This window comes from Flavobacterium cupreum (assembly GCF_003996965.1).
GTDB classification, from domain to species: domain Bacteria; phylum Bacteroidota; class Bacteroidia; order Flavobacteriales; family Flavobacteriaceae; genus Flavobacterium; species Flavobacterium cupreum.
The window spans coordinates 230685-346027 of record NZ_QWDM01000002.1 but is presented as its reverse complement, the minus strand read 5'-3'; the positions used below and the strand labels follow the sequence as shown (position 1 = coordinate 346027).

General features: G+C 35.8%; 93 protein-coding genes and 2 pseudogenes (2 of these 95 cut by a window edge). 34 read left to right on the top strand and 61 right to left on the bottom strand.

The window, feature by feature from the left end; translation table 11 throughout:
- From D0817_RS04090 to ychF, 11 genes are all read right to left on the bottom strand, one after another.
- Positions 1 to 75: the beginning of a JAB domain-containing protein gene (locus D0817_RS04090; RefSeq protein ID WP_127337130.1), read on the bottom strand. It extends 573 nt beyond the left edge of the window; 75 of the gene's 648 nt are visible here — the first part of the coding sequence; it begins with the start codon at positions 73 to 75; its stop codon lies beyond the left edge, outside the window.
- A 278-nt stretch (positions 76 to 353) separates the two neighbouring features.
- Complete coding sequence (locus D0817_RS04085; RefSeq protein ID WP_127337129.1) at positions 354 to 3071, bottom strand: DNA gyrase/topoisomerase IV subunit A; 2718 nt, start codon at positions 3069 to 3071, stop codon at positions 354 to 356.
- An 18-nt stretch (positions 3072 to 3089) separates the two neighbouring features.
- Positions 3090 to 4739 (bottom strand): DUF262 domain-containing protein, encoded by a 1650-nt coding sequence (locus D0817_RS04080; RefSeq protein ID WP_127337128.1) that lies wholly within the window; start codon positions 4737 to 4739, stop codon positions 3090 to 3092.
- Positions 4736 to 5479, bottom strand: a complete 744-nt coding sequence (locus D0817_RS04075; RefSeq protein WP_127337127.1) for a hypothetical protein — start codon at positions 5477 to 5479, stop codon at positions 4736 to 4738. The genes D0817_RS04080 and D0817_RS04075 overlap by 4 nt, the downstream gene beginning before the upstream one ends.
- Before the next feature lie 239 nt (positions 5480 to 5718).
- The gene (locus D0817_RS04070) at positions 5719 to 6933 is read right to left on the bottom strand and encodes an AAA family ATPase (protein WP_127337126.1); all 1215 of its coding nucleotides are present in this window, start codon (positions 6931 to 6933) and stop codon (positions 5719 to 5721) included.
- A gap of 194 nt (positions 6934 to 7127) precedes the next feature.
- The gene (locus D0817_RS04065) at positions 7128 to 8999 is read right to left on the bottom strand and encodes a DNA topoisomerase IV subunit B (RefSeq protein ID WP_127337125.1); all 1872 of its coding nucleotides are present in this window, start codon (positions 8997 to 8999) and stop codon (positions 7128 to 7130) included.
- A 161-nt stretch (positions 9000 to 9160) separates the two neighbouring features.
- The gene (pncB, locus tag D0817_RS04060) at positions 9161 to 10336 is read right to left on the bottom strand and encodes a nicotinate phosphoribosyltransferase (RefSeq protein ID WP_127337124.1); all 1176 of its coding nucleotides are present in this window, start codon (positions 10334 to 10336) and stop codon (positions 9161 to 9163) included.
- 74 nt (positions 10337 to 10410) lie between these two features.
- On the bottom strand, positions 10411 to 11391 hold the full coding sequence (locus tag D0817_RS04055; RefSeq protein WP_127337123.1) for a transglutaminase domain-containing protein: 981 nt from the start codon (positions 11389 to 11391) through the stop codon (positions 10411 to 10413).
- 3 nt (positions 11392 to 11394) lie between these two features.
- Positions 11395 to 11919, bottom strand: a complete 525-nt coding sequence (locus D0817_RS04050) for an NADPH-dependent FMN reductase (protein WP_127337122.1) — start codon at positions 11917 to 11919, stop codon at positions 11395 to 11397.
- Positions 11916 to 12866, bottom strand: coding sequence for a YihY/virulence factor BrkB family protein (locus D0817_RS04045; protein ID WP_127337121.1), 951 nt, complete (start codon positions 12864 to 12866; stop codon positions 11916 to 11918). Before D0817_RS04045 ends, D0817_RS04050 begins: the two co-directional genes overlap by 4 nt.
- Before the next feature lie 479 nt (positions 12867 to 13345).
- Positions 13346 to 14440 carry a redox-regulated ATPase YchF gene (gene ychF, locus D0817_RS04040; RefSeq protein WP_127337120.1) on the bottom strand — a complete coding sequence of 365 codons (1095 nt, stop codon included), beginning with the start codon at positions 14438 to 14440 and terminating at the stop codon, positions 13346 to 13348.
- 328 nt (positions 14441 to 14768) lie between these two features.
- Here ychF and D0817_RS04035 point away from each other — a divergent pair, with 328 nt between their 5' ends.
- Positions 14769 to 17561 (top strand): TonB-dependent receptor, encoded by a 2793-nt coding sequence (locus tag D0817_RS04035; protein WP_127337119.1) that lies wholly within the window; start codon positions 14769 to 14771, stop codon positions 17559 to 17561.
- Positions 17562 to 17643: 82 nt separating this feature from the next.
- Positions 17644 to 18390: a class I SAM-dependent DNA methyltransferase gene (locus D0817_RS04030; RefSeq protein WP_127337118.1), complete on the top strand. Its 747-nt coding sequence runs from the start codon at positions 17644 to 17646 to the stop codon at positions 18388 to 18390.
- A 29-nt stretch (positions 18391 to 18419) separates the two neighbouring features.
- On the opposite strand, the gene D0817_RS04025 is transcribed toward D0817_RS04030, so the two are convergent.
- Together D0817_RS04025 and D0817_RS04020 are read right to left on the bottom strand one after the other, a co-directional pair.
- Positions 18420 to 19583, bottom strand: a complete 1164-nt coding sequence (locus D0817_RS04025) for a hypothetical protein (RefSeq protein WP_127337117.1) — start codon at positions 19581 to 19583, stop codon at positions 18420 to 18422.
- A gap of 157 nt (positions 19584 to 19740) precedes the next feature.
- The gene (locus D0817_RS04020; RefSeq protein ID WP_127337116.1) at positions 19741 to 20091 is read right to left on the bottom strand and encodes a 4Fe-4S dicluster domain-containing protein; all 351 of its coding nucleotides are present in this window, start codon (positions 20089 to 20091) and stop codon (positions 19741 to 19743) included.
- Positions 20092 to 20249: 158 nt separating this feature from the next.
- Between D0817_RS04020 and D0817_RS04015 the strand changes: the two genes are divergently transcribed.
- From D0817_RS04015 to D0817_RS03990, 6 genes are all read left to right on the top strand, one after another.
- On the top strand, positions 20250 to 21323 hold the full coding sequence (locus D0817_RS04015; RefSeq protein WP_127337115.1) for an acyl-CoA reductase: 1074 nt from the start codon (positions 20250 to 20252) through the stop codon (positions 21321 to 21323).
- A gap of 92 nt (positions 21324 to 21415) precedes the next feature.
- Positions 21416 to 22486 carry a 3-phosphoserine/phosphohydroxythreonine transaminase gene (gene serC / locus D0817_RS04010; protein ID WP_127337114.1) on the top strand — a complete coding sequence of 357 codons (1071 nt, stop codon included), beginning with the start codon at positions 21416 to 21418 and terminating at the stop codon, positions 22484 to 22486.
- A gap of 183 nt (positions 22487 to 22669) precedes the next feature.
- Entirely contained in the window at positions 22670 to 23620 is a 951-nt protein-coding gene (locus tag D0817_RS04005; protein ID WP_127337113.1) for a D-2-hydroxyacid dehydrogenase, read from the top strand.
- Positions 23621 to 23724: 104 nt separating this feature from the next.
- Positions 23725 to 24285, top strand: a complete 561-nt coding sequence (locus tag D0817_RS04000; protein WP_127337112.1) for a DUF937 domain-containing protein — start codon at positions 23725 to 23727, stop codon at positions 24283 to 24285.
- Between the two features lie 244 nt (positions 24286 to 24529).
- Positions 24530 to 24967, top strand: a complete 438-nt coding sequence (locus D0817_RS03995) for a DUF6146 family protein (protein WP_127337111.1) — start codon at positions 24530 to 24532, stop codon at positions 24965 to 24967.
- Between the two features lie 32 nt (positions 24968 to 24999).
- Positions 25000 to 25302 carry a DUF6787 family protein gene (locus D0817_RS03990; RefSeq protein WP_127337110.1) on the top strand — a complete coding sequence of 101 codons (303 nt, stop codon included), beginning with the start codon at positions 25000 to 25002 and terminating at the stop codon, positions 25300 to 25302.
- A gap of 7 nt (positions 25303 to 25309) precedes the next feature.
- Here the strand turns inward: D0817_RS03990 and D0817_RS03985 are convergent, their stop codons facing one another.
- Positions 25310 to 25597: a hypothetical protein gene (locus tag D0817_RS03985; RefSeq protein WP_127337109.1), complete on the bottom strand. Its 288-nt coding sequence runs from the start codon at positions 25595 to 25597 to the stop codon at positions 25310 to 25312.
- 168 nt (positions 25598 to 25765) lie between these two features.
- Between D0817_RS03985 and D0817_RS26475 the strand changes: the two are divergent.
- The 5 genes and pseudogenes from D0817_RS26475 to D0817_RS03965 form a co-directional block, all read left to right on the top strand.
- A pseudogene (locus D0817_RS26475) lies at positions 25766 to 25981 on the top strand (ATP-binding cassette domain-containing protein); the annotation flags it as partial.
- A gap of 213 nt (positions 25982 to 26194) precedes the next feature.
- Positions 26195 to 26644 (top strand): annotated as a pseudogene (locus D0817_RS26470) (ABC transporter ATP-binding protein); the annotation flags it as partial.
- 1 nt (position 26645) lies between these two features.
- Positions 26646 to 28247 (top strand): LIC_10190 family membrane protein, encoded by a 1602-nt coding sequence (locus D0817_RS03975; protein ID WP_127337107.1) that lies wholly within the window; start codon positions 26646 to 26648, stop codon positions 28245 to 28247.
- Positions 28248 to 28331: 84 nt separating this feature from the next.
- Complete coding sequence (locus tag D0817_RS03970) at positions 28332 to 29096, top strand: TIGR02757 family protein (protein ID WP_127337106.1); 765 nt, start codon at positions 28332 to 28334, stop codon at positions 29094 to 29096.
- Positions 29097 to 29273: 177 nt separating this feature from the next.
- Positions 29274 to 30626 carry a DEAD/DEAH box helicase gene (locus D0817_RS03965; RefSeq protein ID WP_127337105.1) on the top strand — a complete coding sequence of 451 codons (1353 nt, stop codon included), beginning with the start codon at positions 29274 to 29276 and terminating at the stop codon, positions 30624 to 30626.
- Between the two features lie 153 nt (positions 30627 to 30779).
- Here D0817_RS03965 and D0817_RS03960 read toward each other — a convergent pair whose 3' ends face one another.
- Complete coding sequence (locus D0817_RS03960; RefSeq protein ID WP_127337104.1) at positions 30780 to 31892, bottom strand: lactonase family protein; 1113 nt, start codon at positions 31890 to 31892, stop codon at positions 30780 to 30782.
- Positions 31893 to 32316: 424 nt separating this feature from the next.
- On the opposite strand from D0817_RS03960, the gene D0817_RS03955 reads away from it, so the two are divergent.
- The 5 genes from D0817_RS03955 (at position 32317) to D0817_RS03935 (ending at position 37475) form a co-directional block, all read left to right on the top strand.
- Positions 32317 to 34245, top strand: a complete 1929-nt coding sequence (locus D0817_RS03955; protein WP_127337103.1) for a vWA domain-containing protein — start codon at positions 32317 to 32319, stop codon at positions 34243 to 34245.
- An 81-nt stretch (positions 34246 to 34326) separates the two neighbouring features.
- The gene (locus D0817_RS03950; RefSeq protein ID WP_127337102.1) at positions 34327 to 35583 is read left to right on the top strand and encodes a dihydroorotase; all 1257 of its coding nucleotides are present in this window, start codon (positions 34327 to 34329) and stop codon (positions 35581 to 35583) included.
- Positions 35584 to 35587: 4 nt separating this feature from the next.
- The gene (locus tag D0817_RS03945) at positions 35588 to 35914 is read left to right on the top strand and encodes a hypothetical protein (protein ID WP_127337101.1); all 327 of its coding nucleotides are present in this window, start codon (positions 35588 to 35590) and stop codon (positions 35912 to 35914) included.
- A 116-nt stretch (positions 35915 to 36030) separates the two neighbouring features.
- Positions 36031 to 36678: an alpha/beta hydrolase gene (locus D0817_RS03940; protein WP_127337100.1), complete on the top strand. Its 648-nt coding sequence runs from the start codon at positions 36031 to 36033 to the stop codon at positions 36676 to 36678.
- 71 nt (positions 36679 to 36749) lie between these two features.
- The gene (locus D0817_RS03935) at positions 36750 to 37475 is read left to right on the top strand and encodes a hypothetical protein (protein ID WP_127337099.1); all 726 of its coding nucleotides are present in this window, start codon (positions 36750 to 36752) and stop codon (positions 37473 to 37475) included.
- 104 nt (positions 37476 to 37579) lie between these two features.
- Here the strand turns inward: D0817_RS03935 and D0817_RS03930 are convergent, their stop codons facing one another.
- Together D0817_RS03930 and D0817_RS03925 are read right to left on the bottom strand one after the other, a co-directional pair.
- Positions 37580 to 38083, bottom strand: coding sequence for a hypothetical protein (locus D0817_RS03930; RefSeq protein ID WP_127337098.1), 504 nt, complete (start codon positions 38081 to 38083; stop codon positions 37580 to 37582).
- Positions 38084 to 38096: 13 nt separating this feature from the next.
- Positions 38097 to 38861: an MBL fold metallo-hydrolase gene (locus D0817_RS03925; protein ID WP_127337097.1), complete on the bottom strand. Its 765-nt coding sequence runs from the start codon at positions 38859 to 38861 to the stop codon at positions 38097 to 38099.
- Positions 38862 to 38951: 90 nt separating this feature from the next.
- On the opposite strand from D0817_RS03925, the gene D0817_RS03920 reads away from it, so the two are divergent.
- Positions 38952 to 40412 carry a TonB-dependent receptor gene (locus D0817_RS03920; RefSeq protein ID WP_127337096.1) on the top strand — a complete coding sequence of 487 codons (1461 nt, stop codon included), beginning with the start codon at positions 38952 to 38954 and terminating at the stop codon, positions 40410 to 40412.
- Positions 40413 to 40669: 257 nt separating this feature from the next.
- On the opposite strand, the gene bcp is transcribed toward D0817_RS03920, so the two are convergent.
- The gene (bcp, locus tag D0817_RS03915) at positions 40670 to 41122 is read right to left on the bottom strand and encodes a thioredoxin-dependent thiol peroxidase (RefSeq protein WP_127337095.1); all 453 of its coding nucleotides are present in this window, start codon (positions 41120 to 41122) and stop codon (positions 40670 to 40672) included.
- 242 nt (positions 41123 to 41364) lie between these two features.
- Between bcp and D0817_RS03910 the strand changes: the two genes are divergently transcribed.
- On the top strand, positions 41365 to 42018 hold the full coding sequence (locus D0817_RS03910) for an endonuclease III domain-containing protein (RefSeq protein WP_127337094.1): 654 nt from the start codon (positions 41365 to 41367) through the stop codon (positions 42016 to 42018).
- Positions 42019 to 42152: 134 nt separating this feature from the next.
- Here D0817_RS03910 and D0817_RS03905 read toward each other — a convergent pair whose 3' ends face one another.
- The 9 genes from D0817_RS03905 to D0817_RS03870 all read right to left on the bottom strand — a co-directional run bounded on the left by D0817_RS03905 (position 42153) and on the right by D0817_RS03870 (position 56767).
- The gene (locus D0817_RS03905; protein WP_127337093.1) at positions 42153 to 43214 is read right to left on the bottom strand and encodes a tetratricopeptide repeat protein; all 1062 of its coding nucleotides are present in this window, start codon (positions 43212 to 43214) and stop codon (positions 42153 to 42155) included.
- A 701-nt stretch (positions 43215 to 43915) separates the two neighbouring features.
- The gene (locus D0817_RS26010) at positions 43916 to 44059 is read right to left on the bottom strand and encodes a hypothetical protein (RefSeq protein ID WP_167470925.1); all 144 of its coding nucleotides are present in this window, start codon (positions 44057 to 44059) and stop codon (positions 43916 to 43918) included.
- A 50-nt stretch (positions 44060 to 44109) separates the two neighbouring features.
- Complete coding sequence (locus D0817_RS03900) at positions 44110 to 44694, bottom strand: RNA polymerase sigma factor (protein ID WP_127337092.1); 585 nt, start codon at positions 44692 to 44694, stop codon at positions 44110 to 44112.
- 332 nt (positions 44695 to 45026) lie between these two features.
- A complete protein-coding gene (locus D0817_RS03895) occupies positions 45027 to 45785 on the bottom strand; it encodes a glycoside hydrolase family 16 protein (protein ID WP_127337091.1) in 759 nt (252 codons plus the stop codon).
- Between the two features lie 82 nt (positions 45786 to 45867).
- A complete protein-coding gene (locus D0817_RS03890; RefSeq protein WP_127337090.1) occupies positions 45868 to 47532 on the bottom strand; it encodes a glycoside hydrolase family 16 protein in 1665 nt (554 codons plus the stop codon).
- An 11-nt stretch (positions 47533 to 47543) separates the two neighbouring features.
- Positions 47544 to 49166, bottom strand: coding sequence for a hypothetical protein (locus tag D0817_RS03885; RefSeq protein WP_127337089.1), 1623 nt, complete (start codon positions 49164 to 49166; stop codon positions 47544 to 47546).
- 12 nt (positions 49167 to 49178) lie between these two features.
- Positions 49179 to 50678, bottom strand: coding sequence for a RagB/SusD family nutrient uptake outer membrane protein (locus D0817_RS03880; RefSeq protein ID WP_127337088.1), 1500 nt, complete (start codon positions 50676 to 50678; stop codon positions 49179 to 49181).
- Between the two features lie 11 nt (positions 50679 to 50689).
- A complete protein-coding gene (locus D0817_RS03875; protein ID WP_127337087.1) occupies positions 50690 to 53725 on the bottom strand; it encodes a SusC/RagA family TonB-linked outer membrane protein in 3036 nt (1011 codons plus the stop codon).
- A gap of 240 nt (positions 53726 to 53965) precedes the next feature.
- Positions 53966 to 56767: a triple tyrosine motif-containing protein gene (locus D0817_RS03870; protein ID WP_306462199.1), complete on the bottom strand. Its 2802-nt coding sequence runs from the start codon at positions 56765 to 56767 to the stop codon at positions 53966 to 53968.
- A gap of 193 nt (positions 56768 to 56960) precedes the next feature.
- On the opposite strand from D0817_RS03870, the gene uvrA reads away from it, so the two are divergent.
- Complete coding sequence (uvrA, locus tag D0817_RS03865; RefSeq protein ID WP_127337086.1) at positions 56961 to 59756, top strand: excinuclease ABC subunit UvrA; 2796 nt, start codon at positions 56961 to 56963, stop codon at positions 59754 to 59756.
- Between the two features lie 78 nt (positions 59757 to 59834).
- Here uvrA and D0817_RS03860 read toward each other — a convergent pair whose 3' ends face one another.
- The 5 genes from D0817_RS03860 to D0817_RS03840 all read right to left on the bottom strand — a co-directional run bounded on the left by D0817_RS03860 (position 59835) and on the right by D0817_RS03840 (position 66381).
- Complete coding sequence (locus tag D0817_RS03860; RefSeq protein ID WP_127337085.1) at positions 59835 to 60134, bottom strand: DUF8108 domain-containing protein; 300 nt, start codon at positions 60132 to 60134, stop codon at positions 59835 to 59837.
- A gap of 542 nt (positions 60135 to 60676) precedes the next feature.
- On the bottom strand, positions 60677 to 62146 hold the full coding sequence (locus tag D0817_RS03855) for a lipopolysaccharide biosynthesis protein (RefSeq protein ID WP_127337084.1): 1470 nt from the start codon (positions 62144 to 62146) through the stop codon (positions 60677 to 60679).
- Between the two features lie 96 nt (positions 62147 to 62242).
- Positions 62243 to 63526, bottom strand: a complete 1284-nt coding sequence (locus tag D0817_RS03850) for a glycosyltransferase family 4 protein (protein WP_127337083.1) — start codon at positions 63524 to 63526, stop codon at positions 62243 to 62245.
- 53 nt (positions 63527 to 63579) lie between these two features.
- A complete protein-coding gene (locus tag D0817_RS03845; RefSeq protein ID WP_127337082.1) occupies positions 63580 to 66045 on the bottom strand; it encodes a YfhO family protein in 2466 nt (821 codons plus the stop codon).
- 51 nt (positions 66046 to 66096) lie between these two features.
- Positions 66097 to 66381 carry a DUF4834 family protein gene (locus tag D0817_RS03840; protein WP_127337081.1) on the bottom strand — a complete coding sequence of 95 codons (285 nt, stop codon included), beginning with the start codon at positions 66379 to 66381 and terminating at the stop codon, positions 66097 to 66099.
- A 125-nt stretch (positions 66382 to 66506) separates the two neighbouring features.
- Here D0817_RS03840 and D0817_RS03835 point away from each other — a divergent pair, with 125 nt between their 5' ends.
- Positions 66507 to 67505: a transporter gene (locus D0817_RS03835; protein ID WP_127337080.1), complete on the top strand. Its 999-nt coding sequence runs from the start codon at positions 66507 to 66509 to the stop codon at positions 67503 to 67505.
- A gap of 45 nt (positions 67506 to 67550) precedes the next feature.
- The gene (locus D0817_RS03830) at positions 67551 to 68669 is read left to right on the top strand and encodes a GNAT family N-acetyltransferase (protein WP_127337079.1); all 1119 of its coding nucleotides are present in this window, start codon (positions 67551 to 67553) and stop codon (positions 68667 to 68669) included.
- Between the two features lie 142 nt (positions 68670 to 68811).
- Here D0817_RS03830 and D0817_RS03825 read toward each other — a convergent pair whose 3' ends face one another.
- Both D0817_RS03825 and capB read right to left on the bottom strand, forming a co-directional pair.
- Positions 68812 to 69288: a hypothetical protein gene (locus tag D0817_RS03825; protein WP_127337078.1), complete on the bottom strand. Its 477-nt coding sequence runs from the start codon at positions 69286 to 69288 to the stop codon at positions 68812 to 68814.
- Between the two features lie 121 nt (positions 69289 to 69409).
- On the bottom strand, positions 69410 to 70672 hold the full coding sequence (gene capB, locus D0817_RS03820) for a cysteate-C-fatty acyltransferase (RefSeq protein ID WP_127337077.1): 1263 nt from the start codon (positions 70670 to 70672) through the stop codon (positions 69410 to 69412).
- 291 nt (positions 70673 to 70963) lie between these two features.
- Between capB and D0817_RS03815 the strand changes: the two genes are divergently transcribed.
- Together D0817_RS03815 and D0817_RS03810 are read left to right on the top strand one after the other, a co-directional pair.
- Complete coding sequence (locus D0817_RS03815) at positions 70964 to 71740, top strand: NYN domain-containing protein (RefSeq protein WP_127337076.1); 777 nt, start codon at positions 70964 to 70966, stop codon at positions 71738 to 71740.
- Between the two features lie 37 nt (positions 71741 to 71777).
- The gene (locus D0817_RS03810; protein ID WP_127337075.1) at positions 71778 to 73286 is read left to right on the top strand and encodes an FMN-binding glutamate synthase family protein; all 1509 of its coding nucleotides are present in this window, start codon (positions 71778 to 71780) and stop codon (positions 73284 to 73286) included.
- Between the two features lie 57 nt (positions 73287 to 73343).
- On the opposite strand, the gene D0817_RS03805 is transcribed toward D0817_RS03810, so the two are convergent.
- The 3 genes from D0817_RS03805 to D0817_RS03795 all read right to left on the bottom strand — a co-directional run bounded on the left by D0817_RS03805 (position 73344) and on the right by D0817_RS03795 (position 75614).
- On the bottom strand, positions 73344 to 73778 hold the full coding sequence (locus D0817_RS03805; protein ID WP_127337074.1) for a hypothetical protein: 435 nt from the start codon (positions 73776 to 73778) through the stop codon (positions 73344 to 73346).
- 225 nt (positions 73779 to 74003) lie between these two features.
- Positions 74004 to 74405, bottom strand: a complete 402-nt coding sequence (locus D0817_RS03800) for a hypothetical protein (protein ID WP_127337073.1) — start codon at positions 74403 to 74405, stop codon at positions 74004 to 74006.
- A gap of 12 nt (positions 74406 to 74417) precedes the next feature.
- Positions 74418 to 75614, bottom strand: coding sequence for a glycoside hydrolase family 88 protein (locus D0817_RS03795; RefSeq protein ID WP_127337072.1), 1197 nt, complete (start codon positions 75612 to 75614; stop codon positions 74418 to 74420).
- A 146-nt stretch (positions 75615 to 75760) separates the two neighbouring features.
- Here D0817_RS03795 and D0817_RS03790 point away from each other — a divergent pair, with 146 nt between their 5' ends.
- From D0817_RS03790 to D0817_RS03770, 5 genes are all read left to right on the top strand, one after another.
- Positions 75761 to 76159, top strand: a complete 399-nt coding sequence (locus tag D0817_RS03790) for a ribosomal maturation YjgA family protein (protein WP_127337071.1) — start codon at positions 75761 to 75763, stop codon at positions 76157 to 76159.
- On the top strand, positions 76131 to 76709 hold the full coding sequence (locus D0817_RS03785; RefSeq protein ID WP_127337070.1) for a non-canonical purine NTP diphosphatase: 579 nt from the start codon (positions 76131 to 76133) through the stop codon (positions 76707 to 76709). Before D0817_RS03790 ends, D0817_RS03785 begins: the two co-directional genes overlap by 29 nt.
- Before the next feature lie 204 nt (positions 76710 to 76913).
- Positions 76914 to 78833, top strand: coding sequence for a DEAD/DEAH box helicase (locus tag D0817_RS03780; RefSeq protein WP_127337069.1), 1920 nt, complete (start codon positions 76914 to 76916; stop codon positions 78831 to 78833).
- 248 nt (positions 78834 to 79081) lie between these two features.
- Positions 79082 to 79855 carry a carboxypeptidase-like regulatory domain-containing protein gene (locus D0817_RS03775; protein WP_127337068.1) on the top strand — a complete coding sequence of 258 codons (774 nt, stop codon included), beginning with the start codon at positions 79082 to 79084 and terminating at the stop codon, positions 79853 to 79855.
- 85 nt (positions 79856 to 79940) lie between these two features.
- Entirely contained in the window at positions 79941 to 80279 is a 339-nt protein-coding gene (locus D0817_RS03770; RefSeq protein WP_127337067.1) for a DHCW motif cupin fold protein, read from the top strand.
- A gap of 253 nt (positions 80280 to 80532) precedes the next feature.
- Here D0817_RS03770 and D0817_RS03760 read toward each other — a convergent pair whose 3' ends face one another.
- Complete coding sequence (locus D0817_RS03760; protein ID WP_127337066.1) at positions 80533 to 81993, bottom strand: aminoacyl-histidine dipeptidase; 1461 nt, start codon at positions 81991 to 81993, stop codon at positions 80533 to 80535.
- A gap of 109 nt (positions 81994 to 82102) precedes the next feature.
- Between D0817_RS03760 and D0817_RS03755 the strand changes: the two genes are divergently transcribed.
- From D0817_RS03755 to D0817_RS03745, 3 genes are all read left to right on the top strand, one after another.
- A complete protein-coding gene (locus D0817_RS03755; RefSeq protein ID WP_127337065.1) occupies positions 82103 to 83164 on the top strand; it encodes a DUF3810 domain-containing protein in 1062 nt (353 codons plus the stop codon).
- A gap of 114 nt (positions 83165 to 83278) precedes the next feature.
- Positions 83279 to 83773, top strand: a complete 495-nt coding sequence (locus tag D0817_RS03750) for an RNA polymerase sigma factor (protein WP_127337064.1) — start codon at positions 83279 to 83281, stop codon at positions 83771 to 83773.
- A gap of 8 nt (positions 83774 to 83781) precedes the next feature.
- The gene (locus D0817_RS03745; protein WP_127337063.1) at positions 83782 to 84414 is read left to right on the top strand and encodes a DUF8845 family protein; all 633 of its coding nucleotides are present in this window, start codon (positions 83782 to 83784) and stop codon (positions 84412 to 84414) included.
- Between the two features lie 113 nt (positions 84415 to 84527).
- Here D0817_RS03745 and D0817_RS03740 read toward each other — a convergent pair whose 3' ends face one another.
- Both D0817_RS03740 and D0817_RS03735 read right to left on the bottom strand, forming a co-directional pair.
- Positions 84528 to 85337, bottom strand: a complete 810-nt coding sequence (locus D0817_RS03740; RefSeq protein ID WP_127337062.1) for a lysophospholipid acyltransferase family protein — start codon at positions 85335 to 85337, stop codon at positions 84528 to 84530.
- Between the two features lie 127 nt (positions 85338 to 85464).
- The gene (locus D0817_RS03735; RefSeq protein ID WP_127337061.1) at positions 85465 to 86112 is read right to left on the bottom strand and encodes an NUDIX hydrolase; all 648 of its coding nucleotides are present in this window, start codon (positions 86110 to 86112) and stop codon (positions 85465 to 85467) included.
- A 91-nt stretch (positions 86113 to 86203) separates the two neighbouring features.
- Here D0817_RS03735 and D0817_RS03730 point away from each other — a divergent pair, with 91 nt between their 5' ends.
- Positions 86204 to 86638, top strand: coding sequence for a DUF4268 domain-containing protein (locus D0817_RS03730; protein WP_127337060.1), 435 nt, complete (start codon positions 86204 to 86206; stop codon positions 86636 to 86638).
- Between the two features lie 107 nt (positions 86639 to 86745).
- Here D0817_RS03730 and D0817_RS03725 read toward each other — a convergent pair whose 3' ends face one another.
- The 21 genes from D0817_RS03725 to guaA all read right to left on the bottom strand — a co-directional run.
- A complete protein-coding gene (locus D0817_RS03725; protein WP_127337059.1) occupies positions 86746 to 89181 on the bottom strand; it encodes a T9SS type A sorting domain-containing protein in 2436 nt (811 codons plus the stop codon).
- Positions 89182 to 89427: 246 nt separating this feature from the next.
- Positions 89428 to 89838, bottom strand: a complete 411-nt coding sequence (locus D0817_RS03720; RefSeq protein WP_127337058.1) for a hypothetical protein — start codon at positions 89836 to 89838, stop codon at positions 89428 to 89430.
- 17 nt (positions 89839 to 89855) lie between these two features.
- Complete coding sequence (locus tag D0817_RS03715) at positions 89856 to 90800, bottom strand: NAD(P)H-dependent flavin oxidoreductase (RefSeq protein WP_127337057.1); 945 nt, start codon at positions 90798 to 90800, stop codon at positions 89856 to 89858.
- A gap of 12 nt (positions 90801 to 90812) precedes the next feature.
- Entirely contained in the window at positions 90813 to 92414 is a 1602-nt protein-coding gene (locus tag D0817_RS03710; protein ID WP_127337056.1) for a S8 family serine peptidase, read from the bottom strand.
- Between the two features lie 43 nt (positions 92415 to 92457).
- On the bottom strand, positions 92458 to 93645 hold the full coding sequence (gene mnmA, locus D0817_RS03705; RefSeq protein WP_127337055.1) for a tRNA 2-thiouridine(34) synthase MnmA: 1188 nt from the start codon (positions 93643 to 93645) through the stop codon (positions 92458 to 92460).
- Positions 93646 to 93886: 241 nt separating this feature from the next.
- The gene (locus D0817_RS03700; RefSeq protein WP_127337276.1) at positions 93887 to 94606 is read right to left on the bottom strand and encodes a toxin-antitoxin system YwqK family antitoxin; all 720 of its coding nucleotides are present in this window, start codon (positions 94604 to 94606) and stop codon (positions 93887 to 93889) included.
- A gap of 94 nt (positions 94607 to 94700) precedes the next feature.
- Complete coding sequence (gene yidC, locus D0817_RS03695) at positions 94701 to 96611, bottom strand: membrane protein insertase YidC (protein WP_127337054.1); 1911 nt, start codon at positions 96609 to 96611, stop codon at positions 94701 to 94703.
- A gap of 75 nt (positions 96612 to 96686) precedes the next feature.
- Complete coding sequence (pyrG, locus tag D0817_RS03690) at positions 96687 to 98303, bottom strand: CTP synthase (protein ID WP_127337053.1); 1617 nt, start codon at positions 98301 to 98303, stop codon at positions 96687 to 96689.
- A gap of 286 nt (positions 98304 to 98589) precedes the next feature.
- Positions 98590 to 99912, bottom strand: coding sequence for a beta-barrel domain-containing protein (locus D0817_RS03685; RefSeq protein WP_127337052.1), 1323 nt, complete (start codon positions 99910 to 99912; stop codon positions 98590 to 98592).
- On the bottom strand, positions 99905 to 102091 hold the full coding sequence (locus tag D0817_RS03680) for a peptidase domain-containing ABC transporter (protein WP_127337051.1): 2187 nt from the start codon (positions 102089 to 102091) through the stop codon (positions 99905 to 99907). The genes D0817_RS03685 and D0817_RS03680 overlap by 8 nt, the downstream gene beginning before the upstream one ends.
- Before the next feature lie 24 nt (positions 102092 to 102115).
- Positions 102116 to 102811 carry a tetratricopeptide repeat protein gene (locus D0817_RS03675; protein WP_127337050.1) on the bottom strand — a complete coding sequence of 232 codons (696 nt, stop codon included), beginning with the start codon at positions 102809 to 102811 and terminating at the stop codon, positions 102116 to 102118.
- Positions 102808 to 103407, bottom strand: coding sequence for a hypothetical protein (locus D0817_RS03670; RefSeq protein ID WP_127337049.1), 600 nt, complete (start codon positions 103405 to 103407; stop codon positions 102808 to 102810). Before D0817_RS03670 ends, D0817_RS03675 begins: the two co-directional genes overlap by 4 nt.
- Positions 103408 to 103415: 8 nt before the next feature.
- Positions 103416 to 104798, bottom strand: coding sequence for a Tle-like phospholipase domain-containing protein (locus D0817_RS03665; protein ID WP_127337048.1), 1383 nt, complete (start codon positions 104796 to 104798; stop codon positions 103416 to 103418).
- Positions 104799 to 104876: 78 nt separating this feature from the next.
- On the bottom strand, positions 104877 to 106457 hold the full coding sequence (locus tag D0817_RS03660; protein WP_127337047.1) for a DUF6734 family protein: 1581 nt from the start codon (positions 106455 to 106457) through the stop codon (positions 104877 to 104879).
- Between the two features lie 7 nt (positions 106458 to 106464).
- The gene (locus tag D0817_RS03655; RefSeq protein WP_238160812.1) at positions 106465 to 107280 is read right to left on the bottom strand and encodes a DUF6625 family protein; all 816 of its coding nucleotides are present in this window, start codon (positions 107278 to 107280) and stop codon (positions 106465 to 106467) included.
- 160 nt (positions 107281 to 107440) lie between these two features.
- Entirely contained in the window at positions 107441 to 107671 is a 231-nt protein-coding gene (locus tag D0817_RS03650; RefSeq protein ID WP_127337046.1) for a DUF3820 family protein, read from the bottom strand.
- Between the two features lie 215 nt (positions 107672 to 107886).
- Complete coding sequence (gene nagB, locus D0817_RS03645) at positions 107887 to 109815, bottom strand: glucosamine-6-phosphate deaminase (RefSeq protein WP_127337045.1); 1929 nt, start codon at positions 109813 to 109815, stop codon at positions 107887 to 107889.
- Between the two features lie 408 nt (positions 109816 to 110223).
- Complete coding sequence (locus tag D0817_RS03640) at positions 110224 to 110625, bottom strand: OsmC family protein (protein ID WP_127337044.1); 402 nt, start codon at positions 110623 to 110625, stop codon at positions 110224 to 110226.
- Positions 110625 to 112730: a LysM peptidoglycan-binding domain-containing protein gene (locus tag D0817_RS03635; protein WP_127337043.1), complete on the bottom strand. Its 2106-nt coding sequence runs from the start codon at positions 112728 to 112730 to the stop codon at positions 110625 to 110627. Before D0817_RS03635 ends, D0817_RS03640 begins: the two co-directional genes overlap by 1 nt.
- Before the next feature lie 91 nt (positions 112731 to 112821).
- A complete protein-coding gene (locus D0817_RS03630) occupies positions 112822 to 114732 on the bottom strand; it encodes a muramidase family protein (protein ID WP_127337042.1) in 1911 nt (636 codons plus the stop codon).
- A gap of 63 nt (positions 114733 to 114795) precedes the next feature.
- Positions 114796 to 115343, bottom strand: the 3' end of a protein-coding gene (gene guaA, locus D0817_RS03625) for a glutamine-hydrolyzing GMP synthase (RefSeq protein WP_127337041.1). The gene runs 982 nt beyond the window's last position; 548 of the gene's 1530 nt are visible here — the last part of the coding sequence; the start codon falls outside the window, past its right edge — the gene reads right to left on this strand; it ends in the stop codon at positions 114796 to 114798.

Genomic DNA, 115343 nt, shown 5'->3' with positions numbered 1-115343 from the left:
GCGTCGCATAATTTCGTATAAATCATCAGGATTGGTTACACTAATTTTATCTTTATCGGTTATCTTGACATTCATTTTTATTCCAATTTTTTAGAGGTAGCAAGATACACAAACCTAATCAATTTATTTAGTCGATTTTCGACTTGCCGGGACAGATTTTATTACAGTTTCACTTCATAACTCATTTTAATAATTGAACGCGGGATGTAATATTTCCCGCAGATTTAGCAGATCGGGCAGATTTTCTCTTAAAATAAATCCGCTTAATCTGCTAAATCTGCAAGGGAATTAAACCTTCAATCAATAATAAAAAAAGCCGACTCTTATAATTGAGACGGCTTACTTTAATTATCTTATTCTAAAACCAGTCCAATCTGGCCGTCGTCGTCTAATTCGGTTTCCACTGAATCATCCTCTTCTAATTCCGGTTTTTCAGGAACTTCTTCAACGGGTTCTTCATACGGCAATGGATCCAGTAAATTGACTTGTTTTAACTTATCGGCTGTCAGTTGATTTCCCAGTGCTTTAAAGCCTTTTACAGCTATAAAGTCTTCCACATCTATATGTAAATCTTCTTTCTGGACTCCTTTTACTTTGGCGAAAATTAATTGTGCCACCGGACGGTAATCTGTCGATACGATTTCTAATTGCGAATTCGGATGTTCTGTAATAAAGCTCTCTTCTTTTTCGGTTTCCACCAGAAAACGTTTCAGGTAATAGCGCTCTTTTTCACCATCAAAATAAATGGCCGAGATTGGTTTCTTCGGATTGAATTTCTCCAGAACAATCATATCTTCATCAAAATGAGTTGATAATTCCGGAATAATAACCTTCAGTTTTCCACTTTGGTTGATAATCAGAATTTTGTCACTTGGCTTAAATTCACCCAGTAATTCCCCTCTTGCATCTACATTTAAACGTTTTACCGTATCATCAAACCAAACTTTTCTTGGCAGCAATGTCGAAATTCCTTTTTCCTTCAGTTCGATTTTCTTGATCGGATATTTAGTCACTAAATTTCCTTTCGAAGCGCGTCCTTTAATTGCTAATTTGGCAAAGTCAATATCGAATTTCAATTTTTTGATCGTTCCTACCTGACGTAATAAAATCGTGATTACTTCTGCTTCCCCATTCGGATTATGCGAAAAATAAACCACTTGCGAGCCTGCCGTTTCATTCGTTAAATCATACGGTTTATCGCGTGTTACACCCGAAACATTGAAACGTTTGATGTAGGAAGGACCGGACTTACCGTCACGGTACATCATGTTGTAAATGGTACGTTTATCGCTTTTGTCAAAAATGGCAACATGTATAATATCTTTTCCTACAAATGTTTTGGCATCGACTTTTGTCACCAGCATTTTTCCGTCACGCAAAAACACAATCACATCATCAATATCAGAACAATCGGTGAGGTATTCGTCTTTTTTCAGGCTGGTTCCAACAAAACCTTCCTCGCGGTTTACGTATAGTTTTGTGTTACGCAGCACTACTTTTGTAGCTTCAACATTATCAAAAACACGAAGCTCGGTCTGGCGTTCGCGGCCTTTTCCGTATTTCTCTTTTAATTTGGTAAAATAAGCAATCGCAAAATCAGTCAAATGCTCTAAGTTATGCTCGACTTCCTTCATTTCGTCTTCTAACTTCGCGATAAAATCATCGGCTTTGTCAGAGTCAAAACGGGTAATACGAATCATCGGAATCTGGGTCAGTCTTTGTAAATCCTCATCTGTAATTTCTCTGACGAATGATTTTTTGAAAGGCTCAAATCGATCATACAAGTATTTGTAAAGCGATTCCCTGTCTGAATACAGTTTGAAATCAATATACATTTCTTCACGAATGAAGATTTTCTCTAAAGTAGAGAAATGCCATTTGTTTTTTAATTCTTCTAACTGGATTTCTAATTCCTGACGAAGCAAATCAACCGTTCTGTGTGTCGAAATTTTCAACATTTCAGAAACTCCGATAAACAAAGGCTTATTGTCTTCAATCACACAGCCTAAAGGCGCAACAGAAGTTTCGCAGGCGGTAAAAGCAAACAAGGCGTCGATTGTTTTGTCCGGAGAAACACCCGGAAAAAGATGGATTAAGATCTCAACATCTGCTGCTGTATTGTCTTCGATTTTCTTGATTTTGATTTTACCTTTATCGTTGGCTTTCAAAATACTGTCAATCAAAGTCGTCGTATTGGTCGAAAACGGAATCTGCGTAATGACCAGTGTATTTTTGTCTAATTGGGCAATTTTAGCACGCACACGCACACGTCCGCCACGAAGTCCATCATTGTAATTGGACACATCGGCAATACCCTGTGTCATGAAATCAGGATATAACGTAAAAGCTTTTCCTTTTAGAATCTTGATCGAAGCATCGATTAACTCATTGAAGTTGTGCGGTAAAACTTTAGTCGAAAGTCCCACTGCAATTCCCTCAGCTCCCTGTGCCAGAAGCAACGGAAACTTAACCGGAAGATTGTTCGGTTCTGCACGACGACCATCGTACGAAACACCCCAATCGGTAATTTTTGGAGAATACAAAACCTCTAGGGCAAATTTAGATAAACGTGCCTCGATGTAACGCGAAGCAGCTGCCCCGTCACCCGTTAAGATATTACCCCAGTTCCCCTGGCAGTCAATCAATAAATCTTTCTGGCCAATCTGCACCATCGCATCCCCAATACTCGCATCTCCGTGTGGGTGATACTGCATGGTATGCCCTACAACGTTGGCCACTTTATTATAACGACCATCGTCTAATTCTTTCAAAGAGTGCATAATACGACGCTGAACGGGTTTAAAACCGTCTTCAATAGCCGGAACTGCACGTTCTAAGATTACATAGGAAGCATAATCCAGAAACCAGTCTTTGTACATGCCCGTTACTTTTGTAATAACGTCTTCTCCTTCTTCTTCCTGGTTCTCATAAAAATGCTGTCCTTCAAAATTTTTAGCATCTACGTTAATAATTTCATCGTCGTCTCCGTCCTGATTTTCATCAAGTTGATTCTCCTCTGAATTATTTTCGTCGTCGTTTGGAATTATGTTATCGTCTTCTTCGTCTTTCATTTATTGTGAAATCACTAATTATTTTATATATTCTATTCCTAATGTTTTAACAAATTTTTCCTCTTCTTCAATAATTTTTTCCAGTCTTAATTGCAAAACTTTTTCATCATCCAAATCATCGTATGCATCTCGCATTTCATCTGTAATAAATAATTCTTCATACTTTCCTCTATATTCACTTTTCAATAGAAAGGACAAATCTTTATTTTTATTAATTAAAGAATTCAATTCATTATCTATTTCACCAATAAAAACTACATTTTCGGTTACTTTTTGACTTTTAAACAGTTTATATTCTGCTACTCGCTTAACATTATTAAAACTTATTGAGATTCCATCTAAAATCTTATTCTTATTAACTGAATAATTTACCATAAACAAAGCTAGAGATATTTTCCTAACACCTCCAAAGTCAATGATTCGTGGAAATTTTTCAGTTTTTAAAGCACTCAACTCTTTATCAATATACAATGGATTATTATCATTATTAAGTGCAAATTGTCTAAATTTTTCAAAAGTGGTCTTCCTCTTAGCAGGATTATAAATAGTAAAATAATTTGAATATGCTGTTTTCCAAAACCATCTTTTTAATTCAATTAAATCTTTTTGTTGTGGATAACCATTTATATTAAAAAACTCAACTAAAAAAATATAATGAAGGTTAGCTGGCAAATACTTTAAATCTATAACATAGAAATGTTCTTTCAAAAATTGAACAACCCTTTCTGTGTTTGCAAGAGTTTTACTTACTATTTCTTCAAAATTATTTTTTTCACTTAATGTAATTACATTAGTCTTGGCATTATCTAAATATAACACACCAAATGAACTTTGAACACATCTATATATTAATTCTCTAAAAGCTTCTCGTTTTTTCTTTTTGTCATAAAAATTAAAAAATTCAATCTTGTCTAATGCATCATTAATCAATATCCCTAGACGAAAATCATTTGTTGCAGTCTGAGCAGAGAGCTTTTCAACTTCACTCATTTTTGCTCCTTGAGAATTAACCCTATCAAATATCTCAATAGCACCTGATATATCTCCTCCTATTAAATCAATAGAAGGTATCAAATAGTCACTAATTTTCCTTGCTGTTAGCTCATAATTTTTTAAATATCTTTCTATTGTCAAATTATCTAAATTTTGCTCGAACAACTTTCTTTGAAAGTTGAAAAATTCTTTACTATCTGCTAGCTTATAAACTGGAATTTTATTTATATCAATAGTTTCTAAATTTCTTTTTGTGTTTGACTCAAATTGATTGTTTTCTAAGTTATAAACAATATTAAAATTTCTATACCATTCTTCATCATCTCTTTCTAAATTCGTTTTTTCAGGATTCATTAAACATCCTATTATAGTCGAAAGTCTTTGAAAACCATCTAAAATGTAAAAAAAACTTTGATCTTTTTCATTCATCAAATACGAGCCTATAATCTTATCCTCAAGAACTGATTCTTCTATATCATTAATGTTATATGGTCTCCAAAACAAAATCGACCCAATAGGGTATCCATTTTTTATACTATCAAAAAGTTTAATTCTTTGATCTATTCTCCATTTGTAGCTTCTTTGAAAAATTGGCACTCTAATTAAACCATGTTCAAAATCTTCTAAATAATGAAAAAGTCTTCGAACACGTGTATTTATCTGTAAATCATTCATAACAAATATTTTATTTCATTAACAATGTGTTCAAATTCATTTCTTTCAATACCATCATTTTTGGATTTTACAAATGGCTGATATTTTATTACTTGTTCAAAATCATCTTTTGTAACGAGATTAAATTCTGTTGAGAAAGTAGATTTAAATGTTTGCTGATCATTAGCTCCTTTTCTTAATATTTTCCAATCTTCATCTTTAATATTATTAATTTCAAAAAAATCAGCTTCTTCTTTTCTTTTATCTTTCCAAACTTTGTCTGATTTATTTTTATTATTAAATCCCTTCTCTATATCAAAAAAATCTCTCTGTCTATCAGCCGTATCTTTAATTTTTTTTAAATAACAATTAAAGTAACTGTCATTTTTATTTCTTAGGTTTTTCTCAGGCATATAATTCTCCTTTTCTCTCTTTAAAAGAACATGATAATTTACTCCATTACGTTCAAGAAATTCTATTTTTTTTAATACCGTATTGTTAATCATATTTAAATGTGTCTTATCGCTATCCAATATGACGAAATATCTAAGATATTTATATTTTTCTTTAATAAAAACTTCATTTTCAAACTCATCTTTTATTTCTCCTTCTATTACTTGCTCGACAGAAGACCCAGCAAACATTTCATATTTCCATCTTTTATTTTTATGAGCGTTTTCAATTTCACCGTTGTCAAAATTCTTTATTATTGCATTTATAAATGGTGGTTCATATTGTTTATTCTCTACTAATATAACCAAGGATTGATTTAAAAATAAAAATGCCTCTTGTAATGAAAAGTTTTCATCTGGATTATTATTAGAAATTACTATACTCTTTTTTTTATTAGAAGAATTTATTCCTTTTTGTATTAATTTTAAATTAGCCCCCTTTAGTTGCTTTTTCCAAGTTGATTCATTAAAAGCTAAAAAATCATTTGCATCATTTAAAACTAACTGATGTTTTCCTAAAGTAAAAAAAGGTAAAAAATTATCTAATTCTAAATCATTATTTGAATTAGAAAAAATATCATGACAGATTTTAAACTAACATTTTCTATTCTCTTTTTTTGAGCTTGTTTTAACTTTACTAACTCATCATAACTTTCATTAAAAATATTGTCAGGCCAATCATCAATTTCACCATCTTCATTAATTACAATTTCTTTTACTGAACTGCAAAAATTATCTTCTTCATAATTAACATAATAAATTCTAACATCTTCTCTAGTTAAATTTACTTCAGGGTCAGCAATCATTCTTTGAATTCTTAAAATAAAATTTTCAGAATGAGTTTCAATAAAATAATTTTTATTATTGTTATATATATATGATTCAACAAATCTTTGTGCTAGACTCCCATGTGCTGCTGGATGCAAATGAGTTTCTGGTTCCTCAATCGTAATTAATACTGGTTCATCATCTTGCATGTATGAGCGAACAATAAGAGGTAAAACCTGATTTATTCCTTGACCTGTATATACTATATTAATATCTTTTAATTTTTCATTTGAAAGTACTACTTGATATTGTGTACCAGATGGTGTAGCAAAATCTTTTACATCTAGCATCCAATTTTCAAAATTTTCTTTATACCATTCACTAATATTGTTCAACAATTCTCTTTTATCTTCCTTATCCTGGATTAATATTGAATAAGCATTTTCCCCTTTTAATCCAATGTTTTCAAAATCCTTTGAATCATATGAATAATTAACTTTTGGAACCTCTCTGAAAGCACCTATATAATCAATATTTAAATTTAGATTTTTCATAGGAAAACCTATCTTTGTTATTCCCTTAAAAAGATCTGTTTCTTCTTTTTTTTGTATTAATTTGTCATTTTCAAAATATTCCCAATCATATATTTCAGGCTTCTCTTTTGGTTTATCAGATAATTTAATCTTAATTTTTATCTCTTTTGAAGAATTTTCATCAATTTTAGTAGATAAATCCAATTCTAAAAAATCTGTAAACTTTATTTCTCGATTATAAACCAAATCTCTATATTCTGTACCCAAACTAACTCCTAAATAATCAAGTTGTAATGCTTCATCAAATTCTGCGCTCAAACTTCCCGCAATTAATGTAGGTAACTTCAAGACAGCACTTTTTCCGCTATTATTTTTTCCAATTAAAATTGTAATTGGTCTTAATTCTAATGTTTGCTCTTCTTTAAAAAGCTTATAATTCTTAAACGATATTTTATTTATCATTTTGATTGTTTTTATGATTATAAATTTAAATAGATTACACTTGTTGTTCTTAAAGTAATCTAAATAAATTAAAATTTGAATTACGAAATCAGTGATTACGAAATCAAAATTTCAATAACCGAGTCACTGACTCTGATTTTTATATTTCAAAAACCCCAGTCAGTGACTGCGGTTTTCATATTTTCATTTTCTTTCTAAACTTCCGCTTCAACCGCATCCAGTTCCACTTTCAGATTCTTAATAATAAAATCCTGCCTGTCCGGCGTATTTTTCCCCATATAAAAGGATAGTAATTGCTCGATAGAAGTATTTTTATCCATCATAATCGGGTCAAGGCGAATCGTTTCTCCAATGAAGTTCTTGAACTCATCCGGTGAGATCTCTCCCAAACCTTTAAATCGGGTGATTTCCGGTTTTGGTTTTAGTTTTTCGATTGCGTCTCTTCGTTCTTCATCGGAATAACAATAGATCGTTTCTTTTTTATTACGAACCCTGAAAAGCGGTGTCTGTAAAATATACAGATGTCCTTCTTTGATTAATTCCGGGAAAAACTGCAGGAAAAATGTAATCAGGAGCAAACGAATGTGCATACCATCGACATCGGCATCGGTGGCGATTACGATATTGTTGTAGCGTAATTTTTCCAGTCCGTCTTCGATGTCCAAGGCGGCTTGCAGTAGATTGAATTCTTCATTTTCGTACACAATTTTTTTGGTCATTCCGTACGAGTTCAAAGGCTTACCACGTAAACTGAAAACGGCTTGAGTATTCACATCACGCGATTTGGTAATCGATCCGGAAGCCGAATCTCCCTCGGTGATAAAAAGCGTGCTTTCTAAATTTCTCGGATTTTTGGTATCCGGAAGATGCGCGCGGCAATCTCTTAATTTTTTATTGTGAAGATTGGCTTTCTTGGCACGATCTGTCGCCAGTTTTCTAATTCCTGATAATTCTTTACGTTCTCTTTCAGCCTGCAAAATTTTGCGCAATAAAGCTTCTGCTGTCGGAGGGTTTTTGTGTAAATAATTATCTAATTTATTCTTCACGAAATCATTTACAAAAGTACGAACGGACACTGCCGGTGTTCCGTCATCGGATCCCATATCGGTTGAACCCAATTTGGTTTTGGTCTGTGATTCAAAAACCGGTTCCATCACCTTAATACTGATTGCACTCACAATCGATTTTCGAACATCAGAGGCTTCGAAATTCTTATTGTAAAACTCCCGAATGGTTTTTACGATGGCTTCCCTGTAAGCCGCTAAGTGCGTTCCTCCCTGCGTGGTGTTCTGACCGTTGACAAAAGAGTGGTATTCCTCACTGTACTGTGTTTTACTGTGTGTTAAAGCGATTTCGATATCATGATCTTTCAGGTGAATGATCGGGTATTCAAGATCTTCTGCGCTGATGGTTTCTTCCAATAAGTCTCTAAGACCGTTTTCGGAAATGTATTTTTCGCCATTGAATATAATGGTCAGACCATTATTCAGGTAACAATAGTTCTTCACCATCTTAATCACATATTCCATACGGAATTTGTAATTTTTAAAGATTGTTTCATCCGGCGTAAAAGTCACTTTTGTCCCTTTTCGCTTCGTAGTATCAATTATATCCTCTTCTAAAACTAAATTTCCCGCAGAAAATTCGGCTCCTTTTTGTTTATCATCACGAACTGATTCTACCCGAAAATAATTCGATAAGGCATTCACCGCTTTTGTTCCGACACCATTTAAACCTACCGATTTCTGGAAAGCTTTGGAATCGTACTTTCCTCCTGTATTCATTTTCGAAACTACATCGACTACTTTCCCCAACGGGATTCCACGTCCGTAATCGCGAACCGAAACCGTTTTATCCTTGATAGTCACCTCAATAGTTTTTCCGGAGCCCATAACGAACTCATCGATACAGTTGTCTAAAACCTCTTTTAAAAGAATATAAATACCATCATCCGGCGAAGATCCATCTCCCAATTTCCCGATATACATTCCGGGACGCATACGGATATGTTCTTTCCAATCGAGTGATCGAATATTATCTTCGGTATATTGATTTTGCTCTAGCATAAATGAATTGGATTTTTGGCTAATGTACCATTTCTGCGTAAAAAATAAAAGCGTATTTTCTTTTTGTTATAAATAATAACAGCTTTGAATTCTATTTAAATTGATTTTAAAAAAATAGAAGCTTTAAAAGCATAAGAAATCAATTTTAAAACAAAAAAACACTACCTGATTCCGAGAACTTGTTTTGCCAAATCAATCATTTCGGGCGTTCCCGTATTTTTATTTTTTTCGTCTGAAAGTTTCACGACTCCCTGCCAGTGCACATTGTCAGGTTTGGTTTCGGTTAATTTGATGACCATATTCATTGGCGGCAGGCCCACATCATTGGTAAAATTGGTACCGATTCCAAAAGACATCCTGATTTTATCTTTACAAAAATCGGATATGATTTTTACTTTATCGAAATTGAGTGAATCCGAAAAAACGATGCTTTTTGATTTGGGATCGATTCCCATTTTGTTGTAATGTGCAATCACTTTTTTAGCAAATTCTACCGGATCACCGCTGTCGTGCCGAACGCCATCAAAAAGTTTGGAGTATTTTTTATCAAATTGGTTGAAAAATATATCAGTGGTATAAGTATCTGTCAGTGCAATTCCGAGATCTCCACCGTAGACTTGCGTCCAGTGTTCCAGACTCATAAAATTGGCCATTTTGAAACCGTATTGCGCGGCATGAAACATAAACCATTCGTGCGCATGGTTGCCCAGCGGACGTTTATTGTTGACCATGGCAAAATGTACATTACTGGTTCCGATGAAACTTTGGTTACCGAAAGCATTTAAAGTTTCATTGATTAAAACATGTACATTATAAGAATGGCGGCGCCTGGTGCCAAATTCCAAAACAGGGACACCGAGTTTATTGTAGTTGTCGATTTTGTCTTTTGTATGACTTTTAATGGCTTCATCATTTAAACGAATCAAATGATTTGCTTTGTAAAAAAGTTCCGAAATTAAGGCCATCAAAGGCACTTCCCATAAAATGGTGCGGTACCAGAAACCTTCAATAGTCACTTTTATTTCTGATCCTTCCTGTGTTATTTCAACTTCGGACGGATCATAAGCGTAACCTTGCAGAAAATCCAGATAAGTAGGATCAAGATAAGGGCAATGATGTGAGAGGTAACGTTTTTCTTCTTTTGTCAATCGCAAATCTGCCATGGCATCAACTGATTTTCGAAGTAATTCAGCAAAGCCCGGCGGAAAAACATGTTTTCCGCGATTGATAAAACCATAACGTACTTTTGCTTTTGGGAAAAGCCGGATCACGGCATGCTGCATCGTAAATTTATAGAAATCATTATCTAAAATTGATTTCAGAAATGTCGTTTCCATACTATTCATTTTTCAAATCGCTCCCCGCTAAGGTACGCCAATTCAGTAAAAGAAGAAAATTGAGACTCTGTTAATTACTTCATGATCACTTTAAAAGAAACAATACTGCTTTCACCAAGGTAAAAAGTAATAAACTGTCCTATATTTTTATCAAACGTGACCTGAAATTCCAGGCTGCCCTTTCTTTCTTTTGCATTATCAATTCTGACAGGCTGGTTCTTTTTGTTCAGATAAAAAAACTGGTCTGTTTTCGAAATGTTTTTTATCCTGAAAGTAACATTTTCGCCATTTTTGACTTCAATAAGACCGGAATTCGGTTCCATGATTTTATGATCTCCTTCGATTGTAATGTTATAAATCAGCGGACCGTTCAGAAAATCATCCTTACTTAATTTTTGTCCCAGATAAGTTCCGGAATCGGGAAAATGTTTCTGAAAAAAGTAATCAGGATCAGTGTCGAAATAAATGGGTGCAAAGTCATTTACCATTCTTCTTTTACTGCTGTCATAATATCCCTGTCCCCAGGTGACATCTACGAGTATCCATTTTTTGCCAATCAGAACGATATTCCAGGCATGATTGGAAGAGGTATCTTTTCGGCCAATATCATCTAATCTGGTTTTCGAATCTCCCTTTATTATTTCACATTTTAATCCGGTTAATCCGGCCAAATGCTGATACAAAGCTGTAAATCCTTCACAAACTGCTTTTTGGGCAGTAAATGCCTTCTGAACCAGTTTATCGTTCAGCTGCTGTATCTTTCTTTGTTTTTCGGCCTCTGTGGAATAACTGAATCCCTGCGTTCGCGGAGGATTTAAAAACGATGCATAATCGTATTTTACATTAAAAGCAATCCAGCTGTAAATAGCACGTGCTTTATCCTCTTCCGAAGTAAAATCCTTCTGAATCCTTTTTGCTAAATCTTCCGTAGAGTTGAAACGTTTTGGGTATTTTAAAACTATTTTATCAACGTCATTATACTTTTGCGGGTAAGCGGAATGCAGAAAAATAAAACTCAGGAAAAGAAACAGGAAAGTAATCTTTTTTATCGTCATCGGTTAAAAACTAGACTTAATAATATCTTTTAATTCTTTATCTAACTCGGTATTTGAGATTTTATTCTCCTCTAAATCAAAATTAGCATTAAATGCCGGCAGCGAAAAAGTTCCCTTTATTTGCGCACCATATCTTGGCAAGGCATTATTGGCGGTTTCTAAAACTGATGCACCGCCTCTTGCTCCGGGCGAAGTAGCCAGTAATAACATTGGTTTTTGCTGAAAAACGTCTTTTATAATTCTGGAACTCCAGTCAAAAATATTTTTGAAAGCAGTTGAATAGCTGGCATTATTTTCGGCTAATGAAATTACCAGAATATCAGCTCCTTCAATTTTTTTCAGAAATGCTTTTGCGATTTCGTGCTGACCGATTTCTTTTTCCAGATCAACACTGAATAAAGGCATTGCGTAATCGTTTAAATCCAAAACTTCAACTTCTGCATTTTCAAATAAACCAGCAGCATAAGTCGCTAATTTTTTGTTGATAGAATGTCTGCTGTTACTTCCTCCAAAGGCTATAATTTTCATATTTTTTCTTTTTTTACCGGTTCTTTTTTGCCCGATTCGTCAAGCTCAAAAATTTCTTTTTTGATTTCTACAGAGTATTCATTCGGATAAATTTTACCTCCGTATGATTTTGCATATACCTTTGTAAATTCTGCTCCAAAATACAGAATAATTGCCGAATAATACACCCAAACCAGAATAATTATTACAGAGCCTGCAGCACCATACACAGAGGCAACTGTCGAGCTTCCCAAATAAAAGCCTATTGCAAATTTACCAATCATAAAAAGAACTGCCGTAACGGTTGAACCTATAAAGGCGTCTTTCCATCGTATTTTTCCATCGGGTAATGTTCTGAAAATAATGGTAAAGAGAAGTGTGATACTTCCCAGTACAATAAAAATATTGACTACATAAAATAAATAAACCGTGCTTTCGGGAAAGTACATTTTTAGTCGTGTGCTTACCAAATCGAGCGTTGTATTTACAAAAAGACTCACCAGCATTAAAAAACCAACTGATGCAATCATCGAAAAAGACATCAGACGATTCTGAATGAATTTTTTAACACCTTTATCCGGTTTTGCGCGAAGTCCCCAAATAAAATTGATGGAACTCTGTATTTCCGCAAAAACCCCGGAGGCACCGATTAACAGCATCACAATTCCAAATGTGGTGGCGAAGACGTTGTTTCCTGATAACTGTACATTTTTTATCGCTTCCTGAATCTGAATTGCGGCACCGTTCCCTACCATGCCGTTAATTTGTCCGTACAATTGTCCCGTTACGGCATCTTCACCAAAGAAAAAACCGCAGATAGTGATAATGATAATCAATAAGGGCGGCAAGGCAAATATGGTGTAATAGGACAACGCAGCACTAAGTTTAATCGCATTATCATCATTAAATTCTAAGAAGGCGTTCTTGATAAGAAACCAGGATTTGGACAATAAATTTTTAACTTTCACGATAGTTCTTATTTTTAGATAGTGTCTCAAATTTAAGCAATAATTAAAAAATCTGAATTCTTGCTTTTTTTGGAAATTTTACATTTTTACCATGTTATGTCCTTAAGAAAAGACTGTCACCTGAGCGTAGTCGAAGGCTTGCCAACCTTTGAAGGGCTTCGACTACGCTCACCCGGACAATCGGACACTTATAGTTCTTGATAAAAAGCTGTCACCCTGAGCTGACTCGAAGGCTCGAAAAACTAAAAAGGGCTTCGACTCCGCTCAGCCGGACAATGGGACACTTATAGTTCTTTATAAAAAGTTGTCACCCTGAGCGTAGTCGAAGGCTTGCCAACCTTTGAATGGCTTCGACTCCGCTCAGCCGGACAATCGGAACTCTCGGCCTGACAGTTGTGCATAAAAAAACTGCTGAATCTCTCCAGCAGCCCTATCTATTCTCTTTACTCTATATTCTATATTCTATATTCTAAAAAAAACTAAACGTTAAAACGGAAATGCATTACATCACCATCTTTTACAACATATTCTTTTCCTTCTACTTTGAATTTTCCTGCTTCTTTTGCTTTTGCTTCTGAACCGTATTGAACGTAATCTTCGTATGAAATTACCTCCGCACGGATAAAACCTTTCTCGAAATCAGTATGGATCACTCCGGCAGCCTGTGGTGCTGTAGCTCCAATATTGATGGTCCAGGCACGAACTTCTTTTACACCAGCGGTAAAGTACGTTTGTTGTTTTAATAATTTATAAGCGGCACGAATTAAAACGGATGCTCCCGGCTCTGTTAATCCCATGTCTTCAAGAAAAACCTGACGCTCTTCGTAGCTTTCTAATTCGGTAATATCAGCCTCTGCTCCTACTGAAAGGATGATTACTTCAGCATCTTCATCTTTTACCAGTTCACGAACCTGATCTACATATTTGTTTCCGTTTACGGCTGAATTTTCATCCACATTACAAACATATAATACCGGTTTTGCAGTAATCAGCTGAAAAGATTCCATTAAAACTTCCTCATCATTCCCCTGAGGCACAACAGTACGAGCCGATTTAGCCTGTAATAAAGACTCTCTGATCCTGTCTAAAAGTCCTTTTTCAGTTTGTGCTTCTTTATTTCCGGTTTTGGCGGCACGGTTTACTTTCTCCAAACGTTTTTCAACAGTTTCCAGATCTTTCAACTGAAGTTCAATATCAATTGTTTCCTTGTCACGAATCGGATTTACATTTCCGTCAACGTGAACGATATTATCATTATCAAAACAACGCAACACGTGAATAATAGCATTACACTCTCTAATGTTTCCTAAAAATTGGTTTCCAAGACCTTCGCCTTTACTGGCACCTTTTACCAAACCTGCGATATCTACAATATCAACAGTTGCCATTTGTACACGCTCTGGTTTTACCAATTCTTCTAATTTGTTGATTCGCGGATCCGGAACGTTTACCACACCAATATTAGGTTCGATAGTACAAAACGGAAAGTTTGCACTTTGCGCTTTTGCATTAGACAAACAATTAAATAATGTTGATTTTCCAACATTTGGCAATCCTACAATTCCTGCTTTCATCTGTAGATAAATTTGTTTTTTTAGTTGACTTTGACCGCCTCAGCTACCAATTTTATTGAGCTATAGCACAATTGCTTAGTGCTGATTTAATCGTATTATCCTTATTTTTTGTTATCCTTTAAATTTTGTCAAAATGCTACATTTTAACGCTAAAATTTTGCAAATATAAGATTTAATAGCTCGTAACTGTACAAAAAATGACGATATATGTTTTTTTACGATAATTCTTAAAAAAAATTAAACTTTTTATTAATCTTTTGTTAAATAAACCTACTTTTATCTCAATATTTAACAAACCAATAATAAGATTAACCAAAAAAGATTAACTATGAAAAAAATTGCATTACTATTATTTCTCTTTAACACCGTCATCATTTTTGCACAACAGCAAGTATCAGGTGTAGTAAAAGACAATACAGGTACCCCTCTGCCTGGAGTGAACATTGTCGAAAAAGGAACTACCAACGGTGTATCCACCGATATTGACGGATCATATAAAATAACAGTAAAAGAAGGCGCATCCCTAATTTTCACTTATGTAGGCTACAACAGCGTTACCAGGCTGGCTAACGCCTCTCAAATTGATGTTGCTTTATCTGAAGAAGGCGGACAAAATCTTGACGAAGTCGTTGTGACAGGGTCCAGAACAGCCGCAAGAAGTAATACGACAACCGCATTGCCAATTGACGTTTTATCCTCCAAGGATTTAACTTCCACCGGGCAAGCCACATTTGACAAGGCGCTGCAATACAAAATCCCCTCTTTTAATACAGTACAAACTCCTGTAAATGATGCTACCTCATTACTGGATCCGTATGAAATCAGAAACATGGGACCAAGCAGAACTTTAATCCTTATTAATGGTAAGCGTAAAAACTTAAGTTCTTTGCTTTATGTGCAGACTTCTCCGGGACGTGGTGAAACCGGTGCAGATATTTCTGCCATCCCGACAGACGCGATCGAAAGAGTAGAGATTCTTCGTGACGGAGCTTCTGCCCAATACGGTTCTGATGCGATTGCCGGGGTAATGAATATTATTTTGAAAAAAAATGCAACTGACGGATCAGTAACCGTAAGAAGTGGGATTACTTCTGAAGGAGACGGAGAAATGCTGGGGGTAAGTTTAAACCAGGGAACAACAGTTGGTGAAAAAGGCTTTCTGAATTATACAATAGATTTTTCTAAAGTAAATTTAGCCAACAGACCCGGAAATGTTGATGCAGCCGGTGAAGCCGCAGATTTTGGTGCTACACTTGCAAATGTTCAGTCATTTCTTGCCAGACATCCTGATGCCAAAAACATTAATGGTTCCCCGGAAACAGCTGCTGCAAAATTCTTAATTAATGGAGGAAACGACATCAGTGATAATACAAAATTGTATTATAATGCTGCTTACGTTTACAAAAAAGTAAAATCATTTGCCAATTTCAGAACTCCGTATTGGAGACCACTATCCGATGATCCTTATCTTAATGATTTCTTCGGAAACGGTGATGATGCCAATCCTTCCTACGATGGATACGGGCCTACTTTTGAAGGAGATTTAACGGATTATAACGGAACACTTGGTTTCAAAAACGTGAAAAACGGATGGAATACAGACGCAAGTGTAACTGTTGGAGGTAACAAACAAGTTTATTCCGTAAATAATTCAGTAAACAGATCTACTGATATTACTACTACCAGCATCGATCCCGTTACCGGACTTCCTGTAGAAACACCTGTATACAGAGAAAACAGCCCTATTTCGTTTAAACCAGGCGGAACATCATTTAATCATGTGGTTGGAAACATCGATGTTTCTAAGATTGTATCAGATCAGATCAGTATTGGTTTTGGAACTGAATTCAGATCTGAATATTTTACTGTTATGGAAGGAGATAAAGCTTCATGGGAAGGAACCGGCGCTGACTCTTTTGCAGGAAACAGACCTGAAAATTCCGGAAAATGGAACAGATATAATGTAGGTGTTTATTTAGACGTTGCTTTTGATATCACAAAAGACTTTTTAATAAACGGAACGGTTCGTCACGAAGAATATAGCGATTTTGGTGGAGCAACGGTTTGGAAAGCAAGTACAAGATATAAATTTCTTGATGACAAAATTACTTTAAGAGGATCTGTATCAACTGGTTTCCGAGCTCCGACTTTACACCAGATTTATACTCAAAAATCACAATATTCATTTGTAGCCGGACAAGGGATACAAATTAGCGGAATTATAAATAACGTTTCTCCTCAGGCACGTCAATTGGGAATTCCTTCTTTAGATCCTGAAAAATCAACTAACGTTACTGTTGGTATTGGTGCCAAACCTTTTAGAAACTTTAATATAACTGTTGATTATTACAACATTAAAGTAGAAGACAGAATCGTTTTGGGAGACAGACAAGATACAGATTTCGGAAATGTAGCCTGGTTCTCTAACTCATTTGATTCCAGAACTTCTGGTTTAGATATTGTAGCAGGTTATAATAATATCGGAATTGGTGAGGGTAAATTAGGATTCAATGTGTCCGGAAATATTACTTTGGAAAATGAAAGAATTTCTCCTGTAACTAACAATAGTTTTGGAGACATATTAGAGGCTTTGACTTTCACTTCAAGACCTGACACAAAATGGATTTTAGGAATAAATTACGAAATTGGTAAATTTGGTTTTTCTCTTAATAACACTTATTTTGGAAAAACACAATTTGCTCAGGACGGACTTCAGAATTTGGAGAAAACTTATCTTGACTATAATCCCGCAAATTATGATGCAAATGGAGCACCAATTACCGGTTCTATAGCAGAAGGAAGAGGTAATATTGACGGTCATCCTGATTTAAGAACTGAATTTATCCCAAAAATTGTTACAGACTTAGGTATTAATTTTAGTGCTACCGAAAGATTAACGATTGCAGCAAACATAAATAATTTATTTAACGTTATGCCGGAATGGAAGTTTGTAAAAGGTTCTGAAACAGGTAATAATATTTTGAATGGCAGCGAAGCCGTAACAAATTCACCTTCAAACTTAATTACTTTTAACCAACGTTATTCAAGAATGACGTATGATGGATTCCATTTCAGCCAGTTAGGAACTATGTTTAACTTATCATTAAACTATAAATTCTAAGCTCAGCTTGGTTCAAATAATTGGAAAGGGTTGTCTTAGGACAGCCCTTTTTTTATAATTTTATACTTAAAAATTAATTGTTATGGCAAATTTATACGACGGCAAAATGGCCGCGATTTACGATGCGATGTACCAGACTTTTGTCAATTATGACGAAGAGTATGCTTTTTATAATAACCTCCTTCAGGAAAATAACTGTTCGTCTATTTTAGAAATAGGCAGCGGTACCGGAAACCTGGCCAAACGATTCGACGAAAACAAACAAAATTATCAGGGTCTTGATTACAGCGAAAGTATGATCGAAATCGCTAAGGAACGAAACAAAAATTGTTCTTTTATACAAGGTGATATGCGCGATTTCAAACTTGAAAATCCGGTGGATGCTATTTTAATTACAGGAAGATCTACCAGCTATCTCATCACCAACAGCGATATCAACAGAACTTTTGATGCACTTTACAAAAATACCCGGGATAATGGTATTATAATTTTTGATTTTATCGACGCGAATCGCTTTATTCCTTTCATCACGGAAAACGTACTGATCACACACGAGGCAGTGTACGAAAATGTGAATTACAAGAGAGATAGCCATTGGGACGTAAATAATTCCCTGGAAAATTTTATGTTGGACTGGAGTGCCGAATATTACACTGTTGTCAATGGCAAAAAAGAAATTATTGAAAATGATTTTTCAACCGTGCGCGTTTTCACTCTTAATGAAATAGAACTTTTCCTGTACCTCAATAATTTTGAAATACTAAAAACGATCGACAGAAAAACCTATGCCTACGATACCTATGTTATTGTAGCAAAGAAAAAACCATAAAAAAAACCTGACTTGCAAGTCAGGTTTTTTTACATCTTAAATTCTAAGGAATCTATTAATATCTTTTCTTCATCAGTAGGCGTAAATCCCGAAATATTCCAGTAATTGGTCAGGACTTTATTCTTTTTATTAAAAAGTGTCTTGTCTTTAAAAACATCACTTTGACTGTATGTAAATTTCTGTTTATTGAAATTGGTCGTGATAAAATTATTGCGAACCTGAATATTTTTGACCTGATCTTTCAAAACGAGATCATACGCGATTTCTTCATTCGAACTCAGGACGTAATAATCGGGACCATCGAGCCTGTAATTTACTTTTACTGTTGACCGGGTCACATTCTTGGAGCCAACAGCAGCTTTATCTACTGTTGCGGCTAAGGTTCCCGGAGTGACGATAATGGAATACTCCAATATTATCTTTTTTAAAGGATCATAAATAATTTCAAAATTATCAACCGCAATTTTAGATTTATCCAAAGGTGTAATATTCATCACATAATAATCTTTATTTGTCGGATGCCCTTTGGTTATAAAATCGTATTCTTTTTTAGCTTTGGAATTTAAAATCGGATCAAAATAGCTCAGATTAGAATAATTTTCCATGATATCATTCAGGTTATATCCTTTTAAATCAGCGCTGATATCGGTTTCGAGCAAACCATAAGAACGGTTTTGTTCTACCAATAAAGTGGTGGAAACTTTTTTCTGGCTCACGCCAAACTGAAAATTCACAAGTCCGTCGTTGTAGTAAGAATATTTATTGTTCAGCATAAAAAATTCCCTTACATACACTTTTAAACGATGTGGCATCGCTAGTTTTGTGCGTGAATTCAGGACAATTTTCCGGAGGATTTTCTGGGGAGATTCCTTAGACAGCACAATTTCATCGAGCTTATTGTCTTTACTTTTTAAATAAACCGTAAATTCATTTTCTTTTAAACTTGCCCAGCGAATGGTTAAATTCTCATAATTGGTTTCAGAAACCTGAACATTCGAGCCTCCGGTTAAGATAAAGGTCACTTTACCATCTTCATTGCTTAATAAAATTTGTTTGGTTTTCATAATTACAATAGTTGCATTCTCAATAGGAAGCTGTGTTTCTATATCCTTTACAACAATAGAATATTCTGTACTCTGAGCAAAGATACCTTCACTGAGAAATACAACAAACAAAATTATTAGTCCCTTCATAGGCTGGTTATATTATCAAACAATTGTTAAAAAATCAATCAAATTAACAAAAATAAAACATTAAATCCCAATTTAATAAGAAATACTTACAGATTGAGGCATAAAAAAACCTGAGTTAAACTACTCAGGTTCTTTTATTTATCGATTATATCAGCTATTATTCGTTATGCAGAAACGCCTGACGCTCCAGCAACGTTTCTTCATCTTCCACGTGATTATCATCCGGCACACAACAATCTACAGGACATACGGCAGCACATTGAGGCTCATCATGGAAACCTTTACATTCCGTACATTTTCCCGGAACGATATAATATACTTCATCAGAAATTGGAGTTTGCGCATCATCTGCATCCACTTCAGTTCCGTCCGGTAAGATTATTTTTCCTGAAAGGGCTGTTCCATCTTTATATCTCCAGTCATCAGCTCCTTCATAAATTGCTGTATTTGGGCATTCCGGTTCACAAGCTCCGCAGTTAATACATTCGTCGGTTATAATTATTGCCATCTTTTATATTATTTTATGCTTTAAGTTTTAGGCTTTAAGCTATTTCTAAAATATTATTTTTCAAAAATTAAAGCTTATTGCATAAAGCTTACCGCTTAACGCTAAAAAAACTTATTTTTGTGCAAAATTACAATCAAAACTATTCATAAACAAACATTATGACATTAGAAACAAAAAAAAGTGTTTTTGTTGAATTAGGGAAATTCTTAAACCAATTTTCTGAAAACAATACAACTAAAAAATCGGATGTTTTACACAACGATTTATTTTTTGATGATTTCGAAAAGCTGATTCATTTATCGCAATCTCATAATGGATGGTATACTCCTGAACAGGTATATTTTGCACTTCAGTCCTGGGCAGACGCTTTAACCGAAGAAAACATCACGAAATGGCTCTCCGGCTACTCCCTTGAGCCGGATCAGAATAAAGAACACACGAAAAATGTGGCGCTGATTCTGGCCGGAAATATTCCTTTGGTTGGTTTTCATGATTTTTTATCCGTATTAATAACCGGAAATAACGCAATCGTAAAAACATCGTCAAATGATCAGCATTTGCTGCCTTTTTTAGCCAGATACATCATTGCCGTTAATCCTGAATTTTCGAATAAAATCACTTTTGCAGAAGGAAAATTAGAAAATTTCGATACCGTAATCGCTACCGGAAGTAATAATACAGCACGTTATTTTGAATATTATTTCAAAGACAAGCCTTCGATTATCCGTAAAAACAGAAATTCGGTTGCCGTTTTAGACGGAAATGAAACCAAAGAACAACTGGAAAATTTAGGAGAAGATATTTTCAGGTATTTCGGATTGGGCTGTCGCAATGTCTCGAAACTTTTTGTTCCTAAAGGTTATAAATTTGATGCTTTTTTTGAAGCTATTTTCAAATATCAGGACGTTATTCACTACGAAAAATACGCTAACAATTACGACTATAATAAAGCGGTATTTCTAATGAGCAATTTCAAATTACTCGACAATGGCTTTCTGACTCTTAAAGAGGACTCCAGTTACGCCTCTCCTATTTCGAGTGTTTTCTATGAATTTTACGAAAATCGCGAAGAGCTCGAAAAACGCCTTGCAGCTGATGCTGAACAAATTCAGTGTATGGTCAGCAGCGATTCCGGCAAAAACATTATTCCCTTCGGACAGACCCAAAATCCGCAATTGTGGGATTATGCAGATAACGTAGATACTATAACGTTTTTGTTAACAACAAAGTAAAAAATTGTTTAATTATTTCGAATAATTTATCGCTTTTTCAGCTCCTATTGCCGAAATTTGCGTTTCTAAAATTTTCGTCTATTAACTATATCATGAAAAAACACAACTACAGCGCAGGACCAAGTATTTTACCACAGGAAGTTTTTGAGAAAGCATCAAAAGCCATTTTAAATTTCAATGATTCAGGACTTTCTATCCTTGAAATTTCGCACAGAAGCAAAGATTTTGTTGCTGTAATGGATGAAGCCCGATCGCTTGCTTTAGAATTATTAGGACTTGAAGGGAAAGGATACCAGGCTTTATTTTTACAAGGTGGTGCCAGTACTGCATTCTTAATGGCTCCATACAACCTGATGAAAGAAAACGGAAAAGCCGCTTACTTAGATTCAGGAACCTGGGCAACAGCTGCCATCAAAGAAGCTAAAAACTTTGGAGAAACTGTTGTCGTAGCTACTTCAAAAGAAGAAAATTACAATCATATTCCAAAAGGATACGAAATACCGGCTGATGCAGATTATTTTCACTGTACCAGTAACAATACTATTTTCGGAACTCAGATGAAAGAATTCCCAACAACTACTATTCCCGTTGTTTGCGATATGAGTTCTGATATTTTTTCACGTAATTTAGATTTCTCCCAATTCGATTTAATCTATGCCGGAGCCCAAAAAAATATGGGACCTGCAGGAACGACTTTAGTTGTTGTAAAAGAAGAAATCCTGGAGAAAAGCGGAAGAACTATTCCAAGCATGTTGGACTATGCCAAACACATCAAAGCAGAAAGTATGTACAATACGCCTCCTGTTTTTGCAGTTTACGTTTCTTTATTAACCATGCAATGGATTAAAAGTAATGGTGGTGTTGCAGCAATCGAAAAATTAAATGATGCGAAGGCGGATTTAATTTACGCTGAAATCGACAGAAACCCATTATTCAAAGGCGCTGCTGCAGTAGAAGACCGTTCTAAAATGAACGTTACTTTCTTACTGAACAATCCGGATCACGCTGCAACTTTTGATGCACTCTGGAAAGAAGCCAATATCTCAGGATTGCCGGGACACCGTTCTGTTGGCGGTTACAGAGCTTCTATCTACAATGCCATGCCGATCGAAAGTGTTCAGGTATTAGTGGATGTGATGAAAGCTTTGGAGTCTAAAGTTTAGTTTGCAGTTTTCAGTCTCAGTTTTCAGTTCTAAACTAACCGAAAACCGAGACTGAGACCGGGACTGAAAACTGAGACTGAGACCGAAACTAACCTCCTCATCAAAAAGAAAAAATTATAACACAAGTTAATTCCCTAAATCGTAACGATTAACCAATTAACCAAATAAACAAATAAATACATAATGAAAGTATTAGCCAATGACGGAATTTCAAAAAGTGGAATTCTAGCTTTAGAAAAAGGTGGGTTTGAAGTTATAACAACAAAAGTGGCACAGGAACAAGTGGCTAATTTTGTAAACGAAAACAATGTAAGCGTAGTTTTAGTGCGTAGTGCGACTAAAGTTCGTAAAGATATTATTGATGCCTGCCCGGGGCTTAAAATCATTGGCCGTGGTGGTGTTGGTATGGATAATATCGATGTTGATTATGCAAAAAGCAAAGGAATTCACGTAATTAATACACCGGCTTCCTCATCAGAATCTGTTGCTGAGCTGGTATTTGGACACTTATTTTCAGGTGTTCGATTTTTACATGATTCGAACAGAAATATGCCTCTTGAAGGAGATTCAAACTTTGACGGTTTGAAAAAAGCCTATGCAAACGGTATTGAATTAAGAGGAAAAACGCTTGGAATTGTGGGTATCGGACGTATTGGTCAGGCTACGGCAAAAATGGCACTTGGTTTAGGTATGAAGGTAATCGCTGCGGATAGTTACATTCCTACAGTCGATATAAAAGTGGAGTTTTTTGACGGTCAGTCTATTACAACAACAATCGTTTCGCAATCATTAGAATCTTTATTTAAGGAAGCTGATTTCATTACATTACACGTTCCTGCTCAGAATGGTTATATCATTGGAGAGAAGGAATTTGAAATCATGAAAGACGGTGTCGGAATCGTAAATTGTGCCCGTGGCGGCGTAATTGACGAAGTGGCACTGGTAAAAGCGTTAGATTCAGGAAAGGTGGCATTTGCAGGACTGGATGTTTTTGAAAGTGAACCAAAACCGGAAATGACAATCTTAATGCACCCTAAAATTTCATTGACACCACATATCGGAGCTGCAACAGGTGAAGCACAAGACAGAATTGGTACTGAGTTAGCTTCACAAATCATTACTTTGCTGAGCTAATTAACTGTAATCAAATATCTTAAGAGGGATTTATTAACATTGTTTAATAAATCCCTTTTCTTTTTTTATTAAATTTGAAGTTACCAATTTAAAAAATCCAAATCATGTTTGAACAATTAACACAATTAGTGCAACAATACGGAGGCGATGCTGTGGTCAATAACAGCGCGGTTCCAAACGAACATAATGAAGCTGTAGTTGCCGAAGCCGGTAACTCCATTTTTACAGGACTAAAGAAAATTGCTTCAGAAGGCGGTGCAGAACAGTTGGCCGGCTTATTTAACGGAAGTACTCCAATAGACAACTCTAATCCGGTTGTGCAGCAAATAACGCAGCAACTGACAGGTAGTCTTGGTGAAAAATTCGGATTAAGCACTGCTGATTCTTCAGGTGTTGCCTCCAGTATCATTCCACAGGTATTGAATTCACTGGTCAATAAAGCAAAAGATCCAAACGACAGCAGTTTTCAGATTTCAGATATCATTTCAGCCATTGCCGGAAACAGCGGCCAGGCAGCCGGGATTATGGACACGATTTCTAAATACGCAATGCAATTTGGCCTGGACCAAAACGCAGACGGAAAAGTGGACGTAGCCGATGTCATCGTAATCACTAAAACCAAAGGAGGCATCGCCGGCTTTATTGGGAAGTTGCTTGGAAGATAGGTTTTTTTTAGGGTTCAGAGGTACAAAGGGACAAAGGTTCAAAGGTTTTCTCTGCGATTTTCAAAACATATAAAGCTGTCTGTCTAAGACAAACAGCTTTATTATTTTTAACACTCAGTCTTTGTACCTCTTAACTTTTGTACCTCTGAACCTCTGAACCTTTGTCCCTTTGCACCTTTGCAACTCAAAAACTTAGTACCTCAGTACCTTTTTTTTCCGTAACTTTAGATTCAAATTAAAAGTCATGAAAAACTTCGTTTACATCCTTGTCATTTTAGGTACCATTATAGCCTGCTCCACGGCCAAAACCAATGTAAGCGAGCCGGTAAAAGTAAATAATGGGGTAGCATTAAACGATACGGTACGCATTGCCAATGACTCTCTGGAATACGAAGTGATTATTATTGACAACGGTTTTAGCACCTGGCTGGCTTCAAGGGCTTATCCGCGAAATTATCACTCGCAAAGCTTTCTGGAGTCGAAAAATATTTTATACATAAACGAATGGAACAACCGTGTTTTGCAGCCACAACGTTACAATCCTGGTTTATATGAAATGAATATTAATTATAACCCTGCAATCAATTACGGGTACGAGGTAAATTACCTCATTTACAATTATATGATTTATTTTCAAAATACTTACAAACAAAAACTTTGGGGTTATGTTCCTTCCAGATAATGTTATTATATTTGTAATCATTACAAATAAAAATGAATAAATTAAAGCAACGCTGGGGAATCACCTCAAACTTCCAACTCATTATTATATTTATTGTTTTTGCCATCACCGGATCGGCATCAGCCTATTTATCCAAGCCTTTTTGTGTCTGGCTGGGAATCACCAAAGAAGATTTTGGCGGATGGTTTACCCTAATCAGACTGATTATTATTTTCCCTATCTATCAGGTTTTACTGGTAGCAATAGGAACTATTTTCGGCCAGTTCCGTTTCTTTTGGAACTTTGAAAAGAAAATGCTCAAAAGTATGGGTCTGGGATTTTTATTTAAAGAGTAAATAATTTTTATCTCTTTCTCTGGATGTAATACGTATAAAGCCACGTCAGTGTAAATGACGGAATTACATCGGTAAAGGGCAGAATTTCTTCTACAAAAGTCAAAATACCTGCTACTCTCCCCACGCGTCCCTTGTACATATACGACATTAAAAAACCGGCAAGCGGTGCCCAGACCACATCGGCAAATTCCCCGACCAGAGGAATTGTAAAAGTTAACATTCCCATTGCATCAAAAAGCAAACCCAACAGCAGCTTTTTCGTTCTTTCGTCTTTTACCATTATTTCTTCTTTCATATTTCTAAATTTAGTGCTATTTTATTTAATAATCAACTTGTTAAAGATCAGATATTTTTCATTTACAAATTGTCCGTAACCTACAATCAAATATTGTTCCCAAAATTCTGTTAGAACAGCTTACGATTTCAGCAGAATCTTTGTTTCTTTGTAAAAACAGTTTCATAAATGATACACGCAAAAAATATACATAAATTCTACGATCAGCTTGAAGTTTTAAAAGGAGTCAATTTGCATATTAAAAAAGGAGAAATTGTTTCGATCGTTGGCGCATCGGGAGCCGGAAAAACAACGTTACTGCAAATTTTAGGAACACTTGACAAACCGGAGGTAAATACAGCCTCATCCTTATCCATAAATGGCCAGAACATTTTGGAACTGCAGGGTGTAGAAACCGACAATGCCAAAGCGGAAAAAACTTTTAAGATTATCACCTGGATCACAAGTATTTACACTTTCTTATTAATAATCTTTTTATTGTTTTTCAGAAATAAAATAGAAAATGATCTTTTCGGACAAGTTACAATTGCCGTTTTATTTTTGCCTTTGCTTTTAGCAGCTGTTTTTTATAGAAATTACTTTAAGAAAAAAAGCAAACAAGACAAAATATTATCCGGTTTCAGAAACTTGAATTTGGGATTTATTTTTCAGTTTCACCAATTATTGCCTGAATTCACAGCGTTGGAAAATGTTTGTATCCCTGCTTTCATGGCGAATAAACCAAAAGCAGAAACCGAAAAAGAGGCCAAAAGGATTTTAGAATATTTAGGATTATCGCATCGTATCCATCACAAGCCCAACGAACTTTCAGGTGGGGAACAGCAGCGTGTTGCTGTTGCAAGAGCCCTCATCAATAAACCTGACGTTATCTTTGCGGATGAACCTTCCGGAAACCTGGATACCCTTTCTGCCGAAAACCTGCACCAGTTGTTTTTTCAGCTTCGCGACGAATTCGGTCAGACTTTCGTGATCGTTACACACAACGAAGAATTAGCCAATATGGCCGACCGAAAACTTATCATGTCAGACGGACAAATATTATCTTAAAATGATTTTAATTCTTTTAAGCTGGATTTATATGGTTTTCACCACCATAAATATTGGTTTTTATACCGGTAAAATAGCCGAAATAAAGAATTCAAATTTTGTTATTTACTCCATTCTTGGCCTTTTTACCACTACGCTCCTTGCCGGTTTCTGGGCAATTTTCGGGAGAATTAATATCGAATTTCATCTTTTTTATTTAGTTCTCAATATTGGAATTTATGTTAGGTTTAAAAGTGAAATTCACCTCATTTACAAATTGCTTTTTCAGGAATTACAGGCTCTGACACTTTCCTTAAAAGCAATATTATTTAGTACCACACTTTTAATTTTGTCCCAATGTGCCTCAATTCCCTATATAATCGATAATGAATCCTATTACATCCAAACCATAAAATGGATAAACGAATATGGTTTTGTAAAAGGACTTGCCAATCTGCATATTTTCTTAGCACAAACCAGCGGCTGGCATATTGCTCAAAGTGCATTCAGCTTTTCTTTCTTGTATCCCAATTTTAATGACCTAAGCGGATTTTTTCTTTTATTGGGCAATATCTTTGCTTTTCCTCATCTTAATACATATTTCAAAAACAAAGAAAGCAATCATCTCATTATTGGGCTGTTGCCTTTGGCGAATATCTTTTTCTTTTCTTTTATCAGCACACCGTCTCCTGATTTACCCATTTATATTTTATCGCTGATTCTCTTTTTTAAGTTCATTGAAAGCTATGAAAATCCGGATACTGAGACATTTAATCTCATTACCATACTCGTTTTCTTTGCTGTATTTATAAAGACAACTTCTATTGTTCTTGTCTTAATTCCGTTGGTTTTATTCGTCAAAGGTTATAAAGTTCTACTTCCCAAATTTGCAAAACCAGCGTTCATCGGCCTTGTGGTTTTAGTTCTTTTTCTCATAAAAAATACTATCATTAGTGGTTATCCTTTATTTCCTGCGCTAGCCAGTCCATTTTCTTTTGATTTTCAGATTCCGTCTGCCATGGCTCATTTTTATTATGATGAAACCAAGACAGCGGCTTTTTCACTAACGGAAACTCAATTTGACAGTTTGGGAATCTTTGAAATTTTTAAAATATGGATTTTCAGACCGGGATTACATGGCTTGTTCAATACATTAGTTTTAGTCCTTCTTATCATTACTCCGGTTTTTATCTTTAAGTTTTTCAATAAAAAACCTTTTTGGATCCTTTACACAATATTGTTTTTTCAAATGATCGTATTGTTTCTATCGTCTCCACAGTATCGCTTTTTTATGAATGCTATATTATTATTTACTTTTCTAATTGCAGCCACACTACTCCATTCACAACAAAAAATTGTTATTTCTCTCTACTTCGCTACCGGTATTTTAATAACAATCCTGATGATACCTTTTAATTTGAGTGTGCTTACCACCAATGTTCATTTAAAAAACAACAGTACCTTTTCTGTAAACGAAATAATTTTTCCGCATCAAAACAGCAAATTCGACCTCGATTATCAAAGTATGAAAAATGGTAACCTGCAATACCAATCCCTATACACAATACTTTTTTCTGGGGAACGGGAGACGGAAAATTACCTTGTGTCAACAAAGACCAGCTAAAGTATTTTGAGGTTTACTATAAAATAATACCTCAAATGCGGACCACTAATTTAAAAGACGGCTTTTACGCCAAAAACATATCAAATGAATCAAACTGAGCTTAAGGATTTTTTAGACGAAAAAGTCATTCAATACAACAATCAGGATTTTATTGAAAGCGATCCCGTACAGATTCCGCATTTGTTTACTCAAAAAGAAGACATCGAAATTGCCGGTTTTCTGAGCGCGACTATTGCCTGGGGAAATCGTAAAATGATTATTAAAAACTCGCATAGCATGATGGAATTAATGGGCAATGCGCCATACGATTTTATCATGTCGCATTCTGATGAAGATTTGGCACGACTCGAAAATTTTGTTCACAGGACCTTCAACGGAAATGATTTCGCAGGTTTTGTAAAAGGATTGCAGCACATTTATAAAAATCACGATGGCCTTGAAGCTGTTTTTGCCAAAAACCAGGAAAATGACAGCCTGCAGAAAAGCATTCATGAATTTAAAAAGATCTTTTTTGAAACAGATCACCTTCCGAGAACTCAAAAACACATTTCGGATCCCCTAAACAATTCAGCTGCCAAAAGAATCAACATGTACCTGCGCTGGATGGTACGTCAGGACACAAAAGGAGTTGACCTGGGAATCTGGAAAACTATTTCATCAGCAGCCCTATCCTGCCCTTTAGACGTTCATTCCGGTAATGTTGCCCGAAAGCTGGGCATTTTGACCCGAAAACAAAATGATGGAAAAGCTTTGGCTGAATTAGACCAAAAGCTAAGGGAAATGGATGCCCAAGACCCTGTAAAATACGATTTTGCCCTTTTTGGACTTGGTGTTTTCGAAGGATTTTAATATTTTCTCCTTTCATCCGTAAGGTTAATTTCAGCGAATGTCAGGCTGAGCGAAGTCGAAGCCCGGTTACAATTCGCATGCTCTTCGACTTCGCTCAGAGCAGCAAAATGCTATATAAATAGAAAATCAACAAAAAAACCATCATTTTAACGTACATTTGCACAAAATTTAATGTAAATGAGCACTTTCGAAAAATTCAATCTTCCAAAATCACTACAAAAAGCAATCGACGAATTGGGTTTTGTTACACCAACTCCAATTCAGGAAAAATCCTTTGCTGTGATTATGTCAGGTCGCGATATGATGGGAATTGCACAGACCGGTACCGGTAAAACATTCGCCTATTTACTGCCTCTTTTAAAATTATATAAATTTACGCCAACCAATACGCCAAAAATTGTTGTACTCGTTCCTACCCGTGAATTAGTTGTTCAGGTAGTAGAGGAAATAGAGAAATTAACCAAATACATGTCGGTTAAGACACTTGGTATCTTTGGTGGTGTCAATATCAATACACAGAAAAAAGCCGTTTACGAAGGAGTTGATATTTTAGTCGGAACTCCCGGGCGTACGATGGATTTGGCTTTGGATGCCGTAATTCGTTTTGATGAAACTCAAAAATTAGTAATTGATGAGTTTGATGAAATGCTGAATTTAGGTTTCCGTACACAATTGACAGCACTTTTGGCGATGATGAAAACCAAACGTCAAAACATCTTATTCTCCGCCACAATGACGGATGAAGTCGATGCGGTTCTGAATGACTTTTTTGATTTTCCGGAAGAAGTTACACTTGCCGCTTCAGGAACTCCACTTGAAAATATTACGCAGATTACCTATAATGTTCCGAACTTTAATACCAAAGTGAACTTACTGAAACATTTATTGGAAACAAACGAAAGCATGGAACGTGTTTTGGTTTTTGTGAACAATAAAAAGATTTCAGATATGCTTCATACCCGTATCGAAGAAGATTTTGAAGGTCAGTTTGGGGTAATTCACTCCAATAAATCCCAAAATTACCGTTTGAGTACAATGGCTGAATTTCAGGAAGGAAACCTTCGCGGACTGATTACGACTGATATTATGGCGAGAGGTCTTGATATTTCGAATATTTCGCATGTTATCAACTTTGAGCTTCCGGAATTCCCTGAATTATACATGCACCGAATTGGACGTACCGGTCGTGCCGATGCTACAGGAACTGCCATTAGCTTTATCACGCCACGTGAAGAAGAATTCAAAGTCGAAGTGGAAGTCCTAATGAATCAGGAACTTTCAATTGCTGATTTCCCTGAAGAAGTAGAAATTTCCTCTAAGCTGATCGAACCTGAAAAAGACAAGCAGCCGATTAAGTTTTTAATGAAAAAACAAAAACTTAACGGAGATGGTGCTTTCCACGAAAAAGATAAAAAGAATAAAAAAGTAAACCTTGGAGGTCCTTCCAAAACCAAAAAGAAAACGCATGGTTCTGTTAACAGAAATATGCTGAAAACGAGGGATAAGAAGAGAAAAGATAAGAATAAATAGTTTTTTTTTAAGGTGCTAAGTAGCTAAGATGCTGAGGAACTAAGATTAAAAGGCTCAAAATGAAAAATTAAATTTATAACTTAATTTCTCATTTTGAGCCTTTTTATTTTTAAGCTTAGCCTCTTAGAACCTTAGAGACTTAGTACCTGCCAACTAAATTTTCGTAAAAACCAATCCAACCGGCGAACACAGTTCTATTTTTTTACCTGTATCTGTAAGTTTTCCTGTGGTTTTATCTCTTTTAAAGATTATGATATTGTTGGTGTACTGATGGCCGACCAGAAGGTAATTTCCGGTTGGATCAATAGCAAAGTCCCTTGGTCCTTTTCCTAAGGTGCTTATTTGTTCAACAAGCTCTATTTTTCCGTCTTTTAGTATTTTATAAACCGAAATATTGTTGGCATCTACACGATCTGTTACATATAAAAACTTTCCGTCAGGCGAAATTTTGATAGCAGCGGCACCTGTACCTCCTTTAAAATCCTTGGCGAGGATACTCGTTGCGCCGATTACTTTTAAGTTTCCGGTTTTATCATAACTAAAACTTGTTAGTGTCCCGTCTAATTCCTGAACGAGATATACAAATTTCCCGTCTTTGCTAAAAGTCAAATGTCTCGGGCCGCTTCCTGCTTTTACTTCAACTGTTCCTTTTAGCGTTAGGATTTCATGTTTAGCAGTGGGATTGTATTTGTAAATAAAAATCTTATCCTCACCTAAATCATTCGATAAAACAAACTTTTTGTCCGGTGAAAAAACAACCATATGAACATGTGCTTTCTCCTGACGCGCGGCATTTGGACCTTTTCCTTCATGCTGAATTAATTGTTGTGCCTCCGTTATGCTTCCATCGGCATTTTTCTTAAATACAGCAATACTTCCCCCTGAATAATTGGCTACAATTACATTCTGAGCATCGTTAATCAAATGACAGGGATCAGCTCCCATAGCATCATTTTTATTTAAAAAGGTAAGCTTTCCAGATTTGGCATTATATCCAAAAGCACTTGCGGTACTTTGAGTCCCGTTTTCATTCACCGCATAAATAAATTTATTATCTGCAGAAACAGACAAATAACTTGGACTTAATACGTTTTCTGAGCTGTTTTTCAATTTAAATTCACCCGTAGCTGCATTAAATTCGTACACATAAATTCCTTTACTCTCACAAGTGTTGGTATAGGTTCCTACCAGTAAATTGAATTTATTCTGAGCCTGTAAAGCAGTAAAGACTAAAGTTGAAAAAAGAAGCATATATAATCTTTTCATATTTTTTGATTTGTTTTTTGAATTAGCTAAAATACTCAATATTCTCTTTTGGAAGTTCTTTTTTTGTTACAAATGAATTTACAAAAGTTACATTTTTCAAATACCTTCCTTTTAACCATACAAGTAATTTAAGAGATTATAAACGAAGGCTGTTTGTTCGTGCAAAAATTATATGAACTTATATGACTTATATGGTTTAAGCAACATTCTGTATAAATTTATATTTTTCAAGCCGTAACTGCATTTTAAACCCTTTAAGTATTTAAGCGATTATAGTCTAATGTTATTTGTTCGTAAAAAAATTATATGAACTTACATGACTTATATGGTTTAAGCAACATTCCGTATTTCGTTTAACTAAAAATTTGTATTTTTGACCAGTATCTTCACGAAATCAAACGTAGTGAAGCAAATCTAAGCCAGAATGCATTTTAAACACCCCGAAATTCTATACTTTCTGTTTTTATTGATTGTTCCAGTTTTGGTGCATTTGTTCCAATTACGACGTTTTAAAACCTCTTATTTTACTAATGTCCGGTTCCTGAAAGAACTTTCCGTTCAGACCCGTAAAAGTTCTAAAATCAAGAAAAGGCTACTGCTGGCTACTCGTCTTTTATTAATGGCTTTTGCCATTTTTGCCTTTGCCCAGCCTTTTTTTGAAGCCAAAGACAGTAAAAATGTCTCGAACGAAATGTATATTGTCCTGGACAATTCGTTTAGCATGCAGGCAAAAGGAAAGAAGGGTGAATTATTAAAACGTGCCGTTCAGGAATTACTCGAAAACACCCCGGAAACAGCACAGTTTTCGCTGCTTACCAATACTGAAAACTATTGGAATACGGACATTAAATCCTCCAAAAGTGCTCTGCAAAATCTGAAATACAGTGCAACTCCGTTCGAACTTTCATCCATAATTGCCAAAATAAAAGCGCACAAATCTGCCCATAAAAAAGATATTGTAGTGATTACTGATGCGATTGGCCTGACTGAAAAAGATATAAAAAATATTGATCCCGAAGAACAGCCTTATTTTATAATTCCTGAAGCGGAACAAAAGAACAACATATCGATTGACAGCGTTTTCATCAATCAGACTTTAGAAAATTTTTATGAAATCAGTGTGAATTTATCGGCTTACGGCGAGGATTTTAAACCGGTTTCGATGGCCCTTTACAACCATAACAAACTGATTGCCAAGACCATAATTAATTTTGACAACAAGAAAAAGAAAATCAATTTTACAATCCCAAAGGAAGCTTTTCACGGCTATGTAACGATTGAAGACAATGGTTTGAGTTATGACAACAAGCTTTACTTTAGTATTTCAAAAACAAAGAAAACAAATGTAATCAGCATTGGAGACCCGGAAAAAAGTAAGTTCCTATCGAGAATTTATACGCAGGCCGAGTTTAGTTATAATAATTATTCGCTCAGCAATCTGGATTATAACAGTTTAGAAAAACAAAATACTATTATTCTAAATGAACTGGAAGAAGTGCCACAAGCGCTTCAGACAACCCTGAAAGCGTTTGTATCGAAAGGCGGGAATTTAGTCATCATACCTTCCGATAAAAGTTCGGTCAGCAATCTGAATGCATTTCTGGGCAATTTTGGAAAAATTCAGTTTAAAAGCCTTCAGAATACCAGTAAGCTGATCACTAAAATTAACTTTGACCATCCTTTGTTTTCAGGTGTTTTTGAAAATAAAATCACGAATTTTCAATACCCGAAAACCGCGCAAAGCTTTGATATTTCAAGCCCATATCCGGCAGTTTTATCTTATGAAGACCAAAGTGTATTCCTGACAATGGTTCAGAATCCGGTTTCGTCAGTTTCTGTTTTTTCGGCACCTCTTAATGCTGTCAATTCAAACTTTCAGCAATCTCCGCTAATTGTCCCTCTTTTTTATAAAATGGGACAGAACAATCAAAAAACCGGAGTTAATGCACTGACGATCGGTAACAACCAGCCTTATTTCGTTGATGTTTTATTGACAAAAGATGCCATTTTAGAAATAAAAGGAAATGACGATTCGTTTATTCCGATCCAGCAGATATTGAATAATAAGGTAAAATTAGTATTTAACGATTTCCCTGAAACAGCCGGAAATTATAGTGCTTTTGATAAAAAAAACTGGGTAGAAAATCTGAGTTTCAATTACAAACGAAGCGAAAGTGACTTAAGCCATGCCAATACAAATGTGGTTTCGGATTTTAAAACTGCCGATACCCTTTCGACTATTTTTAACACGCTACAAACTGAGCGGACTGACAGCCAGATTTGGAAATGGTTTGTTATCTTTGCCCTGTTATTTTTAGCATTAGAAATGGCAATTATCAAGTTTGTAAAGTAAAGTTTGCACACGATTGTCATTTCGAAGATAACCACTGGTGTTAAGGAGCTACGATTCAGTATAAAATAAATTTATCTACATATGAAAATAATCATCAGAAGCGCCAAAATTATAGATTCAAAAAGTCCGTTTCACAATCAAACGACTGATCTTTTAATTGCAGATGGTATTATAGAAAAAATAGGTCCATCACTTCTTGATATTGAGGATACAACCGAAGTAAAATTCGACAATTTACATCTTTCACAAGGCTGGTTTGACAGCAGTGTTTCATTTGGAGAACCGGGTTATGAAGACAGGGAAACCATTGCAAACGGATTGAATGTAGCCGCAAAAAGCGGTTTTACGGGCATTGCCCTGCAACCCAACTCCTTCCCTGTTATTGACAATCAGTCGCAGATCAATTTTGTAAAAAGCAGAGCAAATGGTTTTGCCACGGAACTTTTCCCGATCGGAGCTTTGACCAAAGCCAGCGAAGGAAAAGACATGGCTGAATTATTTGACATGAAAAAATCGGGTGCTGTCGCTTTTGGGGATTACAATAAAAGCCTTGACAATGCCAATCTTCTTAAGATAGCTTTGCAATATGTACAGGATTTTGATGGTTTGGTCATTTCGTATTCGCAGGATGCCAATATAAAAGGAAATGGTGTTGCCAATGAAGGAATTGTTTCTACACGCTTAGGTTTAAAGGGAATTCCCAACTTAGCCGAGGAATTAGAGATCTCCCGAAATTTGTTTTTACTGGAATATACCGGAGGGAAACTTCATATACCGACTATTTCTACAGCAAAATCTGCTGCTATGATTAAGGAAGCGAAAGCAAAAGGCCTCAACGTTACCTGCAGTGTTGCCGTTCACCATTTGGTTTTAAATGATGAAAAATTAGAAGGTTTTGACACCCGATATAAAGTTACGCCGCCTCTACGCGCTGAAGCGGACAGAATTGCTCTTGTTGCTGCCGTTTTGGACGGAACAATCGACATGATTACTTCAGATCACAATCCGATTGACATTGAGTTCAAGAAAATGGAATTTGATACGGCTAAAAATGGTACCATTGGACTCGAAAGTGCTTTTGGTGCTTTGCTGACGGTATTGCCTTTAGAAACAGTAATTGAAAAACTGACTTCAGGAAAAACTGTTTTCGGAATTGAAAATAGCGTGATTGCTGAAGGTTCCAAAGCTAATTTTACGTTTTTCACCACCGAAGGAAAATCCACTTTTACAAAAGAAAATATTCTTTCGAAATCTAAAAATTCTGCGTTCTTAGGAACAGAAATTAAAGGTGCTGTTTACGGAATTTTAAATCAAAATCAACTTGTTATCACAAAATAATCACATGAATAATTCAATCGAAGAGGGAAAAACTGCTGCAATTACCAGCTACATTTTAATTGTAGGCGTACTTATTGCGATGTCCATGAACTCTGAAAATAAAAATAGTTTTGCCTCTTTTCACATTCGCCAGGCTTTAGGATTGTCGCTGGCTTTCATTTCATTTGGAGCCATTATCAGCAATTTTGATAGCTTTTTCATCACTTTCCCGATGTGGATCTGCATCTCCGTTTTATGGAGTTATGGTATTTTTAGCGCGATTCAGGGACAGACAAGACCGATTCCTTTAGTAGGAGGGCTTTTTCAGAAATGGTTTAGATCCATCGGATAGGAAAATTCCATTTTTTTTAAATTCCAAATTCCAAACCTCTGATAGAGATTACCCAAAGAAAACTCAAAACTCATAACTCATCACCCAAAACTCAAAACTCATAACTTTCACAAGAAATGAATCTATCTTTAGAATATAAAATACAGGAACCAAAAGTTATCTTAGACAAAAATCCCGTTTTACTTTTATTACACGGTTATGGCAGCAACGAGGCTGATTTGTTTTCGTTTGCAACAGAACTGCCGGACAATTATTATGTGATTTCAGCAAGAGCGCCTTATGATTTGCAATACGGTGCATATGCCTGGTACGCGATTAACTTTGATGCAGATCAGAACAAATTTTCAGACAATGAACAAGCAAAAACTTCACGTGATGTAATCGCTGGATTTATCGATGAATTAGTAGCGAATTATCCTATCGATCCAAATAATGTGACTTTAATTGGCTTCAGTCAGGGTTCTATTCTGAGTTATGCCGTAGCGCTTTCGTATCCTGAAAAAATTCAGAAAGTGGTTGCGATGAGTGGTTATTTTAACGAAGAGATCATCAGGGAAGGTTTTGAACAAAATGACTTTACAAACCTGAAAATATTTGCTTCTCACGGAACTGTCGATCAGGTTATTCCGATTGACTGGGCGAGAAAAACACCGGCAATTTTAGAAAAATTAAATATTCCGGTTACTTACAAGGAATATCCTGTTGGTCACGGAGTTGCACCTCAGAATTTCTTTGATTTTAAGCAATGGTTAGAAATGAAGTAATATTTTTATTATAGGATTAAAACTACATTTTTAGTAATTTTACATTTTTTAATTTACAATAATTAAATGTAATGAATTCTAATAAAATAATATTATATCCTAAAATAGAAGATGTCTTTAGCGATACAGAATTGGGCATGTATTTTAAACCTCTCCTAACTGTAACTACATCAATTTCCAATAAAATTTATAATATCCATATAATTGGAAGTGATGGACTCGTTTGTGAAAAAAATATAAAATATTCTGAATCTTATTTTTTTGGCTTTAAGTATGACAATGGTACTTATGATTTTTTAGGAAGTTTAGAAGTCTTTAAAGAGTTTGATAAAGTACCGGACCTATATCATTTTTTAGAAAAAGACTTTATGGCTAATAAAGATTCATATTTAAAAAATAAAAGAGGTGTTTCTAAATATTTAGAAGATATTAAACTTGAGCTGGAAAAAGTCTCAAAATTTAATGACTTTTCAGATGCGGAATATTATGCACAATTTTATAGTTTTGAGTTTACAAAATATTATTATGAAAAATATGGAAAACACAATCATATTTCAGTTGTAACGGAAAATTATGGCAAAAATACTGATTCAGTACTTCTTAATGATGGATTATCAATTTTAGATGAATTCTTTCTTAATTTAGAATATAACTTAGAAAATAATTATGACATAAATGAAGAAATGTATGTTTTAGGAATTCATGCAGAAAGATTCTTATCAATAATTAGAGGAGGCACTATATTAGCTCTTTTAGATAAATCTAAAGACATTGTCTATATACTTGAATACAGTTAGGAAAAATAAAAAATTCTATATAATTGTAGTCTTCCGTTTCAGTCGCAACCCTAATTCTTAGTCTCAGTATTCAGACTGAAAACTGAGACTGAAAACTGTAAACTTTATTTCTGGTACAGCAATGACTGGTTTACTTCAAAACTAATGCTCTCATCATCGGCAACAAAGTATTTCAATAACACTTCTCCCCAATATTCGCCATTGCTATAATCTGCAACAATCCATCTGTGGTTGAGTATTTTAACTTTATTGATGATGAATTTTTTACCTTCAATTTTGTCCTGTCCTGTGTACGGATTTCCGCTTGGATTGGAATTATAGTCCAGTAATTTTTCGGTTACCACCGGAATGAGTTTTTCGTAAAGAATAACTTTTCCACCGGAAGCGCTGTTATCAAAATAGTTTTGCGCATTTTCGTTGTTTTCAAGGGAAAAATAATTCGCCTCTGTCAGTTTTGTCGTTACCAGATTTATGCTGTCTCTTAGCTTTTTGGTTGTTTTAGCATATCTTTCCTGCCCGAATTTCACTTCGCGGCTGTAAAACATATAGGTAAAAACATTCATTAATATCGCAAGGATAAAAAGATAAAGCATTAAGGATTTTTTCATTTTTGGAATATAATTAAATTGTAATTTCTAAATTATCGTAAGCCAGAAAAACATTTTCAGGAAGCTGTCGCTGCACTTCTTCGTGAAAGCCCAACACATGGCTGATGTGTGTTAAATAGGCTACTTCAGGTTTTACCAAATCAATAAAATCGAGAGCTTCCTGCAAGTTGAAGTGGGTATCATGAGGTTCTACACGCAAAGCGTTGACAACCAAAACTTTCAGGTTCTTCAGCTTTTTAACTTCGGTTTCGTGAATGGTTTTCACGTCTGTGAGATATGCAAAATCATCAATTCGATATCCGAAAACCTGCAAGTCGCCATGCATTACATTTACCGGAATTGCTGTTTTATCACCAATAGCAAAAGGTTCATCGTTTTTAACTTCGATAGTTTTTACGCTTGGAGCACCCGGATATTTGTTGACGGTTTCGAAAACATATTCAAAACGCCGTCTGAGATTGTCTATTACGCGCTGATGTGCATAAACAGGAATTTCACCCTGCCTGAAATTAAAAGGGCGGATATCGTCTAAACCTGCCGTATGATCGGCATGTTCATGGGTGAATAAGATAGCATCCAGTTTCCGGCATCCGCAGGAAAGCATCTGCTGCCTGAAATCAGGCCCGCAATCTATGACATATGAATGCGTGTCCCACGTGATCCAGATGGACACGCGGAGCCTTTTGTCCTTAGCATCAGTGCTATTACAAACAGGATGGTCGACCCCAATAATTGGGATGCCTTGAGAAGTACCAGTACCTAAAAAATAGATCTTCAATTGAACTTAATTTTTTTACAAAAATAGGATTATTTCTCTTTCATTAGAAGCCTAATTTGCTAACTTTGTAACAAATCTATTTAAAATAAAATGGGTACAGAAATAAAACTCAAAGGTGACAAGGTCATCGAACAGATTCCTTCTATAAAAGACAAAGCGTTACGCATTAATTTAAACGAGAATATTTACGGAACATTTGCTGAAATCGGCGCCGGACAGGAAACGGTCAGGCATTTTTTCAGATCCGGAGGTTCATCGGGAACAATTGCAAAAGCGATGTCTGCCTATGACAAAGATTTTAGTGATGCTGTTTACGGAATTGAAGGCGACGGAAGATACGTAACAGAAAACAGGCTTAAAAAGATGTTAACTTTCGAAGGCGAACTTATCGAAGAACGTCTGAGCCGCGAAAAACACCCCAACAAACTTTTCTTTAGCTACGCCAATACTGTTGCTACTATAGATTTTGCAAAACAATTTAAAGGTCACGGCTGGGTTGGAATCCGATACCAGATAGAACCGGACGAAGCTTACAACGAAATTATTCTTCACATTCGTTTTAAAGAGACTGACGCAAGACTGCAACAGGAAACACTCGGGATTTTAGGTGTAAACCTAATTTACGGCGCTTTTTACAAATACAACGATCCAAAACGATTACTTCGTTACTTATACGATCACTTAGACAAAGACCAGCTTGAAATTGACACCATTAACTTCTCAGGACCTCGTTTTGCAGATGTTGATAATCGTCTGATGAGTTTGCAACTGGTTAAAAACGGAATGACAGATGCCGTAATGTTTAACCCTGAAGGGAAAAATGTTCTACCGGCTGCTGTTTTATACAAAAAAAATCTGCTTGCTTTCCGAGGAAGTTTTCGTCCAGTTACGAATGTAAACCTTGACATGTACGAGAAATCATTAAAAATGTTTCTTGATGAAAACAAGGTTGAAAAAGACAATACTTTAGTCGTTTTTGAAATTACTCTTTCCAATTTACGTTCTGACGGGGAAATTGATGAACGTGATTTCATGGACAGGGCAGAATTGCTTTGTTCGTTAGGGCAAACGGTTATGATTTCTAATTTCCAGGAATATTATAAAGTAGTAGAATATTTTGCCAATTATACCAAAGCCAGAATGGGATTGGCAATGGGAGTAAATAACTTAATTGATATTTTTGACGAGAAATATTACCGTCACCTGAGTGGTGGCATCCTGGAAGCTTTCGGAAAATTATTCTACCGCGATATGAAGGTCTTTTTGTATCCGATGCTGGGTGAAAATGGAGAAATTATTACTTCCGAAAATCTAAAAGTACATCCTAGAATGAAAGAATTATATAAATTCTTTAAGTTCAATGGAAAAGTAGTCGACATTGTAGATTATAACCACGAAATATTAAATGTATTCTCACGTGAAGTCCTGAAAATGATCAGTCAGGGAAAATCAGGCTGGGAACCTATGCTGCCTTCCGGAGTTGCAGAAATCATAAAAGAACACCACCTTTTCGGCTATCATCCGGAAAAAGAATTAGAACAAAATACTTAATTCAAAAAGCCCTTGTTTGGGGCTTTTTTTGTTTCAGGTTTAAAGTTTCAAGTTCCAGGTTCTGAAGTAAGTAAGATTTTACCGCAAAGCACGCAAGTTTCTTAGAAGGTATTTAAATACGCAAAGTTCGCAAAGCTATATGGTTGATCAAGCTTTGCGAACTTTGCGGTTTCTTAGTGTGCCTTGCGGTTAAAATTTACACTTCAGGATAAAACTTGAAACCTGAAACTTGAAACTTTAAACCTGAAACAAAAAAACTACTTCAAAATCTGTGCTGCGTGTTCTTTTGTTTTTACTTTTTCGATTACTTCGTCTATGATTCCGTTTTCGTCAATTACAAAAGTGGTTCTGTGGATTCCGTCATATTCTTTTCCCATGAATTTTTTAGGCCCCCAGACGCCGAATGCATTGATTACTGATTTGTCCTCGTCGGCAATTAACGGGAAAGGGAATTCGTATTTATCTTTGAATTTTCCCTGTGCTTTCTGACTGTCGGCACTTACACCCAGAAGTTCATAGTTATTTGCTTTAAAACGCTCAAAATTATCTCGTAAGTCACATGCCTCTGCTGTACAACCCGGTGTACTTGCTTTTGGATAAAAGAAAACAACCAGTTTTTTTCCGGCGTAATCTTCCAGTGTATGTACTTTTCCGTCCTGGTCTGTTCCTGAAAACTGCGGGGCTTTGTCGCCTTTTTTTAATGTTGTCATTTATTTTGAATTTTAGATTTTAGAGTAAAGAATATAGAATATAGAGTGTAGAATATAGAGTAAAGAGTATAGATTTGTTTTTGGATTTATATTTGAAACGCATAACTTGTAACGTGTAACTCATAACTTATAACTTATAACTTATAACTCACAACTCACAACTCATAACCCACAACACATTACTCACAACTTCCTGCTTTTAACTTATAATTCATTATTTTTACAGGATTAAAAATACGGAAATGAATAAAGAAGCCCGCGTACAATTTGTTATAAATACGTTAAAAGAACTCTACCCTACTATACCTGTCCCTCTTGATCACAAAGACCCTTATACCTTATTGATTGCTGTTTTATTATCGGCACAATGTACCGATGTGCGTGTGAATCAAATTACGCCTATCCTTTTTGCGAAGGCTGATAATCCGTATGATATGATAAAAATGTCAGTGGAAGAAATTAAGGAAATTATTCGCCCTTGCGGACTGTCTCCGATGAAATCTAAGGGAATCTATGGTTTATCGCATATTCTTATTGATAAACATGAAGGAAAAGTACCGCAGAGTTTTGAGGAACTTGAGGAATTACCTGCTGTTGGACATAAAACCGCAAGCGTTGTGATGTCGCAGGCTTTTGGGGTTCCGGCTTTTCCGGTTGATACACACATTCACCGACTGATGTACAGATGGAATCTTTCGAATGGAAAAAATGTGATACAAACAGAAAAAGATGCCAAAAGATTGTTTCCAAGGGATTTATGGAATGACCTGCATTTACAAATTATCTGGTATGGCCGTGAATATTCTCCTGCCCGTGGCTGGAGTCTGGAAAAAGATATTATTACAAGAACGATTGGAAAGAAATCCATTATCGATGAAATGAGTAAGCTGAAGTAATTCCTAAAAAAGAAATTAATTGCTAAAGAATTTTCATTACGCTTTATATAATTGTCTTTATAATAAGCAAAGGCGCAAAGAAACCTTTGCACCTTTGTAACTTTGTAACCTTATAACTTTATAACCTCAACAACCTACATTCCGGCTTTTAAGGAATTATATTCCGCTGTCATATCAAGTGATCTGTAAACGCCTAAAAGTGTCTTTGCAACGGATTCATTTTTAGGTTCAATAAGAAGTGCTTTTTTAAGATAAGGAATAGCACTTCTGGTAATATCATCTTTTTTAGCATTTAATTTATCGTATTGCTGCATTTCTTTTGGAGTGGTTCCTAAAGCAGAAATTTCTTCGGCCAAAGCCTTTTTTAATTCCAGTTTTAAGTATGCCAGATTAACGTAGGCATCAACACAGTTAGGATCAATTTCCAAAATACTATTATAGGTGGCTTCTGATTTCACAAAATCTTTTTTCTCCAGATACGAATAAGCCAGGTTTTTATTGACCTCTATCTTTTTTGAAGGAACAGATTCTGTTCTTGGTTTCTCATAAAGCCCGGCATCAATAGCTGATTGTCTGGCTTTTGGTGAAATAAAGGTATCTTCTTCTTTTGTTTTTTTATTCGTCGCATAATAAACAATTCCTTTTCCCGAAAAGTTGATTTTCTTTAACTGCTCGTAATATTTAATTGCCGAATCATAATCTTCTGCATTTATAGAGGCTGCAGCTGCGTTGTATAAATTCAGTGTGTCCTTTTTATCAAACAGATACACCTTAAAGCTCTTTTCCGCACTTTCTTTAAACTTGCCGGCCTTAAAATCATTCATCGCGCCATTAACCAGACTGGATTTCATCTGCTTTAAGGCTGCACCGGCTTTTACACTGGATTTATATTTCCCGGATTCATTTTCGTATAACATCACATCCTGATAGGCTTGTGAAGCTAAAGTAAAATTATTTGCCGCATCTATATCTTTGGTAGCCAGATCTTTTAAAACATTTCCTTTCAGAAAATAAAAATCGGATTTGTCTTCGTCGGGGGCGTTAAGGATAAGGTATTCTGTTTTATTCAAAATCGCTATTGCGTCCTGTGATTTACCTTTTTCAAAAATAGACTGCGCTTCTTTAATTTGTGCATTTTGAGCATGCATGCCAACATTTATCAATACTATTGATAGTATTATATATTTCATTTTCATTTGAACTTAGGTTTGATGGTTAAATAGTTTTTGGTGTTTATTTCCTGAGCAATTTTCGCAAAAAAGGCTAAGCTTAAAGACATCAATATTTGAGTACATATTTTCAACTCCGGACAAGGCAGGATTTGCGTCTGGAATTTTTCTTCAAGCAAAATTGCATCTTCTTTTAATTCCGATAGCGGATTCAAAAGTGTATCAAACTGAACAAATTAATTAGTGTAGTTTTTTATCATATTAAATATTTTAAGGGGTTAAGAATCTTTGGCTACTTCTTGGACATATGTACAAAAAATATATCATTTTAACAATATTTAAACTATAAATACGTTTTTATTAATTATTTATTACAAACAATTTATTTTTAACTAAAATAAAATTAAAAACTGAATGGACAAATAAAATACAAACAATTTTTTAACTAAAAGATAACGTTCAGGGTAAAATAAACCATAACTTACATTAAAAATTAAAAAACAAAGTCATTTACTACAAAATAGCCACAAGAATTACCGACGGTATCTTAATTTATTATTTTAATGTATTATAATTCTTGTTTAATTAGCAGGGAGCTGACGCTAAAGCTGATTTTAGGGCATAAAAAAACTCACTATCTGTATTCGCATACAAATAGTGAGCTTTTAACCAAAACGACCATTTGGTTTTTCTTTCGAAATAAACATCCGACCATAGCAGCGGGCTGTTTAATTAGCTATAATATCAAAACTTTTACCCTTTGTTTTCACAACTGTCAACGCTTGTGAATAATTTAATAAAAAAGAAACGACTTCTTTTTTTGGTTTTAAGTTTTTAGAAGCTAATGCTTTTTTAGAGTAAATTTTCGCCATACCATGAAAGTGTTTTATAATAGTATAACGGGCTAATACTCAAAATAGTATTAGTTGGTTAAAATAATTTGATGTTTGTCAATTATTTTTCTCAGATTCATTAGCGCATAACGCATTCTTCCTAATGCGGTATTGATACTTACGCCGGTAAGTTCTGATATTTCCTTGAAGCTCATATCCTGATACATACGCATCACAAGAACCTCTTTTTGGTCCTCAGGCAGCTCTTCAATTATTTTTTTAAGATCTACTTCAACCTGATCAAAAATCATCTTGTTTTCGATGGTCAATGAATCATCAGACATCACAGAGAAGATAGAAAACTCTTCTGTTTCTCTGTACATCGGCATTTTTTTGTTTTTGCGGAAGTGGTCTACAATCAGATTATGGGAAATACGCATCACCCAGGGCAGAAATTTACCTTCTTCGTTATATGAATTACTTTTAAGGGTTTTGATTACCTTGATGAAAGTATCCTGAAAAATGTCGTTTGAAATATCTCTATCAGCAATCTTTGAATATATAAATCCATATATCTTAGACTCATGTCTTTTAATTAATGTCGCTAAAGCATTTTCATTGCCTTCAACATAATTTTTTACTAATAGAGCGTCTGGAATATGCAGATCAGCCATAATACTACTTTTTTAGTTTCTGTTTAAAATTTGGAGTAATTTTTTTCTAAAAAGTAATTTTATGTAATAGGCGGATCTTTTTTTTAGTTTTGTTAATATCTGTTCAAATTTAACAAATATTTATTTTAAAAAGCAAATACAAACAACAAATAATTGATAATAAAATTGTAATTAATGTAAATTAAAATTAAAAAATAATGAAAAAGTCTTTAAAATTGCCAAATAACAGTAAGGTTTTAACATTTAAAAAAAGAAGACAAAACAATCTAAACCACTTAATTTAAACGAGTTAAGCCTTCTTTTTTTAGTACTAATACTAGTATTTTTGATGACTATTCGTAAACACGAACGTAATCAATATAATATTTTTGCGGCAATACAGTATCGTCTACATCAGGTCCTCCAAAATTTCCGCCGATCGCCAGATTAACAATAATGTAAAATGGTTTATCAAATGGCCAGGTATTTGGGTCTTTCACCTGAGGGTTAAAAGTATAGACCAAAGTTGTATCTACAAAGAAATCTATTTTCTCCTTAGACCATTCTATCGCATAAATATGATATCCTTCTTCAATGGCAGGGAATTCTGTTCTTTTGGTATTGATTGTATTGCCATGGCTGTCCTGGGTATGCAGAGTCGTATAAACCATATGCGGATCCCGCCCTATATATTCCAAAATATCAATTTCTCCTGTTTTCGGCCACTTCACTTCATCAATATTGGCGCCTAACATCCAGAATGCGGGCCACAAACCATGTCCGACAGGGAGTTTTGCCCTTGCTTCTATCCGCCCGTATTTAAATTCTTTTTTTCCTTTGGTCGTAATTTTTGTGGAGGTGTATTTAGTGCCTTCTTTTCTGGCTTCTATAATTAAATTTCCGTCTTTTAATACGTGGTTGGTTTTGGTATAAATTTGCCTTTCATTATTACCATATCCGCATAAATCAGGACAACCGTCTCCGAGTTCGAAGTTCCAGAAGGTTTCATTTATTTTCTTTTTATTAAAATTTTCTTCCCAGATAAGCTTCCGATTGACTTTTTGTGCGAAACAAAAGCTGCTGATGAATAATAGTACAACTACTTTTTTCATAGTATCGTTTTAAATTACTAAAATTAAGAAGGCCAGCCTTACACTGACCTTCTCATTTCATTCTTACTAATTAATTTACAATCTATTGATATACCCTCACATAATCAATCTCCATAGAAGACTGTGTAAAAGCAGCATCAATATTGCCTCCAAAATTACCTCCCATGGCAACATTCAAAATCAGGAAGAAGTCCTTATTAAATGGCAGGGAAGCCTCATTCACAACAGAATGAATTAATTCGTCATCTACATAAATTTTTACCGATGCCGGTGACCAGATCGTTTTATAGACATGGAACTCTGTGGAAACATTCGGAATGGTTTTAGAGCCTGAATCGGCGCTTCCACCAGAATGTCCGGGATAATGAAGTGTGCCGTGAATCAGGTTTTGGCTGTTCCCCACATGTTCCATAATATCTATTTCACCACAAGACGGCCAGGAATTTGTAGCATAATTGGCACCCAGCATCCAGATTGCCGGCCATGTTCCTCCTCCTGTCGGAAGTTTTGCACGGACCTCAACTTTTCCATAGGTAAAATCATATTTACCTTCTGATTTTAATCTGGCTGATGAATAATTAAACCCGCCTGAAGCTTCTTTTTTAGCTGTGATTTTTAAGTTTCCGCCTTGTACTATTACGTTGCTGGCAGAATTAGTATAGTTCTGTTTTTCACTATTCCCCCATCCATTATCACCGTTTCCTAAATCGTATACCCATTTTGAAGCATCCGGAGCGCCGTCTGTATTAAACTCGTCTGACCATACCAGATTGGTATAATCTGTAGTCGGCGGATTCTGGTTTGGTGGTGTTGTGGTAAAGGTGTGGTACCAGGCCAGGCTTGAATTTCCTCCCATTACTGCTCTTACCGTCATTCTGTTTTCTGTGATCGATAAAATCTCATATGAACTTTGTCCGATATAGTAGCCCATAAAACCTCCATCAGAGAAATTCAGCATGGTTCCTCTGGTTTGCTGTGCATGATTTGGATTTTTCATCACAACTGATTCAGAAGGACCTAATAAAACTGTTTTAGCACCGCCTGTATTGTAGGGCAGACAGGCATCAGAACCTGAGCTTCCGCCTCCGACACTTTCGAAAGAAGCATTAAAGAAGGTAGCACCGCCATTATCCAGTTCAAATTTTAATTGTTCACCCACTAAAGAGAACGTCAGTACATTTTCGTACAAACAGCTGCTTGTAGGAGAACCTGCTTTTTCAAAAGGAGCCGCTTTATAATAATCCGGAATCCAGTTTTTCTCTGCATTACTATCGTTTGGTCCTACCCCTAAATGTGCAGCTTCTGCCGCGGCCCAATACCATTTTTTAGATGTTCCGCCTGTTAAAAACTGTACGGCCTGAGCATCTCTGAAGTCACTAAACACCTCAAGTTCTGTTGTGATATTGGTCGATACACCACCTTTTCCATAGGCAATAACAGTAACAGTATACTTGTTTATTCCGGTCTTGTTAAACCTTTTTTCTGTCATTCCGTTGGGTGCGTTATCTACACCGCCATCACTAAAAACATACTTATAGGAGATCACATTATCAGCAGTTGCTTTAAAATTAACCTTTCCTGTTCCGTCTCCGAACGGAGTATCTGTCGTTTTACCTACTATATCAAAAGTCACCTTAAGATTGGCCGGCGCGTCTAATGATCCGAACGTAAAATCATCTTTTTGACAACCCGTCATCAAGAGGATCACAAATAAGGATACTATCTTTATGATTATTTTTTTGTTCATGATTTCTTGTTTTAATTGGATTGTTTTATATCGTCAAAGTAATAGGTTGCCCCTGTTCCGGTTTGCCCGAAGTCCGGGAATAAAATTACTCTGTCGTACTTGTTGGCGGTACTAAAGCCCGGTGCAGTCGTTAAATCAAAAGTCAGCACCTGCCACGCATTGGCTACTATTGTAGCAACCTGTACTTCTATAAAAACAGTTGGATTTCCGTTTCCATCTTTTGGAGAGGTTGACACTTCCATCTTATATAAAATATTGGCTCCTGCTTTTGGTGACCATACATTTACTTTTACGGTAGTTCCTTTGGTGTAATCTAAGGTACTTTCAAGATTTAAACTTGCTCCGCCCCAAACTTCTGCACCTGTTTTTTTATCCAGTTTTAAAACCTTATCAGATAGATTTGCTCCCGCTTTATTTGGGTTTGTAACAATAGCTGCATCAACATTTCCAAAACCACCCCACGCATACGTCAGAGCAGAAGATTCAAAATCAAGCGGTATGGCAATTGACTCAGCCGGTTCTTTGTAGAAATAAATATTATCTATAAAAACTGTTCCTGCAGCCCATGGTGTTCCCACCAGTTTCAACTGATAAATGTCGGCCACGGTGAATCCGGTCTGGCTTGTAAAGGCAGAAACAGGAATATCGATACTGGTCCACTGATTGGCAACAAGATCTCTTGTAACTGGTCTTTCTCCGTTTGCGGCTGTTTTACTAATCAAAGAAGTTTCAAGTTTCTGCACGTCTGCGGTCCAGACATCCAGGTGAATAAAATCCATACCGGAAACATCTATAGAAGTATTATCTGCCAGTGCAATTCCCTGATAGCTCAGCTTAATATAATTCAACATCTTATCTCCATTCAGATCAAACTCGCCCCAGCTGCTGCCCTGACCTGCCTGACCCCAATCCGGGAAATAATTCGTTCCGGCAACATTCGTGTATTTAGAACCATAAATAGAAATCACATCTCCAGCCTGTCTGTTTGGAGGTGCCGGAGCGGATGTCGTTGGATTTAGAATAAGCTTTGCTTCAAACTGTGCCGTATATTCTGTAGTCTGAATGGCAGCACTTTTAGAAACTACCCTGATGGTATAAACTCCTGCATTCTGATACGTATACGAAACAGATTCACCATCATTTGCCGAAATTGGATCCGGTTTTCCGGGTTCTCCAAAATAAACGTCATAAAACAAGGCAAAATCTGCAGTTGCTTTAACGGTTACTTTTTTAGAAATCGCGAGGTCATTTGTGATAACTACCACTAAGTTTTCAGGAGCTTTGAAAGAAACCACCACTTCCTTATCGACTTCGGTAGTTTTTCCGTTAATTCCCATCGCTATAATCTTGGCATGATACACGCCTTCAGCATACGTATGCGAAATTACTTCTCCTGGCCCCACATAAGGTGAAGCTGTACTGCCATCACCGAAATTGATTTTATATTGTGTTACGCCCTCTCCTTTAGGAATAAAGGTTACTTTTCCGGTATTGTCCTGCGTTACTGTTGTTAACGCTGAAACATTGGCTGGCGCACTTACTCCGTCTAAATCAATATCACTGCCATCATCGTTTGCGCAGCCTATAAGAGTGGCTAAAACGAAAAGACTTATAATAAAATGTATTTTTTTCATAATTCGTATTTTTTAATATCCAGGATTTTGTGCCCAGTTTCCGCCGGCAAACTGAATTTCTTCAATTGGAACGGGAAATAATTCGTTTTTATTCGCTTTAAAACCAGGAATAGTTCCCACTGCTTTTCCAGTTCGGACAAGATCAAAGAAACGGTGTCCTTCTCCAAAAAGTTCTACTCGTCTTTCATTTAAAATGACATCAGTCAAAGAAGCGCCGGTAAGGTTTACATCATGATTAAGATCTCCAAAAGCACGTCTTCTTACCAGATTCAGGTATTCTTTGGCTTTACCATCATCAATTGCTCCTCTGTTGTAAGCTTCTGCAGCCATTAGTAAAACATCGGCGTAGCGAATGGCTCTGTAATTATTCGGGTTTGTTAAGTTTAAATCCCCCTGAGCCCCGTCACTTCTTTTTCTTGGAAGGTATTTTCTGTTGAAGAAACCGGTATCTTCATTCCCTTTTCCAAATTTGATTCCGTTACCATTGTCATAATTTGCATTAGCCAGTGCCCATGCATTTATATCCAGAATGGCGATATTTTTACGTTTATCACCAGTCTGAAATGCATCTGCACTTTCCTGGGTTGGAATATTGAAACTAAATCCGGAACTAAAAAACGGTCCTTCGTAACCTCTTACTCCGCTAAAACCTACGGCAACATTTCCTTCACTACACTGTAAACATCCAAATCCTGCACCTTCGATATCGGTATATTGCACTTCGAAAACAGACTCTGCTCCGTTCTCTCCTGCCATTTCAAATATTGAATTGTAATCTGTTACCAGCGAATAAGGTCCTGAATTGATTAATGCCTGTAAAGTCGAAGCTGCCGGGGCAAATTTATTCTGATACAAATAGGCTTTTCCTAATAAGGCCTGTGCAGCACCTTTTGTAATTCTTCCTTTTTGAGTCGTTGTCGGAGCTAAATTAGCTACTGCGTATGTTAAATCAGCTTCGATGGAAGCATATACTTCTGCAACAGACGAACGTGGAATTTTAGTTTCATCACCAAGCTTAAACCTTGCATCTCCCTTCAAAGGGATACCACCAAACCATTTTACTAATTCAAAGTGGTAGTATGCTCTAAGAAAGCGGGTTTCTGCAAGGAGTTGTGCTTTTCCTTCAAAATCGGTTTTATCCTTAAATTCAAGAATATAATTGGTTCTTTGAACTCCGGCAAACATCCAGTTCCAGATATCATGTAAGTTGCTGTTGACCGGCGTATGGATCATATCGTCTACCTGCTGGAAACCCACCACATCAGTAGGACTTTCGCCTCCTGCCAAAGTATTATCTGAAGCGATTTCGCCAAGCAATACATTTACATAGGTAGATTGCAGTACATCATAAGCGGCAACTAATGCCTGATCGTAATCTTCTTTTGAGTTAAAATAGTTCTCAGAATCAATAGAATAATTAGGTTTGGTTTCTACAAAATCATCTGAACAAGAACTAAAAACTGTTGAAAATAGCATTCCTGTTAAAAGGAATAGGTGCGTGTATTTTTTCATTTTGATAACAATTAAAAGTTAAGATTTAATCCTAGAAGATAGGTTCTTGGTATAGGATAAAACCCGTAATCAATTCCTCCGGCGATCGGATCTCCGGTAGATGCTCCGGGATCAAAACCTTTGTATTTTGTAAAGGTGTACAGATTATTCGCCCCTACATATAATCTAAGTTTTGTAATTCCCGCCTTTTGAACTATTTTAGGATCTAATGTATATCCAATTTGTACATTTTGTATTCTCCAGTAAGAAGCATCCTCTACGTAATAATCAGAAAAAACACTATTTGCCGTAGCTCCTGTAGTGACTCTCGGTGTTGAATTGGATGTTCCTTCACCTGTCCATCGGTCTAAAACGTAATTTAAATGATTGACATCGGAAAGATTTCTCTCGTAATTTCGTATTAAGTCATTCCCTAAAGAGGCATATGTGTACACCGCAAAGTCCAGATTTTTATAATTCATCTGGAAATTGAATCCCATGGTAGCAGTAGGAATCTGGTCTCCGATATTGGTTCTGTCTTTACTGTCTAAAACACCATCCCCATTCACATCGACAAATCTCAAATCTCCGGGAGCTGCATTGGCACCTAAAGCCAGTTGTGAAGGATGTGCATCTACTTCGGCCTGATTTTGAAAAATCCCGTCTGTTTTATATCCGTAAAAATATCCGATCGGTTTTCCTTCTTCCATTCTGGTTGGCGCTTGCTGTCCTACAGAAAAAGCACCTCTTTCAATGTAATGCGTTTCATTATTTACTTCAAATACTTCATTTTTAAGGAAGGTTACATTATAGCCCACGCTCATTGAAAAAGCATCTGAAAATTTCTCTTTGTAATCTATGGCAAATTCAAAACCTGAATTTCGCACGGTACCCGCATTTATGGTTGGCGCACCCGCACCCGGAGCCCCAATACCGCCAATACCGGTAACTGCAATCCCCGGAATTAATAAATCTTTTCTGGTATCGATAAAATAATCTGCAACCACCGAAACTTTATTATCCAGTAATTTCATATCGGCACCCACATCAAATTTCTTGGCCTCTTCCCATTTCACATCCGGATTTGGTAAAACTCCTTCAGCTCTTCCGCTCACCAATTCATCGTTAAAAACATACGTTGCCTCTCCCGAAAGCTGGCCCAAATAGCGGTAATCACCAATCTGGTCATTTCCTAAAGTACCGTAACTGGCTCTTAATTTCAGGAAATTAATTGTTTTTGATTCCCCAAAGAAATTTTCGTCGGAAACTACCCATCCTCCGGTAAAAGAAGGGAAATAGGCTATTTTATTATCCGGACCAAATTTCGTTGAAGCATCACGTCTTATCATGGCAGACAATAAATATTTACCTTTATAGTCGTACTGTAATCTTCCAAAATAAGATAATCTTCTCTGATCATAATCGTAAGACCCGTTATTCAATACTTTTGCTATCGTTGTTATTAACTTAAGATCCGCAAATTCCCAGGAATTGTATGGTACATCGTAACCAGTAGCGGAAAGTCCGTTACCCCAGGTTTTAAAAACTGTTGTTCCTACTGTTCCTGTGAAATTATGGCTCTCTCCCAATTTTTTTGTGTAAGTACCATAAAGGTCAAAGGAATAATCATTGTCATTTACAGCGCCCTGTGTTACAGAACTTTGCTTTACATCAAATACTTTACCTCCATAACTGATTTGTTTTCCAAACGTTTTGGATTCACTGTTCGAACTATTAAATCCAATAGCACCGGAAAGCACAAAACCCGGGAAAATTTTATAATCCAAACCAAAATTTCCACTGATTTTTTTATAATTGTAAGTGTTATAGGTATTTGCAATTTGTGCGAGAGGGTTTATAATTTCATTTCCTAAACCACTAAGCGGTATTAGCGTATAATCCCCCTTTGCATCATAAGGACTTATGGTTGCAGGAATGTTTAGGGCATTGAATAAAACAGATCCAAGTCCGTTCTCATTTAGTGTTTTTCTTGAAAAATAAGTATAGATGACATTACTTTTAAACTTTAGTTTGTCGGTCACGTCAGCACCAACAGCAACTCTGGCTGTATTTCTTAAGAAACCTGATTTATCTCCTCCAACAATACCTTCCTGATCCAGATGTGATCCGCTAAGCGCATAATTAATTTTTTCTGAACCTCCCGAAATTGACAGGTCATGATTGATAATAGGCACTCCTTTTCCAAAAACTTCGTCCTGCCAGTTGGTGCCTTTTCCTAAGCCGGTGGCATTTGGATAAGGAATTGGTTTCCCTCCGTTGGCATAACTTTCATTTAATAAAAGAGCATATTCCGTAGCATTTAACGTAGGAAGTTTTCGTGATGTTTCCTGAAATCCTGAATAAGCATTATAGGAAAGTTTTGCTTTTGAATTTCTTTTACCCATTTTAGTGGTAATTAGAATAACCCCGTTTGCTCCGATAGTTCCGTAAATGGCAGCTTGTGCATCTTTTAAAACCGTAATGGTTTCGATATCGTTCGGATTTAATAAACTTAGATCTCCTACGTAACCATCAATAATAGCCGTTGGCCTGTTTTCTCCATTGGTAGCAATACCACGAATACGAATATCCAAGCCCGCACCCGGAGCTCCTGACTGGCTGGTTACATTTACTCCTGAAACAGTTCCCTGTAAAGCTTGTTCAACTTTTACAGGCTTTAACGCTTCAATCGTTTTGCTGTCAACAATACTTACGGCACCGGTAAGGTCCCTTTTTTTCTGGCTACCGTAACCAATCACCACCACCTCATCGAGTGATCGGGCATCATCGGTCATTTTTACGGTAATCTTAGTACCCGAAACCACAATTTCCTGTGTTCGAAAACCAATATAACTGAAAACAAGTGTGGTTCCTTTCGGGAGACCTGATAATTTAAAAGATCCGTCAAAGTCTGTGGTTGTACTTTGCGATGAACTTTTAACCTTTACATTCACGCCCGGCAATGATAAACCTGAGCCATCCAGTACGGTTCCTGTTACATCAAGATTCTGCGAAAATGCAAAAGATGTAAACAGTAACAATACCATTAGTAATAATTTAGATTTCATAATTAGTTAGTTTTTATTGAAAGCTAAATTTATCTTATCCTTTTAAGAATAAACTAAAATTAACCTCAACAAAAAACATACATCATAAAAAATATATTTAAAATTCACGATATAGTAAAAAAAACCAACAATTTATAAGAAATTACTAATGTTAATTTAATTAACATTTAAATGTCAAAAACACAATAAAACGTTAATGTTGTGGTGATGTATAGGTGTTTTGAAGTAATTACTGCTTTCCTATACAGCCAGAATATACTCTACTAAACCGATTTCGTGCTGCAAATCCATTTTTTTACGCAAACGATATCTTTTTATCTCCACACTTCGAACAGAAATATTAAATAAAGGAGCTATTTCTTTAGACGAAAGATTTAGTCTTAAGTATGCACAAAGACGCAGATCATTCGGTGTTAACAAAGGGTGGATTTGCTTGATTCGTTTTAGAAAATCCTTGTCGGCACTGTCAAAGGCTTCTTTAAAGATTTTCCACGAATCTTCCTCCGTAATGTTATCGTTGATGGTTCTGATCACCGATTTGATATTTTTGCTGTCGTCCTGAGTAGTTTTCTTTAAATCTTCTTTAATAAAAGCCAGAAGCTCATTTTTACTGTTTAAACTCATCGTCGAAACAGCCAGCTCCCTGTTTTTATTATCGACATCCTGCGATAGTTGCTCGTTTCGCAATTTCATGAGCTGTTGTTCGTTTTCCAACTCTTTTATTTCTAATAAAAGATTATTTTCCTCAATTAACTTTTCTTTCTGTTTCTGATAGAAATTACGGTACGCCTTATTGATAAAATACGCGAGAACCAGTATCAGCAGAAAATAAATAAAACACGCCAGATTGGTCAGGTACCATGGTTTTGAGATCACAAACGTATAAACAGCATCGTTTTGCAAAATGGTACTGGCATATTTGGCTCTTACCCTGAAAGTGTATTTTCCGGGTGACAGGTTTTTAAAATTAACCGAAGCTTTTGTGCTCCATTCACTCCAGTCGTTCTGAAAGCCTTCCAAAAGATATTGATATTCCGTATTGATGTATTTATTGTACTCCGGAACCGTATAATTTAAAGTGATATTGTTTTCATTCGATTTAAAACTTCCATCCTCATTTAAGGCAACGTCATTTAAAGTTTCATTTTGCTTATTGATCGAAATTTCAGCTATTGAAACGCTGTAGTTTTTAAAACTTAAATCATCAATATTTAAAATATAATAACCATCTGTAGTTCCGATCAGATAAGTCGATTTTGAAATCTGCCTGATGTTCTCAAAACCCAGCATCGAATTGGTTAACGAAGACGGAATCGGAATAATATTTTGCTTTAGCTGATTACTAAGTTTACTGGCAGAAAAATAGTGAATGTAATTTTTGGAAAAAAGCCAGATTCGGTTAGCGTCATCTACAATTAATTTACCGGATGTATATTCATCTTTCTCGAAAATAGAACTCAGTAAGGTATCCTTTTCAAATTGTTTCGATTTCGAATTTAATTTAAAAATCCCCTCTTTACAGGCGTAATAAATCGAATTATTGAATTTGGTAAGACTAGCATTTTTTCCTTTTTTCGGAGAGGAATATGCATAGAATTCACTGGTTTTTAAAAGCCCCTTATCCAGTTTTAACCTGAAAATCCCTTTGTACTCATGGCTGACATACACTTCAAGATCCTTGTTGATCTCGAAATAACGGGAAGAATAATCAAAGCCTTTTATTTTGTTTTTAAATTTCCATTGATTCCCTGTTTTTTCCAAAACTGAAATGCCGTAATAATTTCCCTGGATTAATTGGTTTCCGGCATTAGGAACACGCTCGAATTTCCAGGTGCCGGAACCTGAAAAAATATTTTTTGCAACTGTTTTATCAATAATAAAAGTTCCAGAATCATGTCCGCAAAAAAGCGTTTGATCGTATACAAACAGGGACCATACCTGACCTTTCGTTCCGCTTATGAACTGAAAATCTTCATTGCTCTGGTATTTCCTGCAGAACAAACCCTGATTCGTTCCTACGTACAATATTCCGTTGTATTCCATCGAAGCATATACCGTTCCTAAAACTCCTGTATCATCCGTAAAAGTATGTACCGGTGTCTGAAGGTTGATGCAATTTATTCCGTTGTCAAGGCCAATCCATACATTTTGGTCTTTATCTTCAAACAAAGACAAGGCTGTGTTGTTACTCAGGCCTTTACTTTGTGAAATGTGATATTTTAACTGACCTTCCTTAGATAAAATAAAAACACCGTTAGAAACTGTCCCCAGGGCATAACTCCCATCCTGAAGACGCTGGCTGCTGTACACAAAACTGGATTTCAATTCCGTATCGACAGCAGTTCGAAATGGCGTTAAAGTGGTTCCTGAAAGTTTATAAAATCCGTCGAGCTGGGTCTGAATCAGCAAACTGTCATCAAGGGTAAAAACATTGACAATGGTATATTTCTTTAAAACAGGATGATCGGAAATCAGTTTTCCTTTTCCGGCTTCTATTTCAAAAAGGCCTTCATTTATGGTTTGATAATAAATAGAGGATTTGGTACTAAACGATTTTACCACACCGTTTTCAGGGGAAATAATTTTGAAGTTTTTCGTTTTGGTATCATAAATATAAATTCTGTTCAGGGACTGAAACAAAATCCACTGATCATATTTTAAAATGTTCCAAAACTGCTCATCGTCCAGAATTTTAGTTTTAATGGTATCACTTAACGATGTATATTTTAACTTCCCGTTGGCTTGTCTCGTCCAGTAGCCAAAATTCATGTAACATCCGGTATAAATCTTATTATCGATTACTTTCACCGAACGCATGATCGTTTCATTTGGAGTCGGGTACAGTTTCCAATTGGTTCCGTTATATTCCAGAAGGCCCTCGTTATTGGCAAAATACAGATAATTCTGTTCGTCCTGAGAAATCATCCAGCTTTGGTTCCCGGCCCCGTAAACAGTTGACGGATATTTTACAATTGGCGGAAGTTCCTGAGAGAACAGGATTAAATTCATCAAAAAACAAAGGATAGCAAATGTAGTTTTCAAAGTGAGCCGTAGTATTAATTTAGTGTAAAAACATTCTAAAATAGCATATTTATATTGAAACAATCAATTTTTAATAAAAAAAGAGCAAAGCCAAGAACATGGCAATTCTGGAACAATTAGTTAAAATTTGGAACAATGGCTTTAACAAAACTCAATTCAAAATTGATTACTTTTGTAGAAATTGACTTTTTTTATGCAAATTGACCTTTCTACACTCGACCCGAAACATAATATTATCATTAAAGGAGCACAAGTACATAACTTAAAAAATGTAGATGTCGCTATTCCCAGAAACAAACTTGTTGTCATTACAGGGCTTTCCGGATCCGGAAAATCAAGTCTGGCATTTGATACTTTATATGCTGAAGGGCAGCGTCGTTACGTAGAAAGCCTGTCTTCTTACGCACGTCAGTTTTTGGGGCGTTTAGACAAACCCAAAGTAGAATATATCAAAGGAATTGCTCCGGCGATTGCCATCGAACAAAAAGTAAACACGACCAATGCAAGATCTACTGTCGGGACTTCGACTGAGATCTACGATTATATGAAACTTTTGTTTGCCCGAATTGGCCGTACGTATTCGCCAATTTCAGGTCATGAAGTTAAAAAAAATACGGTTTCGGACGTAGTTGCAGATGTAAAAACATTAGAACTGGACAGCAAATGGCTTCTATTGGCACCTATTCATCTGGAAGAAGGCCGACAACTGGAAGACAAACTGAAAGTCCTTTTACAGCAAGGTTTTGCCCGTATATTAGTCAATAACGAAATGGTTCGACTGGACGAATTTGCTACTGCAGATCTTCATCAGCTGGACAATAAAGACATACTGCTGATTATAGACCGAATCGTGGTTAAGGAAGAAGAAGAATTCTATAACCGTCTGGCAGATGCTGTACAGACCGCTTTTTTTGAGGGAAAAGGAATATGTTATTTACAGGAATTAAGCTCAGACACACGTTTTTCGTATTCCAATAATTTTGAACTGGATGGCATTACATTTTTAGAACCGAATGTTCACCTGTTCAGTTTCAATAATCCCTATGGTGCCTGCCCTGTTTGCGAGGGATACGGTAATATTATCGGAATTGACGCTGATCTGGTGGTTCCGAATACTTCGCTTTCTGTTTTCGAAAGCGCTATTTATCCGTGGAGAGGAGACAGCATGAGCTGGTACAAAGATGAACTGGTGAAACATGCCTACAAATTTGATTTCCCGATTCACAAACCTTTTTTCGAATTATCAGAAGAACAAAAAGATGTGATCTGGAAAGGAAATCAGTATTTCCAGGGGCTTAATGATTTCTTCAGGGAATTGGAAGAAAAAAATTATAAAATTCAGAATCGTGTCATGCTGTCCCGTTACCGTGGCAAAACAAAATGTCACGCCTGTCGCGGAAAACGCTTACGTGTAGAAGCATCGTATGTAAAAATAAATGGTAAAACAGTTTCCGATCTAGTCGATTTACCGATTAAACATCTGGTTACTTTTTTCAAAAATATTGACCTAAACGTTTACGAACAGCAAATCGCAAAACGTTTAATGATCGAAATCAATAATCGTCTTTCCTTTTTGACAGAAGTGGGTCTGGATTACCTTACCTTAAACAGAAACTCTGCTACGCTTTCGGGAGGAGAATCACAAAGGATTAATCTGGCGACCTCTTTGGGGAGCAGCCTGGTAGGATCTATGTATATTTTAGATGAACCCAGTATTGGCCTTCACCCGAAAGATTCCGAACGACTGATAAAAGTGCTGCTTTCTCTTCGTGATTTAGGCAATACAGTTATCGTCGTAGAACACGACGAAGATATTATGAAAGCGGCAGACATGATTATCGATATAGGTCCGGAAGCCGGTACTTACGGAGGGCATCTTGTCGCTCAGGGTACTTATGATGAAATATTAAAATCAGACTCCTTAACGGCTAAATATCTAAATGGGGATTTAGAAATAACGGTTCCGAAAAAGAGAAGGAAATTTAAAAATCATATTGAAATTATTGGTGCAAGGGAAAATAACCTGAAAAACATTAATGTTACTTTCCCATTGGATGTATTAACTGTGATTACAGGAGTTTCCGGTAGCGGAAAAAGTACGCTGATCAAGAAAATCCTATTTCCTGCCATGCAGAAAAAGCTTGAAAACGCAGCAGAAAAAGCGGGCCAGTTTACCGAAATAAAAGGATCCTTTTCTCAAATAAAACATATTGAATATGTAGATCAGAATCCAATTGGAAGAAGTTCACGATCTAATCCTGTTACTTATATCAAGGCGTATGATGATATTCGTGATTTGTATGCGAAAGAAAAATTATCAAAAATAACAGGGTATCAGGCCAAACATTTTTCTTTTAATGTTGATGGAGGCCGTTGTGAAACCTGTAAAGGAGAAGGCTCCATAAACGTTGAGATGGTCTTTATGGCCGACGTTCAGTTGCCATGCGAAACTTGTGGCGGCAAACGCTTTAAAAAAGAAATTCTAGAAATCACTTTCGATGACAAAAACATCAATGACATTCTAACCATGACGATTGATGATGCCATTGCCTTTTTCGAAAAAAACAAACAAACAAAAATCACTCAAAAACTACAGCCCCTGCAGGATGTAGGATTAGGATACGTTCAGTTAGGGCAGTCGTCCTCTACGCTTTCGGGTGGTGAGGCGCAACGTATTAAATTAGCTTCTTTTCTAGTAAAAGGAGCAACAAAAGACAAAGCGCTGTTTGTATTTGATGAACCTACGACAGGATTGCATTTTCACGATATTAAAAAATTACTGGCTTCATTTGATGCCTTAATAGATAAAGGCCACTCTATCATTGTAATTGAACACAATCTTGACCTTATCAAATGTGCCGACTGGATTATTGACCTGGGACCTGAAGGAGGAGAAAACGGAGGACACTTGTTAGCCACAGGAACTCCGGAAGAAGTGGCAAAAGTAAAAGAATCGGTTACGGGAGTTTATTTAAAAGACAAATTATAAAAGTATTAATCTCATAAAAAAAATAAAGCGGCCAGAATTATAGAAATTCTGGCCGCTTTATTTTTTAATAGCTTTTAATTAAGCTACTAAACACCTGTCTTCAAAAGGTAATCCATCTTCATCAATTGCCACTAATATTTTTTTCTGCTTTGACGCCTCTATGGTAAGATACAACCAGGCAAATGACCATAATCCTAAGGTCAGACAAAAAATAATAAAATTTAAACCATGATTAACCACTTTCCCTCCCTTTGAGAGAACCGCAAAAAGAAATTCATCGTTTCTCTCTTCTAATGTAAATCCATTACGTACCTTCTTTGATATCATATTAGAAAATACCTGAAAACTTTGTTCCTGACTCAGTTTATTGTTTTTCATAACCAGCAAATTAATTTAATCCAACTACTATTATATAAATGTTAATTTATTTCTAATATGGATAGGGATTTCCATATTAGGTAAACATCAAAAAGTTATTTTTATTGCATTATTAAAGATATTTTCAGCAAGACAATAAAAGCACTATCAAATTCTTACATAAATTTAATTTTTATTAATCAAATAACAAAAAAAAAAAATGTTAAAATTAACCCATTAATTCACAAAACCAACAACTTAGCTTCAGTTTTCAAATTTAAGGCAATAGTTTGATAATCAGCTTTTCACTAATTTACAGGAGTTATTGTTGTGTTTGTTTCCCCTGACGCGGTAATGGCAAAGAAAACACTTGTATTAGTACGGCATTAATTGAACTGGAATATGCTGATGCAGTGAAGAATGAACCCTTGCTAATTTTGAGAGTAATTTCTTTCAAAAATGTTTATCTCCTTTACATAAAATCAGCCCGGCTTCTTTGAAGTGAAAATGAAGCCGGAGTTTGCTCGCTGTAATTTGTTTATATTTCCTCTCTCTCAGGTCTGTTAAATCTGAATTCCAATTCTTTTTAAAAGCCCTTTAATAACCTGATTAATCTCCGGAGAGATCTCAAATTTATAATTCAGGTAAATATAAAGAATAGTCACCAAAACAGATTTCAGGGCAATACTGACAAGCTGATAAAAAGGAAATTCCCAGAAATAAAACAACAGGAACAAAGCAAAGGTTATCAGGATAGAATGTATGGTCTGTTTTGTAAAAGGATACAAATTAAGTTTCTTAACGACAAACTGCAATTTGGCGAGACTGTATAACGTGATGGACAATAAAGTAGCAAATGCAGAACCTAAAATACCCTGAATTGGAATAAAAATCATGTTTAAAACAAAGGTTAAAAAAACCAGCATTAATCCCAAATACAAAACCATTCGATAATATTTAGTATTAAAAATAATAGCATTATTATTCCCCAAAATCAAATCGAAATATTTAGATATTCCAATCATAAATACCACCGGGATTCCTCCGCTATATTCTTTGGGTACCAATTCATACAATTGATTGATATTTACAAAAATACACAACATCACAAACCCTCCTACAAACTGGAGGTTTATTGATGTTTTTTTGTATAATGAATTTAATTCATCGTGTTTGTTTTCATGCATTAATTTTGCCGTAATCGGATATACAATCTGATGCATGGCCCGGCTTGGAACCGAAATAACCAGCGCAATATATGTCGCCACCGAATAATAAGCAATGTTCTCAATCTTCATATACTGATTCAGCATTAGTTTATCACCGTCCAATAGTAAATTTGCTACGCTTCCCGATAAAATAATAAAGAACGTATACTCCATTACATCTTTTACATTCTTAGGGATGTTGATCTGAAACTTCGGTTTTTTGACATAAAAAGCATAAAACATTGTCACTATAAAGGCCAGGAAATAAATTACAGCTGTTACATACACAAACTGAATTAGTGTAATCCATTTAAAATACAAACCAACCAATGCAACAGTAGAAAATAGCCTTAGCCCGACTTCCTTAATAAAATTACCAAAAACAGAATGCATATGCACCCTCGCCCAGGCATAAAAAATCTCAAAATACGCCATACAGATTCCTATAAACGGAATCAGGTACATGAATTCTTTTACAACAGGATTTTCTTTAGAAACAAAAGCGCTAATATCATCAAAGAAGAACAAACCGATAATACCTAGCGGAATGCACATGAGGATAGGAAACAATGCCGTAAACGAGAGGAATTGCTCTCTTTCTTCTTCCGATTTGTACTGAGAATAAAACTTCACTAATGTATTTTGCATTCCAATGGCGAACAATGGCATAATAACATTTGCAGCGGAAAGAATATAATTCGTTAAAGCATAATAGGTGGCGCCTAAAAAAACAGGATACAAATAAAGTGTATTGATAGCCCCTATTCCGAAGCCGATATAAGTGATTATGGTGTTTTTGAAAGACTGATTTAAGACAATACCCATGTTTTGATTGCAGCTTTTAGATTGCAGCGTTTAAATTTATGATTTTACTTGCTTACTTACGATTTGTGAAATGTAATCGTCTCTGAAATTGTTATTTTAACGAATCAATTCTACTAATTGTCTGGTTAGGTTTTTTCGGGAATATTGCTGTAAACCAATACCATTAGATTGTAATTTCCCTTCCAGAAATTGATTATAAAAGTCCAAAATTACACTTTTTAGTTTCGCTTTTTCAGAATAATCGAAAAATACACCGGTATTCGTTTCTTTTACAATGGCTGCAAAATCAGAACCCTGCGGACCAATTGCAACTATTGGACGGCCTGATACCATATATTCAAACAATTTTCCCGGAATGATACTTTTTGTATCTTCAGAATTGATTTCGATCAGCAGTAAAACCTGTGATTTCTTCTGATGCGCTATGGCTTCACGATGTGAAACATAGCCCAAAAGATTCAGATAATCCTTCAGTTTATGCTGGTCAATAGCATCCAGTACTTCCTGACTTACGGCACCGATCAGTTTAATCTCTAAATGAGATTTGAAATCCGGAATTTCATTCAATAATTCCACCAGCGCTTCCCATAAAAATTCTGGATTTCGATCTGATAAAAAAGAACCGATATGTGCCAGGGTGAATTTGGTATCTAAAACCTGTTTTTCGACATTTTCGATGTCATAACCATTGGTAATTACCGAAATTGGTTTGCTGGTAATGGCCTCAAATTCTGTTTTGGTCGTTTTACTCGTAACGATTATGGTATCTGCGGAGTTAAGTACTTTATGCTCTAGTTTTTTATGTTTTTTAGCCGCGTAAGAAGATAAACGCAATGCTTTATGGTACCCGATGGTTGTCCAGGGATCACGAAAATCTGCCAGCCAGTTTATGTTTAGTTTTTGTTTTAATTCCAAACCAATTAAATGCAGGCTATGTGGTGGTCCTGAAGTTACAATGGTATCAATATTATTTTCCCGGATGTATTTTTCCAGATAAACGACGGAAGGTTTTACCCAAAACACTCTCGCATCCGGAATAAAAAGATTGCCGCGAACCCAAAGAAAGGTTTTATCTAAAAAAGTCTGTTTTTTCTTTTGTGGAAAAATTCCGGAACTGATTTTTTTCGTTTTATTTTTCGAAAAAACAGAAGCCAGTTGGTAAGGTTCCCAGATTTTATTCTTGAGCACAATTACCTGATCCGAAATTTCACTAACCAGACCTTCATCCACTATCGGATAAGTTGGGTTTTCCGGAACATACACTATGGGCTGAACATTAAATTCAGGCAGATATTTTACAAATTTTAACCAACGCTGCACACCAGGACCTCCGGCAGGGGGAAAATAGTAGGTAATGATTAAGAGTTTTTTTTGTTCCATCAGTTTTGTTTCACAGAGACTCACTAAGTTCTCACCAGGTTTCGCAAAGATTTTTAAATATTTTTTTGAGTATCTCCGTGAATTCTTTGTGAATCTTTGTGGTAAAATCTTTCAAAATAAACCCCGCCAATCAATAACAGCAACATTCCTATTGTACTTATCAATGTTATGGTACTTCCTGTTTTTACTACCTCTGGCTCGAATTTAAATTCTACAGTATGTTTTCCTCCGGGAATTTCCATTGCTCGTAACACATAATCTACAGGGAAATGATCGGTTAATTTACCATCGATATAAGCATTCCATCCGTTTTTATAATACATTTCAGAGAAAACAGCCAAACCGTCTTTTCCGTTATCTGACTGATATTTGATATAATTGGGCTTATATTCCACCACTTTAATCGTTCCGGTAGTATCCCATTGTTTTTTTAAACGGGCACTTCTGAATTTACCTTCATGTTCACGAACGTTAAAAATGGCCACTTTTTTGGTATCCAGATGATCTAAAGCTTTCATGACATCGTCCGGCTTATTGACAAGTCTTACATCACTTACAAACCAGGCATTCCCATTTGTATTTGGATTAACCGTCGGGAATTCTTTTCCTTCTTTATCCGTCTGGATAATATATTTCACATTCAGCATATCCAGAACTTCCATATTGTTTTTGGCGATCTGGTAATCAAACAATTGCTGGATTCTTCTTGGTTTTGCGGCATGGTATCCTCCTAGTGAATGGTGGAAGTAAGAGGCACGCGCACTGGACATATTACCGTTTACCTCAAAAACCCTGTAATGTGTGGTATCCTTTAAAATCTGAGCATCAGAAGGTGTTTCCTGAAAGGGCGCCGCAATCTCTACAGGACTCACAAAGTCTTTAGCCGAAACATATTTTTTATCCACAAAAAACAAATCAAAAATCATCAAAAGACCTACAATGATTAAAGTGGTATTTTGTGAAAATTTATTTTTAATAAACAACCATAAAATTCCGAAAGTAACCACGATAAAGAAACCTGAACGCAATAAATCTGCAGAATACAAACTCATTCTGTCTTCTTTTAGAGCATCAACAAAGCCTGGTCCGTAACTTTCCAGGAAATAACTATCGCTGCTTCCTGTAAAATGAAACATACTTTTTGCAAAAACCAGAATCAGTAAAACTCCCAGTCCGAAAGCTCCGGTCTGAACCAGTGCCTTTTGCTGTAGTTTAGGCTCGTCTTTCGCTTTAAAAAACGATTGTAATCCCATTACAGCGAGTACAGGGAAACATAATTCAAGAATAACCTGAATTGAGGAGACTGCCCTGAACTTATCGTACATCGGAACGTAATCAATAAAGAAATCGGTTAACAGGGAGAAATTTTTTCCCCATGACAGCACTAATGCCACCAATGCTCCCGATAGGAAAACATATTTTATTTTTCTGTCATCAATAAACAACGCTAAAACACCTAAAAAGAAAACTACAACCCCAATATAGGCCGGGGCTGCAACAATGGGCTGATCACCCCAATAGGTAGGCATTCCGGACACGAAATCCTGTGCTTTTTCAGATGGTACTCCCTGTTCTGTCATAAAAGAATACATACGGCTATCTATCCCCACATTTTCATGGTTAGAACCACCAAAAAGTCGTGGTGCAATCAGATTAAGACTCTCGGCAATTCCGTAGCTGTATTCCGTGATATATTCATGGCTCAGTGCATTCTCATTGACCTTTTTAGTTCCGTCCGGATTAAAGGTCAGTTCACTATTGCTGCGGGTACTAAATTTAGCATATTCGCTTGTTGCCAGTAAATTAGTGGCATTGGCTCCAATAGCAAAAATTCCAGCGGCTGCCAAAACACCAACCGAAAGTAAAAGCGGCCTGTATTCTCTATCTTTAAGGTAATTAAAAGCAAAATAACCGGAAAGTATCAATAGGAAAATCAATAAATAATAGGTCATTTGAAAGTGGTTCGCATTAATTTCCAATGCCACCGCAAACATGGTGAGCAAACCTCCCCAAATATATTTTTTCTGAAAAACCAGTATAAATCCGGCAATCACCAAAGGCATATAAGCAATAGCATGTGCTTTAGCATTATGTCCAACGCCTAAAATAATAATTAAATAGGTTGAAAAACCGAAAGCAATTGCTCCGATAAAAGCTTTTAAAGGATCTGTCTTTAAAACTAATAACAATCCGTAAAAACCTAAGAAGTATAAAAATAAATAATCGGCAGGGCGTGGTAAGAAACGTAATGCATCATCTAATTTGCCTACATAATCGTTCGGATAATTGGCTCCAAGCTGATACGTCGGCATTCCGCCAAAAGCAGAGTTTGTCCAGTACGGCTCAGTATGTTCTGTGGCTCTAAAATCATTTTGCTCTTTAGCCATTCCGGTATATTGTGCAATATCGGACTGGAAAATTTGTTTCCCTTGTAATACCGGGTAAAAATAAATTATAGAAACGAGAATAAAGCCCAATATAACAAGGGCGTGCGGATAGAACTTATTTACTATTTTCAATTTTGGCAGGTTTGGTTAAATGATGAATCCTATTTTATTTAGGACACAAACTTAATCTATTTCTTCGTAATCAACATAATCTCCCACTTTTTTGGTTTCACGGGGATTTTTAACATTCGCCGTATTGACAATGATCTCATCGTTATTGCGTTGCGTTTTTTGCCATGAATTATCCTGGCTATATTGTTGTTGTCTCTGAAAATTCTCTCCTGCTTTTTCTACAGCCTTTTTTACCAATACAGGCAAAAAGATTCTAGCTAAAAATTTAAAAATATAATAAAAAGCCACGATGTAACAGATAGCTTTTATTAAACCTGAAAAAGATGCTTCTTGCATAATTGTATAATTTTTTTCCAAAATTAATAAATCCGTTGTTTAAAATTAAAATATCAATCTTAAATAAATAATAAAATATAGTACATTTGAAATGCGTTATTACTTTTTAATCAAAAATTACGTTTATGTTAAAAGCTAAAAACTTATTTATTGCCGCTCTTTTTTTTACACCTCAATTCTTTTTCGCCCAATATACCGATGTCATCAACTCTAACCGTCCCGGTGAAACAATGTCGGCTTTTGCGGTAGGAAAATCTGTTATCCAGGCTGAAATTGGTATTTACGGAATAAAAGAAAAGCATGATTTATTAAATTATGATGCAAATGGATTTGGTACGGACTTAACATTCAGGTATGGTGCATTTCTCGAAAAACTCGAATTTGTGCTTGATTTACAATATCAAATGGAAAATTTTGATACTCCGTATACCAATTATAAAAAAAATAATTTCAGACAAACCGTTTTAGGGGCGAAATATTTAATTTATGATCCTTTTAAAAACTACGAAAAAACAAAAAACATTTACAGCTATAAAGCCAATCACAGCTTTGACTGGCATCAGTTAATACCCGCAATCTCTGTTTTTGCAGGAGCGAATTTTGTCGGTAAAAACAATCCGTATTCTTTTTCTCCGGAATCCAGCATTTCACCAAAAGTAGCCCTGATCACTCAAAATCAATTTGGAGGCGGAAAATGGGTTTTTGTGACTAATATTATTGCCGACTATATTTCGACAGATTATCCCAGTTATGGTTATGTCTTAACCTTAACGCATGGGTTCAATGATAAATGGTCCGGTTTTGTTGAAAACCAGGGTTATAAAAGTGACTTTTACAGTGATGCTATCGTTCGTGGCGGAGCGGCTTATCTGCTGAGTCCGAACTTACAAGTTGATGCTTCCGTAAGCACTAACTTTAAAGGTACGCCTTCTATCTTATATGGAGGAGTTGGTGTTTCCTGGCGCTATGATACCAAGTACAAGGAAACCCAAATGGAATTCAAGAAACAATCCAGAAAAGACAAGAAAAAAGACCCTAAAGATCCTGAAGGTGTAAAATCTAAAAATGAAAAGGAAACAGATTATCAGGAACAGGAAAGAAAACGTAAATCTAAATACGAATAATTATAAATAACCAAATCTCCCGGAGATACTTTACAATACGATTTAATGATTACAATTAAAGAAGCCAAAACTAAAAAAGAATTAACAGCGTATATCAAATTTCCGTTTTCATTATACAAAGACAATCCGTATTGGGTTCCGCCCATTATTGCTGATGAATTAGAGGCATTTGATAAAACTAAAAATCCTGCTTTTGAGAATGCTGAGGCCTATTTTTACCTGGCTTATAAAGACAATGAAATTGTGGGCAGGATAACCGCGATCATCAACTGGTCTGAAGTAAATAATCAGCACAAAAGGAAAGTTCGTTTCGGATGGTTTGATGTTATTGATGACATTGAAGTGACAAAAGCTTTGCTCGAAAAAGTTTACGAACTTGGAAAACAAAATAATCTGGAACACGTTGAAGGGCCAATGGGTTTTTCGAACCTGGATAAGGTTGGCGTTCTTACCGAAGGCTATGATCAGATAGGAACGATGATTACCTGGTATAATAATCCGTATTATGTGACCCATTTTGAACAATTAGGCTTTCAGGTGGAGAAAGAATATATTGAAAGTATCTTTCCTTTTTCCAATGTAAAACCTGAATTCTTTGTGAAAGCTCAGGAATTAATTAAAAAAAGATACGGCTTACGATCCTTAACATTCACCAAGACAAAAGACATTATGCCCCATGTGGACAAAATGTTTGATTTGTTTAATGAATCGTATGCCAAACTAGCTTCATTTGTAGCTATTTCAGACGTGCAGAAAGAATATTTCAAAAAGAAATACATTAGTTTTATCAATCCCGAATACATTAAGTTTGTGGTTGATAAAGACGATAAACTGGTTGCCTTTAGTATCGTGATGCCGAGCTTTTCCGAGGCTTTGCAGAAAGCAAAAGGAAAACTATTCCCATTTGGATTCATCCATTTATTACGAGCACGAAAAAAGAGTAAAGATGTTGTTTTTTACCTAATCGGAGTTCATCCGGATTATCAGAATAAAGGGGTTACGGCTATTATTTTTGATGAATATTTTAAAACTTTTTCAGAAAAAGGAATCCAGAATTGCATCAGGACTCCGGAGTTGGCCGAAAACACAGCGATTCATTTACTTTGGAAAAATTTTGATCCGAAAATTCACTGTCAAAGAAAAACGTATTTAAAGTACCTGTGAAAAAGTGTTCAGTATTCAGTCTCAGTCTCGGTTGACAGTATGGTAGTTATGCAAACTTGAGACTGAGACTAAAAAATAAGACTGCAAAAAAAGCTCCATTCATATAAACGAATGGAGCTTTTTTTTTATATTCTAAAGATGATTACTCTACTTTACAATCTACTTTCGAAAGTACCACTTTAGGATCAAACTTTAATTTTGTTTTATCCTTGAAAGTTACTTTATCATTAGCATCGACAATATCTCCGAAACCTTCGATAAAAGTATTTTCTCTTTGAAGAAAGGCAACTTCCCTCACAGACGAAACCCCTTCTGACATAAAAGTGTAATCTGCAATCAGCGTATCTCCTTTCATATTTCCGATAATCGTTCCTTCATTTTTATCTTTTCCGTATAAGGCATAGCTCAGTTTTCCATTGACTTCCTGATGTGAGTTTACATTAAAACTTAATTCAACTGTACTGTTGTTTGCAGTCGAAAGATAACACTGATCTCCGGAAGGCTCTGCAATTTCAGCTTCTTTTGGCGGGTTAGGTGCTTTTTCAACTGGTTCAGGTGCTTTTTTACAGGAAGTAAAACAAGCCAGAGTGATTATCGTTAATGCGAGTAGTTTTTTCATAATATTTGTTTTTAGAATTAGTATTGGAGTATAAATTTAATTATAAATAAAAAAAAATCCATTCTTTATCAGAATGGATTTTTTTACATAATTCCCACTACGGAAATTTATTCTCTTGAAATTAAGCGTCTAAATCAACTTTAGTTCTGCTTGCAATTTCTTTATAGGTTCCGTTTTCCAGTTTCTCACGAATTGCTTCAAAAGCTACTAATGTCTCATCAATATCAGATAATGTATGTGACGTTGTAGGGATCATTCTCAACAAAATAATTCCTTTTGGAATTACCGGATAAATTACGATCGAAAGGAAAATACCGTAGTTTTCTCTTAAATCATTTACCATCACCATCGCTTCAGGAACACTTCCTTCAAGGTATACCGGCGTTACACACGTATTGGTATCTCCGATATTGAAATTTCTGGAACGTAAACCATTTTGCAATGCATTTACATTTTCCCAAAGTTTATCTTTTAATTCCGGGTGATTACGCAACAATTCCAAACGTTTCAAAGAACCGATGGTCTGAATCATTGGTAATGCTTTCGCAAACATCTGAGAACGTAAATTGTATTTTAAATAATCAATAATATCTTTATCTGCCGCTATAAAAGCTCCGATATTAGCCATCGATTTTGCAAAAGTCGAGAAGTAAACATCAATTCCATCCTGCACTCCCTGCTCCTCACCTGCTCCGGCTCCTGTTTTGCCAAGGGTACCAAAACCATGTGCATCATCTACCAGCAAACGGAAATTATATTTTTGTTTTAAGGCAACAATCTCCTTTAATTTACCTTGTTGTCCTCTCATTCCGAAAACACCTTCAGTAATAAATAAAATTCCACCACCTGTTTCCGTAGCCATTTTAGTAGCACGCTGCAGGTTTTTCTCCATACTCTCCAGATCATTGTGTTTGTAAGTAAAACGTTTTCCCATATGCAAACGCACACCATCAATAATACAGGCATGAGAATCTACATCATAAACAATGATATCGTTTTTGGTTACTAAGGCATCAATGGTAGATACCATTCCCTGATAACCAAAATTCAATAAATAAGCTGATTCTTTCATCACGAAAGCAGCCAGTTCATTTTCTAATTGTTCGTGATATTTTGTATGTCCTGACATCATACGGGCACCCATTGGATAAGCTGCACCAAACTCAGCAGCAGCATCAATATCTGCCTGACGTACTTCCGGATGATTGGCCAGACCTAAATAGTCATTTATACTCCAGTTCAAAATATTTTTTCCGCCAAATTGCATTCTCGGACCAAGTTCTCCTTCTAATTTAGGGAATACAAAATACCCTTCAGCTTGCGAAGCCCATTTTCCTAATGGCCCTTTATTGTTTTGAATTCTTTCGAATAAATCTTTTACCATAATATAATGATGTAATAATTTTAATTTTAAACAGCGTGCAAAAATAAATATTTATTCGATGTTATCATAATAATTTAAAAATGAATCGGATTCAAATACACTATTAGTTAAAATTTTCTAAAAAAATAATTTAAATTACCGTAAAAAACTTACAAAATATAAATATCCCCTTTTGTATTGCCTAATTTATACCTGTTATAAATTCTTCTTAAAGAGCCGTAATTGTTTATTTTTCACTAATTTTAAATGCTTTTTAAAAAGAAATATCATAAATCATAACACCTTTATATAATGGCTTTAAGCACCTCAAAAGATTTAAAATTAGCCGTTCTTATTGATGCCGATAACGTACCTTACAGTAATGTCAAAGGTATGATGGAAGAAATAACAAAATTTGGCACTCCCACAACCAAACGTATTTATGCAGACTGGACCAAACCAAATTCCAACGGATGGAAAGGCGTCCTGCTGGAACATGCCATTACTCCCATTCAGCAATACAGCTACACGGTTGGTAAAAACTCTTCAGATTCCGCACTTATAATCGATGCAATGGATTTACTGTATTCTGGAAAACTGGATGGTTTTTGCATTGTTTCAAGTGACAGCGATTTTACACGTCTGGCTATTCGATTAAGGGAATCCGGAATGAAAGTAATTGGTATTGGAGAAAAGAAGACCCCTAATTCTTTTATTGTAGCCTGCGACCGTTTTATTTACATTGAAGTTTTAGACGGGGCCATTCAGAAAAAGAAAATAAAAGTTACAACAGACATTAAAAAACCTGTTGAAAAACCTGCAGAAAAAGCTTTACACAAAATCGACAAACAGACGATTGAACTTATTGAAGCCACCATTGAAGATATCGAAGATGATGACGGCTGGGCATTTTTAGGCGATGTCGGAAATCTGATCGTAAAGAAAAAACCCGAATTTGACCCCAGAAACTATGGTTTCTCCAAACTAACACCAATGTTGAAATCGCTAACCGATATTCTCGAAATTGACGAAAGAGAATCGGATAAAAAAGACATTAAACACGTTTACGTGCGTTTAAGATTCAACTAAGTTATACATTTATTACCTCTTTAATTTTTAAAAAAACATGAGAAAAAAATTCTTCATTTACGGATTCTTATTGTTTCTTGTTGTTGCCGCAGTCTATTATTATTCCGGACGTGGTTTTTTACTTGTAATTATTTTACCCATATTATTAGTTGTTGGAGTTTATAATGCCCTCCAGACGAAACATGCCATTTTAAGAAACTTCCCTGTCTTGGGATATTTCAGGTATCTGTTTGAAATGATTGCCCCGGAGATTCAGCAATATTTTATTGAAAGAGCTACTGATGGAAAGCCATTTTCCAGAAACCAGCGTTCCATGGTTTACCAGAGAGCCAAAAACATAGATTCCAGTACGCCTTTCGGGACACAGCAAAACTTAAATCAGGACAGCTACGAAGGAATCAAACATTCTATATTTCCGGCGCAAGTCAATGAAGAATTACCACGTGTCTTAGTGGGCGGAAAAGATTGCAGACAACCATATTCAGCTTCTTTGTTTAATGTTTCGGCCATGAGTTTTGGTTCACTAAGCGAAAATGCCGTGCGCGCCATTAATTTAGGTGCCAAAAAAGGAAATTTTTACCAAAATACCGGAGAAGGCGGTTTAACCGAATTTCATCTTGCCGGTGGTGGTGATATTACCTGGCAAATTGGTACGGGCTATTTCGGATGCAGGGATGCTGAAGGGAATTTCAGCCCTGAAAAATTCTCGGAAAAAGCCAATCTTCCGAACGTTAAGATGATTGAAATTAAATTGTCGCAAGGTGCAAAACCCGGACACGGTGGTGTGCTTCCGGCTGCGAAAAATACCGAGCAGATTGCTAAAATCAGAGGCGTTGAACCGCATAAGATGATTCTTTCCCCTCCCGGGCATCATGCTTTTTCAGACAGTAAAGGACTGGTTCATTTTATCGCGCAGTTGCGTCAGTTATCGAATGGAAAACCAGTCGGATTTAAATTATGTATCGGAAATACTGCTGAATTTGAGGCCATTTGCCATGAAATGATTGCAGAGGATATCTACCCTGATTTCATTACCGTTGATGGTGCTGAGGGTGGTACGGGAGCAGCCCCCTTAGAATTTGCCGATGGTGTCGGAATGCCTTTTGAACCTGCTTTGATATTCGTAAACAAAATCCTGATCGGATTAAACATTCGCGATAAAATACGCATTATTGGCAGCGGGAAAATCCTTTCGGGTTATTCTATTTTACATGCTGTTGCTTTGGGGGCAGATATGTGCAATAGCGCCCGTGGCTTCATGTTTTCTTTAGGCTGTATTCAGGCGTTGCGTTGCCATAATAATGAATGCCCGACCGGAGTGGCAACCCAAAACAAAATGCTGATGAAAGGACTGGTGGTTACTGACAAATCAGATCGTGTGTATCACTTTCATAAAAATACACTGCACGCCGCTAACGAGCTTTTAGCTGCAGCAGGCAAAAACAGCTTTGCCGATGTCGATATTAATATCTTCATGCGCGGGGATGAGTTTAGTAATTTATCCGATTCGTACTTCCCGGATAGTTTAACAAATATTACCAAATAACAAAAAAGCCTCTTTGAATAATTCAAAGGGGCTTTTTAACTAATTCAGTTTCAAAAATTACAATTTTGCAGTTACTTTTTCTTTAGAGTCCGCTGCATTTTCCAAAAGTGCCAATTCTTCTTTATCAACTATCTGCTGAGCAAGAATAGCATTATTATAAGCTAAGAAATAAACATCAAACTTTACTCCTTCATCAATTAACTCCTTAGAAATCTGATCGTTTTTGATCATTTCTTTTAGCAAATCAGGAAATGATTCTTTGTATGTTAGTTTATTGGTATCGTTCTCTTCTAGATTGGTTTCAATTCTAATTTCGATTTTGTTGTCATTTAGAAAAGCTTTGGCAGTCGTACCTGTAATTCCACGGCCATTGATTGAGGAAGAATTGTTATAAGTACTTACGTGCTCCTGGACTTTTTGCTTGGTGTTTTTACAACTTACCAGTAGCAGTACAAAAATAAAAGCAAATGCGATTTGAGTAATTTTTTTCATAAATATTTAGGTTTTAGGTTATTTTTTAACTCAAACATAATGAACTTTTTAAACAAAAACAACTTCTTCTATCAAAAATTAAAAGTGTAATTATTTGACTACAAATTAATTATCCAAAATAAAACAATACATACACAACAAAATTAAACCGATTCTTTTTCCTTACTTCTTTAAATAAAAAATACACACAACTGATCAAAGACTAGTTTTTAACAGCGGTAAGTTTTACAAAAATTCTGCTATTGATTCTTTATTTAATACTTCTTTCACAAGAACAGTATTGTCATTTGCCAAAAAATAAACATCAAACTGAATACCTTCTTCTACAAGTTCTTTGGGAATCTGGTTTTTATGAATCATTTCCTTCAATAGTTTAGGAAAGGATGTATTTGCTTTTACCTTGCTCGCCTCTTTTGGTTCTAAACCGGTCTCAAACCGCAACTCAATTTTGTTATCATTTATATAACCTCTGGCAGTAGTAAGTGTAACATCATCAGCCTTAAAACCAGCCGCCGTACTATTATAAGTGGTTACATATTCCTGAAGTTTTTGTTTCGTGTTTTTACAACTTACTATCACTATTGCCATAATGACAATCAATGATATTTGGCATACTTTTTTAATCATAATTTAAACTTTTTATTTTTTTAGTTTTTGAAGTCTTAAAAGAGCTTCCAGATAATAATAATCCGCATAATTAATGGAGCAGTCAATTTCACTTCCGGCCGGTTTATGACCTGTTGAATGAAGTAAAAAAGCCGAATTCACATCCTGACTCTGATAATGCTCTGAAAGTGAAACAATCATCTTTTTTGACTTCGTTTCATATTCCTTTTTAAGCGTTTTATCTTTAGTGTATGAACTCAGTTCAATAAGCGCAGAAGACACAATAGCCGCTGCGGAAGCATCTTTAGGCTCATTTGGAATTCCGGGAGCGTTAAAATCCCAATACGGAATTAAATCTTCGGTGATGAGTTTATCTAAATAGACGCGCGCCAGTTTATGGGCAAATTCCAGAAATTTCGGGTCTTTGGTTTCCCGGTATACCATCGTGAATCCATAAATCGCCCACGCCTGGCCTCTGGCCCACATACTTTCATCACTGAAGCCCTGTGCCGTCATTCCTTTTATTTTTTTGCCGGTTTCATAATCATAAACCAAAACATGATACGAGGTAAAATCCGGCCTGAAATGGTTCTTCATAGTAGTTTCGGCATGTTGTACCGCAATATCGTATAATTTTTTACTGCCGCCATTTTTAGAGGCCCAAAAAAGCAATTCCAGATTCATCATATTATCTATAATCGTATTGTGCCCACCGTATTTATTATGCGGCCACGAAAGAATGGTTCCCACTTTCGGATTAAAAAGCGTTGCCAGGGTATCGGCCGTTTTAAGGATGATTTCTTTGTAGGCTGCATTTTTAGTGAGACGGTAACCATTGCCGAAGCTATTAAAAACCTGAAAACCTAAATCATGGTCATTTGCTTTGCTAACGGATAAAGACGTGAGAAAACGACTAAATTTATCTGCTTCTTTTTCCCATTTTTTATCTCCTGTGGCTTCATATAAATACCACAATTCCCCCGGCCAAAAACCGCTTGTCCAGTCTTTATAGTTTACAAATTTCCATTCTTTGCTTCCTGTCGGAATACTTCTTGGAGAGGTTCCGTTATCCGGGATCATTTCTAATGTTTTCGAAGCCTGCTGTGCACAATACTCCAATTGCTTTTTTATATCAAATGATTTGGTTTCCTTTTTTTGCTGTGTATAACCTATTGACATACAAATCAGAAGAACTGAAAGCAGATAAACAAATTTAGGGTTGAGATTCATAGTAGTGGTTTTTGAAAGCTAAATTTATAAAATTAGAAAACAACTAAAGCATATTTATCTGTTGCAAGGACCATATCTGTACTATTTTCTACCCTTTTTATATCTTTGCCTATGAAAACAAACCACAAATCCATCCTCCCTTGCATTTGAAAAAGCCAAGAATCTATTACGGTCTCGTATTTTTTTTAATAATCGGTCTCGGAATCCTCTCCAGAAAGTTTGCCTTTATTCCGTTATGTATTGGAGATTTACTTTATGCTGTAATGATATATGTACTGGTACGACTACTATTCATTGATAAAAAAGCACTTCCGATTATACTTATTTCTTTAGTAATCTGTTATAGTATTGAATTCTTTCAGCTCTGCCAGGACAGCCGGATTATTGCAGTCCGGAAAACACTCTTAGGAAGATATGTTCTGGGACAGGGATTTTTATGGAGCGATATTCTTGCTTACACCTGTGGAGTTGCCATTGCCTTTATAATCGAAAAAATTATCTTAAAATATTATAATTATGAATCTGGTTTTTGCATCAAACAATAAAAACAAAATTAAGGAAATACAAAGCATACTTCCTGAAACCATAAAAATATTAAGCCTTGAAGAGATTGGCTGCCACGAAGATATTCCGGAAACCGCAGCTACTATTGAAGGAAATGCCATCCTGAAAGCTGATTATGTCACTCAAAAATACGGTTACGATTGTTTTGCCGATGACACCGGACTTGAAGTTACCGCTTTAAATGGTGAACCTGGCGTTTATTCAGCACGCTATGCAGGAGAACAACGCGATGCGAATGACAATATGGACAAACTTTTAGACGCTTTATCAGGCCAATCCGATCGCAGCGCCCGGTTCAAGACCGTTATTGCCCTAAATTTAAATGGAGCACAGCATCTTTTTACCGGAATAGCCAAAGGAAACATTACTTTGCAAAAATCCGGAAATCACGGTTTTGGATACGACCCTATTTTTCAGCCTGAAAATTATACAGAAACTTTTGCCGAATTGTCGTCTGAAATTAAAAATAAAATCAGTCATCGTGCAAAAGCAACTCAGCAACTGATTGATTTCCTGAACCCCACAAAATAATTGTTTTAAATACAACATTTTAAACGCTAATTTTTAGATTTCACGACGTATTTTTTTTGATTTTTCTGCATTTTCTTATCAAAATGATTTCACGATAAAGATAACTTTTTGATAATCAAATCATAACAAATACATAAATCTTAAAATTGCATTAGTTTATCTGAATAATTAACAGTAATTTTGCACCCTATTTTAAAAATACATATGAATAAATTTGAACAATTAGGATTGAATGAATCGTTACTGAAGGCGATTTTAGATCTAGGATTTGAAAATCCGTCAGAGGTACAGGAAAAGGCGATTCCCCTATTATTGGAAAAAGACACAGATATGGTTGCGTTGGCTCAGACAGGGACAGGGAAAACGGCAGCTTTCGGTTTTCCGCTAATTCAAAAAATTGATGCTGACAACAGGAATACACAAGCATTAGTTTTATCGCCAACACGAGAACTTTGTTTACAGATTACCAACGAACTTAAAAACTACTCAAAATACGAGAAAGGTATTAATGTGGTAGCAGTTTACGGCGGGGCTAGTATTACAGAGCAAGCTAGGGACATTAAAAGAGGAGCACAAATTATTGTAGCTACTCCGGGGAGAATGCAGGACATGATCAACAGAGGATTGGTTAACATTAAAAATATAGATTACTGTATTTTGGATGAGGCTGACGAAATGCTGAACATGGGATTTTATGAGGATATCGTATCTATTTTATCTGATACTCCAGACGAAAAAAGTACATGGTTGTTCTCTGCAACTATGCCACAAGAGGTTGCCAGAATTGCAAAACAATTTATGAGCGACCCGGTTGAAATTACTGTTGGAGCTAAGAACTCAGGTTCTGCAACAGTTTCTCACGAATTTTACTTAGTAAATGCACGTGACCGTTACGAAGCTTTAAAACGTTTAGCCGATGCTAACCCGGATATTTTCTCTGTGGTTTTCTGTCGTACTAAAAGAGACACACAAGCCGTAGCTGAAAAATTAATTGAAGATGGATACAGCGCTGCTGCTTTGCACGGAGATTTATCTCAGGCACAACGTGATGGTGTAATGAAATCTTTCCGTGGAAGACAAATTCAGATGCTTGTTGCAACTGACGTTGCTGCACGTGGTATTGACGTTGATAACATTACTCACGTAGTAAATTACCAATTACCTGACGAAATTGAAACATACAATCACCGTTCAGGACGTACAGGTAGAGCAGGAAAATTAGGAACTTCTATCGTAATCGTTACGAAAAGTGAGTTGCGTAAAATTTCTTCTATCGAAAGAATCATCAAACAAAAATTCGAAGAAAAAACAATTCCATCAGGAATCGAAATCTGCGAAATTCAATTATTGCACTTAGCTACTAAAATTAAGGATACTGAGGTTGATCACGAAATTGACAACTATCTTCCTGCGATCAATAACGTTCTTGAAGGTTTATCGAAAGAAGAACTAATCAAGAAAATGGTATCTGTAGAATTTAACCGTTTTATTGCTTACTACAAAAAGAACAGAGATATTTCATCTCAATCCGGAGAAAGACGCGAAAGAAGCGATTCTGCTGAGCCAAGAGAATTCAATAATAACGGAGCAGTTCGTTATTTTGTAAACATTGGTTCAAGAGATAATTTCGACTGGATGTCTCTTAAAGATTATTTGAAAGAAACATTAGACTTAGGTCGTGATGACGTTTTCAAAGTAGATGTAAAAGAAGGATTCTCTTTCTTTAACACTGATCCTGAGCACACTGAAAAAGTAATGGAAGTATTAAACAACGTACAGTTAGAAGGACGTCGTATTAATGTTGAAATTTCTAAAAATGATGGTGGCGGAAGACGTGACCACAACGGACGCAGCGGCGGAGGCGGTGGACGCAGTTCTGCTCCAAGACGTGAAGGAAGTTTTGCTCCAAGACGTGAAGGTTCTGGTGGTGGTGGTTTCAGAAGCGACAGAAACGCAGCTCCAAGAGAAGGCGGTTTCAGAAGCGACAGAAATTCATCTGCTCCAAAAAGAGAAGGTGGTTTCAGAAGCTCGGCTCCAAGAAGTGAAGGTGGTTCTGAAAGAGCTCCAAGACGTTCTGAAAGCTTTGGTGATGCACCAAGACCTAGAAGACCAAGAAGAGACTAATACGTCAATTCCCTTACATACAAAATCCCAAATTCCTGATATACCTGGAATTTGGGATTTTTTTTATACTTCGAATACCTGAATTGTCTTTTTTAATTTAAAATAATTCAATTTAAATCTCGACTATCCCATTTTAGTTAAAATACCAAAAGTAACACTTCATGCTTTGTTAATTTTCTGATAATTATATTCAAAGACTGCGAAATATTTAATCCCTATTTACTACTTTTAGTGCTTTAAATCAGGATATGAAATATTTCGCAGTTTTCTTTTTTACATTATTATCAACCATTGGTTTTGCACAGGACACTCCGTCGACAATTCCGCAAAGAGTTTCGGGCTATATTATTAATGACAACAGCAAACAGCCGCTTTCGGGTGTAAATGTTATCAATACCAATAAAGTACGGGGCGCGAAATCTGATGAAAAAGGATATTTTGAAATCGACGTACAGGTAAATGATACGTTACACTTCTCCATTTTGGGATTTCAGTCTCTTAGAATCAGGGTTACCAATGACTGGATCAAAAATAAAGTGACCCGAATTCAGCTTACCGAAAAAGCAATTGCACTGGAAGAAGTGGTGATTGCCCCTTTTAACCTGACGGGGTATCTTGAAGTAGATTCCAAATTAATTCCAACGCGGGAAAACTATCGTTATAGTATTTCCGGGCTTACGCAAGGCTATGAGGCCGGTGAATATTCTCCAAATGCTTTTGGAAAAGTACTGGGTTCCATATTCAACCCCGCCGATATGCTTTATAATTTCTTTGGGAAAAACGGAAAGGAACTCAAGAAGCTCAAGGAAATGAAGAAGGACGATACGGTTCGAAATCTTTTGGAATCCAAGTACGACCGCGAAACCGTTGCTGTATTATTAGGGATCAGTAAAGACGAAATTCCTGAGATTATGCACCGCTGCAACTATTCAGATGCTTTTATTCAATCTGCTAACGATCTCCAGATTATGGATGCCATAAGCGGCTGCTATGAACAATATAAAGTATTAAAACGAAATTAATATTTTCCTATAAATCAATCCTCAATTCTCTAATTGGGGATTTTTTATTTTAAATTCCTTTGATTACTAACTCAAAATAAAAAATATGCCCGCAATACTTTTTCAAACGATTGACTGGAGTCAGGTTGCAAAAACAGAACATAAAGGGGAAACCGGAAAAGCATTTTGGCAAACGATACAATCCGGAGGTTTACGGATTAGAAAAGTAACTTATTCCGAAAATTACATTGCCGATCACTGGTGCCAGAAAGGACATATCGTGCATTGCCTTGAAGGGGAATTCATTAGCGAATTAGAAAACGGCCAGGAATTCAAACTCACCAAAGGAATGACCTATATCGTTTCTGACGATGTAAGCTCACATCGCTCGATAACTGCCAACGGAGTTGAGTTATTAATCATAGATGGAGATTTTCTAAAATAATATTCGAAGCAAATTAAAATATTGTGTGTACATTTACTCTATATACAATAGAAACAATTAATATTAAAAGATATGGCAAAGAGTCAGGACGCAAAAAAGACAGCAAAGAAAGAACCTCTTAAAACTGCAAAAGAAAAGAAAGAAGAAAAGAGAGAAAAGAAAAATTCTCCTAAAAGAGATTAATTTTAGTATTCAGTCGCAGTCACAGTTTTCGTTACAAATAACTGAAAACTGCGACTGCAAACTGAGACTATTACTTAACCGGAATATTCGAAAGGATTTCCAGTACAAATTTCCAGTATTTCTGCGCTGATGAAATACTTGCTCTCTCATCAGGAGAATGCGCTCCGTGAATGGTCGGACCAAAAGAAATCATATCCATCTCCGGATAATTGGTTCCCAGAATTCCACATTCCAAACCTGCGTGACAAGCCACTACTTTAGGTTTTTCGTTGTTTTGTTTTTCGTAAATTTCTTTTAAGACTTCCAATATTTCAGAATTTACATTTGGCGTCCATCCCGGGTAAGAACCTGAGAGCTCCACTTCACAACCCACTAATTCAAAAGCAGAACGCAATGCGTTTGCCAAATCAAATTTTGAAGTTTCTACAGAAGAACGGGTCAGGCATCCAATTAAAATTTCACCATCTTTCACGATAACACGTGCGATGTTGTTTGAAGTTTCCACTAAATCGTCCATATCGGCACTCATTCTGTAAACACCGTTGTGTGCTGCGTAAATCGCCCTGATAATCCCTTCCTGAACACCTAAATCCATTACTTTCTCCGGTAAATCGCATTTGACGATTTCGATAGAAAGATTTGGTTCTGTTGTTTTGTATTCCGCTTTGATATCGTTGATGATTTCCTGCATATCAAAAATGTAAGCTTCGTCAAACATTTCAGAAATGATGACTTTTGCCACACTTTCTCTTGGAATTGCATTTCTTAAACTTCCTCCGTTGATTTCTACTACCTGCAAACCGAAGTTTTCGAAAGCATCAAACAACAAACGGTTCATAATTTTATTGGCATTGCCCAAGCCTTTATTGATATCCATCCCCGAATGACCTCCATTTAGCCCTTTTACGGTAATAATATGCCCGACAGAACCTTCCGGAACTTCTTCTTCATGATAAGTCCTTGTAGCCGTTACATCTATTCCTCCTGCACAGCCAATATCAATCTCATCATCTTCTTCCGTATCCAGGTTCAGCAAGATCTGACCCTGAAGAATTCCGCCTTTTAAGTTTAAAGCTCCTGTCATTCCGGTTTCTTCATCTATAGTAAACAAAGCTTCAATAGCAGGATGCGGAATATCAGTGCTTTCCAGAATAGCCATTATAGTAGCAACCCCTAAACCATTGTCGGCACCAAGTGTAGTACCGCGCGCACGAACCCAGTCCCCATCCACATACATATCAATTCCCTGCGTATCGAAATCAAAAACAGTATCACCGTTTTTTTGGTGCACCATATCCAGGTGTCCCTGCATGACAATCGCTTTACGGTTTTCCATTCCCGGAGTGGCCGGTTTTCTTATAATTACATTTCGTATTTCGTCTTCAAAAGTTTCTAAACCTAAGCTGCTTCCAAAGTTCTTCATGAACTCGATTACTCGTTCTTCTTTCTTTGACGGACGCGGAACGGCATTCAGATCGGCGAATTTATTCCATAGCGCTTTAGGTTCCAGATTTCTTATTTCCTGACTCATTATATTTTGTTTGAAGTTTAACAATTAAGAGCTCCAAAGTTACAAAGTTTAAATTCTTTTTCAGTGGTAATTCAGATTCATTTATATTTACGTATTCAAAATTTACATCGTGAAAAGAAAATATATTTTACCTTTATTCCTTCTTGTACAGATTATCATCTTAAAAATCCTTCCATTTTTCCCGGAATTCACGGAACGCTTTTACAGCAACGGATTGTATGTGAAAATCTCTCATTTTTCAAGAATACTTTTGGGTAAAGTTCCGTTTTCTGTTGGCGATTGTATGTATGCTGTTTTGGTTTTATTTCTGATCCGATGGCTCTGGAAAACGCGAAAAACCTGGAAACTACAATGGAAAGATCATGCCTTAAAAATGCTAAGCTGTGTTTCCCTGCTTTACTTTTTTTTCCATTTTCTATGGGCATTTAACTATTACCGGGAGCCGCTTTTTGAAAAAATGAAAATTCAAAGAGAATACACGGATGCCGAATTATTAGCTTTTACTAAAAAACTAATCGTTAAAACCAATGAAATTCAGTTTCAGATCACAAAAAATGACAGTGCTAAAATCGTTTTTCCCTATTCGCAAGAAGCTGTTTTTAAGATGAATCTGAACGGATATAACAATCTAGCCAAAGAGCATCCTTATTTTAAATATGAAATTCCAAGCGTTAAAAAATCACTTTTTAGCGTACCGCTGACTTATATGGGTTTTGCCGGTTACCTAAACCCGTTTACAAATGAAGCTCAGGTAAACTATTTACTGCCCATGTATACTTTCCCGCTGACAGCCAATCACGAAATGGCACATCAAATGGGATTTGCCAGTGAAAATGAATGCAATTTTATAGGCGTCCTGGCATGTGTTAAAAATAAAAACTTATATTACCAATATGCGGGGTACAGTTTTGCTTTACGGTATTGTCTGGGAATCTGGCATTTTAAAAATGAAAAGATTTTCAATCAGTTAAAAAAGACGGTGCATGCCGGAATATTAAAAAACTATCAGGAGAGCGAAGATTTCTGGACGCAGTATGATAGTTTTATCGATAAAGCTTTTCATTTTCTTTATGATAATTTTTTAAAAACAAACAATCAGAAAGACGGAATGGAAAGCTATAGTAAATTTATTGATCTGATGGTTAATTATTACAAAACAAAAGAATTATAGTTTTTTTAGCCACAGATTACAGGATTAAAGGGATTAAATCTTTCTAATCCTGTAATCTGTGGCTAAAAATAAAAATAAGTGTAACAAAATAGATTACAATACTACTAATACTTTATGAGCGATACTCTAGAACAGTCATTTGTTGCACAGTTGCAGGCAAATCAGAATATAATCCACAAGATTTGTAGATTGTATACTGCTGGCGAAGATGCTCATAAAGACCTGTTTCAGGAAATTACCATTCAATTATGGAAGGCGTATCCGAAATTCAGGGGCGACAGTAAATTTTCTACCTGGACGTATCGTGTTGCCTTAAATACAGCCATTACCTTATACCGAAAAACCAAAAGGACCATATCTACCGTAGATTATGAAAGTCATCAGCATTTTGTAAAAGATGTGGATTACAACTATGAAGAAGAAGAACAGATTAAATTGATGTATAAAGCCGTTTATCAGCTGAATGACATCGAAAAAGCGTTAGTTTTTATGTATTTAGAAGACAAAGATTATCAGGAAATAGCAGAAACCTTAGGAATAAGCGAAGTGAATGCACGAGTGAAAATGAACAGAATTAAAGGGAAACTTAAAAAAATACTAAATCCTTAAAAATTATTATGAAAGAACTGGATTTACTAAAAAGAGACTGGAAAAAGAATGCCGATTCTTTTCAACAAATTTCAGAAAATGAAATCTACAAAATGATTCATAAAAAATCATCTTCCATTGTGAAGTGGATCTTGATTATAAGCATTCTGGAGATTTTATTCTGGACGGTATCGAACCTCTTTTTCAGCACTGACGAAATGTTAATCAAGATAAAACATCCTGAAATGATCTTTTACCTGGAAGTTTTAACGTACTTCAATTATGTGGTAGTCCTGATTTTTGTATATTTTTTCTACAAGAATTACAAAACGATTTCTACTATTGAATCTACCAAATTATTAATGAGCAGTATTCTCAAAACCCGAAAAACGGTTCAGTATTATGTCTGGTACAATTTAGGAATGGCTGTTATCAGTTCAATCATCAGTTTCTTCATTGCTTTTGTCTACAATCCGGATATGAATTATTTGAGAGAAAAATTAGCCACAAGCGGTAAAGCCATGGTTGTTACCGGCGGAATCTTATTGCTGGTTACCCTGGCCTTTCTGGGTATGTTCTGGTGCTTTTACAGATTGTTATACGGGACACTGTTACGCAGGCTGTACGCTAATTATAAGGAGCTGAAGAAAATTGATTTGTAGTTTTTTTTTGAGGTGCAAAGGTGCAAAGGCTCTGAGGGACAAAGGTTTTTTAACCTGAACTTGAAACCTGAAGCAATTTCAAAATCTAAAATCTAAACTCAGAAATCTAAAATTTAGTAGTCCCACCTTCTCATTTGGTTCAGTTCTTCCTGAACTTTTAGTTCTTCTGCGGGGATAACTTTTAAAAATGACGGATGTTGCTCGATGGCGTATTCTACTTTTTCTACGATTTCATCAATGGTATCGTTGTCATAATCAATATCAAGAGGTTCTTTGATGATGAAAGATTGCAGGATACCTTTCTTTTTCATTCGCAATCCTTTTTTATCAAAGGAACGACGGAAACCGTCAATTACAATTGGGATTACGATAGGCCTGTGCTGTTTTATAATGTGGGCAGTTCCTTTACGAACCGGTTTAAACGATTTTGTAGTTCCCTGCGGAAAAGTAATCACCCAGCCATCCTCTAAGGCTATTTTGATATTTTCAGTATCATTAGGGTTTACGTCACGTTTTTCGGTAACATCTACTCCTTTGGCACGCCAGGTTCTTTCTACGGTAATCGCTCCGACATACGCCAGAATTCTTGGCAGCAAACCGGCCTGCATGGTTTCCTTGGCGGCCACATAATATAAATTCATTTTGGGCTGCCACAAATAACCAATATTCTTAATCGTATCCTGACGACCCGATAAACTTGCATTAAAAACATGAAACATTGCTACAACGTCAGCGAAATAGGTCTGATGGTTGGATATAAACAAAACATTCGTATCCGGCAACGTTTTGATGATTTCAGATCCTTCAATCTGCAAATCATTAAAACCTCTGTATCTTCGGTGCGTCATGGCTCCCAAAATTCGGATTAACCATTTCTTGATGAATAATATATGTCCGAAAGGATTTCGTTTAAACAATCCCATAGCTCTGTATCGTTATTTTTAGTTCAGTCGCAAACATACAAAAATAATTCATGTGGCAACACTCTTAAGTAATTTCCAGAACAAATGATTAACGTAATGAATATCAAATTGTTAATTTATTGTTTTGTTAATTTTCTTCAAAAGTCAATTTTAAAACATCTCTCAATTCACTTAATATCATCGCAGTGGCACCCCAAACAATATGATTTTGGATATTAAAGGCCGGAACCAAAATGTTAGGCCCATAAGAAGTTGACAATCTGGCCTCGATGATAATTTCGTCATTTAAAAAAACAGAAAGAGGCAATTCGATTACATCTGCTACTTCCCTTGCATCCGGATAAAACAAAAGTTCTTCTGATGAAATTCCCAAAAAAGGATGCACCAGAAAATTACTGGGCGGAATATACATGGGTGTAAACTGTTTGATTACTTCAATTTTCTCCGGAGCTACCCCTACTTCTTCCTGTGTTTCTCTCAGGGCAGTCTCTTCGTAACCTGAATCGGTACTTTCGTACTTTCCACCCGGGAAAGCAATTTGTGAAGAATGAACGCCATTGTAGGCATTCCGAACAATTAAAACCAGATGTGTTTTTTCGTTTTTTGGATAAAACAGCATCATGACCGCTGCAATGCGTGGATTTTCTGCTTTGAAATCCAGATTTTTCAGCGCTTCTATCCGTTCTTTAGGGGCCATTTTTATATGTGACGAAAGGGCCGGCAGTTCCACTGGAATTAAATTAGGAACATATTGCAAAAAATCCTGAAAATCCATAATCAAAGTTTATTTTTGTACTTTCAAATAAAATATAAATATAGTTTAGAAAAGGCGGTTCTCCAAGCTTTCTAAAATCAAAGCCATAAAAATGTACAGTAAAGCAGAATCACAAAAAATAAAAAGAGAGTTCTGGGTAGCTTTCGCCGAAAAATATCCACGTAAATGGGTGCTTTATGACACGAAGATTAAGGATTTCTCTTTTAAATTTTACGTCGACAATAAAAAAGCACAGGTTTTAATTGATATCGAGCAGAGAAGCGACGAGAAACGAACTGCTTATTTTGAAAAACTGGAAGCCTTAAAAAACATTCTCGAGGAGGAATTTATTAAAGATCTGGTTTTCGAAAAAAACTATACACTGGAAAGCGGTAAAACCATCAGCCGGATCTGGACCGAAATACAAGGCGTAGGTTTTAGCAACCGAAATAACTGGGATACTATTTTTGATTTCTTTTTCGAAAAAATGAATGCTTTGGAGTTATTTTACCTGGAGTACGACGATTTTATTAAGGATATTGAGTAGGTCTTAAGGTGCTAAGATGCTGAGGAACTAAGCTTCTAAGTTTTTTATATAACAAACCCGACAGGTCTTTCAATCTGTCGGGTTGTTATTATTAGATTTGTAACTTTTTACTTTTTAACTATTTTCTTTGTAACTACTCCTGATCCGGAAAAAAGTTTGATAAAATAAATTCCGGAAGCAAACTGAGACATGTCAATTTCAAGATTGTCTGTGCTTTGTACTTCAGCAGTATAAACTTCTTTTCCGTTTAAAGCATAAACAGCGATCTTGTTTGGTACCACTGCGCCGGAAAAGGACAAACTCACTTTTTCTGCTACAGGAACAGGATATACCTTAACCGCTGAAAGTTCTTTTTCAGGAGTCGGACCAACTCCTAATGATGATTTACCAAGATTGACTTTTACAATTACCGAAGATTTACCAGTGGTACCATTTACGGTTCCAATAGCGAACATATAATTATCTGAATCTGCTTTTGAATTTGCTTTTCGCCCGGCTGGTGAAGTTGTTTCTTCGCCCAAAGCAACAAGATCTGTTATATTATCAATTACCTGCGGCATCTCAAAATCCTTCACAAATGTACCGTCAAGATTGATTGCCGTAACATCTGCATTTCCTTCCGTAATATAGATAACGTCTCCTACTTGTTCGATTTTTCTGTAGTCATGGTTGGTGCTGATTCCTATTGTATGTGCTTTTTGGTTTTCAATAAATTGCAGATCCATTTCGCCGTCTTTCGAAAGCTTAACAATTTGATTCGGGACAGGAATTCCATTAAAATTTAAAAAATCTCCAGCCACAATAATTTCACCTGACTCCAGTATTTTAATTTTATTAATTGATGTATCAGGTCCTGAACCATTTATTTGAAAAGTCTCATCAACAGTATTATCAAGATTAAACCTCAAAAGATTATAATAGTATGGCGTTCCACTAAAGTCATTATGCATAGCGCCAAAAATAATTTTATTATCCTGAAGTTGGAATTTAAGCCCGGTAAACCAATAGTAGGCATCCGATTTTAAGCTATATCTTATTAATCCCCCATCTACTTTTGACATATACAATCCATTTTGGTCTGAAAACACAACATTTCCATCACCTAAAACTTTAAAATTCTCTACTGAAGTTAAGTATATATCACTAAAATCAAAGTCTTTCAAAACTTCTCCTTTATTATTCAGTTTTAAAAGTTTCTTTTGGGCACTTACAAAAATGGTTGTATTATCTATAACCTGAAATTGTGTAATATCTCCAATATATTTTGGGAAAACAAATGATTCATCAACCGAACCATTCTCGTTTAACAAGGCAATTCCATAAGTCGCTACATCATTTACTTTCATAAAATCACCTTTGACTACTAATTTACCGTCAAAATATTCCCCTTTGTCAAAGCTTCCGTATTGACTTGGTTTTAATTCAGCAGAATCTAACGGATTACCATTTAGATCACAGGCAGATACACCATATTTATTTCCTGTATTACCTGAATTGTTATACAGAATTTTATCTCCTATAATACCCATTGTAAAAAACTGATCCCCATTATCATTCAATTTGCCAGAGGAAAAACTTTGATTCAACGATCCATCCGGATTAAGTTTAGCGATATAACATTTAAATTCAGCAGGTTCATACATTCCGAAATAGATATAAGAATCTTTTACTATAATAGTAGAAGCATGAAAACTATAATAATTAGTATTAAAAGTTTCATCGATTGTTCCATCAGAATTTAATCTGCACATATTATAGGTGGGCTGACCCAGCATCCTTAAAAAATGTCTTCCTATTAGCAATTTACCGTCTTCCTGAAGTGTCAAAGAAAACAGCTGTCCTTTTGTCCCTTCTCCCACATCAAATGTGGTATCAAGTATACCATCAGAATTCAGTTTTACAAGACTGTTTTTTGTAATTCCATCTACAGCAGTAAAGGTTCCGCCTACATAGATACGCTCTGCAGATACTGCAACAACAGTTGTTGCTCCGTTAAAAGCCAGAGCATTATTGAAGGTTTCATCTAAGGAAAAATCGCTATTGAATCGGTTTACGTAACAACTTGTAAAATTGTAGTACCCTATTGCACCGCCGGTAACCACTATTTTATCATCGGACTGAACAGCAATAGCGGTTGCATTAAAAACGTCGCTAATCCCTTTTATAATTCCACCATTTGCATCCAGCTGATACAAAGTAAAATAATCGGCTAGTCCTAAATTATCTTTGGTCGTTAAAACTATAATGTTGCCATTACTCTGAAATTTGACATCTTTAATTTCTAATTTTGGATCTCCGTTAAAAACAAAAGTTTCATCAAGCGAGTAATCCGCATTTACCCGGATCAGATTTGTAACTTTTTTATCCTTATAAAACTGGATATGTCCTCCGAGTAAAATTTTACCATCCGGAAGTTCTTTTATAACCGTAATTTTTGCGGCCTTATAAGGTACCGGCTGGACGAAATCCTGATCGACAGTCTGAGCATGAGAGGATAAAATTCCGAAAATGATAAATAGTAGTAGTGCGTAAAGTTGCTTCATTCGCAATGTTTAGAGGTTAAATTGTTCTTTTTTGTTTAATGATATTTTCAATTGAGCTATCAATTCACTTTCCTTTTTAAGTAAAAAATGTTTGAATCTTAATTAATTTAACAGTTCAAATATAGTTTATTTTGAAAGAAGACTTCAAAAATTAATTGTGTTTATAAGAATGTTTTTAGATATAACAAACCCGACAGGTTTTTAAAAAACTGTCGGGTTTGTATAGAGATTAAAACTTCTAAAATCTTACACACTAACAATATTATACACAATAATCTGGTTATCGTAATTAATATAAAGCTGCTTGCGATAGTCTTGCTTTTTTCGGGTGATGATTGAGAGTTTACAATCGTTTCCACTATTGTCTTTGCATAAGAACGAATATACAATGTCTGTGTCATTTTCTTCCCGTTCGATATATTCGCTAATGCTAAAAAGCTGAATTTCCTGAGAGTATACTACAATCCGGTGCTTATCGGTATCCAGGATTACAGAAAGATTGACCAGATCAAGATTGGACCATTCGCCCCATTTTCCCCTTTCGTTTTTTTCCAACACGCTAAAGCCCGACGTTTTAAAACGATAAGACTGGCTGTAAGCCTGCTGCAAACCAAGTCCTAAAAAAAGGATTAATATATAGTTACGTAAAGTATTCATGTTGTATTTTGGGGCTATTAGAACTCAAATTTAGCTTTTTCCTTGCTTGCAATTTCAAAATCGGCCATCATTTGTTGAATAATTTTTTCTACAGGCAAAATTTCATGAATTATTCCGGCAATTTGACCAATTTCAAGTTCGCCTTCTTCCAGATTACCTTCGAACATTCCTTTTTTGGCTCTTGCCCTGCCCAACAGTTGTACTAAATCTTCTTTTGATGGTCCTTTTCCATAGAGTTCCTGAACATCATTATAAAATTTATTTTTGATTAATCGAACGGGAGCCAGTTCTTTCAACGTAAGTTGTGTATCGCCTTCTTTTACGTTTAGAATAGTCTGTTTAAAATTATCGTGGGCAGAGGATTCTACCGAAGCGGCAAAACGACTCCCCACCTGTACCCCATCAGCTCCTAAAATCATGGCGGCCAGCATCCCTCTTCCGGTTGCAATACCTCCGGCAGCAATAATCGGAATCCGGATTTTTTCTTTCACCATCGGAATCAGGGTCAGTGTTGTTGTCTCATCCCGGCCGTTATGTCCGCCTGCTTCAAAACCTTCGGCAACGATAGCATCTACGCCCGCTTCCTGCGCTTTTAAAGCAAAAATACTGCTGCTCACTACATGAACTACCGTAATTCCTTTTTCCTTTAAAAAAGAAGTCCAGGTTTTAGGGTTTCCTGCCGAAGTAAAAACGATTTTCACGCCTTCTTCCACCACAATATTCATAATTTCATCGATATTGGGATATAACATCGGGATATTAACCCCAAAAGGCCTGTCTGTTGCTTTTTTACATTTCTGAATGTGCTCGCGCAGCACTTCCGGATACATGGAGCCGGCACCAATAAGTCCTAAACCTCCTGCATTGCTAACGGCACTAGCGAGTTTATAACCGCTGTTCCAGATCATTCCTCCCTGAATTATTGGATATTTTATATTAAAAAGTTGTGTGATTTTATTCATGCAAAAATGCTGTTATTGTTTGATAATCTTTCCTGTTCTGTGCATTCCATCAGCATCAAAAACATAAAAATAGAGTCCGCTTTTTAAGGATTGCAAAGAAAGAACCGGATTTTGATTTGTAATTTGTTGTTCGATAACTTTTTGTCCCAGAACAGAATAAATAGCTACAGAGGCTGTGGTCTGATCGGGAAATGAAAAAGAAACCGCAGTTTTTACCGGATTTGGATAAATCGAAAAAACAGGAATTTCAAAATTCTCCACTCCCAGGGTAGTACCGAAATTTGGAATTCCATACCCATAGAAATTGTCTGGGACAGCGTATTTATCTGAAGACTCCAAAATCATTTGTCTGATTTCCTTATTGGTTTTAGAAGGGAAAGCCTGCCATAAACAAGCGATCGTACCGGCCATGATCGGGCACGAAAAAGAAGTCCCGTTAACCGTGACAATGGAACCAGAAGTATTCGAAACAACTGCGGCTGTTCCCTGTGCCATTACATCGGGCTTGATCCGGTTATCAAAACTTGGCCCTATGGAACTGAAATCAGATCTGACTTCTGAAGCTGTAACGGAACCAACTGTCAGAACAGAAACGGCATCTGCAGGCCCTCCGATATGTCTTTCGGCAGTATTTCCTTCATTACCGGCCGAAGCGACCACGATAATTCCTTTGCTAAAAGCCATTTCTGCACCACGGGAAATAAAATTCGTTACACCGTTCATATCACTATAGGTATGGCTGTAATTGGCATTATCATATTCAAAATAGCCTAACGATGTGGTAATAATATCTACTCCTAAACTGTCGGCCCTTTCTGCAGCTTCTACCCAGAGTGATTCTTCAACGGGATTTTCTGAAGCAGTATTTTCTGTAATGAATAAGTAATACGAAGCGTCCGGAGCAGTTCCTATCAAAGCATTTTCTTTATAGCCTCCCATTGTAGAAAGGACCATTGTACCATGATCGTCTCCTGTGTAAAAATTATCGTTTCGGGAGACGAAATCATAGCCTCCCAAAATTCGGTTATTATTTATAAGGTTCTCAAAAGGCTGGGCCGTATTGACTCCCGGGAAACCCGCATCCAAAACAGCTATTATTTTACCGGATCCGGTATGATTTTGTTCATGCAAAACCTGACCGTTCAGCATTTGTATTTGATTTGCCGAAGTTCCGTAGGCATAATTAACGGCAGTTTTAAGCTTATCTTTTGTTTGTGCCGTTTTATTACTTTGTACTTTTTTTGAAGTCGTATTTAAAGTTTTATCTGCAAAGAACACTTTCTCCACAAAAGCTAAGTTTTTTAAAGCCGTAACATTCGCCCGGGTTCCGCGAATGTGGAGTGCGTTGAGCCATTTGGATCGCGCCATTATTGTAATTCCGGCACTTGATTTTACCTGGCTGATATACGATTTTTCTACTGGAGTGTCATTAATGCTTAAGGCAATATTTTGATTGATACGGCGATCTAAAGAGCGCTGCGTAAGCATCTGTAGAGGATTGTCCAAATATGTTTGTGCGCTTGGTTTGGCGTTAAAATACACCCAGGCATCTTCTTCCTGTGCAAACATTGCAGAAGAAAGTAACAATAACAAAAAGAGGTAGTTATATTTCATAGTTTACTTTTTAAAGGTAAGAACCTTCTTAAAAAGTATAAAGCTAAGAAATTACTCCCGAACCAACTAATTCATTATCGAAATACCAGGCTGCAAACTGACCTTCTGTTATGGCAGATTGCGGTTCGTCAAAACGAATATACATTCCGTCTTCAAATTGATGTAAAGTTGCTTTTTGCAAAGGCTGACGGTAACGAATTCTGGCCATTACTTCCATACTTTCTCCCACTTTCAAAGCAAGGTCAGTACGAATCCAGTGTACTTCAGATTTCTCTATAAATAAAGCTTTCTTAAATAAACCAGGGTGCTGGCTTGTTAAACCGGTATAAATCGTGTTCGTTTCAACATTCGTAGCAATTATAAACAACGGATCTGTGGTTCCTCCCACATTCAGTCCTTTTCTTTGTCCGATTGTAAAATAGTGGGCTCCCTGATGTTTCCCTACTACTTTTCCCATTGTCGGAAGATAGTTTAGTTTCTGAGCTTCCGCTTTCAGTTCTTCCTCCAAAGAGAGACCTGCAGGTTTTTCTATATTGTAAATCGGATCGTTTTTATCAACCTGAACAATTTTACCTTCTTTAGGCTGTAATTTTTGTTGCAGGAATTCCGGTAAACGCACTTTTCCAATAAAACAAAGCCCCTGGGAATCTTTCTTTTCAGCAGTTACCAAATCCATTTCGGCAGCGATTTCACGAACTTCGGGTTTGGTCAGCGCTCCAATTGGAAACAATGATTTTGCCAGTTGTTCCTGCGATAACTGACATAGAAAATAGGATTGATCTTTATTGTTATCTGCTCCTGCAATTAATTGGTAAACGGGTTTACCGTCCACTTCGATTTCATTTTTTTGACAATAATGCCCGGTTGCCACGAAATCAGCGCCCAGACTTAGTGCAATTTTCATAAAAACATCAAATTTGATTTCGCGATTACAAAGTACGTCGGGATTTGGAGTTCTTCCTTTTTCGTATTCGTTGAACATGTAATCAACGATTTTTTCTTTGTACTCTTCGCTCAAATCAACGGTCTGAAACGGTATCCCCAGTTTTTCAGCTACTAACAAAGCATCATTACTATCTTCCAACCACGGACATTCATTCGAAATCGTAACCGAATCATCGTGCCAGTTTTTCATAAAAAGGCCAATAACTTCGTATCCCTGCTGTTGCAGCAAATAAGCGGCAACACTAGAATCAACTCCTCCGGAAAGTCCAACAACTACACGTTTCATTTTAACTCGTTTATATTTTTACAAGGGTGCAAAGGTAAGCCAAATTCCATATAATTGCGATGGTTTTGATTAGTTTATATAATCCCGCGGTAGATAAAACTTATTGCTTTTTTTAATTGCTTTTAATCAGCCACGAATTTCCACGAATTAAAATTAGTATGCATTCGTGACTCCATCGCTATTGAACAGGCGAATCAAATTCGGGGCAAAAAAAAAGTCCGCATCGCGGACTATTATAAATCTATTCCATCTTAGGCTTCGAGTCTGCCTTATAACTGCTTTTCGGATCGCTCATATTTACTTCTTTTGTTAGCTTTCCTTTTAAGTAAAACTTCCATATTCCGGCTTTTTTGCCATTAAGAAATTTTCCTTCAGAAGCTACTACGCCATCAGAATCATAAAAAACAGCATCACCATTATATTGATTGTTTTTATAAGTAGTCTTTTCTAATATGATTCCGTTTTGTCCGTATTTTTTATAGATGCCTTCTTTCTGACCATTTACATAGTTTATCTCTTCTGCTATTTTAGCATTTGGATAAAACACAGTCCTAAGGCCTTCCAGCTTTCCATTTTTATAATTTTCAGTGGTCATGAGTACTTTGGAAGCTTTATGGTAATACTTCCACTCGCCTTCATAATTCTTACCAATTACTTTTCCTTCGCTTACTTTATTCTTACTCTGATCGTAGAAGATATTGTAGGCGCTTCCGTCATTAGCACTAAAATCGCGTGTCGCCACTACATCTCCTTTTTTAGTATCATCAAAGAATTTAAATATTCCCGATTCTTTTCCGTGAATAAACGTTCCCTCATATCGGGGACGTTTGGAAACTTCATAAGTTCCTTTCCACAAACCGTCTTTTTTACCGTCGGCATCCAATTTATTGATGTCTGCCTGGGCACTTATCAGGATGGAATTCAACAGTGCCAGTCCGAATATTATTTTTTTCAAAATCATCATATATTCAATTTTAAGCTTTAACGAAATTGTACTTTATAAAGTATATCACAGGTATAAAAAAATCCCGATAAATCGAGATTTTTTTAAGAACTTATTTCTTTTTATTCTGAGCTTTTGTTGCTTCTTGTTGTTCCATCACTTCCTGAAGACGTTGTTGGAACTTGCTTTGTTTTTTAGGCTCTTTTAATTTGTTTTCCTGAATCTGAGCGTGAATTTTATCTGTATCCACAATATAGTTTTTAATTACAAACATAATTCCGATCGTAATTAAGTTAGAGATAAAGTTATACAAACTCAAACCTGCACCATAACTATTGAAGAAAATCAACATCATTAATGGCGAAATATAAATCATGATTTTCATCATTTTTGCCATATCCGGCATACCTTCCTGCTGAGGCGCTGCCATTTGCTGATCTCCTGATGTCATTTTCATGTAGAAGAAAATTGCAATTGCTGCCAAAATTGGAAACAAACTGATATGATCCCCGTATAACGGAATATGAAATGGCAATTTCACAACAGCATCAAAAGAAGACAAATCGTTTGCCCAAAGGAAACTTTTTTGTCTTAATTCAAAAGCAGACGGAAAGAACTGAAATGACGCATACATAAACGGAAGCTGAATCAATGCCGGAATACATCCTGCCATTGGGTTCACCCCTGCTTTGTTGTATAATTTCATTGTTTCCTGTTGTTTCTTCATCGGGTCTTTCTTGAATTTTTCCCCCAACTCTGTAATTTCAGGACGCAAAACTTTCATTTTTGCCTGAGACAGGAATGACTTATAGGTAATTGGCGACATGGCCAATTTGATAATAATGGTAAAAATGATTATCGCAATTCCTAATGACAATCCAATTGTTGAACTTAAAAATCCGAATAACGGAATAAAAATCCATTGGTTGATCCAACCGAAAATCCCCCATCCCAGTGGAATAATTTTTTGGAAGTTCTTATCGTATGATTTTAATGTTTTATAATCAGATGGTCCAAAATACCAGCTCATTTTATAATCAACTTCCCCATTTGTAAAAGCCAATGGAACAGTTGCTTTAAATTGTTTAATATAAGTCGTATCGATATTTTCGTCTTTAACCAAATCATCTGATTGCAGTTTCGATTTTTCGAATGGTTTATCAGTAGCTAAAATCGCCGTAAAAAAGTGTTGTTTAAACGCGATAAAGCTCACTTTTTCGGGAGTATCTTCTTTAGCTTCTCCATGATTTACTGAACTGTATTTTTCATCATCATACTCATACTCAAGTTGGGCATAGCGCTTTTCAATAGAAACACTTTTCTCGTTTCTGTATGACTTTAAATCCCACTGTAAATCTACTGGTTTAGCAGAATTTAAAATTTTATTCAGACCTTGGGAACGAATATCAAAACCAACTAAATAATCGTTTGGCTTTAAAATATATTTGTATTCTAAAAATTCGTTAGCTCCCGCTTTCAAACGCATTGACAAAACCTGATCAGCACCAACTTTCGTTAATGTTGGCTCAAAAAACAAATCTTTAGTATTTAAAGTTCTGTTATCAGTAGTTTGTAATGAAATATTTAAATTAGCATTATTGTCTTTAATCAGTTCCACTAATTGTTTTGAACCTTTTTCAAATCTTTCGAATTCTTTTAATTTAGCTTCCACTATATAACCCCCTTTATTGGCGATTTTAAGTATCATCTTTTCGTTTTCGATTGTAGTAAAAGATTCTTTTGCAGAAGGAAGCGTAGCTGAATAAGCAAAACCACCTAGAGTTTTTTGCAATTGCACTAACTGAACTGTATCTCCCGGCGTTGCTGCGGCCACTGGCAAAACTGCTGTTTTAGTCTTATCTGCTTTAGCCTGAGCTTCTTGTTTCGCTACTAATTCTTTCTTGGCTTTTTCAGCAGCAATCTCTTTATCAGAAGGTTGATTTTGGTACATAATCCAAATCAAAATTCCAAATATCAATACAAAACCAATGATTGAATTAAGGTCAAATTTTTTTTCTTCCATTATATTTAAAAAAGTTATTCATTTAAGGATATTGGTCTGAGTTTTACTCAAAAGTTACATCCCCTCGAATATTAATTATTGTTTTTTATGTGCATTTACCGCTGCAGCCACAAAGTTTACGAAAATTGGATGTGGATTGGCAACTGTACTTTTGTATTCCGGGTGATATTGTACACCAATGAAAAACGGATGATTTTCAAGCTCTATGATTTCAACTAAACCAGTATCAGGATTTACTCCGGAAGCAATCAGACCTGCTTTTTGCAATTCGTCCGCATACTTATTATTATACTCATAACGGTGACGGTGACGCTCTGAAATGGTCTTTTGACCGTAAATTTTATGTGCCAGCGTATTTGGTTTAATATCACATTTCCAGGCTCCCAAACGCATTGTTCCGCCTTTGTCTGTGATTGTTTTTTGTTCCTCCATCAAATTCACTACAGGATGTTTTGTTTTCTCATTCATCTCTGTTGAATTTGCTTCGGCGTACCCTAAAATATTTCTGGAATATTCAATAACAGACATTTGCATTCCTAAACAAATTCCGAAAAACGGAATATTATTTTCACGGGCAAAACGAACTGCTTCAATTTTTCCTTCAATGCCTCTTTCTCCGAAACCAGGAGCAACCAAAACTCCGTCAAGAGTTCCTAATTTTTCGGCTACATTATCGATGTTAATGTGTTCCGAATGTATCGAAATTACATTTACTTTCGTTTCATTTGAAGCGCCGGCATGAATAAATGCTTCCAATATGGATTTATAACAATCCTGCATTTCAACATACTTTCCGATCAAACCAATATTTACGGTATGTTTCGGATTTTTTAAACGGCGTAAAAAAGTATTCCAGTTTTTTAAATCCGGTGCTGCTTTTTTAGGCAGATCTAATTTTTTCAAAGCCACTACATCTAATCCTTCTTCCAGCATTAAATTAGGGACTTCATATATTGTTGAAGCATCAATAGACTGAATTACTGCTTCTCTTTTTACATTACAGAATAAGGCTAGTTTGTTACGCAGTTCATCTGAAAGTTCATGCTCTGTTCTGCACACCAGGATATCAGCTTTGATACCGCTTTCCATCAATGTTTTTACAGAGTGCTGTGTCGGTTTTGTTTTTAGCTCACCCGCAGCAGCCAAAAATGGCACTAATGTTAAATGAATAACGATTCCGTTGTTTTCTCCCAATTCCCAAACCAGCTGACGAACAGACTCTATGTAAGGTAAAGATTCAATATCACCAACAGTTCCGCCAATTTCAGTAATCACAATATCATAATCGCCGGATTTCCCCAACAATTGCATTCTGTCTTTGATTTCATTTGTAATATGAGGAACAACCTGAACTGTTTTTCCTAAAAATTCCCCTCTTCTTTCTTTTTCAATAACTGAAAGATAAACCCTTCCCGTAGTAACGTTATTGGCCTGAGAAGTAGGAACGTTAAGAAAACGCTCGTAATGACCTAAATCTAAATCAGTTTCAGCACCATCATCAGTTACATAACATTCTCCATGCTCATATGGATTTAACGTACCCGGATCTACATTTATATACGGATCAAATTTTTGAATAGTTGTACGATACCCTCTTCCTTGTAACAATTTTGCTAAAGATGCTGCGATAATTCCTTTTCCTAAAGAAGAAGTCACACCGCCTGTAACAAAAATATATTTTGTCTGATTCATTCTGTTGTTGTTTGTATTGTAGTTGTGTAAAAAACTTGGCAAAAGTACAAATTTAATTGGACAATTTATCAATTACAGAATGAGATAATTTGCAAATTTATAAACAGATCGATTACTTGTTTCCGTAATCCGTAATTTTAGATTTTAAACGGCCTAATTTTTAATTAATCTGTTTATTTGTTTCTAAAATTTCATCGTACAATTCTTAATTTGAGGAAAGAAATAATTGTTTTCATTTCTTATTTTAAGTGGTCAGTGTATCGTTTTTACTGTTTTCTAATAAATTTTATTTCAATTTATACCGCAGATTATCAAAGAAGCGTTCGATTAGCCTTCTGTCTTCGGTAACTATTTCAGCAGATCCTTTGGCCTCGGCATGAAAATCTAGTGCTACACCATAATTCGTTTTTAAACCATATGGCAAATCCACATCTATCAGATAGGAGTTTACTTTTTTTTGATTATCGGAAAGCGTCTGCTGATTTGTAGCAAGCGATATTCTTGTGACTTTTCCTTTTACGGAACCATATTCATTGTAGGGATAATTATTGAGCTTAATGATTACGTTTTGTCCTTTTTTGACTTTCCCTGAACCATTTTCAGGTAAATTTACCTGTCCAACCATTTGATTTTTTTCCGGCACTACTTTGAATAATTCCTGACCGGACTGAATATAATCGTTGTCTTTCAGAAAATTCAAAAAATCTACCTTGCCTTTTATTGGTGACAGGAAAACATAAGTACGTTCCCATTTTTTTACGGCATCAATTAAATCATAATAACTGTTGAACATCCCAATAATCAATTCTCGTTCCTTAGCGTTTTTTTCAATTGCGATGACCTGTGCCTTATTATGAGTTTCATTGATTTGGTAATTTGTATTATTAATTTCCTTATCAATTGATTTAAAATCCAGTTCACTGTTTGCTTTTGCTATAACTGAACGTTCAATATCTGCCTTGGAAGTGACATTCTTGCTGTACAGTATTGAGTCTTTGTAAAAAAGACTCTTTGAAACGCTGTACTTGATCTTTTGGTTTTCTAAATCTTTTTGTAACTGCTCAAATTTCCGGGTCTGTAATTCGAGTAATTTTTGATTAATCTGTTTTTGAACCTCATAAGGCTGCTGATTGGTATAATCCAGATATTGGTACAAGGCATTTAAAAAATTATAATATTTGTTATTTATATCTCCTAAGGAAAAATTTTCAGGAAATAAATGACGGTGTTTATGAAAATTAACTTTATGAATGTTTATGGTACGGAGCAAAGTATCCAGTACTTTAACATCTTTTAAATTTGCTTCATTTTTTATATACGCGAGATATTGTCCTTCCTTTACATTAGCACCAGAGTTCTGTTGCAGTAACATAATATTTCCGGATGCCATGGCAACTAATTTTACAGGTGACTGCCGTGTATTAATCACAATTTGACCCATTAGCACTTCCGGATATTTTATGAGCCAGCCAAAAAGTAATAGCAGCAATACCAAACCTGTAACGGTGGCGCTAATCACCGTTCCGAATTTGGTTGGCATCCTTTCAATTATGGACGCGACTTCCTCCGTCCTGTTTTCATTGAGTGTTTTATGAAATCCTTTAGCCATTTACTATATCTCCCATTTGTGTTTTTACCAATTGATAATAATGTCCGCCTTCTCTTGCCATCAGCGTATCATGGTTTCCTATTTCGCTGATAAATCCATTCTTAAGCACTACAATCTGATCTGCTTTTCGGATTGTACTTAATCGGTGCGCGACGACAATGACCGTTTTATTTTTAAAAATTTCTTCCAGCGCCATGACAATTTTTTGCTCATTGATAACATCCAGCGCATTAGTAGCTTCATCAAAAAACAAATAATCCGGATTTTTGTATAAGGCTCTTGCTATAAGAACACGCTGTTTCTGTCCGCCGCTTAAGCCTCTTCCGTTCTCTCCCATCATGGTCTGATATCCTTTTGGCATCGCTTCAATTTCTGTTGCTATATTAGCTGCTGTTACTGCTTTTTTCAATCTTTCATAATCTATATTTTCGTCATCTAAAACAATATTATTCTGAATTGTATCGCTAAAAATTTTACCGTCCTGCATCACCGCTCCACAACTTTCTCTCCACTGTTTTAAATGGATGTTCTGAATATTTAGATTTCCCATAGAAAGTTCTCCATAGCTAGGCTTATACAAACGTAAAATAAGTTTCAGTAAAGTTGTTTTACCGCTGCCACTGTCCCCTACAATTGCCGTTACTTTTCCCTCCGGAATCATTAGTGAAATATTGCTTAAAATATAATCACTGTTTCTGCTGTACTGAAAACTGACATTCCGCAAAAACAAACTTTTATCCTCAGGCAGTTTGATATTATTATTAATTTCATTTTCTTCCTCTTCTTCTAATTCATGGATTTCATTGAGTCTTAAAAAACTGATTTTAGCATATTGCGCCGACTGTACAAAAGAAATAAATTGCATAATGGGACCATTTAGCATCCCGATTATAAACTGGGTTGAAATCATTACACCGAAAGTAATGTCTCCTTTTATCACGGCCTTGGCACAATAAAACGTAATGACTAAATTGGTCAATTGATTGATAAACTGAGCTCCCAGGTTTTGAGCATTTGTAATACGCAATATTTTTTGATCAATTTTAAACAGCTGAACCTGCAAAGCTTCCCATTTCCATCTTTTTTGCTTTTCGTAGTTATTGATTTTGATGTCCTGGATACTGCCAATGGTTTCCACCCAATAGCTTTGGTTTTTGGTATGAATATCAAAATATTCCCAGTCCAGCTTTTTCCTGAACTGAAGAAAAAACAAAACCCAGGCGATAAACAGTATACTTCCCAGCACATAAATGAAACACAAAACAGGGCTGTAAATAAACAGGATGATTCCAAAAATAAAGAAGGTTAAAATAGAGAATAAAAAATTGAGCGAATTATTCATGATAAAGTCCCGAATACGCTCGTGATCCTGTGCCCGCTGTAAAATATCTCCAATTAACTTATTTTCAAAAAAAGTAATGGGCAATTTCATCAATTTAATCAGATAGTCTGAAATCAAAGAAATATTAATTCTCGAGGTGAGATGCAGTAAAATCCAGTCCCGGATCATATTGCTCAATAATATACTGACAATAATGGTTATATTGGCTATCAGAACCAAATCGATAAAATTCAAATCATTGGTCTGAATCCCAACATCAATAACGGCTTTGGAAATAAAAGGCAGGAAAGCCTGCAAAATTGTTACTATAAGCATAACCACAAAAAGGTTTACAAAACTCTTTTTATAGGGAGTGAAATAGCCTAAGAAATTTTCAAATGTTTTGCGTCGTTCTAACTTATCGTTTATGGACCGCTGTTTAAAATCGGCCATGGGTTCTATGGCTAAAACAGCTCCTGTTTTAGATTCCTTTAACCAGCCTTTTTGGAAATCTTCCAGCGTATATTTTATTAATCCTTTTGCCGGATCTGAAACCAATACCTGCTTATTGGTTATTTTATATACAACTATAAAATGACCTTCCTGCCAATGCACAATACACGGCAGAGGGATAGTTTGCAATGTATCGAAATCAATCTTAATGCTTTTAGTCCGCAAACTAATGGCCTCGCAAGCATCGCTAAGATCTAAAAAACTGACACCTTCGCGTGTAATGCCGCATAAATCTCTCAGAAAAGGCAGACTGTAAAACCTGCCGTAGTATTTGGCAATTATTTTTACACAAGTAGGACCGCAGTCTTTTGCGTCGAGCTGAAACTCGTGTGGAAAATTGAACATTTGCTTTTTTTATATAATACCAGATTATTCTTTAACAATTTGAAAATCGAGAGGCAGAATCCATTTATCCCATAAATCCACTTCTTTGCCCTTATTTTTAGCTGCAACGTAGCGCACCATATTCGAAAAAACAAAAGCAATTTCATATTGTAGAACAGGGTGATTTATTTTTATTTCTGAATGCGCCTCAATGACTTTTACTTCGATTTCATTGTTTTTATTAATTCGAAAAACTACACGCATGGGTGTTCTCTCTTTAACTTTCTGAACAATGATTTTAGAGCTTTCCAATTCTTTAATTAAAATTTCTTTATATAATGGGTTGACATCATTTTCAACAATGAGTTCATACTCTATATCTTTATAGAAAAATTTTGGTTTTTCTTCAACATCCTTTAAAAACATTACCGTTCCATTTCTAAAATCGGGACAGTTTTTCTCCATCATTTCAAACGCAGCTTCATGATATAACAAAACAGCCTGATAAAAATGCTCACACGCATTCTCATTCTCACCCAGTTTCAATTCCGTAACTCCGAGATCATACCAGCAATTTTTATTTTCCGCATCAAGATGTACTGCTTTCGTATAAATTTCTTTTGCCAGCAAAAAGTTATTCTCTAAAAATGCTTTCTCTCCATCCATCAATAATTGTTTTACTTCAGGAGTTTGTGAAATACAGATTTGAGTAAGAAATAAAAACAGAAACTTAATTTTCATTTTTTTTTTATCTTTTGTAGTAATTCGAACACTTCTCCTTCACTTGTATCATATCTAATCAATCCTTCTTTTTTATCCCAGTCAAAGGATTTCAAGTAATAATTCCCTCCGTTACTCGTATTTACACCATCTTCAAAATGATAAACCAAATTATACCATGTATTTGTTGTTGTTAACTTCATTTTTTTTAATTTCAAAATATCATTTTGAAGATCTCCCTTTTGATTTAGACCAAAAAGACTAAAACTTGGTAAATAATTTACATCACTTTTGTCTTTGCTAATAAATACCTCTCCGCTGCAATACGGTTTATTATGACAACTATTAGATTTAATAGTCATAGACATTATATTAGGTTGTGTAGATCCTATACCATAGTAATTGCAATCTTTATTATTATGGGTTTCTATTTTTTCTATTACGACTAGCGTATCAATATTCCCCAAATTACTTTTAAAAATAATGGTTTCACCTTTATTATAAACTGAAAACCATTCTTTCTCAGAATACGTTAATTGTGTCTCAATGCATTTTTTACACGAATTTAAAAGCATTAAAAATGTAACATAGAATACAATAATTTTTATTTTTTTCATGTTATTTTTTAATTTGGAACTATTCTTAAAGCTGCAATCATTGCATCTATACTATGACCGCCAGAGCTTGTTCCATTTTGACTAACAAAATGCTTTTGCCCTCCTGCCGTTGTAAGGCCAGGAGTAACCATTTGTGCAATATTTAAAGGGTCATTCTTCATAATATAGGAATGGGTATCTGAAACAAAACCAGTTCCTAAAATTATAGCAGTAGCATAACTTAGTCCCGCAGCATTAAAAGTTGTAGCACTTTCTCCTGTAATTCTGGCATTAGCTTCAGCCATGCCTCCTCCCAATGAATGTCCTGCAAAGGATAATGCATCCCCAAACTGAGCTTTTAATATTTTTGCGTTATTCACAGACTGCTGATACTGCAACGAAATTCCGGCTGTTTGTAACGCATCGGCCGCGTAGTCTCCAATATCTCCCGGCTCAGTTCCAGCCGTTACATAACAATATTCCATTTTTCCATTCAAACCAACTTTTTCATATAATTGTGATTTAAATCCTGATTTTGGGTCATTGTACAGAACACCTGCAACTGGCTTAGAAATAGTCCAGTGTCCTAAATCATGAGCGCTAACTTTATCTCCATAAACTGCTTTAGACATTACAGCCGCTTCTAACACTGTCGGTTTATATAAACTGCCATGTAATGGCATAATGTACCATGACGCATTATTTGTTCCAGTGCTGGTTGCTACGGTACTGGCTGCCCCGCCACTTATCCCATTGCCCGAATTATCAACAAAGAGTGACATATTATTTATTACCATCCCTTTCGGTACTTTGCTTGGTCCCTTATAATTATTTTGCACTGTAACATTGTTTAATACTGTCCCCGGCAATTGAATAATATTATATTGTTGTGTATTTTGTCTTTGTCCTGTTGTTGTTAATTCATTATTCAAAAAATTAAAAACCTGATTATTGGTCACTACCCCTTTCTGTGAATCTAAAAATTGAAAAAAACGATCAATAGTTACTGAATCTTTTGTTGTTTTTCCATAATTATAACTAGTGTACCAACCACCTCCATATCCATTACTCAGAGTTGACGAGTTTAAATTATTTGTACCAGAACCAGCACTACCATTATAATAAGGAGAACCGGGAAAACTGCTTCCTCCGGCCCCTGTGATAGAACCGCTACCATACATACCGCCTCCAACAGCATTAGATCCGCCAAATCCTCCGTAATTAGATCCCGAAAAACTTGTTCCAAATCCAGTTCCGCCTCCACTAAGTGCCGGGGCACCGCCACCGCCGCCAAAACCATAATTTGCATCAGAACCTGTACCACTGCCACAGCCACCAATTATCTCTCTCATTTCATCTATTTCCAACATCCCGATAATGTCAGAAAACTTTATTTTTTTAAGACTTTTCATTTTTATAAGTTTTTAGTTAGATTTTTCAAATATATGAATATTTCCATAATTGTAGTATTTTTACTGTTAAAATAATATTTAATCAATAATTGCTTTTATAGACTTTACATGAATACCTAATTTTATCCTTCCAAAAATCAGATTCTCAAATTCAGCAGGGATCTTAAACAATTCATCTGTATCGAAATATTCTTCCAGTGCATCAAATAATTCTCGAATTGTTTTTTCAGTCTTTAAAATTTCCAAAATAACCAAATCAAGCTCATCAATATAAGTCAGCGAAAATTTGTTCTGGTCACATTCCGGAATTATTAGTGTACTAATCCCTGCACCTGATTTTTCAAGTTTAACAGATTCATGTAGCTTGTTATCCTTTTGTTTTTCAATGAAGGAACTCCAGTTAAAATCACTTTTAATAATTCTGTAATCGTCTCCTCGTACTATCTTTTTATTGTAGATATCACTTTTATCCTCAAACAGGTACTGAAAATAAAAATTTGCAAAACAGTCTCGGGCATACAAATAGTCTTTAGAAATAAATAAAAAGTCTATTTTTATAATGGAATTAATCCTGGAGTTAAATATTTCAAAATCTATAAATTGCTCTTTATTCAATATAATATTTCCAATTTCCTTTCTTAAATCTCGTTTAAAATCAAAACTTAGTGCCTTAACTGCTTCCTGTTTTTCAACTGCTACAGCATTATGATTTAATCTTATATATCTCTGAACTAAAAAGTCTTTGGTTGTGCTTTCCAAATTGTAATAATCATGATAAAGTATCACTTTATTCTTTTTAAACAAATCAATTATTCTGTAGTAATATTCAGGATAATCTTGTCGCAGCCTGGCAGCCATTTGTTTACAAACAAATTCATTCTTTTTATAATTGCCCAATAAATGCAAATATTGCTTTTCATAAGGGACTCTGGCGAAGTCACCAAATCCTTTGTATTGATTATCCCCAATTGTCTCCGAAAGAAGTACATTCACTTTTTTGTTATATTTCCTGGCAAGACAATAGAAAAGATATTGCTCAAAAAAAATATTAAAACCGGAAACATTAATTTTGGAGAGATTGAGGATGTTTTTATTTACAAATTCAAATGCTTTTGAGGTATATTCTTTAAAAAATGAAATATCACTACCCCCAAATATTCCGGCATTGTAAGCTAAAATCGGTTTGCTGGATTTTCTCTCCTTTTGAATTTCATCAGGAAAATAATTTAATGCAGATTCTAAAGAAATCATTATTTTCTCATAGTAATCGGTTGCTGCCTCTTTGTTTTGGGTTACTAGTTCCGAACTCAATAAGCTATCTTCAAACTTTTTCCAAATAAATACATCGCCATCGACATGCAAAAAGGGTTTTTCCTGTTTTGAATAAGAGTGAATTTTAGGCAATGCCCAAAGTTGGGGGTGGTATTTGTTTAGTATATCTAAATTACAAACTACATCACTATAAGGCAATTCTAAAGTATCTATAAGCAATTTTCTGTAAGCGCTATCACAATACAAAACAAGTTCAGGATAATATTGCTTTAACTGCAAACAACTTAAAGTCCAAGACATTAAGTTATACTCCGGAGATAGCCATCCCGAGTTATTCCTTAATAAATCCGGCTTATTACATGCCCAGGCACTTTGAATGATTCTCATTTTTTAACTATTTGTCAATTATTTTAGTTCTTGTAAAACTGTATTTAAGTGGTATTGATTTTAAGGTCCTTTGCCTGGAACAGGAAGTTTTAAACTGGTTCAAATGATAAAACATAACTTCAAACAACTGTTTATAAATTAAGATCCCTCTTTCCCATTCAATATTTCCCGGCAGGCCTTCTATAATTACAAAATCGAAAAAGGCTTTTAAATGAGATTCTTTTTCTTCCTTCTTTACAACATAAGTCATGCTTTCTATGGGGTTGTGTATTTCTAATATCGAAGTTCCTTTCTCTAATTCTTTAAAAAGAAAATTACATTCGTCAAAGCAAAAATGGGTTGGATCACTTAAAACCATTTTATAATCTTTGCTTTTCATAAACAAGCGATTAACATATTCCTTATTCCTAAATAAGCAAAACGAACCTGTTATATAATGATAATGGCTGCTGATGACATCATACTGTTTTAAGATTCTTTCGGTCATGAAAGTTCGGATTGATCCAAAAACGATATCAAGATCACTAAAGCCCCAAAAATGAAACAAAAAGCCATAAGCCGGCTTAAAATCGCATAATTTATAGGGGTAGTCAATGTTTACGGTAAATCCAAGTTTTTCAGAAGCTAAAATTTTTATTTCGTGAAGGGTTTTGAAAACAATCTTAACATTTTGCGGCTTATTTTTAATTTCTTCTACATTGTCTGTTATGATATAAAAATCAATACTTGGATTAAAAGAACAGGAATGTAAAAAATAGGGAAAGTACCACGGATAGGCTCGGTACCAGCAGGTAAGACTTGCTATGGAAGTAATTTTTGGCATAAAAAAAATTATTACAATTTTAAAAACAGTGATTCTCTATTACAGCCTTAAAATTTAAAACTGTCTTTGTGGTATCAACTTGTTTTTGAAAATGGTAATAATTTTCAATTTCAAAAATAAGAAAAAAAATCAATAAAAAAGATTTTTCCTACTATTTCATTTAAGGCTTCGGATATCTTTTCTTAATATTCCTAATTAATTCTTCCAAACCGTTTAGTTTTAGCTCGTAGATAAGTTGTAATTGCTGGCCCAGTTCTCCTTTTGGAAATCCTTTGTTCTGATACCAAACGACATAATATTCGGGTAGATCGATTAAGAAACGGCCTTCGTATTTCCCGAAAGGCATTTTGGTATGGGCTAATTTTATGAGAAGTTTACTGTCTTGTTCCATTTTTTTTAAAAGAAAAAAGAAGCAAGAGAAGAGAATATAGATGGATTCCCTTTCTTGCTTCTTGTTGGTACAAAGCTATTATTATTTTTTATTTTTTGCCAGTTTTAAAAATAGTTTTCAGTCGCAGTCTCAGTTTACAGGGAGAGCCAACTGATCACTGCGACTGTGACTGAGACTGTACACTGAGACTGTACACTGAGACTATAAACTAACACCTAATAATGCCATCTCACGAAAGCTTCCATCGCCGCATAGGTCGCTAAACCTAATTCCTGATATAGGGCCGCTGTTTCTGCATTTCGGTCTTCGGCTCTTTGCCAGAATTCCCTGGCGTCGGTGCCCTGAAAAACAACACCATCTTTTTGTGACTGGTGTTTGAAGATTCCGTGACGTTTTGCCAGCACCTGATCAGGACTCATAGGTACTGCCATTTCGACTTCGTCAATGCCCCATTCCTGCCATGCACCACGGTACAGCCACAACCAGCAGTCGTCCATAAATGATTTTGGTTTTAAGGCTTTTACGGCTTCAAAAATGGCATCCAGACAAACTTTATGTGTTCCGTGCGGATCGGCTAAATCGCCGGCCGCGTAGATTTGGTGCGGTTTGATTTTTTCAATTAAATCAATGGTCAGCTGAATATCTTCCGGGCCGATTGGCTTTTTCTCGATGGTTCCGGTTTCGTAAAACGGCAGTTCCATAAAATGAATCTGATCGTCTGTTAAACCTACAAAATGACTTGTGGCTCTCGCCTCGCCTTTTCTGATCAGTCCTTTGATGTAACGTACTTCCGGAATGTCTATTTCGCTGTTCTTTTTATTCTCCAGAAAAGTTTGTGCCTTTTGGTAGATCGTATCGGCTTCGGCACTTTTGATGCCGAATTTCTCATTGTAGTCAATCACGAATCTTGCAAAACGTAAAGCCTCATCATCGGCAACAGCAATATTTCCGGAGGTTTGGTAGGCCACATGCACTTCATGTCCCTGCTCCTGCAGACGCATGAAAGTTCCTCCCATACTAATGATATCATCATCAGGATGCGGACTGAAAATCAGTACACGTTTTCTGGCCGGTTCCGCTCTTTCCGGACGATTGGAATCATCGGCATTCGGTTTTCCGCCTGGCCAGCCTGTGATGGTATTTTGCAATTTATTGAATATTTTGATGTTGATGTCATATGCCGGACCTGAATCAGCCAGTAAATCGCTCATTCCGTGTTCAATATAATCGGCATCGGTGAGCATTAATATTGGTTTTTTAAGCTGAAGTGCCAGTCCTAGAACGGCTTTACGGGTTAACTTATCGGTCCAGATTACTTTTTCTACCAGCCACGGTTTGTTAATTCTGGTAAGTTTCGAAGAGGCTTCCTTATCCAATACAAAAACGGCATTGTCATGTTCCTGCAAAAAGGAAGCGGGTACCCTGTTCGTCACTTCATCTTCTACTGATCTTTTTACCACATTTGCTTTTCCTTCTCCCCAGGCGAGTAAGATGACTCTTTTGGCTTCCATGATTTTCTTTACCCCAAGTGTGATTGCTGTTCTTGGTGTATTGCTTAATCCGAAGAAATCTTTACTTGCGGCAACTCTTGTAATGTGATCTAAAGCGACCAGACGTGTTTTAGAGTTTTGTAATGAACCGGATTCGTTAAAACCAATATGTCCGTTTCCTCCAATTCCGAGAATCTGCAAATCGATTCCGCCCAAAGCTTCAATTTTAGCCTCATAATCATGGCAATAATCGGCAATTTGTTCTTTGGTTAGAAGTCCGTCCGGAACATGGGCGTTTTCAGGTAAAATATCGACGTGGTCAAACAACAATTCTTTCATAAAACGAACATAACTGTTGATGGAATTCGGTTGCATCGGATAATATTCATCCAGATTGAAACTGATGACGTTTTTGAAACTCAATCCTTCTTCTTTATGTAAACGCACCAGTTCCGCGTACAATCCCTTTGGAGAAGATCCTGTGGCAAGGCCCAAAATACAAGGTTCACCACTTTTTTGTTTGGATTGGATTAAAGCTGCAATTTCCTGAGCTACTGCTTTTGAAGCATCTCCTGAATTTTCAAAAACAACCGTATTGATGTTTTCAAATCGTTTCTCAAAACCTGTCGCTTTGTCTATTTTACTTTTTAACATGATATAGTTTTTTATTTTTCTAATTGTGGTTTTCAAATTAAATTTTATTTTTCACTGGCAAAATCTCACATCAATACACCGCTAAAAAATTAGCAATCAGAATTATACAAAGATAAAATCTTTATAAAAGCAATTCAGTAAAATTTAAAATTATTGATTTGAAGCAGAATTTGGAAAACCTTTTTTATCCTCTTATAAAAAAAATCCAAAATAAATATTGAAAACCGAATCTCATTTCGGTTTCAAAAAAATTGCATTATTTTTGCATTAAACTGCATTTTTTTTGCAAAACAAAGATAATACATTATATTTTTACTGACCAAAATTAGGTATGAATATTTTGTTAATTTTTTTTAAAACAAAAAAGCCGTCAAAATAGTGACGGCTTTTCATATTAATTTCAGATGATTACTTCCAGTTAAAAGTAATTTTCTTTTCGATATCTGTATTAAGACTCAAAAACACCGGACAGGTCATAGCAGCACGTTCCAGAATGGTTCTGCTTTTTTCATCTTCAGTACCTTTCATTTCGAAAACAATTTCAATGGCACCAATTCGTCTTGGTTCGGCATTCATTATTTTCGTTACTTCAGCAGTTGAGTCGTTCAGGCTGATTTCCATATCACGGGCTTTTATCCCCATAATAGTCATCATACAGCTTGCTAAAGCATTGGCCACTGTATCTGTTGGAGAAAATGCTTCTCCTTTTCCGTTATTGTCTAATGGTGCATCAGAAATGATTTCACTTCCTGACTGCACATGAACTGATTTGGTTCTTAAATCCCCTAAATAGGTTACTTTTGATGTCATTAATTGGCTACTTTTAAAGTTAAGTCTGAATCGTAATATAAGATGTACACTCCTTTATTGGCATGTCCGCCATCTTCTTTTTTGTAATATTGAAATTTATTGTCAACCTGTTCTGTTGTCAGTAAATCTGTTGTTTCCTGATAAGTTTTACCCTGCACCAGACGCATCATCGTATCAAAAGTAACATCAAAACCGCGTGTCGCATATGTATTTGGGTTTACTTTATTTTTAAGTCTGTATTCTTTTTCAAAGATCAAAACTGCCGGATCGTTGCTTTCGCGGGTTACTGACGGGTACATTAATTTCAGTTTCACAAGGCTTTCAAAACTAATTTCATCTGTATCCAGCGTACTGTTCGGTTCTAAAATCACCAACTGCACCTGACAGGTTTTTTGTGCATCCAGCAAAGCTTTTATGGTTGTTTTCACCATGGCGGTATTACCGGTTTCCATCACGACATAATTCATTCTGTTTGGCAGTAAAAGGCTTTTTAAACTGGCAACATCCAGACCGCCCGTTTCCGATAAGCCAGCAAAAACAACTCCTTTTTGGTTTTGTTTGATATAACTGATTACTGATTCTTTTTTCTTGTCTACAACAGCAACGATGTTTCCGTTTTTAGATCGCATATAATCAAAAACTGCACTTCTGACCACATCATTTGTTGGAATGGACTGGTATAAATTATCGATCGGGTTTGCGGTATCTTTTGACAAGGGCGAGATCACAGGTATATTGTATAAACGTAATGAATTGGCCGTGCTTTCTGCATTACCTTGATAAAATGGCCCTATAACCGCATTTGCTCCCTGTAATTTATTCTGAGAAATTAAAGTCGAAACATTTGAAGTGCTTTTTGTTTCCTGAGAATCAAAAATACTAACATCGATGGGTAATTTTAAAACTTTCGCGGAGTCAATCGCCATCATGGCCCCTGCATAAAAATCAAGCGTCATATTCAGAAACTTATCATTTTTGATTCTATTGGCAGAACTCATGGTATCCGACTGCATTTTTGCCAGGTTAAAAGGCAGCAATAAAGCGAGTTTTTTGCGCTCGTTTTGTCCTCTTACTTTCGTCAGCTCCACTACTTCAGGATCTGCAGAAACGGTTTCTGATTTTACTTTTTCAAGAATTTTAATCCCTCCTGAAGATGAATTGTCGATTGGTTTTTCAACGGTTTTTTCAACCTGTTGTGGCTGCTGCTGTGCAATAATCGGTGCAGGTGCCAGGAATCCAGATGGAACTTTCAAAACCATTCCTTCTTTTACACCTTCCGCAAGTGATGGATTCAATTCTGTTAATTCGGCCTGTGTTAACTGAAACGTTCTGGATAAACTGTACAAAGTTTCCTTTGGTTTTACCTGATAGTCCATATAAGTAGTGCCTTTTTTTACAGCCTCATCTGCCTTTTTAGTCTCTGCAGGTTTCGATGTATTTGAAGCTACAGCTGCATTTGTATCTGTTTTTGGAGCCGTTCCTTTAATGGTTACACGATATCCTACCGGCAAACCGGAAACAATTTCAGGATTGCGTTTTTCTAAATCTTCAACAGTCGTTTTATATTCTTTTGCAATTGAATATTTGGTTTCTTTTGGTAAAACATCGTGATAAACGTACTTTTCCGGACCGCTTTTGGCCGTTTTACCCGTTGTCGATGCACCCGCTTTTATGGCAGCTCCTTTTGAAGGAATAGTAAGCGTCTGGCCAATTTGCAAGCCATTGGTTACCAAAAATGGATTTGCCACTTTTAATGCTTCGTCAGAAATGCCATATTTTTTCTCTATTCCAAAAAGTGTTTCCTTTGGCTGCACTTCATGTGTAGTTGTTTTTCCCGGCGCATTTCCTTTTACGGCTGCTGATTCTGTTTTACCTGAATCGGGTTTGCCAGCTTTAGTCGGAACCAATAAAACGGTATTGGGTGCAATTCCTGCACGTGCGTCAGGATTTAATTTGTAAATATCGTAAGGCGTTACCTTAAATTTCTGAGCGATCTCATTGATCGTTTCTCCACTTGAAACCTTATATTTCACCACTTTTTCCTGAGAAAAAGCAGAACAGGTAACTAAAAAAACAAGAGAGAATAATGTAAAATAATATTTCATAATAGGACTTAAAAACAATTTAATTTATTTCAAAAACAAGTTACTCATTTTGTCAAAGCAAGATTCAGGCCACTTGTTATTTTTTCGATTATTATCTCAGATCAATTTCAACCTTGGCAATAATAATGTTCTTATATAACTCATCTTCTTCATTTTTCTTGCATTCATATAAAACTTCTTCCATATTTTGGTACTTATCAGCGTAAACATAGTACGAAAGGCTGTTTATATTAAAGAAAAAACTAGCGTTAAAATCACCGGAATCAATGAGTTTCATAATCAGCTTATCTCTCGGTGACGCATCGGTAAATATACCTAAAACTAAGTAATAGCCGTTTGAAACTTCTTTAAGATTATCATAAACTTCGATCTTGACATTCTTTTCGTTTTTAAACGGGTTTTCTTTCAGTTCCCGTTTCATTTCTTCAAGCGAAACCAATTTTGAAGCGGCCGCCGGATCTGTTTTTTGATTCTTAATGGCTTCGTCCTGGTATTTTTTTAATTTCATTAAAGCCACTTTATCATCAAATTTTCTGGCTTCCATACTGTAATAGGTCGCTTTGCTGATATGGCGTTTGATTTCAATGGTTTTCTGTGTATCAAGTGAATCAATTTTTGCAATTAACAACTGATTTTGCGCGTCGCCCTGTTCCTGCTCTATTTTGTACCGTTTTATTTCGTCAAGCGAAAGACGCTGCTGTAAGGAAGTGACGTTGTTATTTTTTTCGCTTTCACGGATTTTCTTTTTGTACTCCTGATTTTCCTCGAGTGCGATTCGTTCTACCTTGTTCATTAAACCGGCATACGCTTTTCGGTTTTCTGCCAGTTCTTTCTTAAGCTGTGAAGATAAATCACTTGTTTTGCTGATGCTTTCGTACGATTGTTTCTCCAATCGTTTGGATTCATCCACATTCAGCACATCCATTCTTTTCAATTCAACCAGATCATTGTTCATGGTATTGACCAGCGAATCTAATTTGGCCATTAAAATATCCTGCACATTTTTATTGGCTTCCAGGACCAGACGCAATTTCTCCACCGAATTTTCTTTGGAACCGTTCATATCATTCAGATTTACTTTCAAATCATTGATTTTTATAATCTTCTGATTCATTTCTTTCTGAATGACCAATCGGTCTTTTAAGTCTTCTAATTCTACCGTTTTCGCTTTTCCTTTTTCAACCACCACTTGTTTTTCGGCCAGGGCCAGCATCAGTTCTTCACTTTCATTAGCGGGCTTGATTTCCTTTGTATTGATAGCCAGTTTGTTTCCAACCACCAATCCGTTTACGATTTCAGGATTTTGGGATTCTAACTGCTCTATTGAAATTCCGTATTTTTTGGCTATCGAAAATTTCGTTTCTTTGGGTTCTGTCACGTGAAAAACAGTTTCCTGATTGATGACGCGAAATCGTCCGTCCAGTGTTTTTCTTTTATTTGGAATTGAAATGGTCTGACCAATCTGCAATCCGTTATGAAGGAGCTCTTTGTTTAGGTTTTCCAGGTCCTGAACCGAAACATTATATTGTCTGGCAATGCTGAACAAAGATTCTTTGGCAGCAACCAGATGGCTTGATTTTGAAGAAGCTGTAATTTCAGTTTTCGAAATATTTGCAGCAGGTGACGGGATGCTTAATTCCTGGCCGATCTGAAGTCCGCCGGCAAGAATGGGGTTGGCATTCTGAAGCGCTTCAACCGAAACATTGTATTGTTTCGATAATCCGAAAAGGGTTTCTTTGGCACCAACAATATGAGTAATCTGCTGGTTTGATTTTTGTTTTTCTGCTGCGTGAACAGGAATCTTAATAATTTGATTGTCCTTGATACCGCTTTGCGATTCGGGGTTGAGTTTGTAAATTTCTTCAACAGAGACCTTATATTTCTGGGCAATAAAATAAGCAGTTTCTCCTTTTTGAATTTTGTGTTCAATAATTGAATCTTGCGCAGTTATTCTGTTAAAAGACAAAATAAAGACAAGAGAAATCGTTAAAAGTTCTCTCATAAATAGTAGGTTATAAAAAATTAAGGCGTTACAAATGTAACGCCTTAATTTGAAAAAATAGTACTATTCCCATTCAATTGTTGCAGGTGGTTTTGAACTTATATCGTAAACCACACGATTTACGCCTTTTACTTTGTTGATAATGTCGTTTGAGACTTTCATTAAGAAATCATAAGGTAAATGAACCCAGTCAGCGGTCATACCGTCTGTAGATTCAACAGCTCTAAGCGCTACTACTTTTTCGTACGTACGCTCATCGCCCATCACACCAACACTGTTTACCGGAAGCAGAATTGCTCCTGCCTGCCAAACTTTGTCGTATAATCCCCATGATTTTAATCCGTCGATAAAAACGGCGTCAACATCCTGCAGAATCTGAACTTTCTCAGGAGTGATATCCCCCAAAATTCTAATAGATAATCCTGGCCCCGGGAAAGGGTGTCTTCCTAATAACTCAGGATCTATTCCTAAAGTAGCGCCAACTCTTCGAACTTCGTCTTTAAACAACATTCTAAGCGGTTCTACAATTTTTAATTTCATATAATCCGGCAATCCACCCACATTATGGTGTGATTTAATCGTAGCCGATGGTCCTTTCACAGAAACCGATT

What these genes read in the sequence shown, in the direction of transcription:
- nagB (WP_127337045.1), bottom strand. Translation starts at nt 109,815, where the DNA reads ATGTTAAAAAGTAAAATAGACAAAGCGACAGGTTTTGAGAAACGATTT.
- D0817_RS03655 (WP_238160812.1), bottom strand. Translation starts at nt 107,280, where the DNA reads ATGCCAAAAATTACTTCCATAGCAAGTCTTACCTGCTGGTACCGAGCC.
- D0817_RS03950 (WP_127337102.1), top strand. Translation starts at nt 34,327, where the DNA reads ATGAAAATAATCATCAGAAGCGCCAAAATTATAGATTCAAAAAGTCCG.
- D0817_RS03675 (WP_127337050.1), bottom strand. Translation starts at nt 102,811, where the DNA reads ATGAAAATTAAGTTTCTGTTTTTATTTCTTACTCAAATCTGTATTTCA.
- D0817_RS03825 (WP_127337078.1), bottom strand. Translation starts at nt 69,288, where the DNA reads ATGAAAAAACTACTCGCATTAACGATAATCACTCTGGCTTGTTTTACT.
- yidC (WP_127337054.1), bottom strand. Translation starts at nt 96,611, where the DNA reads ATGGAAGAAAAAAAATTTGACCTTAATTCAATCATTGGTTTTGTATTG.
- D0817_RS03635 (WP_127337043.1), bottom strand. Translation starts at nt 112,730, where the DNA reads ATGAAATATTATTTTACATTATTCTCTCTTGTTTTTTTAGTTACCTGT.
- D0817_RS03805 (WP_127337074.1), bottom strand. Translation starts at nt 73,778, where the DNA reads ATGAAAAAAATTACTCAAATCGCATTTGCTTTTATTTTTGTACTGCTA.
- D0817_RS03890 (WP_127337090.1), bottom strand. Translation starts at nt 47,532, where the DNA reads ATGAACAAAAAAATAATCATAAAGATAGTATCCTTATTTGTGATCCTC.
- D0817_RS03905 (WP_127337093.1), bottom strand. Translation starts at nt 43,214, where the DNA reads ATGAAAATGAAATATATAATACTATCAATAGTATTGATAAATGTTGGC.
- pncB (WP_127337124.1), bottom strand. Translation starts at nt 10,336, where the DNA reads ATGGAAACGACATTTCTGAAATCAATTTTAGATAATGATTTCTATAAA.
- D0817_RS03650 (WP_127337046.1), bottom strand. Translation starts at nt 107,671, where the DNA reads ATGGAACAAGACAGTAAACTTCTCATAAAATTAGCCCATACCAAAATG.
- D0817_RS04035 (WP_127337119.1), top strand. Translation starts at nt 14,769, where the DNA reads ATGAAAAAAATTGCATTACTATTATTTCTCTTTAACACCGTCATCATT.
- D0817_RS03850 (WP_127337083.1), bottom strand. Translation starts at nt 63,526, where the DNA reads ATGGAACAAAAAAAACTCTTAATCATTACCTACTATTTTCCCCCTGCC.
- D0817_RS03835 (WP_127337080.1), top strand. Translation starts at nt 66,507, where the DNA reads ATGTTAAAAGCTAAAAACTTATTTATTGCCGCTCTTTTTTTTACACCT.
- D0817_RS03880 (WP_127337088.1), bottom strand. Translation starts at nt 50,678, where the DNA reads ATGAAAAAATACACGCACCTATTCCTTTTAACAGGAATGCTATTTTCA.
- D0817_RS03940 (WP_127337100.1), top strand. Translation starts at nt 36,031, where the DNA reads ATGAATCTATCTTTAGAATATAAAATACAGGAACCAAAAGTTATCTTA.
- D0817_RS04020 (WP_127337116.1), bottom strand. Translation starts at nt 20,091, where the DNA reads ATGGCAATAATTATAACCGACGAATGTATTAACTGCGGAGCTTGTGAA.
- D0817_RS03750 (WP_127337064.1), top strand. Translation starts at nt 83,279, where the DNA reads ATGAGCGATACTCTAGAACAGTCATTTGTTGCACAGTTGCAGGCAAAT.
- D0817_RS03795 (WP_127337072.1), bottom strand. Translation starts at nt 75,614, where the DNA reads ATGAATCTCAACCCTAAATTTGTTTATCTGCTTTCAGTTCTTCTGATT.
- D0817_RS03960 (WP_127337104.1), bottom strand. Translation starts at nt 31,892, where the DNA reads ATGAAAAGATTATATATGCTTCTTTTTTCAACTTTAGTCTTTACTGCT.
- D0817_RS03910 (WP_127337094.1), top strand. Translation starts at nt 41,365, where the DNA reads ATGAATAAAGAAGCCCGCGTACAATTTGTTATAAATACGTTAAAAGAA.
- D0817_RS03990 (WP_127337110.1), top strand. Translation starts at nt 25,000, where the DNA reads ATGAATAAATTAAAGCAACGCTGGGGAATCACCTCAAACTTCCAACTC.
- D0817_RS03995 (WP_127337111.1), top strand. Translation starts at nt 24,530, where the DNA reads ATGAAAAACTTCGTTTACATCCTTGTCATTTTAGGTACCATTATAGCC.
- D0817_RS03730 (WP_127337060.1), top strand. Translation starts at nt 86,204, where the DNA reads ATGTACAGTAAAGCAGAATCACAAAAAATAAAAAGAGAGTTCTGGGTA.
- D0817_RS04015 (WP_127337115.1), top strand. Translation starts at nt 20,250, where the DNA reads ATGACATTAGAAACAAAAAAAAGTGTTTTTGTTGAATTAGGGAAATTC.
- D0817_RS03670 (WP_127337049.1), bottom strand. Translation starts at nt 103,407, where the DNA reads ATGAAAAAAATAAAAATTATTGTATTCTATGTTACATTTTTAATGCTT.
- D0817_RS03720 (WP_127337058.1), bottom strand. Translation starts at nt 89,838, where the DNA reads ATGAATACTTTACGTAACTATATATTAATCCTTTTTTTAGGACTTGGT.
- D0817_RS04065 (WP_127337125.1), bottom strand. Translation starts at nt 8,999, where the DNA reads ATGCTAGAGCAAAATCAATATACCGAAGATAATATTCGATCACTCGAT.
- D0817_RS03815 (WP_127337076.1), top strand. Translation starts at nt 70,964, where the DNA reads ATGGCTTTAAGCACCTCAAAAGATTTAAAATTAGCCGTTCTTATTGAT.
- D0817_RS03630 (WP_127337042.1), bottom strand. Translation starts at nt 114,732, where the DNA reads ATGAGAGAACTTTTAACGATTTCTCTTGTCTTTATTTTGTCTTTTAAC.
- D0817_RS03930 (WP_127337098.1), bottom strand. Translation starts at nt 38,083, where the DNA reads ATGAAAAAATCCTTAATGCTTTATCTTTTTATCCTTGCGATATTAATG.
- D0817_RS03725 (WP_127337059.1), bottom strand. Translation starts at nt 89,181, where the DNA reads ATGAAGCAACTTTACGCACTACTACTATTTATCATTTTCGGAATTTTA.
- D0817_RS03895 (WP_127337091.1), bottom strand. Translation starts at nt 45,785, where the DNA reads ATGAAAAAAGTAGTTGTACTATTATTCATCAGCAGCTTTTGTTTCGCA.
- D0817_RS03775 (WP_127337068.1), top strand. Translation starts at nt 79,082, where the DNA reads ATGAAATATTTCGCAGTTTTCTTTTTTACATTATTATCAACCATTGGT.
- D0817_RS03680 (WP_127337051.1), bottom strand. Translation starts at nt 102,091, where the DNA reads ATGTTCAATTTTCCACACGAGTTTCAGCTCGACGCAAAAGACTGCGGT.
- D0817_RS03770 (WP_127337067.1), top strand. Translation starts at nt 79,941, where the DNA reads ATGCCCGCAATACTTTTTCAAACGATTGACTGGAGTCAGGTTGCAAAA.
- D0817_RS03810 (WP_127337075.1), top strand. Translation starts at nt 71,778, where the DNA reads ATGAGAAAAAAATTCTTCATTTACGGATTCTTATTGTTTCTTGTTGTT.
- D0817_RS03660 (WP_127337047.1), bottom strand. Translation starts at nt 106,457, where the DNA reads ATGAGAATCATTCAAAGTGCCTGGGCATGTAATAAGCCGGATTTATTA.
- D0817_RS03740 (WP_127337062.1), bottom strand. Translation starts at nt 85,337, where the DNA reads ATGGGATTGTTTAAACGAAATCCTTTCGGACATATATTATTCATCAAG.
- D0817_RS04025 (WP_127337117.1), bottom strand. Translation starts at nt 19,583, where the DNA reads ATGAAGGGACTAATAATTTTGTTTGTTGTATTTCTCAGTGAAGGTATC.
- D0817_RS04050 (WP_127337122.1), bottom strand. Translation starts at nt 11,919, where the DNA reads ATGAAAATTATAGCCTTTGGAGGAAGTAACAGCAGACATTCTATCAAC.
- D0817_RS03885 (WP_127337089.1), bottom strand. Translation starts at nt 49,166, where the DNA reads ATGAAAAAAATACATTTTATTATAAGTCTTTTCGTTTTAGCCACTCTT.
- serC (WP_127337114.1), top strand. Translation starts at nt 21,416, where the DNA reads ATGAAAAAACACAACTACAGCGCAGGACCAAGTATTTTACCACAGGAA.
- pyrG (WP_127337053.1), bottom strand. Translation starts at nt 98,303, where the DNA reads ATGAATCAGACAAAATATATTTTTGTTACAGGCGGTGTGACTTCTTCT.
- D0817_RS26010 (WP_167470925.1), bottom strand. Translation starts at nt 44,059, where the DNA reads ATGGCGAAAATTTACTCTAAAAAAGCATTAGCTTCTAAAAACTTAAAA.
- D0817_RS03715 (WP_127337057.1), bottom strand. Translation starts at nt 90,800, where the DNA reads ATGAATAAAATCACACAACTTTTTAATATAAAATATCCAATAATTCAG.
- capB (WP_127337077.1), bottom strand. Translation starts at nt 70,672, where the DNA reads ATGGTAAAAGATTTATTCGAAAGAATTCAAAACAATAAAGGGCCATTA.
- D0817_RS04005 (WP_127337113.1), top strand. Translation starts at nt 22,670, where the DNA reads ATGAAAGTATTAGCCAATGACGGAATTTCAAAAAGTGGAATTCTAGCT.
- D0817_RS03965 (WP_127337105.1), top strand. Translation starts at nt 29,274, where the DNA reads ATGAGCACTTTCGAAAAATTCAATCTTCCAAAATCACTACAAAAAGCA.
- D0817_RS03710 (WP_127337056.1), bottom strand. Translation starts at nt 92,414, where the DNA reads ATGAAATATAACTACCTCTTTTTGTTATTGTTACTTTCTTCTGCAATG.
- D0817_RS04085 (WP_127337129.1), bottom strand. Translation starts at nt 3,071, where the DNA reads ATGAAAGACGAAGAAGACGATAACATAATTCCAAACGACGACGAAAAT.
- D0817_RS03785 (WP_127337070.1), top strand. Translation starts at nt 76,131, where the DNA reads ATGAATCTGGTTTTTGCATCAAACAATAAAAACAAAATTAAGGAAATA.
- D0817_RS03975 (WP_127337107.1), top strand. Translation starts at nt 26,646, where the DNA reads ATGATTTTAATTCTTTTAAGCTGGATTTATATGGTTTTCACCACCATA.
- D0817_RS03745 (WP_127337063.1), top strand. Translation starts at nt 83,782, where the DNA reads ATGAAAGAACTGGATTTACTAAAAAGAGACTGGAAAAAGAATGCCGAT.
- D0817_RS03855 (WP_127337084.1), bottom strand. Translation starts at nt 62,146, where the DNA reads ATGGGTATTGTCTTAAATCAGTCTTTCAAAAACACCATAATCACTTAT.
- D0817_RS03830 (WP_127337079.1), top strand. Translation starts at nt 67,551, where the DNA reads ATGATTACAATTAAAGAAGCCAAAACTAAAAAAGAATTAACAGCGTAT.
- D0817_RS04055 (WP_127337123.1), bottom strand. Translation starts at nt 11,391, where the DNA reads ATGACGATAAAAAAGATTACTTTCCTGTTTCTTTTCCTGAGTTTTATT.
- D0817_RS03875 (WP_127337087.1), bottom strand. Translation starts at nt 53,725, where the DNA reads ATGAAATCTAAATTATTACTAATGGTATTGTTACTGTTTACATCTTTT.
- D0817_RS04000 (WP_127337112.1), top strand. Translation starts at nt 23,725, where the DNA reads ATGTTTGAACAATTAACACAATTAGTGCAACAATACGGAGGCGATGCT.
- D0817_RS03920 (WP_127337096.1), top strand. Translation starts at nt 38,952, where the DNA reads ATGGGTACAGAAATAAAACTCAAAGGTGACAAGGTCATCGAACAGATT.
- ychF (WP_127337120.1), bottom strand. Translation starts at nt 14,440, where the DNA reads ATGAAAGCAGGAATTGTAGGATTGCCAAATGTTGGAAAATCAACATTA.
- D0817_RS04030 (WP_127337118.1), top strand. Translation starts at nt 17,644, where the DNA reads ATGGCAAATTTATACGACGGCAAAATGGCCGCGATTTACGATGCGATG.
- D0817_RS03735 (WP_127337061.1), bottom strand. Translation starts at nt 86,112, where the DNA reads ATGGATTTTCAGGATTTTTTGCAATATGTTCCTAATTTAATTCCAGTG.
- D0817_RS03955 (WP_127337103.1), top strand. Translation starts at nt 32,317, where the DNA reads ATGCATTTTAAACACCCCGAAATTCTATACTTTCTGTTTTTATTGATT.
- uvrA (WP_127337086.1), top strand. Translation starts at nt 56,961, where the DNA reads ATGCAAATTGACCTTTCTACACTCGACCCGAAACATAATATTATCATT.
- D0817_RS03800 (WP_127337073.1), bottom strand. Translation starts at nt 74,405, where the DNA reads ATGATTAAAAAAGTATGCCAAATATCATTGATTGTCATTATGGCAATA.
- D0817_RS03860 (WP_127337085.1), bottom strand. Translation starts at nt 60,134, where the DNA reads ATGAAAAACAATAAACTGAGTCAGGAACAAAGTTTTCAGGTATTTTCT.
- D0817_RS04070 (WP_127337126.1), bottom strand. Translation starts at nt 6,933, where the DNA reads ATGATAAATAAAATATCGTTTAAGAATTATAAGCTTTTTAAAGAAGAG.
- D0817_RS03840 (WP_127337081.1), bottom strand. Translation starts at nt 66,381, where the DNA reads ATGCAAGAAGCATCTTTTTCAGGTTTAATAAAAGCTATCTGTTACATC.
- D0817_RS04080 (WP_127337128.1), bottom strand. Translation starts at nt 4,739, where the DNA reads ATGAATGATTTACAGATAAATACACGTGTTCGAAGACTTTTTCATTAT.
- D0817_RS03700 (WP_127337276.1), bottom strand. Translation starts at nt 94,606, where the DNA reads ATGATTTTGAAAAAAATAATATTCGGACTGGCACTGTTGAATTCCATC.
- D0817_RS03985 (WP_127337109.1), bottom strand. Translation starts at nt 25,597, where the DNA reads ATGAAAGAAGAAATAATGGTAAAAGACGAAAGAACGAAAAAGCTGCTG.
- D0817_RS03945 (WP_127337101.1), top strand. Translation starts at nt 35,588, where the DNA reads ATGAATAATTCAATCGAAGAGGGAAAAACTGCTGCAATTACCAGCTAC.
- D0817_RS03760 (WP_127337066.1), bottom strand. Translation starts at nt 81,993, where the DNA reads ATGAGTCAGGAAATAAGAAATCTGGAACCTAAAGCGCTATGGAATAAA.
- D0817_RS03665 (WP_127337048.1), bottom strand. Translation starts at nt 104,798, where the DNA reads ATGAAAAGTCTTAAAAAAATAAAGTTTTCTGACATTATCGGGATGTTG.
- D0817_RS03780 (WP_127337069.1), top strand. Translation starts at nt 76,914, where the DNA reads ATGAATAAATTTGAACAATTAGGATTGAATGAATCGTTACTGAAGGCG.
- D0817_RS03640 (WP_127337044.1), bottom strand. Translation starts at nt 110,625, where the DNA reads ATGACATCAAAAGTAACCTATTTAGGGGATTTAAGAACCAAATCAGTT.
- D0817_RS03685 (WP_127337052.1), bottom strand. Translation starts at nt 99,912, where the DNA reads ATGGCTAAAGGATTTCATAAAACACTCAATGAAAACAGGACGGAGGAA.
- D0817_RS03900 (WP_127337092.1), bottom strand. Translation starts at nt 44,694, where the DNA reads ATGGCTGATCTGCATATTCCAGACGCTCTATTAGTAAAAAATTATGTT.
- D0817_RS03970 (WP_127337106.1), top strand. Translation starts at nt 28,332, where the DNA reads ATGAATCAAACTGAGCTTAAGGATTTTTTAGACGAAAAAGTCATTCAA.
- D0817_RS03935 (WP_127337099.1), top strand. Translation starts at nt 36,750, where the DNA reads ATGAATTCTAATAAAATAATATTATATCCTAAAATAGAAGATGTCTTT.
- bcp (WP_127337095.1), bottom strand. Translation starts at nt 41,122, where the DNA reads ATGACAACATTAAAAAAAGGCGACAAAGCCCCGCAGTTTTCAGGAACA.
- mnmA (WP_127337055.1), bottom strand. Translation starts at nt 93,645, where the DNA reads ATGAAACGTGTAGTTGTTGGACTTTCCGGAGGAGTTGATTCTAGTGTT.